The organism is Allobosea sp. AK1 (assembly GCF_006714945.1).
Lineage (GTDB): Bacteria > Pseudomonadota > Alphaproteobacteria > Rhizobiales > Beijerinckiaceae > Allobosea > Allobosea robiniae.
The window spans coordinates 3855556-3967248 of sequence record NZ_VFMG01000001.1 but is presented as its reverse complement, the minus strand read 5'-3'; the positions used below and the strand labels follow the sequence as shown (position 1 = coordinate 3967248).

Here is a 111693-nt window from a genome sequence, read left to right as displayed (position 1 = left end):
CCGGAGGACCAGATGGGTCGCTTCGTCTCGGCCGTTCTGGCGCAGAACGAGGACATCTGGTCGAAGCTTTTGCCGCAGCAGGCCAATACCCGCTACCAGCCGCCCCGGCTGGTCCTGTTCTCCGGCGTCGACCGCTCGGGCTGCGGCACCGCGCAATCGGCGATGGGGCCGTTCTATTGCCCGGTCGACAAGAAGGTCTATCTCGACACCTCCTTCTTCCAGGAAATGCAGCGCAAGCTCGGCGGCGGCGGCGATTTCGCCTACGCCTATGTGATCGGCCACGAGGTCGGCCATCACATCCAGAACCTGCTCGGCATCCTGCCCAAGGCCAACCAGATCCGCGAGCGCTCCTCCGAGCGCGACGCGAACGCGATCTCGGTGCGAATCGAATTGCAGGCGGACTGCTTCGCCGGCGTCTGGGCGCATAACGTCCAGGCGATGGGCCGTATCGACCAGGGCGATATCGACCAGGCGATGCGCACCGCCTCCGCCATCGGCGACGACAAGCTGCAGAAGGCGGCGCAAGGCACGGTCGTGCCCGATTCCTTCACGCACGGCTCCTCGGCGCAGCGCATGAAGTGGTTCACCACCGGCTTCCAGTCAGGCTCGATGCAGAGCTGCGACACGTTCCGGAATCAGGTGTAGCGCCTCTCAACGGCGCCGGAGGTGCCGGGGTCGCGGGCGGTCACCACCGCCTCGTCCCGCTGGCTGGTCGTTCCGACCGGGCGTCCAAAACAAATCGGGCCCGAACGGGCCCGCGACTTCCTGAGAATGCCGTGCGGAGGGCTGCATCCAGCCCTCCGCTTGGTTTTCGTGGAGAGGCTAGCTCCAGAATCCTTCCTGATGTTCGCGAGGCGAGAACGTATCTTCGTCCTCCCGTTGCTCCTCGCGCTTGTCCTCGTCGCGCTCCGCGTCGAGCGCAGAACAGGAATCGTGCCGTTCCAGCATGGATCTCTCCTTTCGATGTCTGAGGGAGGTGCTTCAGGCAACCGTCTACATATGAACTTATGCTGCAGCGCACAAGTTCCCGCACGAAATTCCTTCTGCCATGCGCTTCAGGCATATCGCCTTCGGCGGCGTAACATCCCTCCAGGCAGCTAGCTTGCGCGCTCCCGCAGGACCGGCAGCCGCACCGGCGCCCGGTCGAGACGACCGGTCAGCGCGACCGCCTTGGGCATAACAAGCCCCGCGGCGAGCCCGCGACCGGGCAGCGAGAACATGAGCCGTTCGCGCAAGGACGCAAACACCCCTTCCAGGGGAATCAGGGCCGGCTTTGCCGCCGCGACCAGCAGATGGCGCTCCACCGCCTGGACCCAATGAGCCTGCGGCACATCGCCGGATTCGAACAGGACGAGGCGGTCTCCCCGTGCATGGGCTGCGCCTTCCTGCCAGGCTTGCTCATGGCTCGCGCGGAGATAGCGGGCGCCGGTGGCGTCGGCAGCGCGCTCGGTCTCGGGCGCACCGACCGTGTCGACGAGCACCGCATGGCCGAGAAACCCCTCCGCGACCGCTGGAATCAGAACAGCCAGGGTCGCTGCAAGCGCCTGCTGGGAACCATCGCTGCGGATCACGGCCGTGAGCATAAGCGAAATCCTATGCCGCAACGCAGCATGCCACAATCCCGCCGCTTGCCTTTTGTTCTCTATATGTTCACTCTACATGAGACCAGAAGGCGCCGATTCCCGGCGCGCGACACGGTTCGACAGCCATGCCTCAGGCCAGACCCACCTCACGGCCCTTCCCGGCAGCCCAGCCCCTGCGGCGGCTCGACCGGGAGCCGAGCGTCTCGGCGCCGGTCGTCGCACCCGCCGATCCGATGGCCTATATCGGCCATCAGATCGATCCCGACAGGCGGCGCGGACGCGGTGCCACGATCAATCCCGGCGGCCGCTACGAGGCCGAGCAGCGCGTCGCCGAGGACGACGGCTGGGGGTCGCTGGAGGAACTCCCGCCGTTCTCGACCGAGATCGCCTATGAGAAGGCGCGCACCATCATCACGCGCAACGACTCGCCCGATATCTCCTTCGACCGTTCGATCAATCCCTATCGCGGCTGCGAGCATGGCTGCGTCTACTGCTTCGCCCGGCCGACCCATGCCTATCTCGGCCTGTCGCCGGGGCTCGATTTCGAAAGCAAGCTGACGGCGAAGCCCGATGCGGCGGCGCTGCTAGAAAAGGAGCTCTCCTCCCCCTCCTATCAGCCGCGGACGATCGCGATCGGCACCAATACCGACGCCTACCAGCCGATCGAAAGGAAGCTCCGGATCATGCGCCAGATCCTGGAGGTGCTGGCAAAGTTCAATCACCCCGTCGGCATCGTCACGAAATCGGCGCTGGTCCAGCGCGACATCGATATCCTCGCGCCGATGGCGGAGAAGGGACTGGTCAAGGTCGCGCTCTCGGTGACGACGCTCGATCCGAAGACCGCACGCGGCATGGAGCCGCGCGCCGCCTCGCCAGCCAAGCGGCTGGAGACGATCCGCAAGCTCTCCGAGGCCGGCATCCCGGTCACGGTGCTGGTCGCGCCGATCGTCCCGGCGATCAACGAGCACGAGATCGAGCGCATCCTCGACGCGGCGAAGGCAGCAGGCGCCGAGGCAGCCGGCTATGTCCTGCTCCGGCTGCCGCTCGAAGTGCGCGACATCGTGCAGGAATGGCTGCTGACGCATCATCCCGACAAGCTCCGGCATGTAATGTCGCTGATCCGCTCGACGCGCGGCGGCAAGGACTACGATTCGCAATGGGGCCAGCGCATGGTCGGCTCCGGCCCCTATGCCTGGATGATCGGGCGACGCTTCGAGATGGCGGCCGAACGCATTGGCTTCAACACGACGCGGCGCCGGCTGCGGACCGATCTCTTCGTGAAGCCGGAGAAGGAGAAGGCGCAGTTGAGTTTGTTCTGAGGCGTTGGGCGGCTGCTCTCGCCGTCATGCTCGCCCTTGTGGCGAGCATCCACGCCTTGGACACCGCATCGTAGGAAGGAAGACGTGGATGGTCGGGACAAGCCCGACCATGACGATCAAACGCGATTGCGTGGAGCGAGGAAAAGACGGCTCTGGCCCCGCGCTGTGCTCTGCTGCATAACCCCGCCATGCCCGCCGATTTCAACCGCGAGACATCCGCCATTGCCAACGGCCGCTGGCCGCTGGCCGGCATCGACGAGGTCGGACGTGGGCCGCTGGCCGGCCCGGTCGTGGCGGCCGCCGTGATCCTCGACCCCGAGCGCGTGCCTGATGGACTCGACGATTCGAAGAAGCTCTCGGCTGCGATCCGCGAAGAACTCTTCGGCGAAATCATGGAACGGGCGCTGGCCGTCTCCGTCGCCAGCGTGACGGCCGTCGAAATCGACGCCATCAACATCCGCCAGGCGACGCTGCTGGCGATGCGCCGGGCCGTCGCCGGCCTGCCGCTGGCACCGCTGCATATCCTGGTCGACGGCAACGACCCGCCGCAATTCGCCTGTTCCTGCGAGGCGATCATCCAGGGCGACGGGCAGATCGCCTCGATCGCGGCAGCGTCGATCATCGCCAAGGTGACGCGCGACCGGATGATGGCGCGGCTGTGCAAGCGCTATCCGGATTATGGCTTCTCCAGCCATGTCGGCTATGCGACGCCGCAGCATCGCAAGGCAATCACCGCGCACGGCCCCTGCCCGGAACACCGCTATTCCTTCGCGCCGGTGAAGGGCGTGTGGTTCCGGTAGGCCGCGGCCTCGCGCGTCGTTCCTCGGTGGGGAGGAAGCCTCTGTCCGACCTCCGTGAGCTCGGCCGTATTTCACTCCGTCATGCTCGCCCTTGTGGCGAGCATCCACGTCTTGAACACCGCCCTTGCTGAAGGAAGACGTGGATGGCCGGGACAAGCCCGACCATGACGGGAAACACGGCTCCCGGACCTCACCGAACACCCTCGAAAGCTGCCCTTACGGCAGCCTGAGACGTTAACCGCCGTTTACGAATTTCTCTTGATTGCCAATGGGCTAGGCAAAATCTGCAGCCCCAGAATGGGACGCATTTTTTTCAAAGCGGAAACCCGACCTTTACCCTGTCCGACCAAGATCGCCCTCGTTGAAGTTGCGTAACGGTCTTGGTGTCATGGGTGTTTTGCGTACCGGGACCGCCAGTGCTCCCGTCCGGATTCAGGTTTCGCGTACCGGACGGCCTGCACTGGGGGCTCGGATGAAGGCCAAAGGCCTTCCCGAACATATCGGCGCTCCGCGGGAGCTGCCGCTCGATCAGATTCTCGTAGGCGACTGCGTCGCGGCGATGAACGCACTGCCACCGGCAAGCGTCGATCTCATCTTTGCCGACCCCCCCTATAACCTCCAGCTCGGCGGCGATCTGCGCCGGCCCGACGACAGCCTCGTCGATGCCGTCGACGACGACTGGGACAAGTTCGCCTCCTTCTCCGATTACGACCGCTTCACCCGCGACTGGCTTGCGGCCGCGCGGCGCGTGCTGAAGCCGGACGGGGCGCTGTGGGTGATCGGCAGCTACCACAACATCTTCCGCGTCGGCGCGACGCTGCAGGATCTCGGCTTCTGGATGCTGAACGACATCGTCTGGCGCAAGGCCAATCCGATGCCGAATTTCCGCGGCCGGCGCTTCACCAACGCGCATGAGACGCTGATCTGGGCGGCGCGCGGCGAAGCCTCCAAATACACCTTCCATTACGAGGCGCTGAAGGGCGGCAATGACGACCTTCAGATGCGCTCGGACTGGTACCTGCCGCTCTGCACCGGCGACGAGCGCCTGAAGGACGACAGCGGCGCCAAGGTGCATCCGACACAGAAGCCGGAGGCGCTGCTGGCCCGCGTGCTGCTCTCGGCCTCCAATCCCGGCGACGTCATCCTCGATCCGTTCTTCGGCACGGGCACGACCGGCGCCGTCGCCAAGGCTCTGGGCCGCCATTTCATCGGCCTCGAGCGCGACCCGGTCTATGCCAAGGCAGCGCGCGAGCGCATCGCGGCGGTGACGCCGCTGGCGCCGGAAGCGTTCTCGACCGCGCCCTCCAAGCGCAGCGAGCCGCGCGTGCCCTTCCTCAGCCTGGTCGAGGCCGGGCTGGTGAAGGCCGGCGAGACCGTCCATGACGAGAAGCGCCGCCACAAGGCCGTGATCCGCGCCGACGGCACGCTGATCCTCGGCCCGGCCGTGGGCTCGATCCACAAGGTCGGTGCGCTGGCGCAAGGCCTGCCAGCCTGCAACGGCTGGACCTTCTGGCATGTCGAGCGCCAGGGCGGGCTGACCGTGCTCGACGCGCTGCGCGGCGAGATCAGGGCGCAGATGGCGGCGGCCTGAACCGCCGGCCTCGCGCCCCCTGCCCTATCGTCATATGTTCGAAGGATGCGCGTTCGCCACCGGCGCGCGCATCCTGAACATAGGACAGCGAGGGCGGCAGCATGGCGACGATCCTCAAGAACGGGTCCCGCGGACCCGAGGTCAAGACGCTTCAGGAAGCGCTGAACGCGAAACTGAAGCCGATCCCGAAGCTCGTGCCCGATGGCCAGTTCGGCACCATGACCCACAACGCGGTCCTTGCCTTCCAGCGCAAGAACTGGCTGGTCGAGGATGGTCAGGCCGGGCCGGCCACACAGGCCTGCCTCTACGATACCGAGGCCTTCGCGCCGATCCTGCACAATGTTCCCTTCATCGCGCAGCCGACCAACACGACCTGCTGGGCGACCTCGACGGCGATGATGAAGAAATCGACCGTGCCGATCATCATCGCCAGGACGCCGCCGGACATGATCGCCTCCGATGGCGGGCTGCTGAACTCCTCCGAAAGCGACCAGGCGATCGTGACCGGCCAGCGCTATGGCCGCATCCATGGGCTGCGCTGCAACGCGCCCCAGTCCTGGTCGGTCGAGCAGCTCAGGCAGGCGGTCGCCCGTGGGCCGCTGATGTTCGACATGCTCTGGCGTGTCGACGAGTACACGGCCGGTCGCGGCAGCCCCGGCCACATGATCGTCATCGTCGGCATGCGCGGTGACGGCAATCCTGACGGCACCGGCACGACGCTGCGCATCCACGATCCCTGGCCGCCGAACCGCGGCAAGATCTATTCGAAGGGCTATTTCAAATGGTCCGTCGAACTGCCGACGATGACCTATCGCGTCTTCGAGCTATAGAGCCCGGCGCGCTCGACGACCTTCAGCATGAGGCTCGGCAGCGGTTCACCGGCGAGGTTCGCCAACTTGGTGAAACGCATCCCGGCCGGGGCCTGCGTGCGCTCGGGAACGCTGCCTGTGAACACCGTCAGTTCCAGCGGGAAATGCGTGAAGACATGGCGGACCGGTTCCACGACCTGGGTCCAGCTCAGCGGCAATGGCGCGTCCTGCGCGGCGCCGTCGAGTTCGTAATCGGCCCGCCATTCGCTGGTCGGCACCTCGGCCATGCCGCCGAGTAGGCCCTTGGCCGGTCTGGTGCGCAGCAGGATCGCGCCATCCGCACGCGCCAGCACGAAGGCCGCGCCGTAGCGTGTCACTCCGGCCTTCTTCGGCGCCTTGCGCGGAAAACTCTCCTGCATGCCGGCAATCCTGGCTTGGCACGGCTCGCGCCAGGGGCAGAGGCCGCAGGCCGGACTGCGCGGCGTGCAGATCGTGGCGCCGAGATCCATGAGCGCCTGGGCGAAATCGCCCGGCCGATCGTGCGGCAGCAGCGCCAGAACCCTCTCGCGAATCAAGGACCGGGCGCCGGGCAATTCGTCCGCGATCGCGAAGAGACGGGTCATCACGCGCTCGACATTGCCGTCGACTGCCGCAGCCGGCCGGTCGAAGGCGATCGCCGCGACGGCGCCGGCCGTATAGGCGCCGATGCCCGGCAGGGCGCGCAAGCCCTCCTCCGTATCCGGGAAACGGCCGCGATGGTTCTCCATCACCGCCTGGGCGCAGGCATGGAGATTGCGGGCGCGCGAATAATAGCCGAGCCCGGCCCAGGCCTGCATGACCTCTTCCGAAGGCGCCTCGGCGAGAGCCTGCACTGTCGGAAAGCGGGCCATGAAGCGCTCGTAATAGGGCTTCACCGCCGTGACCGTGGTCTGCTGCAGCATGATCTCGGAGGCCCAGACGCGATAGGGATCGGGCCGTTCACCCGCAACCGCACGCCAGGGCAGCGCGCGGCGATGGCGGTCGTACCAGGTGAGAAGATCGGCGGCGCGGGCCTCGGAGGTCATGATCCGGATGTAGCGCAGCCATGGGTGACCGCAAGCGGCTTCATGCACCGCTTGCAGGCGACCGTGCCCGCGCCCACTATAAAGCCATGTCCGCCAAACCCCTCGCAGAGCTGATCGACGACTGCATCGCGCCCGCGCTCGCCGCGCAGGGTTTCGCGGGACGCGCCATCGTCTCGCTCTGGCCGGAGATCGCAGGCGAGCGGCTGGCGGCGCGCTCGCGCCCGCTCAAGATCGACTGGCCACGGCGCCGCCCGGCACCGGGCGAGGCTTCCGAGCCGGCGACCATGGTGGTGCGGGTCGAAAGCGCCTTCGCGCTGGAGATGCAGCAGCTCGGGCCATTGCTGGTCGAGCGCGTCAACACCCATCTCGGCTGGCGCGCCGTCGGCAAGCTCGTACTCAAGCAGGGGCCGGTCGCGGCGCCCGTCATGTCGAAGCCGGTGCCCAAGCTGGACGGAGCGACTGCTGCCCGCGTCGAGGCTCAGGTTGCCGGCGTCGCCGACGAGGGCCTGCGCGAGGCGCTGGCCCGGCTTGGCCGGGCGGTGGCGCTCAACGCGAAAACGCGAGGCGATGACACGGCTTCGTGAGCAGCGCGGTGCGCAGCAGGATGCGCTCTTGCCACAATCGCACTGACCACTATAGCTCCAAGCGACTTTGACCTTCCGAGGATCTTTCACGATGACGAACAGGCGACAGCTCCTGACCGGCGCAGCCGGCATCGCCGCTGCCGCGCTCGCCGGTGGTAACGCCGCGCGGGCCCAGACCAAGCTGCCCGATGCCGGCCCCCTCGGGGACGTCTGGCTCGGCCCGGCCGATGCCAAGGTCACCATCGTCGAATATGCCTCGATGACCTGCTCGCATTGCGCGCATTTCCACGAGACGACCTGGCCGGAGCTGAAGAAGAAATACATCGACACCGGCAAGGTGCGCTTCACGCTGCGCGAATTCCCGCTCGATCCGCTGGCGACGGCCGGTTTCATGCTCGCCCGCTGCAACGGCAACGACAAGTATGTCCCGATGACGGACCTGCTTTTCGCGCAGCAGCGCAACTGGGCCTTCACCGACAAGCCGGTCGACGCCCTCTCCGCGCTGGTGAAACAGGCCGGTTTCACACAGGAATCCTTTGAAGCCTGCTTGAAACGCCAGGACATCTATGACGCCGTCACGGTGGTGAAGGATGGTGGGGCCAAGGCTGGCGTGGATTCGACGCCGACCTTTTTCATCAATGGGCAGAAGCGATCCGGTGCGCTCACGATCGCCGAATTCGACAAGATCCTGGAGCCGCTCCTCGGCAATTGAGGCGGCGGTTTTCGCGCGCGATCCCTTCTCCCCTCGGGGGAGAAGGTGGCAGCGCGAAGCGCTGACGGATGAGGGAAGCACGGGCCGGGCAGCGCGAACCGCCCCTCACCCGTCTGCTACGCAGACACCTTCTCCCCCGAGGGGAGAAGGAAGAATAGCGGCGCGCCCATGCATCTGACGCGCCTCAAGCTCGCCGGCTTCAAGACCTTCGTCGAGCCGACCGAGTTCCTGATCGAGCCCGGGCTGACCGGCGTCGTCGGTCCGAACGGCTGCGGCAAGTCCAATCTCGTCGAAGCGCTGCGCTGGGTGATGGGCGAAAGCTCGTTCAAGAACATGCGCGGCTCGGGGATGGACGACGTCATCTTCGGCGGCTCGAACGAGCGCCCGGCCCGCAACATGGCCGAGGTCTCGCTGACCCTCGACAACAGCGACCGCAAGGCGCCGGCCGCCTTCAACGAGGCCGATGTGCTGGAGGTCACGCGCCGGATCGAGCGCGAGGAAGGCTCGACCTACCGCATCAACGGCAAGGAGGTGCGGGCCAAGGATGTGCAGCTCCTCTTCGCCGATGCCGCGACCGGCGCGCGCTCGCCGGCCCTCGTCCGGCAGGGACAGATCAGCGAGATCATCTCGGCCAAGCCGCAATCGCGCCGGCGCATCCTTGAGGACGCCGCCGGCATCGCCGGCCTGCACAGCCGTCGTCACGAGGCGGAGCTGCGCTTGCGCGGCGCGGAAGACAATCTGACCCGGCTGGAAGACGTGCTCGGCGAGATCGACGGGCAGATCGACGCCCTGCAGCGTCAGGCACGGCAGGCCGGGCGCTATCGCAGCCTCGCTTCCGATATCCGCCGGGCCGAGGCGACGCTCGCCGTCATCGCCCTGCACGACGCCCGCGCCCAGGAGGCGCAGGCCACGCATGTGCTGGAAGAAGCGGTGCGCGGCGTTGCCGACCAGACCGGGCTCCAGGCCGAGGCTGCCAAGCGACAGGCCATCGCCGCGCACGAATTGCCGGCCTTGCGCGAGGGCGAGGCGACGGCCGCCGCCGCTCTGGTCCGGTTGAAGCGCGGGCTGGACGAGCTCGAAGCCGAGAACAGGCGTGCCCGCCAGCGCACTGAGGAACTCGGCAAGCGCCTCGCCGAATTGCAGGCTGACCTGTCGCGGCAGGAGAGCATCGGCCGCGATGCTTCCGACAGTCTCGCCCGGCTGGCGGAAGAGGATGCCGCGCTTGCGGGCGAGAACGACGGCGCCGCAGGGGATGCCGAAGCAGCGGCAACGACGCAGCGGGAGGCGGAAGATGTGCTCGCCGCAGCCGAGGCAGAGCATGCTTCCGCCCAGGCGGGATTGTCCGAACTCACCGCGCGGCGCGATGCGCTGGAGCGCTCGGTTCGAGAGGCCGGCGAACGTCGCGACCGGGCGACGGCCGAACAGGACAAGCTGCGCCGCGAGCAAACTGCGCTCGATGCGTCCGACACCAAGATTGCGTTGGACAGGCTGCGCGAAGCGGTGGCTGCAGCGGAAAAGGCAGCACTGGCGGCCGAGGCCGGGACCGTTTCGGCTCGGAACGCCGTCGCGGCGGCGCGCGAGCGCGAGACGGAATTGCGCGCACCGCTTGCCGAGGCGGATCGGCGCGCGCAGCGGCTCGACACCGAGATCGGCACGCTGCGCAAGCTGCTCGCTCCGGCCGCCGGGGATCGCTGGCCGGCGGTCCTCGACGCGATCAGCGTCGCGAAGGGCTACGAGATCGCGCTCGGCGCGGCGCTGGGCGATGATCTCGACGCCTCCGCCGAGGCGAATGCGCCGGCGCATTGGGACGATACGGGCCCCGGCACCGGCGACCCGGCTTTACCTGACGGCATCGAATCCCTGCTCGGCCATGTCGAGGCTCCGGCCGCGCTGCAGCGGCGCCTCGCCCAGATCGGCGTGGTCGCGCGCGGGGCTGGCGAGGCCGCTCGCCTGCAATTGAAACAGGGGCAGGTCCTGGTTTCGCGCGAAGGCGATCTCTGGCGCTGGGACGGCTTTACCAGCGCCGCGGATGCCCCTTCCCCTGCGGCGCGGCGCTTGTCGGAGAAGAATCGCCTCGGCGATCTCGAAAAGGAGGCGAAGGCCGCGCGCTCAGCCGCCGAAACAACCCGCAAGGCCCTGGAAACCGCAGGGACTGCGGCACGCGCTGCCGCACAGGCCGAAACTGTCGCGATCGAAGCGACGCGGCAGGCCCGGCGGGTCGTCGATCAGGACCGTCAGCACCTGGCCAGCGCCGAACACAAGGCTGCCGAGACGCTGGTGAAGCGCTCGACGCTGGCCGAGGCGATCAAGCGGCTGGGCCAGGCGGTTTCCGAAGCGACAAGCCTGACCGCGACCCATGAAGCCGGGCTTGCCGCCCTGCCCGCTCCGGCGGAGCTTGAAAACACGCTGCTCAAGGCCCGCGTGCAGCTCGGCGAGCGCCGCTCGGCTGCCTCAGATGCCCGCGCACGCGTGCAGACGCTGGCGCGGGAGGTCGAATTGCGCAGCCGACGCCGCGCCGGGATCGCCGCCGATATCAAGGCTTGGACGGAACGTGCCGCTGCGAGCCGGCACAGCGCGGAAGAGACTGCGCGCCGGATCGAGGCCGCCCGCGCCGAGCAGAAGACACTTCTCGAAGCGCCCGACACCTTCCTGATCGAACGGCGGCGCCTCGTCGCCGAGATCGAGCAGGCCGAGGCAGCGCGCCGGGAGGCGGCCGACAGGCTCGCCGCCGGCGAGACGACCCTGGCAGAGGCTGATCGGCAGGCCCGCATCGCGCTCGAAGGCCTGTCCAGCGCCCGCGAGCGGCGCGCTTCGGCCGAAGCGCGGCTCGAGGCCGCCCGCCAGCGCGTCGCCGACATCATCAGGCAGATCGAGGATGGTCTCGATACCGGTCTCGACGGGTTGCAATCGATCGCCGGCATCAAGCCGGGCGATCCGCTGCCGGAGCCGGAAGCGGTCGAGCGGCGGCTCGCCAATCTCAAGGGCGAGCGCGAACGGCTCGGCGCGGTCAACCTGCGCGCCGAGGACGAACTGACCGAGGTGAAGGCCAAGCGCGAAGGGCTTGCCGGTGAGCGCGACGACCTGACCGAGGCGATCCGTCGCCTGCGGCAGGCGATCGGGGCGCTGAACCGCGAAGGCCGCGAGCGATTGATCGCTGCCTTCGATATCGTCAACGGCCATTTCCAGCGGCTGTTCGGCGTGCTGTTCGGTGGCGGCGAGGCCGAGCTCAGGCTGGTGGATTCGGAAGACCCCCTCGATGCCGGGCTGGAGATTTTCGCGCGGCCACCCGGCAAGAAGCCGCAGGTGATGACGCTGCTCTCCGGCGGCGAGCAGGCGCTGACCGCGACCGCGCTGATCTTCGCGGTGTTCCTGACCAATCCCTCGCCGATCTGCGTGCTCGACGAGGTCGACGCGCCGCTCGACGATGCCAATGTCGAGCGCTACTGCGACCTGCTCGTCGACATGGCCCGCAATACCGAAACCCGCTTCATCCTGATCACGCACAATCCGATCACCATGGCGCGGATGGAGCGCCTCTTCGGGGTGACCATGGCGGAACGCGGGGTGAGCCAGATGGTATCGGTCGACCTCGCGACGGCAGAGCGCATCCGCGAGGCCGGGTAAAAGCGAGATGCGCCGTCATGCTCGGGCCTGACCCGAGCATCTCAGGCCGAAGGAGGCTCCCAAGGTCTCTCGTCCCGAGATTCTCGGGGCTGCGCTCCGCTTCGCCCGAGAATGACGGCCTGGCTGTTGTGCTGCTTTGCTCACGAACGCCTTGGGAAAACCCGCCGACGCCGCTGAAAAAATGCCACATTCGCTCCCGCAATGCGGCGAGATTGTCGCACTTTGCCAGAATTTATATATATTCCAATGCGTTAGACATTATCCCCCTGTCTTGACAGCGCCGGGGGCTGCCAATAAAGGAGGCCGTGCTGACGACGGCTCGATGCGCGGGTTTGGTCGTGGTTATAGTGGTTTTTCGCGGGATCGCGACGTAAACGCGATCAAGACGGAGGCCAAGACCATGTCCGAACCCGACCCAAACGCCTCAGACTCGGAGTTGCGCGCAAGACTGGGTTCCCTGAAGACCGCGATCAAGCGGGCGGAAGAGAACGAAAAGCCGGGCGCGAGCCCGGTTGGAGAGGACAAGGCGCTTGCGGGCGCGATGTCCTCAGGCTTTCGCGCCGCGACGGATCTCGCAGGTGGCATCATCGCAGGCGCCCTGATCGGGTACCTCGGCGACCGGTGGCTGGGAACCTCTCCGTTCCTGCTGATCGCCTTCATGGTGATCGGAACCATCGCGGGCTTCAGATCCGTCTATCGGCTCGGTTCGCGTCCGACCTCCGGGTCGAAGGGCGGTCCGAAGGACAATTGATCGAAAGGCGGCCATCCAGGCCGCGCGACGAGGAACGAGACCATGGCGGCCGGCGGCGGAATCGATCCGATCCACCAATTCCACATCGCTCCGATCGTGGAGCTGAAGCCGTTCGGCATCGACCTCTCCTTCACCAACACCTCGCTGTGGATGGTGATCGTGCTCGCCGTCGTTTCCGCCATCATGATCTATGGCTCGAGCCAGCGTGCGGTCGTCCCCGGCCGCCTGCAGTCGCTCGCCGAGATGGCTTATGAGTTCGTCGCATCGACGATGACGGGCGTGATGGGCAAAGACGGCCTGAAATTCTTCCCGTTCGTGTTCTCGCTGTTCATGTTCGTGCTGGCGAGCAATCTGCTCGGCCTGCTGCCCGGCTCCTTCACCGTCACCAGCCAGATCATCGTCACCGCCGCCCTGGCGCTGCTCGTCATGACGATTGTGGTGGTCTACGGCGTCGTGAAGCATGGCAGCCATTTCTTCGGCCTGTTCGTGCCGTCGGGCGTGCCCGGCTGGCTCCTGCCCTTCATGGTGCTGATCGAGGCCGTCTCCTTCCTGTCGCGCCCGGTTTCGCTCTCGCTTCGTCTGTTCGGCAACATGCTCGCCGGCCATATCGCGCTCAAGGTCTTCGGCGGCTTCGTCGTCGTGCTGCTGGGCTCGGGTGCTGCGCTGAACTACGCCATCGCGCCGCTGCCGCTGCTGCTGGCGGTTGCGCTGACGGCGCTCGAGGTCATCGTCGGCATCCTGCAGGCCTATGTCTTCGCGATCCTGACCTGCGTCTATCTCAACGACGCGCTGCACCCCGGCCACTGAGGCCAGGGGCAGCGCTCGCGAGAGTTCATCCCACCCGTCAAAACCTTCCACACTGGAGAAACACCATGGATCCTGTTGCAGCCAAGTTCATCGGCGCCGGCCTCGCCTCGCTCGGCATGGGCCTCGCCGCCATCGGCGTCGGCACCATCTTCGGCAACTTCCTCTCGGGCGCTCTGCGCAACCCGTCGGCCGCCGACGGCCAGTTCCCGCGCGCGTTCATCGGCGCGGCGCTCGCCGAAGGTCTGGGCATCTTCGCGTTCGTCGTCGCGCTCGTGCTGCTCTTCGTGGTCTGACGCTTTCGTCGACCGCTTTCTCGTCGCGCGTTCGGGCCATTCCGGCCGACGCGCGACGGTTCCGTATCTTAAGCGCTGAAAGGCACGCTATGCCGGTTCGATCTTCAGGGTTCGCGCGACAAGGATGGCTTCTGGCTGTCGGCTCGTTCGCCACTCTGGCGGCGGGTGCGGCGCAGGCTGCCACTCCGGGCCTGAGCGGCGAGAAGGCTTCCTTCCCGCCCTTCGACCCCGCGCACTTCGCCAGCAACCTGTTCTGGCTCGCCGTCACCTTCGCCGCTCTCTACTGGCTGATGTCCAAGGTCGCGCTGCCGCGCCTCGGCTCCATCCTGGAAGAGCGCGCCGAGACGATCGGCCGGGATCTCGACCAGGCCACGCAGATGCAGGCCAAGGCCGAGGACATGGCGCAGGCCTATGAGAAGGCCCTCGCCGAAGCGCGCAAGAACGCCCAGGGCATCGCCCAGACGGCGCGCGAGGCCGGCGCCAAGGCGAGCGACGCCCAGCGTCACGCCACCGAGGCCGAGCTTGCCGCCAAGATGGCGCAGGCCGAGGCGACCATCGCCAAGACCAAGACCAAGGCGATGGGCAACGTGCGCGATCTCGGCAGCGACATCGCTGTCGCCATCGTCGCCAAGCTGACCGGTCAGGCTCCCAGCGCCAGCGAGGCGTCGGCGGCTGTCGACCAGGCCCTGACGCACGGCTGAGGAGAGTTCAAATGGATACTTTCTGGGTCGGCGTCGCGCTCGTCATCTTCCTTGCCATCCTGGTCAAGTTCGGCGTGCCGGGCGCGATCGTGAAGGCGCTCGACTCGCGTGGCGAGAAGGTCGCGCAGGAGCTGGCGGAAGCCCGCCGCCTGCGTCAGGAGGCCGAGAAGCTGCTCGCCGAATACGATGCCAAGCGCAAGGCTGCCGAGGCCGAAGCTGCCGAGATCGTCTCTTCCGCCAATAGCGAGGCCAAGCGTCTCGCGGCGGAAGCCGAAGCCAAGCTTGCCGACTTCGTCGCGCGCCGCACCAAGGCGGCCGAGGAGAAGATCGCCCAGGCTGAGAGCCAGGCCGAGGCCGAGGTTCGCGCCGCGGCTGCGGAGGCCGCCACCAAGGCCGCCGAGACCATCCTGCGCGGCCAGATGGCCGGCAAGGCTGGTGAAGCCGCCTTCGCGGCAGGGCTGACCGAGGTCAAGGCCAAGCTCAACTGAGCCTTGAGCCGATTGCTCAATCAATCGACGCCGCGCCCGCAAGGACGCGGCGTTTTTCTTTGCCCCTCTCCTGCCGGAATCCCGATGCGGGATGCGGGCCGTCACCGCCGTCTGCCGTGCATCAGCGCCCCCAGGAGTTTCGAGATGATCGGCCGCCTTGCCCGTGTGCTCATCGCGATCGTCTCCGTCGCTGCGGCAGCAGGCCCTGCGAACGCCTTCGAGAAAGTGGCGTTCCCTTCGCGCGATTCGGTTGGTCTCGTGGGCTGGCTGGCGCGGCCGGCTGGAGCAGGTCCCTTCCCGGTCGTCATCGGCCTGCATGGCTGCGCCGGGCTCTACAGGCGCTCGGGCGAGATCAATATCCGCGAGAGCGACTGGTCGAAGCGCCTCAACCGCTCCGGCTATGCCGTGCTTCTCGTCGACAGCTTCGGGCCGCGCGGCATCAAGGCTTTATGCAATGACCGCGAGCGCGCGCTGACGCCGGCAGGCCGTGCGCGCGATGCCTTCGCCGCCATCGACTGGCTGGAGAAACAGGATTTCGCCGCCAAGCAGCCCATCGCGCTGATCGGCTGGTCGAATGGCGGCTCGACGGCTTTGCGCATTGCGGGCGTGCCTGAGGCCAAGCGCCTGCGTCATGTCATCGCCTTCTATCCCGGCTGCCGCGTCATCCTGAAGCGCGGCTGGCAAGCGCAGACCGATACCGCGATCTTCCAGGGCCTTGCCGACGACTGGACGCCGGCCGCCCCGTGCGAGGAGCTCGCCCACGGCGGCGGGGCGCGCTTCGTCGGCTTTCCCGGCGCCTATCACGATTTCGACCATCCGAGCCTGAAACTGCGCGAGCGCAAGGCTGCCTATTCGCAACGGCCAGACGGCATGGTCACGATCGGCAGCGACCCGAAGGCGCGTGCGGCGGCGATCGACGCGGTGATGGCGATCCTGAAGCGCCCCTGAGCGGCGTCAGTTGCTGGCGGTCGCCGTCGCTGCCGGCGGATTGCCCGAGGCTGCTATCGGCGCCGCCACAGGCCTTGCCGGCGGGATCACCGCCGCCTTCGGCTTCGGCTTGCGGGCCTGGATCGTCGAGGTGACGATGCCTTGCGGCGTATCCAATCCATAGATGTCGTCGCGGAACTGGACCTGGCCGTCGGCGCCCTGCCAGCCGGTGAGATAGACCCATGCGACCGGGACCGACTTCTTCAGCGTAATGTTCTTGCGCTCGCCCTTGGCGATCTCGTCCTCGATCGACTGGCGGGTCCATTCCGAGCCTTCCAGCAGCCAGGCGGCGAGGTCGCGGACGCCCTCGATGCGGGCGCAGCCGGAGGAGTTGAAGCGAACGTCGTTGCGGAACAGCGTCTTCTTCGGCGTGTCGTGCATGTAGACAGCTTCGCTGTTGGGCATGTCGATCTTGAGCTGGCCGAGAGAGTTGGTCGGCCCCGGCTCCTGTCGGACGTAGAAATAGGGGCTCTTCAGCGTCGCCCAGTTGACGCTCGCCGGGTCGATTTCCTTGTTCTCGGCGCCGAGCAATTTCATGTTCGACTTGGCGATGAAGCCCGGATCCTTGCGCATATGCGGGATGATGTCGGCCTTCACGATCGACATCGGCGCCGTCCAGTAGGGATTGAGGTTCACCGAGGTGATATTGGCCTGGATCACCGGCGAGGGCCGGTCCGGGCGACCGACGATGGCGAGGTGGCGCTGGGCGACCGTGCCATTCTCGACCGCCTCGACGCTGGCGCCGGGGATGTTCACCACGACATAGCGGCTGGCGAAGTTGAAGCCGTTGCCCTTGAGCCGCTCCAGCGTCGCGGTGAGCTGGTTCAGACGCGATTCGACCGGCGTGTTCATCGCCTTCAGGGTCAGGCGTCCGACCGTTCCGAGATCCGACAGGCCGTGCCGACGCTGGAAGCGCTTCACCGCCTCGGTCACGTTGGCGTCATAGACGTCGCCGGCGATGGCCTCGGATGCGAGATCGCCGCTGGCGAGCAGACGCTGCTTCAGAACAGTGACATCCGGCCCTTGCGAATCCGGCTTCAGCGCGGTGACGCTCGCCGGCACCTTGGGCCAGCCGCCGCGATTGGCGACGTCCTCATGGGCGATCAGCGCCTCGAGCGTGCGGTCATAGGTGTTGGGGCCGTAGCTCGGCTCGTTGGCACGCACGAGCGCCGTCGAGGCCAGCAGAGCCGCAGCCGCAAGAGCGAGGATGGAGGGACGCGCAGACATGAAAACCCCCGGGCCGCAGAGAGCGGCACCGGGGGATCATTCCGCGACATGGTCAAGGAATGCTTAAGAAGCGATCAGCATCCTTCACCATGCTGACGAATGCCGTCAGCATGGCGGGAGGCGCCTTACTCCGCCGCCTGGGCCGGAGCCGGCTTTTCCCATTTCAGCACCGGCGAGCGGGCGGCGCGGGTCTCGTCGAGGCGGCGGATCGGGGCGTGATGCGGGGCGCTGGTGAAGCGCTCCTTGTCATTGCCCTTGGCCGCGATGGCGAGGTCGCGCAGCGTCGCGATGAAGAGGTCGAGCGCCGCTTTTGATTCCGACTCGGTCGGCTCGATCAGCATGGCGCCATGGACGACCAGCGGGAAATACACCGTCATCGGGTGGTAGCCCTCATCGATCATCGCCTTGGCGAAATCGAGCGTCGAGACGCCCGAGCCCTTCAGCCATTCGTCGTCGAACAGCACCTCGTGCATCGAGGGATGGTCCGGGAAGGGCAGCGACATCAGGTCGGCAAGGCCGGCGCGGATATAGTTCGCGTTCAGCACCGCATCCTCGGAGGCCTGGCGCATGCCGTCCGAGCCGTGGCTCAGCATGTAGGCGAGCGCGCGGACATACATGCCCATCTGGCCGTGGAAGGCGGTCATCCGGCCGAAGGGCTTGTTGCCCGCCGGCGCCTCACCGCGCGACTCGACCAGATGCGGCTTGTCGTTCTCGACATGGATGAAGGGCACCGGCGCGAAGGGCGCCAGACGCTCGGAGAGCACGACCGGGCCGGCACCGGGACCGCCGCCGCCATGGGGCGTCGAGAAGGTCTTGTGCAGGTTGATATGCATCGCGTCGACGCCGAGATCACCGGGCCGAGCCTTGCCGACGATGGCGTTGAAGTTGGCGCCGTCGCAGTAGAAATAGGCTCCGGCCTCATGCATCGCCGCGGCGATCTCGACGATCTGCGGCTCGAAGATGCCGCAGGTGTTCGGGTTGGTCAGCATGATCGCAGCGATGTCCGGCCCGAGCAGGGCCTTGACGTCCTCGACCGCGACGGTGCCATCCGGACGGGCCGGAACCGCCTTCACCGAGAAGCCGATCAGGGCCGCGGTGGCCGGATTGGTGCCGTGGGCCGATTCGGGGACGAGCACGACGTTGCGGGTCGCGCCCTCGCCCTTCGCCGCGATGGCAGCCTTGATCGCCATCATGCCGCAGGCCTCGCCATGGGCGCCGGCCTTCGGTGACAGCGCCACGGCCGGCATGCCGGTGAGCGTCATCAGGTAGCGGGCGAGCTCCAGCATCAGTTCGAGCGCGCCGGGCACGCTCGAGGTCGGCTGGAGCGGGTGCACGTCGGAGAAGCCCGGCAAGCGCGCCACCTTCTCGTTAAGGCGGGCATTGTGCTTCATCGTGCAGGAGCCCAGCGGGAAGAGCCCGGTATCGATGCCGTAGTTCTTCTGGCTGAGGCGCACATAGTGACGCATCGTCTCGGGCTCGGAGAGGCCGGGCAGGCCGATCTCGCCCTGGCGGGCATGCTTGCCGAGGCGCGACTTGAACGGCGCCGGCTTGTCGATGTCGACGCCGGTCGCCTCGTGATGGCCGATCTCGAAGATCAGCGGCTCGATCTGCTGCAGAGCCTTGTTGCCGGTGAAGGTGAGGTGCTCTTCATGCGAGGCCTCGCCGGCCTGGGTGGGACGTCCCTGACGGTTCAGCATCACAGCACCTCCACGAGCGCTGCCACGAGGGCCGCCCGGTCTTCATCGGTATTCACCTCGGTCGAGGCGATGATCAGCAGGTCATCGAGCCCGGCCTTGGGCAGGAGCCGCGAGACGGGAACGCCGGCCAGGATGCCCTTGGCGGCGAGAACCTCGACGACCTCGGCGGCCGGCTTCTTCAGCTTCACGGTGAATTCGTTGAAGAAGCTGTCGTTGAGCACGGTGACGCCTTCGACGCCCGCGAGCGCGTCAGCAAGCTTCACGGCATTGGCGTGGTTCACCTCGGCGAGACGGGCCAGGCCGGTCTGGCCGAGCAGCGTCATGTGGATGGTGAAGGCCAGCACGCAGAGGCCGGAATTGGTGCAGATGTTCGAGGTCGCCTTGTCGCGGCGGATATGCTGCTCGCGGGTCGAGAGCGTCAGCACGAAGCCGCGCTGGCCGGTCGAATCGACCGTCTCGCCGCAGAGCCGGCCCGGCATCTGGCGGATATATTTCGACTTGGCGGCGAAGAGGCCGACATAGGGGCCGCCGAAGTTCAGGGCGTTGCCGATCGACTGGCCCTCGCCGACGACGATATCGGCATCCTGCGCGCCCGGCGGCACGACGGCGCCGAGCGAGACGACTTCGGTGAAGACCGCGATCAGCAGGGCACCATGGGCATGGGCCTTCTCGGCGATCGGCTTGAGGTCGCGCAGGTTGCCGAAGACGTCCGGCGACTGGACGACGACGCAGGAGGTGCTGTCGTCGATCTGGGAAAGGATATCCTCTTGGGCCGAAACGTCGGGCTTCAGGACGACGACCTCGTCACTGGCCATCTCGGAGAGGGTCTCGACGACCGCGGTGTAATGCGGGTGCAGGCCGCCGGAGAGCACGGCCTTGCGGCGCTTGGTGACGCGATGCGCCATCAGCACGGCCTCGCCGGTGCCGGTCGAGCCGTCATACATCGAGGCGTTGGCGACCTCCATGCCGGTCAGCGCGGCGACCTGGGTCTGGAACTCGAAGAGATATTGCAGCGTGCCCTGCGCGATCTCGGGCTGATAGGGCGTGTAACTGGTCAGGAATTCCGAGCGCTGGATCAGGTGATCCACCGTCGCCGGGACATGGTGCTTGTAGGCGCCGGCGCCGACGAAGAAGGGCACGGCCGAGGCGGCAGTGTTCTTGCCGGCCATCCTGCCGAGGATGCGCTCGACCTCGAGCTCCCCCTTGGCGCGGGGCAGATCGACCGGAGCCTTCAGCAGCTTGCCGGCCGGCACGTCGCTGAACAGCGCGTCGACATCGGAGACGCCGATCCGCGCGAGCATGTCCTCGCGGTCGGTATCGGTGAGCGGGAGATAGCGCATGAGGTGTTTCCGTTTCGGGGTGTCATCCCGTGCGCGCCGCGGCATGAAATGCCGCTGCGCAGACACGGGACCGTGCGACGAGAAGGCGCCTTGTCCGGATGACGGTCCCGCATCTGTGCAGCGGCATTTCATGCCGCAGCGCGTGCGAGATGACGCATCGTCAGAGCGTCTTGACGTAGTTCTGGTACTCGGCCTCGTTCATCAGGGCGTCGAGCTCGCCGGCGTCCTTGATCCTGATCTTCAGGAACCAGCCCTTGCCGGCCGGATCCTCGTTGACGGTGCCGGGCGCGGCCTCGAGCTCGCCATTGACCTCGACGACCTCGCCCGAGACCGGGGCGTAGACCTCGGAAGCGGCCTTGACGCTCTCGACCACGGCGGCTTCGCCCCCCTTGGCCAGCGCCTTGCCGACGGTCGGGAGCTCGACGAAGACGACGTCGCCGAGCTGGCCTTGCGCGTAGTCGGAGATGCCGACGGTGCCGACGTCACCCTCGATGCGGATATATTCGTGGTCCTTGCTGTAACGGGTCTCGGCCATGGTTTCCTCCTGGCGTCAGTTGTCTGGAAAAGGGTTCAGCGCTTGTAGCCGTTGGGCACGAAGGGCATCGTCGCCACGACGGCCGGCAGCGGCTTACCGCGCACGATGAGATTAAGCTGCGTACCCGGCGCGGAATGGGCCTTGGCAACGTAGCCCATGGCGCAGGGACCGTTGAGCGTCGGGCCGAAGCCGCCCGAGGTCACGACGCCGATCACCTCGCCCTCGGGCGTCGCGATCTCGGTGCCCTCGCGAGCCGGCGCGCGGCCTTCCGGCTTCAGGCCGACGCGGATGCGCGAGACGCCTTCCGCCAGCTCGCGCTGGACGCGCGCCGCGCCGGGGAAACCGCCCTCCTCGCGGCGGCGCTTCTGGATTGACCAGTTGAGCGCGGCCTCGATCGGCGAGGTCGTGGTATCGATGTCATGGCCATAAAGGCACAGGCCCGCTTCGAGGCGAAGCGAATCGCGGGCGCCCAAGCCGATCGGCTTGACGTTGCCGTCGAGCAGCAGCGTGTCCCAGATCTCGCCGATCCTGTCGGCGGCGGCGGAAATCTCGTAGCCGTCCTCGCCGGTATAGCCGGAGCGGCTGACATTGGCCTTGATGCCGGCGACCTTCATGGTGCGCGAGGTCATGAAGCCCATCTCGGCGGCTTCAGGCGCGATCGCGGCAAGTGCGGCCGCCGCGCCCGGCCCCTGCAGGGCGATCAGGCCGCGATGCTCGGCACGGACCAGCTTCACATTGGACGGCAGGCGGGCCTCGATATGGGGATAGTCGGCATCCTTGCAGGCGGCGTTGACGACGACATAGAGCGCGCCGTCCTCGTCGGGATCGATCGAGCGCGTCACCATCAGGTCGTCGAGGATGCCGCCCTCCTCGTTGAGGAGCTGCGAATAGCGCTGCTTGCCAGGGGCGAGATTGACGATGTCGGCGGGAATCAGCGCTTCCAGCGCCTTCGCCGTCGTCTCGTGATCGGGGCCGATCAGGAAGCACTGGCCCATATGCGAGACGTCGAAGAGCCCGGCCTTCTCTCGCGTCCAGTTATGCTCGGTCAGGATGCCGCTCGGATACTGCACCGGCATGTCGTAACCGGCGAAAGGCACCATGCGGGCACCCAGTGCGACATGGCGCGAATGGAGCGGGGTCTTCAGCGGCGCAGCCGCGCCGGCGGTATCGGTGGTGACCTCGGCAGCCATGGCATGCCCCTTCCAGAATCGAGCGCAAGCCCCGGACGATAGTGTCCGGGACGCGCCCCCTCTGTCTTGGGACCTGAGAGATTTCCCCGCCGGCCGCGAAGCCGGGCGAGTTACACCCTTCGGTGGGCGGACATCGCTGTCCGCCGCTTTCCAGAGCGCCAAATCCCCAGCGGCCCTTTTGCCTGAGCGTTTCCGGGGCGGTTGCGCCTTCGGCGCCGGGCCCTGACGGGTCCGGTCTCTCCCGCGGGGATATGCGGCTTCGGCACAGATACAAGACGCGCCGTCTTAGTCAATCGGCGCGCCGTCGTCTTTCACGGCAAAACCGGCTTTACCGGCGGCGCTTGCGCGACGGCGCAGCAGGTCCGCCACCGCCAAGGCTGACGAAGATATCGACGTCGCCCTGGCCGGCCGGCACCATGATGCCTTCCTCGACATGGGTGAAATCGACGCCGCCCTGGCCGGACGGGACCGTGCCGCCGACACGCGCGCTGCGCTTGCCGAGGACGGTGGTCCCGCGCATCACGGTGGTGGTCAGCGTGGCGCCGTAGCTGCCCGGGCTGCCGGCCGGGCCGAGCAGCACGCGTCCCTCGACGCCGACCTTGAGCCGGAAGGTGCCGTTTCCGGTCGCATTGCATTCGCGCGCGACGTTGGTGATCGAGATCTGGTAGCGCAGGCCGCTCGAATCCTGTCCGGACTGGGCGCGGATCGCGGCCCCACCTTCGGAGACGATAACCTCCGGGCAGACCAGCTGCTGGTCCTGATTGTCGTCCGTCGGCAGCGGGTCCGGGGCCGGCCGCGTCGCGGACTGGAACATGACGATGTTGCCGAACGTCTGCATCGCGCCCGGCTGCCCCGACGACGACGACGAACCGCAGCCGGCCAGGCCGAGGCAGAGCAGCGGCAGGGCGAGCCAGCGGCCCTGGCGAAGAGTTTGATCGATCACGGCAGCGCCTCCACACCCGGGCCGAAGCCATTGAGGGAAATGGGCACGCCCACCCCCTCCTCCGGCGTCTGGAATACGATGAAAGTCGCGCTCTTGCCGCCCTTGAGCTGGCCGAGCAGGGTATCGTCCATGACGACCTCCGCCACGCAACCGGTGGTCAGGCAGCGCACGAAACCGGCGCGGCCGATATCCTTGTCGTCGATCTTGAGGCCGAGCCCCGAGGGCAGGAGCACGCCGAGCGGCGCGACGACGCGCAGGAGCCGGCTCTTCTGATCCGCCGTCTTCAGCACGATGACGAGGAGCGTGAGATTCGGCCGGTCCTCGGCCGCGACGTTCTGGACGAGGGCGCATTGCTCGGCCTTGGCGCCCGGCGGCACCTCGCAGCGCATCTGCCAGTCGCCATGTGTCGAACGCACTGCGCCCTGCGCGAAAGCGGAGCCGGCGGCGAGGCTCGTCCCCATGAGCGCCAGCGCCAGCGCGCCTGCCGCCCCGATGATCCTCATCATCCCTGCCATCCCTTCCAAACCGGACTCAGAAACCGCAGCTGAAGCGCAGAATTCAGGCAAAACGCCGACCGCGCCAAAGAATCCTGCCGTCTCTCACCATAAACCGCGTTGGGACCATGGAGGTCCGGTCCTGTCAAGGCGCGATGGCGGTTCGCAGCCAAGGTCAAGGCCTCGTGCGATTATGCCGCACGGCCGTTGGGGGCAGTCTTCATTGTCCCTCTGGCGCAAGCGTGATCTTTGATTTATCGCAATCTCGAAGAATGAGGCGACTTCGCGGTCGCCCCTTCATGCATGGAGCCGCAACAGGGACCGAAGCCGGTCGGCTCCCATGCAGGTCGATTGAGGAGCATGTGGGATCGATGCGTTTTCTGAGCAGGACCTTTGCAACAGCGGCCGTCACGGCCCTTGCCGCCGCCGCGCTGGCGAGCGTCCCGGCGCTTGCCGGCACCGGCATGCCCACCGACTGGCAGATGAACCTGCAGGGCGCGGTCACGCCCGTCGCCGAATTCATCCACTGGTTCCATGACTGGCTGAACATCATCATCACCATCGTCACGCTCTTCGTGCTGGCGCTGATGATCTATGTCGTTTTCCGGTTCAACGAGAAGGCGAACCCGGTCCCGTCCAAGACGACGCACAACGCCCTGCTCGAAGTCTGCTGGACCGTGATTCCGGTCCTCATCCTCGTCGTCATCGCGATTCCCTCCTTCCGCCTCCTCAAGCTCCAGCTCGAAATCCCGAAGGCCGACATGACCCTGAAGGTCACCGGCAAGCAGTGGTACTGGTCCTATGAATACGTGCAGGACGGCGGCAATTTCGGCTTCGATTCGCTGATGCTCGACGAGAAGGCCCGCGCCGAGGCGATCGCCAGCAACAAGATCGCCGCCGCCGAGGCCCCGCGCCTGCTCGCCGTCGACAACGAGGCGATCGTGCCGATCGGCAAGACCGTCCGCGTCCAGGTGACCGGCGCCGACGTCATCCACAAGTTCACGGTTCCGTCCTTCGGCATCAAGATCGACGCCATTCCCGGCCGCCTGAACGAAACCTGGTTCAAGGCCGAGCGCGAAGGCATCTATTACGGCCAGTGCTCGTTCATCTGCGGCCAGAACCACGCCTATATGCCGATCGCGTTCCGCGTCGTCAGCCAGGAGCGCTATGCCGCCTGGCTCGCGGAAGCGAAGCAGAAATTCGCAAATGCCGAAGACGCGGGCAGCAAGTTCGCTGCCGCGTCCAAGTAAGTCGCCGAGGAGAAGAACGATGGCAACAGCGGCTCACGCTCACGGCCATGACGAGGCCCATCACGACCATCCGACCGGATGGCGCCGGTGGCTCCTGTCGACCAACCACAAGGACATCGGCACGCTCTACCTGATCTTCTCGATCATGGCGGGGCTCGTTGGCGGCTTCCTCTCGATCATGATGCGCATCGAGCTGCAGCAGCCCGGCCTGCAGATCTTCGCCAACGGCCAGAGCTACAACGTCTTCGTCACCGGCCACGGCCTGATCATGATCTTCTTCATGGTCATGCCCGCCGTCATCGGCGGCTTCGGCAATTGGTTCGTGCCGCTGATGATCGGCGCACCGGACATGGCCTTCCCGCGGATGAACAACGTTTCGTTCTGGCTGCTGGTCGCCGCCTTCATCCTGATGATCATCTCGATGTTCATGGAGGGTGCGCCGGGCGCGCATGGCGTCGGCACGGGCTGGACGGTCTATCCGCCGTTCTCCACGACCGGCCACCCCGGCCCGTCGGTCGATTTCGGCATTCTCTCGCTCCACCTGGCCGGCGCCTCGTCGATCCTCGGTGCAATCAACTTCATCACCACGATCCTGAACATGCGCGCGCCCGGCATGACCATGCACCGCATGCCGCTGTTCGCCTGGGGCGTGCTGGTCACGGCCTTCCTGCTGCTGCTGTCGCTGCCGGTCCTGGCGGGCGCCATCACCATGCTGCTGACGGACCGCAATTTCGGCACGACCTTCTTCGACCCGGCCGGCGGCGGCGACCCGATCCTGTACCAGCATCTGTTCTGGTTCTTCGGTCACCCCGAAGTGTACATCATGATCCTGCCGGCCTTCGGCATCGTCAGCCACATCGTCTCGACCTTCTCGAAGAAGCCGATCTTCGGCTATCTCGGCATGGCCTACGCCATGGTCGCGATCGGCGTCGTCGGCTTCATCGTGTGGGCTCACCACATGTACACAGCCGGTCTGTCGCTCAACACGCAGCGCTATTTCGTGTTCGCGACGATGGTGATCGCGGTGCCGACAGGCATCAAGATCTTCTCCTGGATCGCGACGATGTGGGGCGGCTCGATCCGCTTCACCGCGCCGATGCTCTGGGCGATGGGCTTCATCTTCCTGTTCACCGTCGGTGGCGTCACCGGCGTCGTGCTGGCCAATGCCGGCGTCGACCGCTCGCTGCACGCGACCTACTACGTCGTCGCACATTTCCACTACGTGCTGTCGCTCGGCGCCGTGTTCGGCATCTTCGCGGGCTTCTACTACTGGTTCCCGAAGATGAGCGGCTATGTGATCCCCGACTGGATCGGCCGCCTGCACTTCTGGATCGCCTTCGTCGGCGCCAACGTGCTGTTCTTCCCGCAGCACTTCCTCGGGCTCGCCGGCATGCCGCGTCATTATGTGGACTATCCGGACGCCTTCGCGCACTGGCATTTTGTGTCGTCGATCGGCTCCTACATCTTCGCGTTCGGCCTGCTGGTGTTCTTCTACGGCATCATCGTCGCCTTCGCGAAGAAGCAGCTCGCCGGTGACAATCCCTGGGGCGAAGGCGCGACGACGCTGGAATGGACGCTGCCCTCGCCGCCGCCGTTCCACCAGTTCGAGACGCTGCCGCGTATCACCGGCTCGGACCACTGATATCCAAGGCGGCGGGCCTTTCCGGCCCGCCGCCGCCCTTCCCCCGAGCGCCCCGCGGCGTTCCGGAGACGGGCGGCAACCACCGCCGCGTAGACCCAGCGCCCACGGGCGCCGTTCACAAGAGTACGAAGACGATTCGACTGATGTCTGCTGCGTTCGAAACCCGCACCGAGAGCCTGACAGCCTCCACCGGCGAAGCGCGTGACTTTTTCGCGCTGCTGAAGCCGCGCGTGATGTCACTGGTCATCGTGACCGCGCTGACCGGCATGGCCACCGCGCCGGGCTCGGTGCATCCCGTGCTCGGCCTCGCCGCCTTGCTGGCGATCGCGGTCGGCGCCGGCGCGTCGGGCTGCCTCAACATGTGGTACGACGCCGATATCGACGCGCTGATGAGCCGCACCGCCAAGCGGCCGATCCCCTCGGGCCGCGTCCTGCCCTCCGAGGCGCTGGCCTTCGGGCTGACGCTGTCGGTCGGCTCGGTTCTGGTGCTCGGCCTCGTCACCAATGCGCTCGCCGCAGCGATGCTCGCCTTCACCATCTTCTTCTACGCCGTCGTCTACTCGATGTGGCTGAAGCGCTGGACGCCGCAGAACATCGTGATCGGCGGTGCTGCCGGCGCCTTCCCGCCGATGATCGGCGAGGCCGTCGTGACCGGCAATTTCGGCTGGCACTCGCTCGTCCTGTTCGCGATCATCTTCCTGTGGACGCCGCCACATTTCTGGGCGCTGGCGCTGGTGAAGTCCGCCGACTATGCGCGCGCCGGCATTCCGATGATGCCGAACGTCGCCGGCCCGGCCGCGACCCGCCGGCAGATCGTGCTCTATTCGCTGATCATGGCTCCCGTCGCCGTCCTGCCCGCGCTGATGGGCTTCGGGGGGCTGCTTTATCTCGCCGTCTCGGTTTCGACCGGACTCGTCATGATCGCATTGTCGATCCAGGTCTGGCTGCGGAGCGAAGGTCCGGCCGCGACCAAGGCCTGCTGGTCGCTGTTCGGCTTCTCGATCCTCTATCTGTTCCTGCTGTTCGCCGTGCTGATCGTCGAAAACGGCTTCGGCCTGATGTGGGCCCTGCCGAAGGTGCTGGGATGAGCGACCAGCGTCCTCAGCACTCCGCTCCTGCTGCGTTCTCGCCCGAGGACATGGCGCGCCGCCGCCGCCGCTCCATTGCGCTGGCGCTGGTGCTCGGCGGACTCGTGATCTTCTTCTTCGCGGTGACGCTGGTGAAAATCGGCCCCGCCGTCCTGAACCGGCCGCTGTGATGACCGATCCCGTTCTCCAGCCGCGCAAGGGCAATCCGGCGCGCACCGCACTGATCTGCACCGGCATCGCCTTCGGCATGCTCGGCGCGTCCTTCGCCGCGGTGCCGCTCTACGACCTGTTCTGCAAGGTCACCGGCTTCGGCGGCACGCCGATGACCGGAACGGCCGGCGTCGGCAGGATCCTCGACCGGACCATGTCGGTGCGCTTCGACGCCAATGTCGCGCCGGGGCTGGGCTGGAAATTCGAGGCCGAGAGCCCGGAGATCAAGGTCCAGGTCGGCGCGACCCAGACCGTGTTCTACAAGATGACGAATCGCTCGGACCGCACGGTCACCGGCATCGCGACCTACAATATCGCTCCCGAAAAGGGCGCGGCCTATTTCGTCAAGATCCAGTGCTTCTGCTTCACCGAGCATACGCTGAAGCCCGGCGAGAGCTTCGAGGCGCCGGTGGTGTTCTATATCGACCCCGAAATCGCTGATAATCGCGAGCTCGACGGGGTCCACGCCATCACGCTGTCCTATACCTATTTTGCCTCCAAGTCGGGCCAGCCCGTCGCGGAGGATAAGGCCGGCTCCGTCAAGGGTGACGCGGGCAATCCGAAACTGTAGAACGCGCTAGAGCAGAAGCGCGGACAAAAAGCCGTACGCGGAGACTGAATACGATGGCCGGGGCCCATACGAAGCACCACGACTACCACCTCGTCGATCCGAGCCCGTGGCCGCTCGTCGGCGCCGCCAGCGCGACGATCATGGCGATCGGCGCGGTGATGTGGATGAAGGCGCTGCCGGTCGGCGGCATGCATATCGGCCCGCTCGTCTTCGGCGCCGGTCTGCTCGGCGTGCTCTACACCATGCTCGCCTGGTGGATGGACGTGGTGCGCGAGGCCGAAAAGGAAGGCCACCACACCCGCGTCGTCCAGATCCATCACCGCTATGGCATGATCATGTTCATCGCCTCCGAGGTGATGTTCTTCGTCGCCTGGTTCTGGGCCTATTTCGACGCGAGCCTCTTCGTCGGCGAGGAGATCAACTATCTCCGCTACGACTTCACCGGCGGGCACTGGCCGCCCAAGGGCATCGAGACATTCGACCCCTGGCACCTGCCGCTGCTCAACACGCTGATCCTGCTGACCTCGGGCACGACGGTGACCTGGGCGCATTACGCGCTGATCAACAATGACCGCTCAGGCCTGAAGCAGGGACTGTGGCTCACCGTGATCCTGGGTATCCTGTTCACGATCTGCCAGCTCTACGAGTACTCGCACGCCACCTTCGCCTTCAGCGGCAATATCTACGGCGCCACCTTCTTCATGGCGACCGGCTTCCACGGCTTCCACGTCTTCATCGGCACGATCTTCCTGGCGATCTGCCTGTACCGGGCCTATCTCGGCCACTTCAAGCCGGAGCAGCATCTCGGCTTCGAGTTCGCCGCCTGGTACTGGCACTTCGTCGACGTGGTCTGGCTGTTCCTGTTCGCCGCGATCTACGTCTGGGGCGCCGGCGCGCACGCTGCCGCCGCGCACTGACCTTGCGCTCCACCGCGCTCTCGCGGTCAACGTCTGACGAGAGGCGGCCGCGAGGCCGCCTTTCCTGTTTCTGTCCTGTGATTGTGCATCGGCTTTCCCGAAAACCGCGTTCCACTTTTCGAGCCGATGCTCTGGGAGGCTGCGATGGCCAATTCTGAACCCACCCTCCCCTCTCCCTATGCGACGGGCCTGGCGGGGCGCTGCCCGCGCTGCGGCGAGGGCGCGCTGTTCGACGGCTTCCTCAAGCTCAAGCCAAGCTGCAATGCCTGTGGGCTCGACTACAAGTTCGCCGATTCGGCCGATGGCCCGGCCGTGTTCATCATGCTGATCGCCGGCTTCGTCGTGCTCGGCGCGGCGCTCTATGTCGAGATCGCCTATGAGCCGCCGATCTGGCTGCACCTGATGATGTGGCTGCCGCTGGCCGTCATCCTGTGCCTCGGCCTGCTCCGGCCCATGAAGGGGCTCGCCGTCGCCCTGCAATATGCCCACAAGGCCGAGGAAGGCAGGCGAGAGCCGTGACCGCCACGTCGACACCCGCTCCGCGCAAGCCCCGGCTGTTCCTGCTGACGCTGCTGACCATCGTCGGCACCGTCGTCCTGTGCGCGCTCGGCGCCTGGCAGCTCGAGCGGATGGATGAGAAGCACGCCTATATCGACCGCCTCCAGCAGCAGGCAGCCGGAGCCCCCGCCCCGATGCCTCCGAGCGCCGACTGGGCGAAACTCGATCCTGCTGCGCTCGACCTGACCCATGTCGTCGCCAGGGGCAGCTATATCGACGGGATCGCCGGCGTCCGCACCACCATCGCCGCCGGCCCGCCCGGCAGCCGACAGCTCTCCGGCTTCGGGCGCTGGATCTTCCAGGCGTTCAAGCTGGAGGATGGCGGCGTCATCCTGGTCAATCGCGGCTTCGTGCCGGAGGGCCGGCTCGGCCAGATCGGCCCGGCCAGCGGGCCCGATACGATCAATGGTTTCCTGCGGGCTCCGGAGGCGCGCAACAGCTTCACCCCGCAGGACCTGCCGGCGATCCGTGAATTCTACACGCGCGACCCCGCCGCGATCGCAGCCTCCCTCGGCCAGCCGCCGGCGCCATTCTACCTGGAAGCGGCGCGCGAGGGCGACGGCATGACGCCGCCGGCCGGCGTCGATGTAGGCGAGCTGATCGGCCGCATTCCGGACAACCACCTGCAATATGCGCTGACCTGGTTCGGGCTGGCGCTGACGCTGCTCGGGGTGTTCGCCGCCTTCGTCTGGCAGGCCCGCAAGGGCGCGGCGGCAAGCTGAGCGCGCAACCCTTTTGCCGAATGCGCCGGACCGGCCTATAGCATCAGGCTGAGATCATCGAGGCCAAGACCGTGCTGCATGTTTCCACCCGGGGCGAAGCCCCGGCGCTCAGCTTTTCCGACGCATTGCTGACCGGGCTCGCCCGTGACGGCGGGCTTTATCTGCCGCAGAGCTGGCCGACGCTCTCCACCGCGGAGATCGCCGGCTTCGCCGGCAAGCCTTATACGAGCGTCGCCGAGCGCGTGCTCGGCGCGCTGAGCGATGGCGACATCGAGAGCGGGGCGCTTTCGGGCATGATCCGCGAGGCCTATGCCGGCTTCCGCCATCCGGCCGTCTGCCCGCTGACCCAGATCGGCGACAATCTCTTCGTGCTGGAGCTGTTCCACGGCCCGACGCTCGCCTTCAAGGACGTGGCGATGCAGTTGCTCGGGCGCCTGATGGACCATGTGCTCGGCCAGCGCGGCCAGCGCGCCACCATCGTCGGCGCGACCTCGGGCGATACCGGCGGCGCGGCCATCGACGCCTTCAAGGGGCTGAAGAGCGTCGACGTCTTCATCCTCTATCCGGAAGGCCGCGTCTCGGACGTGCAGCGCCGGCAGATGACCACCGTCGATGCCCCGAACGTCCATGCCATCGCTGTCGAGGGCACCTTCGACGACTGCCAGAATCTCGTGAAGGCGATGTTCAACCATCACGCCTTCCGCGACGAGATCGGCCTGTCCGGTGTCAATTCGATCAACTGGGCGCGCATCGCAGCGCAGGTGGTCTATTACTTCACGGCGGCTGTCTCGCTCGGCGGGCCGGGCCGGAAGGTCTCCTTCACCGTCCCGACCGGCAATTTCGGCGATATCCTCGCCGGCTGGGTCGCCAAGCAGATGGGCCTGCCGATCGAGCGGCTGGGCATCGCGACCAACAGCAACGACATCCTGGTGCGCACGCTCGAAACCGGCGCCTACGAGATGCGCGGCGTCGCGGCGACCACCTCGCCCTCGATGGACATCCAGATCTCCTCGAATTTCGAGCGGCTGCTGTTCGAGGCGCATGGCCGCGACGGCGCTGCCGTGCGCCGGCTGATGCAATCGCTGCAGCAATCCGGCCGCTTCGAGATCGCGGGCGAGGCACTCCAGCGCATCCGCAGCGAGTTCGACGCGGCCTCGCAGAGCGAGGACGAGATCGCGGGCGAGATCAGGAAGAGCTGGAACGAGGCCGGTTACCTGCTCGATCCGCATACCGCGATCGGTGTCGCCGCCGCGCGGCAGGCGCTGAAGCGCGATTCGGCGACACCGATGATCGTGCTCGGCACCGCCCATCCCGCCAAGTTCCCAGCGGCGGTGAAGGCGGCAAGCGGCATCGAGCCGGCGCTTCCGGCCCATCTTGCCGACCTGATGGAGCGCAAGGAACGGATGACCCTGCTGCCCAACGATCTCGGCACGATCGAGGCCTTCGTGCGCGAGCATGCGCGGGCCGTGCGCGGGGCGGCAGCGTGAGCGCGGCTGTTCCTGACGAGACCACCGAGCTCGCCGCCCCCGCGCGACCGGAAGGGCCTCACGATCCCGATGTTGCGCTGACCGCCCTGCCCTCCGGCCTGCGCGTCGTCTCACAGCGCATGGACCATGCCGCGACCGTCTCGCTCGGCATCTGGATCGGGGCCGGCTCGCGCGACGAGCTGCCGAACGAGCATGGGCTTGCCCATCTGCTCGAGCATATGGCGTTCAAGGGCACGGCGCGTCGCAGCGCGCTCGCGATCGCCGAGGAGATCGAGAGCGTCGGCGGCGATCTCAATGCCGCGACCTCGGTTGAATATACCTGCTACACCGCTCGCGTGCTCGGCTCCGACCTGGGCCTGGCCGTCGACATTCTCGCCGACATCATCACCTCGCCATCGCTGACCGAGGAGGAACTGAAGCGCGAGAAGGGCGTGATCCTGCAGGAGATCTCGGCCGTCCAGGATACGCCCGACGATCTCGTCTACGATCGCTTCCTGCAGGCCGCCTTCCCGGATCAGCCGATCGGCAGGCCGATCCTCGGCACCGCCAAGACGGTCAAGGGCTTCACGCCCGGCGCGATCCGCGCCTATCTCGCCCGCAACTACCATGCCGGCAACATGGTGCTCGCCGCGTCGGGCGCCGTCGATCATGACGAGCTCGTCGCGCTCGCCAGCCAGCATCTGTCGAATCTTCCGGCACCGCCGGCCGCGCCTCTCGCGCGCGAAGCCGGCGAGTACCGCGGCGGCGAAGCGCGCATCGGCAGCGACGAGGAACAGGTCCATCTCGTGCTCGGCCTGCCCGGCCTGCCCTTCACCGGCGGCACGCATTACCCGCTCCAGATCTTCGCCTCGGTGCTCGGCGGCGGCTTGTCGTCGCGCCTGTTCCAGGAGGTGCGTGAGCAGCGCGGCCTCGCCTATGCGATCGATGCCTTCCACTGGCCCTTCTCCGATTGCGGCGTCTTCGGCATCGGCGCCGGGACCGCGCCGGAGGATGCGGGCGAATTGATCGAGGTCGCTCTCGGCTGCCTTCGTCAGGCTGCGGAAGACGTCAGCGAGGCCGAAGTCGCGCGTGCCCGCGCCCAGATGAAGGTCGGGCTGCTGGCTTCGCTGGAGAGCCCCGGCGGCAAGCTCGAGCAGATGGCGCGGCAGGTTCTGCTCTTCGGCCGGGCGATCCCGCGCGAGGAGCTCGCCGCCCGGCTCGATGCCGTGACGCTCGAGGATGTGCGCGCCGCCGGCCGCTCGCTGCTGGGCCACCAGCCGACGATCGCGGCGGTCGGCCCGACTCAGGGACTGCCGCCGGCCAAGCGCCTGCGCCACGCGGCCCGGGCTGCGGACTGAACCGCAATGGCGCTCTTCCGTTTCCCGAGCGAGCCGCCGAGCCGCCCGCTGATCCGGACGCCGAACCTCTATCTGCGCGCACCGCAAGCCGGCGACCATGCGGCCTGGAGCGCGCTGCGCATGGAAAGCCGGGAATTCCTGGCGCCGTGGGAACCGACCTGGAACGAAGACGACCTCACCCGCACCTCCTTCCGGCTACGCGCCAAGCGCGCGGCCCGCGAAATCTCGACCGACGAGGCCTATTCGCTCTTCATCTTCGAGACGCATACGGAGACCCTGCTCGGCGGGCTGACCCTCGGGTTGGTCCGCCGGGGCGTCGCGCAGGCCTGCACGCTCGGCTACTGGATGGGGCGGCGCCATGCCGGCAAGGGCCATATGACGGAGGCCGTGCGCGGCGCCGTGCGCTTCGCCTTCTCCGATCTCGCCCTGCACCGGGTCGAGGCGGCCTGCCAGCCGAACAACGAGCCGTCGCGGCGCCTGCTCGAACGGGTCGGTTTCCGGCATGAAGGGCTGGCGCGCGCCTATCTCAAGATCAACGGAAACTGGGCCGATCACCTGCTTTACGGCGTGCTGGCCAGCGACGTGCCGCCCGGAAGCAGACCGTGACCGCGACGGTTGACCACAGGCCAGCTCCGCCTTGCCCTTGCCATGAGCGGCCGATAGGGCTTTTCGTTAAATTTCGAATGATCGCTTCCCGCCTGAGAACCGAGCACAGCTTGTCCATTTCCGAGCGCGTCTTCCGGGCCGGCCTCATGCTGGCCGGCCTTGTCCTGTGGTTCTGCGCCGCTGCCCTGCCGGCCCAGGCCGTCGAGGCGGTCCGCGTTCCCGTCGATGCCCCCGTGATGGACCTCACCCATGTCGTCGAGCGCAACAAGTCCGACGGCGACGTCATCCAGATCTCCACCGCGCCGGGGCCGGACGGCATCGTCCGGCGCATCGCCGTCAAAGCCCGCGAGGCCGGCGCCCGCCCGGACTGGATCGTCTTCGCGCTGACGAATGATTCCGACGAGCAGATCGACCGCCTGCTGGTCGCGCCGTTCCATCGGCTGATCGGCTCCGGCGTGGTCTGGCCCGATCTCGGCGACAAGCGCATCGAGGCGGTGACCGCGAGCCAGGGCCTCTCACCCGACCGCGAGCCCAGCCCCGATGCCGATGTCTTCCTGATCACGCTCGACCCCGGCACGACCGTGACCTTCGTCGCCGAGCTGAAATCGCCGAACCTGCCGCAGCTCTATCTCTACGAGGCCGAGGCCTATCGGCAGAAGACCAACGGGCTGACGCTCTACAAGGGCATCATCATCGGCATCGCCGGCCTGCTCGCGCTGTTCCTCACCATCATCTTCGTGGTCAAGGGCGCGGTGATCTTTCCGGCCGCAGCAGCGCTGGCCTGGGCGGTCCTGGCCTATGCCGGCCTCGATTTCGGCTTCTTCCAGCGCCTGTTTCCGCTGACGCCGGCGATCGAACGAATCTACCGCGCCGGCGCGGAGGTGGTGCTGGCGGCGACGCTGCTCGTCTTCCTCTTCGCCTATCTCAACCTGTCCCGCTGGCATGTGCGCTACGGCCATGTCACGGCGATCTGGATTCTCGGCCTTGCCGGGCTGATCGGCCTGGCCGTCTTCGACGCGCCGATGGCGTCCGGCATCGCGCGCATCTCGATCGCGGCCGTGGCGGCGATCGGCTTCATCCTCGTCGTGCATCTGGCGACGCATGGCTACGAGCGGGCGGTGATGCTGATCCCGACCTGGTTCCTGCTCGCAGTCTGGGTCACCGCCGCGAGCTTCACGGTGACCGGGCAGTTTCAACGCGATCTCGTCGCGCCTGCCCTGCTCGGTGGCCTCGTCCTGATCGTGCTGCTGATCGGTTTCACCGTGATCCAGCATGCCTTTGCCGGCGGCGCGATCTCGCAGGGTCTGGTCTCGGATACGGAGCGCCGGGCGCTTGCCCTCTCCGGCTCGGGCGACCTCGTCTTCGACTGGGATGTCAGCTCCGACAAGGTCTTCGTCTCCCCGCAGATCGAGGCGTTGCTCGGCCTGCCCAAGGGCTCGCTCGAAGGCTCGGCCGCGCGCTGGCTGGAGCACATGCATGTCGCCGACCGCGACCGCTATCGCGTCACGCTCGATGCCGTGCTGGAGCAGCGCCGCGGCAAGCTCAATCTCGACCTGCGCCTGCGCGCCGCCAGCGGCGCCTATCACTGGGTCAACGTCAAGGCGCGCCCGGTGATCGGCTCTGACGGCGAGGTCATCCGCGTCATCGGGACGCTCACCGACGTCACCGAGCAGCGCACCGCGCAGGAGCGGCTGCTGCACGACGCGGTCCATGACAATCTGACCGGCCTGCCCAACCGCAAGCTGTTCCAGGACCGGCTGGGGGCGATCTTCGGCTTCACCCGTGCCGACGACAATATCCGCCCGACCGTGCTGGTCATCGATGTCGACCGCTTCAAGCAGGTGAACGAGTCGGTCGGCTTCTCGGCCGGCGATTCGATCCTGCTGACGCTGGCGCGCCGTCTCGGCCGCCTGCTCAGGGCGCAGGATACGCTCGCCCGCATCGGCGGCGACACCTTCGCGATGATCCTCGTCTCGGAGCGCGACCCCGAGCGCATCCTGGCCTTGGCCGAACTGGTGCGCCGCGCCGTCTCGACGCCGATCACCTATGCCGAGCGCGAGATCGTGCTGACGCCCTCGATCGGGCTCGCGCTGTTCGATCCGGCACCGGCCTCGCGCAAGGAAGACGCGCTGAAGAATGCCGAGCTCGCCATGGCCCATGCCAAGCGTCAGGGCGGCAACAAGATCGAGGTCTTCGTGCCGGCGATGCGGACCGACCGCAACGACCGGCTCGCGCTGGAAAGCGACCTGCGCCGGGCGATCGAGCGCGGCGAGATCCAGGTCGTGTACCAGCCGATCGTCCGGCTGGAGGACCGCACCATCGCCGGGTTCGAGGCACTGGTGCGCTGGGACCATCCGCGCGAAGGCCGATTGATGCCGCAGGACTTCCTCGCCATCGCCGAGGAAACCGGGCTGATCGTCGATCTCGGCGTCTATGTCATGGATAAGACCGCGCGCGAACTCGAAGCCTGGCAGGCGGCGCTGGAGGTCGATCCGCCGATCTTCGCCAGCGTCAACGTCTCCAGCCGGCAGTTGCTGCGCCACGACCTGCTGCATGACGTGAAGACCGTGCTCGGCCGGCGGCGCGTGCTGCCGGGCACGCTGAAGCTGGAGATCACCGAGAGCCTCGTCATGGAGAACCCGGAATATGCCGCGCAGATGCTGCAGCGCATCCGCGATCTCGGCGCCGGCCTCTCGCTCGACGATTTCGGCACGGGCTACTCCTCGCTGTCCTATCTGCAGCGCTTCCCGTTCGACACCATCAAGATCGACCAGAGCTTCGTGCGCCAGATGGGCAACGGCCGTCCGCCGGTGATCCTGCGCTCGATCGTGCAGCTCGCCGCCGATCTCCACATGGATGTCGTCGCCGAGGGTGCGGAGAGCGAGTCGGATGCGATCGAGCTCTACCAGCTCGGCTGCCAGTATGCGCAGGGCTACATCTTCGGCCAGCCGATGACGGCAGCGGAAGCGCGGCGCCTAATGGGTGCCGCGGCTGCGGCGGCGACCGAAGCGGCTTGATCAGGGCGTCATGCTCGGGCTTGCCCCGAGCATCTCGGGACGGAAAAGCGCCTACCCTGCCTGAGATTCTCGGGTCTTTGCTTCGCTCCGCCCGAGAATGACGGCCCGCCGGAACTCAGGCGTGCCCGGCCTCGCGCGACAGGAACGCCGGGTCGATGCCGATCTTGTTCAGCGCCCGGCTGTACTTGGTCTCGACGCCTTCGTCGAAGAGCAGTTCGGGATCGGCAGCGCAATGCAGCCAGCCATTGGACTGAATCTCGGCTTCGAGCTGGCCGGCGGCCCAGCCGGCATAGCCCAGCGCCAGCACCGCATTCTCCGGCCCGTCGCCATTGGCGATGGCGCGCAGGATGTCCAGCGTCGCCGTCAGGCAGATGCCTTCGTCGATCGGCAGGGTCGCCGATTCCAGAAAGAAATCGGCGCTGTGCAGGACGAAGCCGCGCTTGGTCTCGACCGGGCCGCCGCGCAGCACCTGCATCCGCTCGGCCCGACTCGGCAGCCGGATCAGCTCCTCGGAGGGAATCACGTCGAGCTGGACGAGCAGCTCGGTGAACTTCGTGTCGCCCGCCGGTTTGTTGACGATGATGCCCATCGCCCCGTCCTCGGAATGGGCGCAGACATAGACGACGCTGCGGCTGAAGCGCGTATCGGCCATGCCCGGCATCGCGATCAGGCATTGCCCGTCGAGATAGCTGCGGCCAGCGGTGCGCGATTGTGAGCCGATCTTCATGGGGAGCATGCTAGAGGCTGTCGGGGAGGGTCGGCAAGGCTTGGCTTGCAGCCGCGCCCTGTCGAAGGGCGCACAGGCCGTAGCGTTGCCGCCCGGATCACGTTCGCGTGCGCGTGGGCCGCCGCGACGGTCCGCGGTCGCACTATCGCGATTGTGCCCCAATCCTGCGCAAGGTTCGGGGCGTGTCACATGGGCACGGACCGGCGGAGGATGACAGGTTTTGTTCGCTTTTCAGGGTCGCAATCGGTAAAGGCTGGACCCGTGAACCGCATTCTTCCCCTGCTCGCCCTGCTGCCCCTGGCGCTCGGCTCCGCTGCTCGCGCCCAGGAGGCGATGACCGAGGCCGCCACCTCGCCCTGGTCGGCGAGCGAGCACGCGAAGCTGCGCCTGATCGCCGGCCCGACCACCGCGACCGGCAAGCAGCGTGTCGGCGTCGAGATCGCGATGTCGCCGGGCTACAAGACCTATTGGCGCAGCCCCGGGCAGTTCGGCGTGCCGCCGGCTTTCGACTGGTCGGGCTCGACCAATATCGGCGGGCTCGACGTGCGCTGGCCGGTACCGGAGCGTTTCCAGGATTCGGCCGGCTACTCCATCGGCTATGCCGGCGAGGTCGTGATCCCGATCTCGGTCCAGCCCGTCGATCCGACGCGGCCGGTGCTTGTCGTGCTCAAGCTCGACTATGCCGTCTGCGAGAAAATCTGCATTCCCGCCAAGGGCGAGGCGAGCCTGTGGCTCGAGCCCGGCGTGACGATGGTGACCTCGCCCCGCCTCGAAAGCTACGAGGCGCGCGTGCCGGTGCCGGCCAAGCCCGGAATCCACAAGGAGAAGATCGCGATCATCGAGGCCGGGCCCGATGACAGCGTGGTCGATCCGGGCCTGCGGCTCGTGCTGCAGCCGCCGCCGGAAGGCCGCATCGAGGACGTTTTCGTCGAAGGATCGGGCATGTGGTCCTTCGGCAAATCCCGCCTGACGGCGCAGGCGGACGGGACGGTCGTCGCCCAGATCCGGATCGACGAGCGGCCGAAGGGCGCGGCTGGTCCGACCCCGCTGATCTTCACCGTGCGCGGCACGCCGCGGCCGATCGAGACGCGGCTGGAACTCGACATCCCCGCCGGCAAGCCCTAATCCGTCAAGCCGGGCGGCCCGGTTGGCCGCAGGCTTCACGGAGAGACAGGCTCATGACCATCAAGGTGGGTGACAAGCTTCCACAGGCGACGTTCCGCGTCATGACCGCCGACGGCCCTGCCGCGCGCACGACCGACGACCTGTTCAGCGGCAAGAAGGTGGTGCTCTTCGCCGTGCCCGGCGCCTTCACCCCGACCTGCCACCGCAACCATCTGCCGGGCTATCTGGAGAAGGCGGCCGAGATCAAGGCGAAGGGCGTCGATGCCATCATGGTGACCAGCACCAACGACGTCTTCGTCATGGACGCCTGGTCGAAGGCGACCGGCGGTACCGGCGTGATCGAGTTCCTCTCGGACGGCAATGCCGATTTCGCCAAGGAGATCGGCCTCTCGATGGACGGCTCGGGCTTCGGTCTCGGCACCCGCTCGCAGCGCTATTCGATGCTGGTCGAGGACGGCGTGGTGAAGGAACTCAGCGTCGAGGAAGCCGCCGGCAAGGCGGAAGCCTCCGGCGCCGCGGCGATGCTCGAGAAGCTCTGAGCGCGGCAACGCACTGAGACAGATTGGAGCCCGCGCAGCCGCTGCGCGGGCTTTTTTGTGGGCTGGCCGGATAGGGAAAATGTCTGCAAGGGGTCGGAAGCGGTCACGCTGCGCTAGGCGCTTTCGCATCCAAACGGGCAACAATCTCCGCGATCATCGGTGCCGTTTTCGTCTTAACCGGATTCTCGTCAGATACCGAGAACTCGCCTGCGTCGAATGCGAGGAAAACATCCCAGAGTAGCGGATGCACGGGCGTGCTTTCATTTGCACGGTCCACCATCGGCCAATGGAGACCGTTGGCGATGAAGTCGCCCAATTCGAACTCGATCTCACCACGATGGAAGCCGCGAGCAAGAGCCTCAGCGATGCCTTGGAAGAGCTCATTCACGTCGCCGCCAGCGAACGTATCGCTCCAACGCTGGATATCGGTCTCGGAAACCGCTGCTGCGGACCGATTGATTTCGCCTTGTTCCAGCTTGCTCAGACGAAGTCGCATCTCGTCGATCAGAAGCTGCATCGCTCTCACCTAGCGGGATTACTCAATGCCCAGAGGCTAGCCATCCCCATGGCATCGATCAATGTCTGCTATGGGCCAGAAGCGGACCTAGCTTTTGACATTGCGAGGCGCGCGCTGCCTCTTAAATTGCTCCATTTCTCTGACGCATGGGGGAGCACATGCCGTTTCGAGGCTTCGTTGTCGAACCTGCGGAGTTGGCAAAATTGGCTGGCGCTTTCGATGCGGCCTGGATGGCGGTGAACAGCGTCAACACCGTCGGCGGCCAGCAGCAGAGGCGGGCGAGAGCCCGCCTGGCGACCATCATTCTCGATCTTTGGAGGGAAGATCCCGCTCAGGCTTTGAGCGCCAGCGCTGTCGAGCGTTTCCTCGCATCAGACCAGCCCAACTGATCGATCCGATCTGCGCTTGTCATGAGACAAGCCGCGAAGCCCCGGCTAGCTTCCGGATCGGAGGAGAACACCGATGGCCGAGATCACCATTCGCCCGCTTGCCGCGACCGACCGAGAGGCCTGGACGCTGCTCTGGCATGGCTACCTGACCTTCTACAAGGCGACGCTGCCGCCGGAGATCGACGCGATCACCTTCGGGCGCCTGACCGGCGGCCAGGAGCCGATGGGCGGCTTCCTCGCCTTCGAGGGCGACAAGGCGCTCGGAATGGTCAATTGGGTCATCCACCGCACGACCTGGAGCGAGAAGCCGATCTGCTATCTGCAGGACCTGTTCACCGTGCCGGAATCGCGCGGCGCCGGCGTCGGCCGCAAGCTGATCGAGGCCGTCAACCAGATGGCGCGGGCGAAGAACTGCTACCGCGTCTACTGGCAGACGCATGAATCCAACCTGCAGGGCCAGGCGCTCTACGACAAGGTCGCCGACAAATCGGGCTTCATCGTCTACCGCCAGCCGCTGGGCTGAGCCTCAGCGACCGCCGCTCTTGAACGGCGCCATGCCGGCTCGCGCCAGCGCGTCGGCCCGCTCGTTCATCGCGTCGCCGGCATGGCCCTTGACCCATTTCCACTCGATCTTGTGGCGGCCGAGCGCCGCCTCGAGGCGCTGCCAGAGCTCGGCGTTCTTGACCGGCTTGCGGTCGGCCGTCTTCCAGCCGTTCTTCTTCCAGCCATGAATCCAGCCGGTGATGCCCTGCCGCAGATACTGGCTGTCGGTGTGCAGCGCGACCGTGACTGGCCGCTTCAATGCCTCCAGCGCCGCGATCGCCGCCATCAGCTCCATCCGGTTATTGGTGGTCTGCGCCTCGCCGCCCGAAAGCTCCTTCTCGACGCCGTTGAAGGTCAGGATCGCGCCCCAGCCGCCGGGACCCGGATTGCCCGAGCAGGCGCCATCCGTCCAGACTTCGACCGTATCAGCACTCACCGCTTCAGCCCGTATTCGCGGGCATCGGCGACGCGCTGGTGGAAGGCGAGCTTGCGGTCGTATTCGAGCGGATCGTGCGGCTTCACCAGCGCGCCGGCCGGCACGTTCAGCCAATCGACCAATCGCGTCAGCAGGAAGCGTAAGGCGCTGCCCCGGCAGAGCTGCGGCAGCGCCTCGACCTCCGCCTCGTTCAGCACCCGCACGCTCTCGTAGCCGGCCAGCATGGCCTGGCCCTTGGTCAGGTTGAACGAGCCATCGGCCTCGAAGCACCAGGAATTCAGGCAGATCGCGAGGTCATAGGCATAGGCGTCGGTGCAGGCGAAATAGAAGTCGATCAGGCCTGAGAGCCTGTCGCCGAGGAAGAAGACGTTGTTGGGGAAGAGATCGGCATGGATCACGCCACGCGGCAGGTCTTGCGGCCAGCCCGCCTCATGCACGGCGATCTCGGCCGCGACGCGGCGCGCGAGACCGGGCGAGACCTTGTCGGCGTCAGTGCCGGCCTGCTCGGCCAGCGGGCGCCAGCCGGGAACGGAGAGCGCATTCACCCGCTCCATCGGGAAATCGGCCCCGGCCTGATGCAGCAGCGCGAGGCCGCGGCCGAGCTCCTGGCAATGCGCGGCGGTCGGCCGGCGCACCGAAAGACCGTCGAGGAAGGTGACGATCGCGGCCGGACGGCCGGCGAGACGGCCGAGCATCTCGCCGCGGCTGTCGCTGACCGGCTGCGGGCAGATCACGCCGCGCGAGGCGAGATGCTGGATCAGGCCGAGGAAGAACGGCAGGTCGTCCGGGTTCACCCGCTTCTCGTAGAGGGTGAGGATGAAGGACCCTTGCGTGGTGCGGATGAGGTAGTTCGAGTTCTCGACGCCCTCGGCGATGCCCTTGGCGGAGAGGAGCTCGCCGATGCCGTAGCGCGCCACGAAGGCGGCCATCTCGTCATCGGGCACTTCGGTATAGACGGCCACGATCGTACTCTTTTTGCTGGAATTACTCGGCCGCGTCCGGCGTCGCCTCGCCGCGCAATTCGCGCGGCAGCGGGAAGAAGACATTCTCGTCGGCGGTCGAGACGGTCTCGACACGAACCTCGTAGCGCGCGGCGAAGGCGTCGATGATCTCCTCGACCAGCACCTCGGGCGCGCTCGCGCCGGCGGTGATGCCGAGGCTGCGGATTTGGCCGAAGACCGACCAGTCGATCTCGTCGGTGCGCAGCACCAGCCGCGCGACCGGGCAGCCGGCGCGCTCGGCGACCTCGCGCAGACGCTGCGAATTCGAGGAATTGGGCGAACCGACGACGATCAGCCCGTCGACCTGCGGCGCGACGCGCTTCACCGCCTCCTGGCGGTTGGTCGTGGCGTAGCAGATGTCTTCCTTGTGCGGGGCGATCAGCTCCGGAAAGCGGGCCTGCAAGGCCTCGACGATGCCGCGGGTGTCGTCGACCGAAAGCGTGGTCTGGGTGACATAGGCAAGCGGCTGGCCTTCCGGCGCCTGAAGCGTCGCGACGTCCTCCAGCGTTTCGATCAGGGTGATCGCGCCCTCGGGGAGCTGGCCCATCGTGCCGATCACTTCCGGGTGGCCGGCATGGCCGACGAGCAGGATATGGCGCCCGCGCTTGTGATGGACCTCGGCCTCGCGATGGACCTTGGTGACGAGCGGACAGGTCGCGTCGATGGCGAAGAGATTGCGCGCCTTCGCCGCCGCCGGCACCGCCTTGGCGACGCCATGGGCCGAGAAGATCACCGGGCGCGTCTCGTCGGGCACTTCGTCGAGCTCCGCGACGAAGACGGCGCCTTTCCGCTTCAGGGATTCGACGACGTATTTGTTATGGACGATCTCGTGGCGGACATAGACCGGCGCGCCATGCAGCGCGAGCGCCTTCTCGACGGCGTCGATGGCGCGCACGACCCCGGCGCAGAAGCCGCGCGGGGCGCAGAGCAGGATGTCGAGCGGTGGCTTGGTCACGCGCAGAGGAAACTCCGATCAGTCCGCGTCTTCTTTCGGCGCGATCGGCGCGATGTCAAGGAAGCGAAGCGGCGCAGGTCGGGCGGCGATGTGCCGATTGCCTCTCGCAGGATCGCCCGCAAACCCCTAGATACGGTGGCGGCCCGCCACGCCGAGCGCCGCGCCGGACCGCCAAGCCCGTTCCCAAAGCCCCGAGTTCCGCATGGCCGACGCCGCCTCGCATGTCAGCTTTCTGCCGCCGATCCTGACCTTCTGCGCCGCGGCGGTGATCGCCGTGCCGCTGTTCCGCAAGCTCGGCCAGTCGGCGGTGCTCGGCTATCTCGCGGCCGGCATCGTCATCGGCCCCTCGCTCCTGGGCGTGATCAAGGATCCCGATGCCATCCGCGGCACGGCTGAGATCGGCGTCGTGCTGCTGCTCTTCCTCGTCGGCCTCGAATTGCAGCCCTCGCGGCTCTATTCGATGCGCAAGGACATTCTCGGCTCCGGCCTCGCGCAGATGGCGCTCAGCGCCGGCGGCATCGGCCTGTTCGGCTGGTATTTCGGCCTGTCAGCGGCGGGGGCTGTCGCTGTCGGCGTGGCGCTTGCCCTCTCGGCGACCTCGATCGCGCTGCAATTGCTGGAGGAACGCGGCGACGGCAACGAAACCTATGGCCGGCGCACCTTCTCGATCCTGCTGTTCCAGGACATGGCGATCGCGCCGGTGCTGGCGCTGCTGCCGCTGCTCGCCACCACGAGCGGTCACGAGACCGGCAGCCCGATGATGGCGCTGGCGAGCCTCGGCATCGCGCTCGTCGCCCTCGTCCTGATCGTGCTGGCCGGGCGCTACGTGATGAACCCGTTCTTCCGCATCCTCGCCCATACCGGCGCGAAGGATGTGATGACGGCTGCCGCGCTGCTGATCGTCCTCGGATCGGCGCTGCTAATGGAGCATGTCGGGCTCTCGATGGCGATGGGCGCCTTCCTTGCGGGCGTGATGCTGGCCGACTCGCATTTCCGGCATGAGCTGGAAGCCGATATCGAGCCCTTCCGCGGTGTCCTGCTCGGCCTGTTCTTCATGGCGGTCGGCATGTCGCTCGACCTCAAGCTCGTCGCCGACAACTGGATGCTGCTAGCGCTCGCGGCGCCGCTGCTGGTGCTGTTCAAGATCGCGGTCGTGACCTCGATCCTGCGGCTGTCCTGCTCGTCCTGGCTCGAGGCGATCCGGGCCGGCGCCCTGCTCTCGCCAGCCGGTGAATTCGCCTTCGTGCTCCTGCCGCTCGGCCTGGCGAACGGGCTGCTTACGCCTCAGCAATCGGCGATGATCACGGCGCTTGCCGCGATCAGCATGCTGCTCGGCCCCGTCGTCGCCAAGCTGATCGATGCTGTGCTGCTGGCACGCATCGCGCCCGCGACGATGGACGAAGACTATGACGGCGTCGGCGACAGCCCGGTGATGGTGATCGGCTTCGGCCGCTTCGGCCAGATCGTGACGCAGGCGCTACTGCTGCAGCATATCGACGTAACCGTGATCGATTCCGACGTGGAGCGCATCCGCTCGGCGGCGCAGTTCGGTTTCAAGATCTACTACGGCGACGGCACCCGCCTCGACGTGCTGCGCGCGGCGGGCGCCGGCAAGGCTCGCGTCATCTGCATCTGCGTCGACGACAAGCAGGCGGCACTGCGGATCGTCGAGATGGTCAAGGCCGAGTTCCCGAGCGTGCGCCTGCATGTGAGAGCCTATGACCGCATCCACGCGATCGAGCTGATGAAGGCGAATGTCGATTTCCAGATGCGCGAGACCTTCGAATCGGCGCTCGGCTTCGGCCGCGTCACGCTGGAAACCATGGGCCTGACCCGCGACGAGGCCGATCTGGTGATCGACCATGTCCGCGACCGCGACGCGCAGCGCATGGAGATCCAGTTCCACGAGGGGCTCGCCGCCGCGATCAACCGCGTGCCGCGCGTCTCGCCCGAGCCGCTCGTCCCGCCCAAGGCCAAGTCGAAGCCGCTTACGCCTGAAACGCGGCAGGTCATCGAGGATGGCGGTGCCGAGGTCGCCGTCGGCGGCGTCGGGGAACCCGAACGATGAGCCAGGCTTCGGCCCGGCCACAGGCCGTCTTCCTCGAAGGTCCGTTGATGCGCCATGTCGCGGTGATGACCGCGACGAGTTCGGTCGGCCTGATGGCGGTCTTCGTCGTCGACCTGCTCTCGCTGCTCTACGTCTCCTGGCTTGGACGGCCGGAAGCGACGGCGGGCGTCGGCTTCGCCACCATCGTGCTCTATCTGATGGTTTCGGTGAATGTCGGCCTGATGATCGCCGTCACGGCACTGACCTCGCGCAGCATCGGCGCGGGCGATCGACCGGCTGCACGGCGCATCGCGGGCTCGACCATGGCCCTCTCGGCGCTGGTGGCGCTCGTCATCTCGCTTGCGGCGCTGCCGCTGCTGCCCTGGCTGCTCAGCTTGCTGGGCGCGCGCGACCAGTCGCATGCGGTCGCCCTCTCCTTCCTCCATATCGTGCTGCCATCGAACGTCCTGATGGCGATCGGCATGGGCCTTTCCGGCATCCTGCGGGCGATCGGCGACGCCAGGCGGGCGATGTTCGTGACGCTCGGCGGCGGCATCGTCACGGCGGGGCTCGACCCGCTATTGATCTTCGGCTTCGGGCTCGGGCCGGACGGCGCCGCGATCGCGATCGTGCTGGCGCGGATCATCATCTGCGCCATCGGCTTCCACGGCTGCGTTGTCGTGCACGGCATGATCGAGCGGCCGCGCCTCTCGTTCATCCGGCAGGACAGCGCCCGGACCTTCGCCATCGCTGGGCCGGCGATCCTGACCAATCTCTCGAACCCGATCGCCAACGCGGTCTTCGCCAGCGTCGTCGCCCCATTCGGCGATGCGGCTGTCGCAGCGCTCGCGATCATGGACCGGCTCGTCCCGGTCGCCTTCGGCGTGCTGTTCGCGCTGTCGGGCGCCGTCGGGCCGATCCTCGGCCAGAACTGGGGCGCCGGGCGCTTCGACCGAATGCGCCGGGGCCTGAGCGATGCGGCGATCTTCGCTGGCGCCTCCGTGCTCGTCTCCTGGGCGCTGCTCTTCGCCTTCCGCGGCGCGATCGTCTCCGCCTTCCACGCGACGGGGCTGACGGCAGAGCTCGTGCTGTTCTTCTGCCTGATCGCCGGGCCGATGTGGATTTTCGTCGGCATGCTCTTCGTCGCCAACGCCGCCTTCAACAATCTCGGCATGCCGTTCCTGTCGACGCTGTTCAGCTGGGGCCGTGCCACCCTGGGCACGATGCCGCTCGCGTTCCTCGGCGCGCATCTCGCCGGGCCGAAGGGCGCGCTCGCGGGCTCCGCACTGGGGGCCGTGGCCTTCGGCGTCCTGGCGCTGGTCTTCGCCTTTCGCGGGATCACAAGGCTGGAGCGCAAGGCCGCGGAGCGCCGTGCCGCAATCGATTTGCCAGGCAAGGACACCCTGCTATCGTCGCCCTAGGCTGGAGATCAAAAGGCCGGCCGGGGAGAAGCGTCGATGATGAACCTGTTCGATATCATGCAATCGGCCCAGAGCGGGCAGGCGCTGCCGAACCTCGCCCAGCAATATGGCTTGAGCCTGCAGCAGACGCAGGCCGCGCTCGACGCCCTGCTGCCAGCCTTCTCGATGGGGCTGCAGCGGCAGACGCGAGATCCTTATGCCTTCGGCTCGCTCGCCCAGATGATGACGGCCTCGCCCTATGCCCGCTTCTTCGAGGCCGGCGGCTACGGCATCCCGGCCGGCGCCCAGAATGCCGGCAACGACGTGCTGAGCCAGCTCTTCGGCTCGCGCGAGGTCAGCCAGGCCATCGCGGCGCAGGCGGCCGCGACCAGCGGTGTCTCGCAGGCGATCCTCAAGCAGATGCTGCCGGTCATCGCCGCGATGCTGATGGGCGGCCTGTCCAAGACGTCGAGCAACGAGGGCCTGGGCGGCATTCTCGGCCAGTTCGCCGAGATGATGCGCGGCCAGATGCCGGGCATGCAGCCGGCGCCGCAGCAGCCGCAGATGCCCGGAAATCCGTTCGAGGCGATCCTCAAGGGCATGTTCGGCCAGGCCGGCGGCCAGCAGCCGCAGCCCAGTCCGCAAGCCGCCCCATCCGACCCGTTCGGCGGCGCGCTCGGCCAGATCCTTGGCGGCATGTTCGGCGGCGTGGCACCGCAGCCCGATTCCGAACCGGCGCCCGCTCCGCGCAGCGCGCCACGACGTGCGCCCGCGCCGGAACCCGAGCCCGAGGATGCCCCGCCTTCGTCCTCAGCCTCCGGCCCCGGCTCGATCGGTCTCGATGCGCTCAACCAGATGTTCGAGCATGGCCGCCAGATCCAGGACGACCATCAGAACGCGCTGAAATCGATCCTCGACGCCATGCTCGGCGGCGGACAGGGCCGTCGCTGAGGCGGCTTCAGCTCTTCATCTGCTGAAGACATAAAAAAGGGCGGAAGCACGAAGCTCCCGCCCGCAGGAACGCTGACGCCAAGGGGTCAGGCGCAGCGTGCAACCGCAATATCGGCCTTCTTCGCCAGCATCGGCGTCGAGCCGGCATGGCGCAGGGCATGCTCGCGCCGTGCGGCAGCGAGATCCGACGACGTGCGCGAGCGCTCCGCCAGCACGGCGGACGGATCGTCCAGCCAAGATGCCGCCAGCGCGCCATCGATATCCGAGCGGACGAGGCCGATATCCTTGAGTCCACGCTCGTCGAGCTCAGCGGAAAGACGCATCACCTCACGGCGATGGGCGAGCGCACGCACGAGTTGAACAGCCCCGGCAAACCCGATGGTGGCAACACGCGTGACGCCGGCCGAAACGGTCGAGAGCGACTTCGCGGTGATGGTCATGAGCAGCATGACAGCCTCCTTGGCGGTGCGGAACGTTGATCTGAGTTTCTCCCCCTGCCCGGACGCGCCATTGACAGGGAACTTCGGAGAGCACCCAGACCCTAGCGAAGCTCTGGTCATCAGCCAAACGAATGGTTATGATGTCTCGCAACACTGATATTGATGGACAGTGGACGGGGATCGCCAATGGCCCATGTGCTCGACGCCGATCAGCTCAAGACCTTCGTCGCCATCGCCGATACCGGCTCCTTCACCCGCGCCGCCGAGATCGTCTTCAAGACGCAATCGGCCGTTTCCATGCAGATGAAGCGGCTGGAGGAGCGGGTCGGGCGTCCCCTGTTCGGGCGCGACGGCCGCCATGCCAAGCTGACCGAGGATGGCGAGCGACTGCTCGACTATGCCCGCCGGATCGTGCGCCTCAATCTCGAATGCGTCGCCTCCTTCGCCGATGCCGACCTGAAGGGCCGCATCCGCCTCGGGGTGCCCGACGACTATGCCGACCGTTATCTGCCGGAAATCCTGGCGCGCTTCGCCCATTCCAATCCGCGGGCCGAGGTCACGGTGGTCTGCGAGCCGACGCCGATGCTGGCGGAGCGGATCGCGACCGGCGATATCGACCTCGCGATCATCACCCATGTCGAAAGTCGCAGCCAGGGCGAGATCATCCGCATCGAGCCGCTGCTCTGGGTCACCTCGGCACGTCACAGCGTGCATGAGGAGGATCCGCTGCCGCTGGCGCTGGGGCGGCCGACCTGCAACTGGCGGCAGGCCGCGGTCGATGCGCTGGAATCGAAGGGGCGCCGCTTCCGCGTGCTCTATGCGAGCTGGAATTCCACCGCAGTCGGCGCCGCCGTCCTGGCCGGACTGGCGATCTCGGTCCTGCCGGAGAGCGCGGTGAGGCCGGGCATGCGCATCCTCGGACCATCAGAAGGTTTCGCGACCTTGCCCTCATGCAAGATCGGCCTGCTGCGGACCCGCTTCGATCCGTCGGTGCTGTCGAACGCGCTGGCCGAGCACATCATCCAGAGCCTCGACAACCTGGCGAGCTTCAAGACGGCGGCCGAGTAGAGTCTCAGGGCACCTTGATCGCGTCGGCCGCTGCCAGCAGGAACGAACTGATCTGGTTCCCGTAGAAGGTGGCCGACGTGATGATCGTGATCGAGACGAGGCCCGCGATAAGGCCATACTCGATCACGGTCGCGCCGCGCGCGTCGCGAGCAAACTCGAGAAAGCTGGCCTTGATCCGCCCCATGCCGCTAGGTTAGTGGCGACCTTCATCCAACTCGTTAATTTCCGAGGCAAAATCCGCTCGAAACGGCAGTTTTCGAGCGGAAAATCTGGTCAGGCGTCAGAGGGCCATCTCGGTCAGCACGGGCTCGACCTTGCCGTGCCAGGCATTGCGGTAACGCTCTTCCAGAGCCTGCGCCAGGTTTCGGCGGCGCTCCAGAATCCCGTGCAGCGGCGCAAGGAAGCGCGTCTCGTCCTGACCGGCTGCATTCTTAAGCGCCCGGCGGGCCAGGCCTGCGCGCGACAGCTCCACGACCTCGGCAGCGATCTCGATGAGCTTGCGCCCGCCGATGCTCGCAGCCAGCCCTTCGCGCGGGACTGCATCGCGCAAAGCCTGCCGTTCCTCCGCCCTCCACCCCTTGACGAGGTCCCAGGCCGCATCGAGCGAGGTCGCATCATAGAGCAGACCGACCCAGAAGGCCGGCATCGCGGTCAACATGTCTGCCGGGCCGGCATCGGCGCCGCGCATCTCCAGAAAGCGCTTCAGCCGGACCTCGGGAAACAGCGTCGAGAGGTGATTGGCCCAGTCGGACATGGTCGCCTTCTCGCCCGGCAGCTGCGGCAGCCGGCCGGCCAGCAGATCACGGAAGGAGGCGCCGGCGACGTCATGATAGGTATCGTCGCGCTTGACGAAATACAGGGGCACGTCGAGCGCCCAATCGACATAGCCCTCATAGGACATGCCCTCGTCGAAGGCGAAGGCGAGCATGCCCGACCGGGCATTGTCGGTATCGCGCCAGATCTCGGAACGCATCGACTGGAAGCCGTTGAGCTTGCCGTCGAGGAAGGGCGACGATGCGAAGAGGGCGGTGGAAAGCGGCTGGAGGGCCAGCGAGACCCGGAGCTTGCGGACCATGTCCGCCTCGCTGCCGAAGTCGAGATTGACCTGCACCGTGCAGGTCCTGAACATCATGTCGAGACCCATCGTGCCGACCTTCGGCATGTAGTTCGCCATGATCTTGTAGCGCCCCTTCGGCATCACCGGCGTCTGCGCACGGGTCCAGAGCGGGGACGCGCCAAGGGCGGCGAATCCGATATCATGCGGAGCGGCCACGGCCTTGACGTCGGCGAGATGGGCCTGAAGCTCGGCCTCCGTCTCATGCAGGCTCGCCAGCGGCGCACCCGACAATTCGAACTGCCCGCCCGGCTCCAGCGAGATCGCCCCGCCGCCATCCGGCCCGGCCAGCCCGATGATATGGCCGGCATCGACGATCGGCTCCCAGCCGAGCCGCTGCTGCATGCCTTCCAGAAGAGCCCGGATGCCGCCGGCGCCGGCGCGCCCTTCATAGGGGACGGGCGCGAGATCGCTCCGGTAGAACGGGAATTTCTCGTGCTCGGTGCCGATCCGGAAGGAGGAGGCCGGTTTCTCGCCGGCGGCGATCCAAGCAATCAGTTCGGCCTTGGAACCGATCGGGGTCGAATCGGACACGTCGCGAGCCATGGGCGCTCCGGCAGATGGGCAAACAACCAGCCCCGCGCCGAAGGCGCGGTCAAAGCCGGCAGAGGATGGACAGACATAGGCGAGCGCCGGGCGCTCGACAACGACCGGAACCGTGCATTCGCGCAAAGGCGCCCGGCGCTGGCGGCAGGTCTTGGCACCCTCCCGATCAGGCTCTCGGCCAATCGCCGAGCACCGCCTGCACCAGCGCAAGCGCAGCCACCGCGGCCGTGTCCGCCCTCAGGATGCGCGGGCCGAGCGAGATCGGCAGCGTGTTGGGCCGCGCCTGGATCAATTGCCGCTCGGCTTCGTCGAAGCCGCCTTCGGGGCCGATCAGGACGGCGAGCGGCGCGGGTCCATGCGCCGCCAGCGCCGCAACCGGGCTCGCCTGAGCCATGCCCTCGTCGCAGAAGACCAGCAATCGCTCCGGCGCCAGGCTTGAGAGCGCCGCTTCGAGCGGACGCTCCGGCTCGATCCCGGGCAGGCTCAGTATACCGCATTGCTCGGCCGCCTCGACGGCGTTGGCGCGCAGCCGATCGAGGTTGAGCCGCGAAACCTGGGTGCGGCGGGTCAGGACGGGCTGGAGCAGGCCCGCCCCCATCTCGACCGCCTTCTGCGCCATGTAGTCGAGCCGCGCATGCTTCAGCGGCGCGAACAGGTAATGCAGGTCGGCGGCGGGCGGCTGCGGCCTCGTCTGTCTGACCAGTTCGAGGCTCGCCTGCTTGCGCCCTTCCGGCACGAGGCGCGCCAGCCATTCGCCGTCGCGCCCGTTGAAGACGAGCACCGTGCCATCGACCCGCAATCGCAGGACATTGAGGAGATAATTCGCCTGCTCGCGATCGAGCGGCAGAATCGCCGCCGGTGCGAAGGAGTTGTCGATGAAAAGCCGGTGCCGGGCGAAATCGGGAACGGGCATGGGCGCGAGCGGCTCCGGGAATCGGTGGTAATGTCGAGAGCGACGTGAAAAACGCCACAATCACCTTGTAACAGGCAGCGCTTCCCACAAGGCCACCATAGACTCGCAAGAGTCGTTGGCGTTAACAGCGCCTGCTGTTAAGGACGTATTTAACGATCGGCCGGGCGGGCCGGCAATCCGGAGTAAGGACACCATGCGGCGTTGGATGGCTTCAGGCGTTATCGCGGTGCTCGGCTTTGCCGTGGCTCCGCTCCTGTCGGCTGCACCCGCAAGCGCGCAGGTCTCCGGCTGCGAGCAGATCCAGAAGTTGCTCGGCGAGCGCCAGTCGATCGTCGCCAAGCTCACGGCTTCCCAGAAGGCCAAGAAGAAGATGACGCCGCAGGAAGCCTGCAGCGCCTTCGGCCGCCTCGCCAATAATGGCGACGCCGCGATCAAGTTCGCCACGGCCAACCAGGACTGGTGCCAGATTCCGGCATCCTTCATCGAAGGCATGCAGACCGACAACAAGAAGGTTTCCGGCTTCCGCGCTCAGGCCTGCAACGCCGTGAAGCAGCAGGCCGCCATGCAGCGCCGCGCCCGGCAGCAGGCGCAGAGCGCCAGCCCCTTCGGCGGCGCCGATTCCATCACCAGCGGCGCTGGCGGCGGGATGCGCGTCCCGCAGGGCGCGCTCTGACCGGCGCCCACCGGCGCCATGCCCGATCCGGCTCCCCTCGGAACCATGCCTGGGCGTGACTCGCCCCTGCCCGACGCGCTGACCGGGCATTGGGTCGACACGCGGGCGCCCCTTGCCATCAGGCCGTTCCTCAAGCTCGCCCGCATCGAGCGGCCGATCGGATGGTGGCTGCTGCTCATGCCCTGCTGGTGGGCGGCCGGGCTTGCCGCCATCGCCGCCGGCCAGCCCTATCCCAATCCCTGGCACTGCCTGCTCTTCTTCGTCGGCGCGGTCCTGATGCGCGGCGCGGGCTGCACCTTCAACGACATCATCGACCGCAAGCTCGACGCCGAGGTGGCGCGCACCCGCGGGCGGCCGCTTCCGTCCGGGCAGGTCACGGCGAAGGCCGCCGCGCTGTTCATGATCGCGCAGGCGCTCGCGGGCCTCGTCGTGCTCATGCAGTTCAACCGCTTCACGATCATCCTCGGCATCGCCTCGCTGGCGATCGTCGCGATCTATCCGTTCATGAAGCGGATCACGAACATGCCGCAGTTCGTGCTCGGCCTCGCCTTCTCATGGGGCGGGCTGATGGGCTGGAGCGCGGTCTTCGGCCGGCTCGATCCGCCGGCCTACCTGATCTATGCGGCCGCGATCGCCTGGACCGTCGGCTACGACACGATCTACGCCATGCAGGATCTCGAGGATGACGTCATCGCCGGCATCCGGTCGAGCGCCCGCTATTTCGGCGATCACACGCGCGAGGCGGTGGCGCTGTGCTTCGCGCTGGCGGTGCTGCTGACGGGCACCGCGATCTGGCTGGTTGGCGGCGGCCCCGCCGCCTGGCTCGGCTTCGCCGCCTTCGCCCTTCATCTCGGCCGGCAGGTGACGCGCATCAGCGGTGCGAGCGCGCCCGAAGCCCTCAGGATATTCCGGTCGAACCGGGATGCCGGCCTGCTTCTGGCGGCCGGGCTCGCTCTCGATGCCGCGAGCCGCGGCTGGTTCTGACGGTCAGTCGGTCATCCGGTCGCCATTGACGATCACCGGCAGTTCGGCGAGGCGGCCCGTCTTGCGACGCGTGAGGAAACGCGGACGGCGACCATTGAGCAGGCCGTGGCGGCGGCGGATACGAATCGCGCCCAGCGCAAGCCGGCCAAGCTGCGGATAAGGCTCGGTCACCGTGCCATCGGCGGCTTCGAGCAGCAGCGGCAAGCCGCTGGTCCGGCCGAAATCACGCCAGAGCGCGACCGCATCCTCCTGGTCAGCGCAGGCGACCACGATGGAGCGGCCGTCGCCGGCGGTCAGGGCCAGTTCGAAGCGTTCGTCGTCACCGGCCGGATTGGCCAGACGCAACGCGACGCCGCGCCAGTTGGCGCCGCCGCGCAGGATCCGCACCGGGCCGACGCGCTCGATCGCCGGGGCGACCGGACGATCCGGCATCGGGTTGCGGGAAACGATCGCTGTGGTGGTCGGACCGCCGGAGAGAGCAGGCACAAAACCGCTCTCTCCGGCGGCCGGCGTGACGCTGGCCATCGGTTATAACGCCTCTCTCTAATCCCTGCTGCAACGGAGCCCTCTGTCGATGCCGGGGCTCTCGTGCTTGCCCTGTGAGGATGGCCGCCAGCCGTGTCCGAGCGCTTAAGGGGTTGGGTTAAAGGAAGGTGTTTTCGCCCTGATCCGGCCCTAAACCGGGGGTTTCCTGCCGGATGCTTGACGGAATCTTTCGATCCGTGGCCGCATTTTCGGCTTGAAACAGCGACTATCGCGGCCGATAGGAAAGCCATGAACGCCACCACGCTCCCGATCGCGGCCGAACTGCTGAAAGCCGTCGGCGAAAGCTGCCTGGAAGCCGGCACGATCGCCCTCGATCTGTTCCGGCCCGGCGCGGCGACCGCGGCGCGGACCTGGGCGAAAAGCGGCGGCTCGCCCGTCACCGAAGCCGATATCGGCGTCGACACCTTCCTGCGCATCCGGCTTTCGGAATTGCTGCCGGAAGCGGCATGGCTGTCCGAGGAGACGGTCGACGACGCCCAACGGCTCTCTCATCGCTATGTCTGGGTCGTGGATCCGATCGACGGCACGCGCGCCTTCATGCAGGGCTCGCCGGACTGGGCTGTCTGCGTCGCGCTGCTCGACCAGGGCGCGCCGATCCTCGGCATCGTCCATGCGCCGGCCTGCCAGGCGACCTATCGTGCGCTCGCCGGTGGCGGCGCGACGCTCAACGGCGAAACCATCCACGCCTCATCCACACAAAGCCTGACCGGCGCACGCATCGCCGGCCCCAAGCCGATGCTCGATGCGCTTGCCCAGTTCGAAAGCTTCCAGGCCGTTGCCCGGATTCCATCGCTGGCGCTGCGCCTGACGCGCATTGCCGATGGCACGATCGATGCCGGGCTGATCTCGCCCGATGCCCGCGATTGGGATCTGGCGGCGGCCGATCTCGTGCTGAGCGAGGCCGGCGGCCGGCTGAGCGACGGCGAGGCCGGGCCCGTCATCTACAATCGCGAAGTCCCTGTCCATGGCATGCTCGTTGCGAGCAACGGCAAGCTCGCCTCGCCCCTGCAGACCGCGATCGAGCGCCTGCGCGACGGACGGACGCAGCCGGCCTGACGATTTTTTTCAACGCTTCCGGCGCGGTCCGCTCGCTTGGACGACCGGGATGGCTTATGGGGGCGCCACGGCCCTTGCAGGAGAGTTCGATGAGCGCGGAACCGGAACAGAAGCAACTCCTTCACCTCGTCCTCGGCGGCGAGCTCGCCTCGCTCGAAGGCATCACCTTCAAGGACCTGGCCAAGCTCGACATCGTCGGCGTCTTCCCGAATTATGCCAGCGCCCACACGGCCTGGAAGGCCAAGGCGCAACAGACCGTCGACCAGGCGCAGACGCGCTATTTCATCGTCCATCTCCACCGGCTGCTCGACCCCGAGACCGCCAAGAGCTGAGCCGGGACGGGCTCTGAGCGACAGGACCTGACGACAGAATCTATGGGTTTTTCGATCCTCAAGACGCGCGTGGCGCAGGAAACGCTCGGCCGGCTGCTGGCCGGCTACCTGCGCCTCGTCCAGCGCACGAACCGGATCGTCTTCGAACCCGCCGACATCTACGACCATGTCCGGCCGGATTTGCCACTCATCTTTGCAATGTGGCACGGCCAGCACCTCATGATCCCCTTCGCCCGGCCGGACTGGATGCCGGCCTGCTCGCTGGTCTCGCGCCATGGCGACGGCGGCTTCAATGCGGTGGCGCTGCGCGAGCTCGGCATCGGCGCGATCCGCGGTTCCGGCGCACTCGGCAAGAAGATCCGCGAGAAGGGCGGCGCCGCCGCCTTCCTCGCCATGGTCAGGCGCCTCGCAGCGGGCGACACCATGGTGCTGACGGCCGATGTGCCCAAGCGCGCCCGCATCGTCGGCCCCGGCATCATCGCATTGGCACGCGCCTCCGGCCGACCGATCCGGGCCGTCGCCGTGGTGACCAGCCGGCGCATCGACTTCAACAGCTGGGACCGCGCCTCGATCGGCCTGCCCTTCGGGCGCTGCGCCATCGTCGTCGGCGAGCCGATCCTGGTCGCGCGCGATGCCGACGAGGCCACGCAGGAAGCCGCACGCCTCGCCGTCCAGGCGAGCCTCGACGATGTCCATGCCCGCGGCTACGCGATCGTCGGCAGCCGTGATCCGGGCGCCGGCCTGCGCGAGAAGCAGCTTGCTGCCGGGGCAGCGGCATGAGCGGCAAGGGCGCGATCCTCAGGACCTATCGCTACGCGACGGCGCTGCTGGAGCCGGCGGCGGCGGGGCTCCTGCTCTGGCGCCGGCGCCGCGGCAAGGAAGACCTTGCACGGCACGCGGAACGGCGCGGCCACGCGAGCGTCAAGCGGCCGAACAAGCCCTTGGTCTGGCTGCATGGCGCCAGCGTCGGCGAGACCGTGACCCTGCTGCCCTTGATCGCCAAATTGCAGAAGCGCGGCTTCGCCGTGCTGGTGACCTCGGGCACCGTGACCTCCGCCAGGTTGATGGCGGCGCGGCTGCCGGGCGGCGTGATCCATCAATACATTCCGCTCGACGTGCCCCGCTACATGCGCCGCTTCATGGATCATTGGCGCCCGGATCTCTGCCTGATCTGCGAATCCGAGATCTGGCCGAACCTGCTGATCGAGGCGCAGCGCCGCGCCATCCCGGTGGTGATGGTCAACGGCCGGATGTCGGAGCGCTCCTTCGCCCGCTGGTACAAGATGCCGAAGACCTCGCGCTTCCTGCTCTCCTGCTTCGAGGCCTGCCTGGCGCAGTCGCAGGGCGATGCCGAGCGGCTGGCCCAGCTCGGCGCACCGCGCGTCAGCGTCGCCGGCAACCTGAAATTCGACGTGCCCGCCCCGCCCGCCGATTCCGATACGCTCGCCATTCTCGACGGCCAGACGACAGGCCGCCCGGTCTGGATCGCCGCGAGCACGCATCCCGGCGAGGACGAACTGGTGCTGGCCGCCCATCTCGCGATCAAGCCTTACCTGCCGAAGCTGCTCACCATCATCGCGCCGCGCCACCCCCAGCGCGGCCCGGAGATCGAGGCGCTGGCAGAGGCGAACGAAGTCGCCGTCTCGCGCCGGGCGACCGGGGGAAGCCCGGAACGGACCATCGATCTCTATGTCGCCGACACCGTCAACGAGCTCGGGCTGTTCTACCGGCTCTCGCAGGTCGCCTTCCTCGGTGGCTCGCTGGTCGAGGGGATCGGCGGGCATAACCCGATCGAGCCGGCCAAGCTCGGCTGCGCGCTCCTGCACGGGCCCTATGTCCACAACAATGCCGAGATCTTCGCGGCCTTCGACCGCGACGGCGGCTCGCGCGAGGCCGCCGATGCACAGGCGCTGGCAGGCGCAGTGCATCGCTGGCTGAACAACCCGGCCGAGGCCCGGCAGGCGGCGCGTGCCGCCGCGCAGACCGCGACCGAACTCGGCGGCGCGCTGAACCGCACGCTGCACGCGATCGAGCCCTTGCTGATGCGGGTCGCGCTCGGCCAGCGCGAGAGCGCGCCCTGATGCTGCGGCGCGCCCCGCGCTTCTGGTGGCGGGAGAAACCCACGCTACTCGCCCGGCTGCTCCAGCCGCTCGGCTTCCTGTACGGCCGGATCACCTTGCGACGGATGCAGCAGCCCGGAGCCGAAGTCGGCCTACCCATCATCTGCGTCGGCAATTTTATCGCCGGCGGCGCCGGTAAGACGCCGACCGCGATCGCCCTCGTCCGCCCGCTCGAAGAACGGGGCGAAAAGCCCTTCGTGCTGATGCGCGGCTATGGCGGCCGGCTTGCCGGCCCGGTCGAGGTCGATGCGGACCGGCATCGCGCGGCCGATGTCGGCGACGAGCCGTTGCTGATGGCGCGCCATGCCCGCACCGTCATCGCGCGCGACCGGGTGGCCGGCGCGAGGCTCGCACGCGGGCTCGGCGCCAGCATCGTCGTGATGGATGACGGCCTGCAGAATCCGTCGCTGGTCAAGCATCTCAAGCTTGCGGTGGTCGATGGATCGAGCGGCATGGGCAACGGGCTTTGCCTCCCGGCCGGGCCTCTGCGCGCACCGCTTGCCGAGCAGTTGAGCGAGACGGACGCCGTCATCATGATCGGTTCGGGCGATCCAGGCGACCGCATCACCGCTGCCGCGCGAGCACAGCAGAAGCCGGTTCTGCACGCCGCGCTCAAGCCAGCGGGCGCCGCCGTCGAGCAGTTGCGCGGACAGAAGATCATCGCCCTGTCAGGGATCGGCCGGCCGGAGAAATTCGCGGCGACGCTGCGAGAAGCGGGAGCAACCATCGTTGCCGAGCAGGCCCACGGCGACCACCACGCCTATGGGCAGGCCGATGTTGCGGCCGCGATCGCAGTCGCGCAGGAGCACTCAGCCCTGATCGCGACGACGGAGAAGGACTGGACCAAGCTCGCATCGCTCTGGCCTGCGGATGCGCGCGGGGCGCTGATCGTGGTACCGGTCTCGCTGGTCTTTGCGGAGCCGGCGGAGATCGAAGGATTGCTGGAGCAGGCCGGGCTCTAACGGAGCCTCGGCGTCATTCCGGGGCTTCGCGTCCCCGCCGTCATGCTCAGGCTTGACCCGAGCATCTCCTGCTAAGCGGGGCTCCTGAGCTCTTCCTTCAAGAGATTCTCGGGTCAAGCCCGAGAATGACGCTCTGCCGTGATCGTGGTTTCCGGGCTCAGGCGCGGCCGGCGCGACGCAGCCTCAGCAGCGCGGCTTCCGATGAGGCATAGGCTTCCTGCCATTCGATCGACCAGTAGCGGAGATCGTCGAGGCGGATCGGCGCGCCCGTCACGGCGCAGCGCACGAAGGCGCCGGGCTTGACGACGCGGAACTCGCCCGGACCGTAGTCGACCACGGCTTCGGGGCCATGAGGCGGAAGACGCTCGCTGATATTCATCAAAATTGCATCAAATCATTGATCGGGAAGCGGAAAGCCGGGATACTCTGGGGCTTGTGATAACCTTCTGGTCGGCGATGTCCAGTCTCCAGCGCCTCGCGGCGTGCCTGATGACCCTTGTGCTGCTCGCAGCTCCGGCCGCCCGTGCCAGTGGCTATGAGCGCGTTGCGATTCCGGCCGACCAGGGAACACTGACGGGCATCCTCTATCTGCCGGCCGGCCAGGGGCCTTTCCCGGCAGTGATCGCCCTGCATGGTTGCGGCGGCTTGTGGCGCGCGCAAGGTCAGCTCTCGATGCGACATGCCGATTGGGGCGAGCGGCTGGCCGGCATCGGCTTCGCCGTGCTGATGCCGGACAGCTTCGGCTCGCGCGGGCTCGGCTCGCAATGCGGGGTGAAGGACCTGACGGTCAGGGCCGGGCGCGAGCGCGTCGCCGATGCGATGGCCGCCCGGATCTGGCTGCAGCAGCGCGACAACATCAAACCCGACGCGATTGCCCTGCTCGGCTGGTCGAGTGGCGGCCTGACCGTGCTGACGGCGATCCGCAAGGAGCGGGCTCCCACCGACGGCAAGCCGGATTTCAAGCGCGCCGCCGCCTTCTACCCTGCCTGCCGGAGCCAGTCGGAATCGCCGAGCTTCTCCGCCCGCATCCCGCTGCTGATCCTGATGGGCGATGCCGACGACTGGACGCCGGCCGCACCCTGCGGACATCTGGCCAAGGCCGCACAAGCGCGCGGCGAGCAGGTCGGCCTCGTGCTTTATCCCGGCGCCCTGCATGATTTCGACCATCCGCGCCTCGAGGTGAAGGAGCGCGAGAACATCGCCTATTCCGCCAGCAGCACCGGCAAGGTCACGGTCGGCACCAATATGGCGGCGCGCGAGGATGCGCTGAAACGGGTCAAGGCCTTCCTGAGCGCGCCTTGAAGTAGAACGGGCGCTCTTCACGAAAACGCGTGTCATCCCGGACGCAGCGAAGCGGAGATCCGGGATCCATGCCTGAACCTCGATCGGAAGCGCTCCGGAATGGATCCCGGGTCAAGCCCGGGATGACGGCGTGTTTCCGCGGACAATCAACAGGTTCTAGAATAGGTCGCCCTGGGTTCCCGATGCCGGTCCCTTGCGAACCGGGCGCGGCGCCGGCGGTTTCGCTCCTCCGGCCTCGCCGCCCGCAACGGTGACGCCGAAGCTGCCATCGGCCAGTTGGACCGAAAGCGCCCTGCCCGGCTGGGCTGCCTCGACGCTGCGGACCAGCGCCCCGGCCTCGTCGCGGATCAGGGCATAGCCGCGGGACAGCACCGCTTCCGGCCCGAGCGAGCGGATCAGCGTCCAGAGCGAGGCCAGGCGGTCGGCACGCCGGTGCAGCGCCTGGCCGAAAGCGCGCTCAGCACGCTCAGCCACAGCGGTTCCGCGTTCGCGGCGCTGGCTCAGGCTCTGGCCGAAAGCGTTGCGGGCCCGCGTTTCCAGCGTGGTGAGGCGATCGCGGGCATTGGCGATCCGGGTGCGCTCGCCGGCGATGGCGTTGCCGCGTGCCGTAGCGAGAACGCGGCCAAAACCGTCAAGGTCAGCCCGCAACTTGGCGAGCCGCACCCGCGGCGAATTATCTGCCAATCGGCGCGAGGCGTTCTGAAGCCGCAATTCATGCGCACGAGCATTGCGGGCCAGCGCAGGCGCCAGCCGCGTCGCGGCGAGATCGAGCCGCTGGCGCGGGCCCGACAGGACCGCTTCCGGCCCCGGCAGGGCGCGGGCGAGCGCCCGCAAATCGCTGCGGCGGCGGTCCGACAGGCGGAGCATCGCGCCGGAATGGCGGCGCGCGAGATCGGCGACGAAGCCCATCAACTCCGCCCTCACCGGCACGACCTTCTCGGCCGCGCCGGTGGGGGTCGGCGCGCGCAGGTCCGCAGCGTGGTCGATCAGCGTCCAGTCAGTCTCGTGGCCGACGGCGGAGACCAGCGGAATCCCGGAGGAAGCGGCGGCACGGACCACCACCTCCTCGTTGAAGCTCATCAGGTCTTCGAGCGAGCCGCCACCGCGCGCGACGATGATGACGTCCGGCCGGGGGATGCGCCCGCCTGCCGGCAAAGCGTTGAAGCCGGCGATGGCATTGGCGACTTCGGCGGCGCTGGTCTCGCCCTGCACGCGCACGGGCCAGACCAGAACATGGCGCGGGAAACGGTCCTCAAGGCGGTGCAGGATGTCGCGGATGACCGCGCCGGTCGGCGAGGTCACGACGCCGATGACGGAGGGCAGATAAGGGATGAGCTGCTTGCGCTCCTCGGCGAAGAGCCCCTCGGCGGCGAGCCGCTTGCGACGCTCCTCCAGCAGCGCCATCAGCGCACCGGCGCCGGCCAGCTCCAGCGAATCGACGACGATCTGGTAGCTCGACTTGCCGGCGAAGGTGGTGATCTTGCCGGTGGCGATAACCTCCAGTCCCTCCTGCGGGCGCGTCTTCAGGCGGCCGAAGACGCCCTTCCAGATCACCGCGTCGATCTTGGCATTGGTGTCCTTCAGCGAGAAATAGACATGGCCGGAAGCGACGGGGCCGCGATAGCCGGAAATCTCGCCGCGCACGCGCACGAAGCCGAAATTGTCCTCGATGGTGCGCTTCAGCGCTCCCGAGAGGTCCGAGACGCTCCATTCCGGCGCATTGCCGGTCGTCTGCTGCGATTCGCTGGTCATGGCCGGACCATAGCGGGATGAAAGAGACAGCAGAAGCGTTGCCCATGGCGCTAGGTGCCGCTATTGCGCCGGTGACGGAGCGGAGAGCGCGATGAAAATTCTTCTGATCGGTTCGGGCGGCCGCGAGCACGCGCTCGCCTGGGCGATTTCGGCCTCGCCGCTCTGCGACACGCTGTTCATCGCGCCGGGCAATCCCGGCACGGCCCATTGCGGCGAGAATGTCGTGATCGATATCGCCGACCACGCCGCCGTCGTCGCTTTCTGCCGGCTGCAGGGCATCGGCCTCGTCGTCGTCGGCCCCGAAGGCCCTCTGGTCGCCGGCATCGCCGACGATCTCAGGGCGGCCGGCATCAAGGTCTTCGGACCGTCCAAGGCCGCGGCCCAGCTCGAAGGCTCGAAGGGCTTCACCAAGGAACTCTGCGCCGAATTCGACATTCCGACCGCCGGCTTCGGCCGCTTCGGCGATGCCGCTTCCGCCAAGGCCTATGTCGCGGCCCAGGGCGCACCAATCGTGATCAAAGCCGACGGGCTCGCCGCCGGCAAGGGCGTGATCATGGCTGAGACCCTGGACGAGGCGAACGAGGCCATCGACATGATGTTCTCCGGCAGCTTCGGCGCGGCCGGGGCCGAGGTCGTGGTCGAGGAATGGATGATCGGCGAGGAAGCGAGCTTCTTCGCGCTCTGCGATGGCAAGCATGCGCTGGCGCTCGCCTCGGCGCAGGACCACAAGCGCGTCGGCGACGGCGATACCGGCCCGAATACCGGCGGCATGGGCGCCTATTCGCCCGCCCCGGTGATGACGCCCGCGCTGACCGAGCGTGTCATGGCCGAGATCATCCGGCCGACGCTCGCCGGCATGGCCAAGCGCGGCATGCCGTTCCAGGGCGTGCTCTTCGCCGGACTGATGATCACGGCGCAGGGGCCGAAGCTGATCGAATACAACACCCGCTTCGGCGACCCCGAATGCGAGGTGCTGATGCCGCGCCTCAAGAGCGACATCGTGCCGGCGCTGCTCGCCGCCTGCGACGGCATGCTCGACCAGGTCGACCTGCGCTGGCGCGACGAGGCGGCGCTGACCGTCGTGCTCGCGGCCAAGGGCTATCCGGCAAAGCCCGAGACGGGCAGCGTCATCCGCGACATCGAGAAGGCCGAGGAGCTGGACGATGTCCTCGTCTTCCATGCCGGCACCAAGCTCTCCAACGGCGATCTCGTCGCCAATGGCGGGCGCGTGCTCAATGTCGTCGCGCTCGGCAAGAGCGTCGGCGAAGCGCAGGACCGCGCCTATGAGGCGGTCGACAAGATCGACTGGCCCGGCGGCTTCTGCCGTCGCGATATCGGCTGGCAGGCGGTGAAGCGCGAGCAAGGCTGACAGCTCGCCATCGCCGGGGCTATGCTCCGGCCATGGCGAACATCGACAGTCTCTTCCCCGGCTTCAAGGCGCACTGGATCGACGGGCCGGTCGGCAAGATCTTCGCGCGCGTCGGCGGCGAGGGCCCGCCGCTGGTGCTGATCCACGGCTTTCCGCAGACCCATGCCGAATGGCATCGATTGGCGCCGGAACTGGCAAAGACCCACACCGTGATCTGCCCCGACCTGCGCGGCTATGGCTGGTCGGCCGCGCCGCATGGTGACGGCGGCCGGGAGACCTATACCAAGCGTGGCATGGGCGAGGATATCGTCACGGTGATGCAGGCGCTCGGCCATATCCGCTTCGGCGTGATCGGCCATGACCGCGGGGCGCGCGTTGCCTATCGTCTCGCCCTTGACCATCCCGGGCGCGTCGAGCGGCTCGTTCTGCTCGACATCCTGCCGACCGTCTCGATGTGGGAAGGCATGAACGCGGCGCGCGCCATGCAGGTCTATCACTGGACCTTCCTGGCCCAGCCCGAGCCGATCCCGGAAAACCTGCTCAAGGCCGACCCGGTCGGCTGGCTCGACCGCACCATCGCGAGCTGGAGCCGGGCGAAGAATCTCGACCTGTTCGACCCGCTGGCGATGCAGTCCTATGCGGAATCCTTCAGCGATCCCTCGCGGACCCACGCGGCCTGCGAGGATTATCGCGCCGGGGCCACCACCGATATCGAGCACGACAAGGCCGATCTCGCGGTGGGCAAGCGCATCCTCTGTCCGACACTCGTGCTCTGGGGCGAGGCCGGTATCCCGGCCAAGGGCGCAAGCCCGCTGGACGTCTGGCGCCAGACTTTCGCGCCACAGGCCGAAGGGCAGGCGATCGACAGCGGCCATTTCCTGCCGGAGGAGAACCCGCAGGCGACGCTCGCGGCGCTGAAGCCGTTCCTGGCGCAGGCTTCAGCCTGAGCCGATCCACGGGAACAATCGGCATGCCACGTTCCCGCCCCTCCGAAGCGCCGCCAAGCGGAAGCGCGCCCGAGATCGCGCTCGTGCTCGGGGCCGGTGGAGCGCGGGGCCTGAGCCATATCGCCGTGCTCGAAGCCTTCGACGAACTCGGCCTCAGGCCCGCGCGAATATCCGGCTGCTCGATCGGCGCCATCATCGGCGCGGCCTATACCGCCGGGCTTTCCGGCCGGGAGTTGCGGGAGCATGTGCTGTCGACCTTCCGCGACCGGGCGCGGGTGATCGCGCGCCTGCTCGATTGCCGCGTCGGCAAGCTCGCCGATCTCGTGCGCGGGCTCGGTAATCCCGTATTGATCGATGGCGAAAGGCTGCTCGACCTGTTCTGGCCAGAGGCGGTGCCGGATCGGTTCGAGGAATTGTCGATCCCATTCACGGCAATCGCGGCGGACTATCACCGCCACACCGTGGTCGCGCTGCATGATGGACCGTTGACGCCGGCCGTCGCGGCCTCGCTCGCCATCCCCGGGCTGGTACGGCCGGTCGCACTCGGCGGGCGCGTGCTGATCGACGGCGGCGCCATCGATCCCCTGCCCTATCGGGAGTTGCTGGCGCCCGGCCGCATCGTGGTCGCGGTCGATGTCAGCGCTCCCATGGCCGAGCCCGGCGAAGCCCGCATTCCCGGCGCCATGGAGGCGCTCGTCGGCGCATCGCAGATCCTGACCCGCACGCTGGTCCAGCGCCAGATCGAGCAGGAGCCGCCGGACATCCTGATCCGTGCGGGAGCCGACCGCATCAGCGGACTCGATTTCTTCAAGGCGAAGGCGATCCTTGCGGCGGCAGAGCCGATCAAGGACGAGGTCAAGCGAGCGCTGGCTCGCGCTCTCGAAGCGCAGGGCTGATCGGCTCCGGCGCATCGCAACGGAAGCCCGGCAGCGCGGCCTCCAACACCCCTCGCCCCTCATCCGTCAGGATGACGGCGCGGCTGTCCTTGCGGCGGCGGACCCAATCCATCTCGAAGCAGCGGCAGGCCAGAGCGGCGGCGAGATGGCCGGCCAAGTGCGGCCGGCGCTCGCTCCAGTCGAGGCAGGGGCGCAAGGCGGCGCGGCGGCTCCTGGCGGTGGCGTCAGGATCAAGACCTAGTGCCCTGAAGATCGCCTTGCCTGAGGCGGTCAGCGCGTAGCCACCCTCGCTGGCGGCGAGATGGCCGCCAGCCATCAGCGCATCGTGGATGCCGATACCGAGCCGGCCGGCGAAATGGTCGTAGCAGGTGCGGGCCTGGCTCAGTTCGGCGCCGACACGGGACAGCAGGCGCCGGCTGGTGCCGTCAAGATTGGCCAGCACCATCAGCCCTTCGAGCGCCGTCGCCACTTCAGGCCCGGCGAGCCGGAAATAGCGATGGCGCCCCTGCGCTGCGACATCGATCAAGCCGCCTTGCATCAGCTTGGCGAGGTGGCCGCTCGCGGTCTGCGGCGCGATACCGGCGATCCAGGCGAGCTCCTTGGCCGTCAGCGCGCGCCCATCCATCAGCGCGTGCAGCATGTTGGCGCGGGCCGGATCGCCCATCAGATGGGCGATCTCTGCGAGATAGGGACCTTGGGTGCTCATGGTTACATGATGCGCCATCCCGCCATCGCCGCAAGCGGGAACGCTACGGCGCCGGCCGTAGCATCGGGCCGCGACAGCCGCCTGCGGCAATGCCACAAGCAGGGCATGGACAACACAGCTCTCCTCATCTTCGTCACCGCGACCTTCGTGTTCGCCGGCTTCGTCAAGGGCGTGATCGGGCTGGGATTGCCGACCATCGCGGTCGGCATTCTCGGCGTGGTGATGGCGCCGGCGCAGGCCGCGGCGCTGCTGGTCGTACCCAATCTGGTCACCAATGGCTGGCAGATCGCGACCGGACCCAAGCTGCTTTCGACCTTGCGCCGGCTCTGGCCGATGCTCGCGACCATCTGCCTGGGCACCTGGGCCGGCGCCGGGCTTCTGCAACAGCAGAAGGACGGCTCGGCCACGCTCTGGCTGGGCGCGGCACTCATCCTCTACGCGCTGGTCGGCCTGAAGGCGGCGAAGCTGCGCGTGCCGCCTCACTGGGAGGGCTGGCTCGGCCCGGTCATCGGTTTCACCACCGGCGTCGTCACGGCCGCGACCGGCGTCTTCGTGCTGCCGGCCGTGCCCTATCTGCAGGCGCTCGGCTTCGACAAGGACGAGCTGGTGCAGGCGCTCGGCATCTCCTTCATCGTCTCGACGCTGGCGCTGTCCTTCGGGCTGATCGGGGCGGGCGCGCTCAACGGCACCGTTGCCTGGCAGTCGCTGCTGGCGCTCGTCCCGGCCCTGATCGGCATGGGCGGAGGGCAGTTCATCCGCAGCCGCATCTCGCCTGCGACCTTCAAGATCTGCTTCTTCGCCGGCCTCCTGGCGCTCGGAACCTATCTCTGCTGGCGCAGCCTCGGCTGACGGCCTTAACCGGGCGCTAACCATACGGGCGCAGCCTCGACCGCCAGCAACGGGAGCGCCTCACATGGATGCCTTCACCATGGTCATCATGGCCTGCGTCGCCGGCGAGGCGCATTGCGCCACCAGCCGCGTCAGCGAAATGGGCTTCACCACGGCGCAGGCCTGCGAGGCGCGGATCGACGACATCGCTCGCACGATGACCAAGGAATTCGGCAAACGCCCGGAATTCAAGGGGCGACAGGTGACCTATGACGTCTCCTGCATGGACCGCGCGCAGCTCTCGGCGAAATTCGGCATCGCCTCGTCGGATACGTGAGCGTCAGCGCCGCTCGCGGAAGAAATCCCGGAGCAGCGCCGCGGCTTCCGTCTCGCGCAGGCCGCCATAGACCTCCGGCACATGGTGGCAGGTCGGGCTCTCGTAGAGCCTGACGCCGTTCTCGACCGCACCGCCCTTCGGATCGCCCGCGCCGAAATAGAGCCGCCTGATCCGGGAAAACGAGATCGCCGCCGCGCACATCGGGCAGGGCTCGAGCGTGACGTACAGATCGCAGCCGATCAGGCGCTCGCTGCCGATCGCTTCGCAAGCCAGCCTGAGCGCCAGCATCTCGGCATGCGCCGTCGGGTCCTTCAGCTCCAGCGTGCGGTTGCCGGCCTGGCCGAGCACCACACCGTCGCGCAGCACCACCGCGCCGACCGGCACCTCGCCGCGCGAAGCGGCAGCCTTCGCCTCGTCGAAGGCGAGTGCCATCGCGTCGATCGTGGATGAGTGTTGCGGCAGCGACATCGAAAACCCCAGCTTTGGCGCTCGCAGCAAGGGAAAGCCTCTGCTACAAGCGCCGGTTATAGCGAATAAGCGAGCCAGGCCTTTCCCGCAAAGCGGTTGTGCTCGGCCGGCTCAGGAGCAGCCATGAAAGACGACGACAACAACAGAGGCCGCGGCCCGCGCAAGGGTGGCGGCGCCGGCGGCCGTGGACCCGGCTCCGGTGGCAAAAGCTTCGGCGGCAAGCCCTTCGGCACCCGTGCAGGCGGGGAAGGTCGCGGACCCGCGCGCGACGGCGAGCGCAAGCCCTTCCGCAGCCGCCCGGCCGGCGATGATCGCCCCGCCCGTGACGGTGAGCGCAAGCCCTTCCGCGGCCATTCAGCCGGCGACGAGCGCCCGGCCCGCCGCTTCGAGCGCCCTGCCGGCAGCGAGGGCGAAGCCGCCCGTCCGCGCCGTTTCGATGGCGACAGGCCGACCCGCTCCAGGACCGAAGGCGAAGGCCGTGGCTTCCGCGAGCGGACCAGTGATGAACGCCCGCAGCGTCCGGCACGATCCGGTGAGCGCCCCTTCGCCGGCCGTGACCGGCCGCAGGGCGACCGGCCGCCACGTGGCGAGGGCCGCGATGGCGAGAAGCGCTTTTCGCGCCCGCGCGCGCCGCGCTTCGAGGGGCAGGATGATCGTCCGCGCCGTCCGCGCGAGGACGCGCCCGAGCGCAAGCTGATCACGGCGGAGGAGCCGGAGCGGATCGCCAAGGTGATGGCGCGGGCCGGCGTCGCCTCGCGTCGCGACAGCGAGGCGATGATCGCGGAAGGCCGCGTCAGCGTGAACGGCACGGTGCTGGACAGCCCGGCCCTCGACGTCAAGCCGACCGATATCGTGCTGATCGACGGCGAGCCCTTGCCGGCCCGTGAGCGCACGCGGCTGTGGCTCTATCACAAGCCCCGCGGCGTCGTGACGACCAATTTCGACCCGGAAGGCCGCCCGACCGTCTTCGACGTGCTGCCGGAAGACCTGCCGCGCGTATTGACCATCGGCCGGCTCGACATCAACACCGAAGGCCTGCTGCTGCTGACCAATGATGGCGGGCTGGCGCGGGTTCTGGAGCTGCCGGAGACCGGCTGGCTCCGGCGCTACCGCGTGCGCGCCTTCGGGGAGGTGACGCAGGATGTGCTCGACACGGTCAAGGACGGTGTCACCATCGACGGCATCCAGTACGGACCGGTGATCGCCCGCTTCGAACGCCAGCAGGGCTTCAACACCTGGCTGACGGTCGACCTGCGCGAGGGCAAGAACCGCGAGGTCAAGACCGTTCTCGAGCATCTCGGGCTGACGGTGAACCGGCTGATCCGCATCTCCTTCGGGCCGTTCCAGCTCGGCGAGCTCGAAGAGGGCGAGGCCGACGAAATCCGCTCGCGCGTGCTGCAGGACCAGCTCGGCAGCGAGCTTACGGCCAAGGCCGGCGCCGATTTCGAATCGCCGCGCCGCGATGCCCTGCCCACCGCACCGCGCCCGGCTCCGGCCGGCGACGATCGCCCGCGACGCCGCCGCGACGAAGCCGGCCGGGACGACGAGCCCGCCCGCGCGCCGCTGCGCGGCGACAAGCCCTGGACCCGCACCGTCTGGCGCGATGCCGAAACCGAGCCGCAGCGCGAGCGCAAGGCTCCGCCGCGCCGCGGTGCCGATCCGAAGCTGGAGCGGCAGGAGCGCGAGGCCACCGGCGACGTCAAACGCCGCCGCGACACGCCGATCGCCGACCCGAAGGGCCGGCGCGTGCTGGTCGAGCGCGTCCGCGCGCCCGTTTCGGAAGAGCGCGCCGCTCCGGAACGCGAGAGCAAGCGCCGCCCCGACCGCAAGCCGCGCCAGGAACGCGGTGCCCAGGAGCGCGGTGGCGACGAGGCGCGCGCACCGCGTTCCTTCGAGCGCTCTGGTGGCGACGACAGGCCGGCACGGCGCCCGCGCCGCGAGGACGACGGTCGCGACCGCGGCGGCGATCGCCCTTGGGAGGATCGCGCTCCGCGTAGCGAACGTCCCGAGCGTGCTCCACGCGACGGCACTGAGCGCCCTGCCCGTGCCTTCCGCGAGCGTTCGGCCGAAGATCGGCCGCGTGGCCGCAGCTTCGGTGACAAACCGGGTGGCAAGAGCTTCGGGGGCCGTTCCTCGGAGCGGCCGGCAGGCGGTGGACGCCCGTTCGGCGGCAAGCCGGGCGGCGGTCGGCCGGGTGGTGGCAAAGGCCCACGCCCCGGCGGCGGCGGCAGAGGCCCCCGTCCCGGTGGCGGCAACCGCAGCTAAGCGATGCGGATCGTCGGAGGACGCCTGCGCGGCCGGCCATTGGCCGGCCCGAAACCGGGGATCGGCAGCATCCGGCCGACCTCGGACCGTCTGCGCGAATCCCTGTTCAACGTGCTCGCCCATGCCTATGGCGAGACGGTCGACGGCGCGCGCGTGCTCGATCTCTTCGCCGGAACGGGCGCGCTCGGCTTCGAGGCCTTGTCGCGCGGCGCGGGTTTCGCGCTGCTCGTGGATGACGGCACCGAGGCACGCGGCATTATCCGCGAGAACCAGATGGCTTTGGGGCTTGCCGGCTTCAGCCGCATCTTCCGCCGCGACGCGACCAAGCTCGGCACGATCACCGGCATGGCCCCCTTCGGCCTCGTCTTCTGCGATCCGCCCTATCGCAAGGGGCTGGGCGAGAAGGCGCTGATCTCGGCCCGCGAGGGCGGCTGGCTGGCGCCGGATGCATTGATCGTTCTGGAAGAGGCCGCAGATGCCGAGATCAGCCTGCCCGAAGGCTTCGAGGAGCTGGAACGGCGAGGTTATGGCGAGACGCAGGTCGTGATGCTGCAGGTCAAGGAATAGGCCTCCATACGGCGCCGCAGGCCGGCAGAGAGTTCTGCGTCTGACCGCAGGCAGAGCTTCCGAAGCTCGCCACGCTTCAAGCGGCGCGGCAAGCTTGTTTTCGGAAAGCGCCACCGTAGGGGCTGGCCGGAAGTGCGCTTCGCGCCCGGACGCCAAGGGCGTATTCTAGCTTCAATTGCGGCACTGCCGGATCTGCGAGCCCATGTCGGGCGTTGTGGCGATACGGAGCCTCGCAGCTGGAGCCAGGGCCAGCTCTCAGGAGCGAAAACGATGTCCGGACATGCTCTTCTGAACGCGCAGACCGTCGAGGACTGCATCATCGACCAGGACTGGGAGCGCTACACCGCCGAGGACCACGCCATCTGGCGTGTATTGTTCGAGCGCCAGCAGCGGACCCTGAAGGGCCATGTCTGCCAGGAATATCTCGACGGCCTTGCAGCGCTCGGCATCGGCCCCGAAGGCGTGCCGGATTTCGCGCGCATGAACGAGCGGCTGCGGCGGCTCACCGGCTGGGAGGTCGTGGCGGTTCCGGGGCTGATCCCGTCGCGCCCCTTCTTCCAGATGCTGGCCAACCGCCAGTTTCCGGCCGGCACCTTCATCCGCAGCCGCGAGCAACTCGACTATCTGGAGGAGCCCGACGTCTTCCATGATGTCTTCGGCCACGTGCCGCTGCTGACCAACCCCGCCTATGCCGACTACATGAACGAGTACGGCCGCATCGGGCTTGTCGCGGTCGAGACCAAGGGGGTGAAGTTCCTCGCCCGCCTCAACTGGTACACCATCGAATTCGGGTTGATCCGCAAGCCCGAGGGCATCCGCATCTATGGCGCGGGCATCGTCTCGTCCTTCGGCGAGGCGAAATATGTGGTGGACGATCCTTCCGCCCACCACCTTGCCTTCAATCTCGAGCGCGTGCTGCGCACCGGCTATTACATCGACGATTTCCAGGCGAGCTATTTCGTCATCGACCGCTTCGAGCAGCTGTTCGACCTGCTCAGGCGCAGCGATTTCGCCACCCGCTTCGACGAACTGCGTACCCAGCCGACCCACACGCCCTTCGAGATCCTGCCGCAGGACGTGGTCGTCCGGAAAGGCAGCGGCCATTTCTGGCGCGATTTCCCGACAACGAAGACGAAGCTGAAGTGAGGTTGAAGCCGAGCCGTAGCTTGGGTCGGCAACAGACGCCGACGCCTCACCGCCGCCCGAACAGCCGCTCGATATCCGACAGCTTCAGTTCGACATAGGTCGGCCTGCCGTGGTTGCACTGGCCGGAATTGGGCGTGACCTCCATTTCGCGCAGCAACGCGTCCATCTCCTCGGGGCGCATGCGGCGGCCGGCACGGACCGAGTTGTGGCAAGCCATCGTCGCCAGGACATGGTCGAGCCGGCGCTCCAGAGAGCCCGCGCCTGAAGAAACTTGGCCGTGCTCGGCGAGCGCATCGGCGACGTCGCGGACAAGACGCTGGAGATTGCCGCCGGCGAGCTGGCTCGGTGCCTCGCGCACCAGCACCGCGCCGGGGCCGAAGGATTCCAGCACGAGGCCGAGGCTTTCGAGCTCGCCGCCCGCCGCGATCAACCTGTCGGCATCGACGGGGTCGAGCTCGACCACTTCCGGCAGCAGCAGAGGTTGGCGGGCGATGCCGTTGCGGGCGCGCTCGGCCTTGAGGCGCTCATAGACGAGGCGCTCATGGGCGGCGTGCTGGTCGACGATGACGACACCCTCGCGGGTCTGGGCGACGATATAGGTCTCATGGACCTGGGCGCGAGCGGCGCCGAGCGGCCGGTCGAGCGCATCGGCCGAAGGCTCGGCGAGATGGGCGCGGGCGTCGGCGGAGGACGCGGCGAAATCGGCGAAGCCGGATTGCGGCGCGCTCGCCGGGGTTGAGGCCGCGGCGTTCCAGCCCGGCGCCTGCGGAAAGTTCGGGCGCGGGATCGCGTTGCCGCCGCCGCCCATCGAGAGCACGGCGCGGAAGGCATCGAGCGTGCGGGCGCCGCCCGTCGTGGTGGCGCGGTGGCCGGCGGCGGCGAGCGCCGCCTTCAGGCCGGAAACGACGAGGCCGCGCACCAGAGCGGGGTCGCGGAAGCGCACCTCGCTCTTGGCCGGGTGGACGTTGACGTCGACCGAGCGCGGATCGCAGCCGACATCGAGAAAGAGCACCGGGTGCCGGTCCGAGGGCACGACATCGGCATAGGCGCCGCGTACCGCCGAGAGCAGCAGCTTGTCGCGCACCGGGCGGCCGTTGACGGCCAGATGCACGCCGGCAGAGGTGCCGCGATGGAAGGTCGGCAGACCGGCAAAGCCGGAGATGCGGAAGCCCTCGCGCTCGGCCTCGATCTTCAGCGCATTGTCGGGGAAATCGCGTCCAAGCGCGCGGCCGAGACGGCGCAGCAACCCCTCCTCGCCGATCGGCTCGGCCGGCCAGTCGAAGGCGCTGACATGCTCGCCCTCCAGCGAGAAACGCACCTCGGGATGGGCGATGGCGAGGCGGCGCAGCATCTCGGAGACGGCCTGCGCCTCGGCGCGGTCGCTCTTCAGGAATTTGAGGCGGGCCGGAGTGAAGATGAAGAGGTCCGAGACCTCGATACGGGTGCCCGGCGCGGCGGCAACGGGGCGGACGACGCCTTTCTCGCCGGCCTCGACGACGAGGCGGGAGCCCTGCGCGGCATCGCGCCGGCGCGTCGCGATCGACAGCCGGGCGACCGAGCCGATCGAGGGGAGCGCCTCGCCGCGGAAGCCGAGCGTGTCGATGGCGAAGAGATCGCCGTCGGGGAGTTTCGAAGTGGCATGGCGGTCGACGGCGAGTTCGAGGTCTTCCGGCGTCATGCCGGCACCATCGTCGACGACGCGGATCAACTCGCGGCCGCCCCCCTGGATGGTGACTGCGATGGCGCGCGCGCCAGCGTCGATCGCGTTCTCGACGAGTTCCTTCACGGCGGCGGCCGGTCGCTCGATCACCTCGCCGGCGGCGATGCGGTCGACCAGGACGGGATCGAGGCGGCGAACGGTCATGGTGCTCTGGCGGTCATCGGAAAACAGGGCTCGTCATTCTCGGGCGGAGCGCAGCGCAGACCCGAGAATCTCTCTCCGAAAGAGGCTCCAGAGCCTTCATGTCATGAGATGCTCGGGTCAAGCCCGAGCATGACGCGCCTCTATCGAAAAGCGCTTTCAGGCCCGCCCTTCGGCAAGATAGCGCTTGGCGAGGAGCTTCGCCTCCTCCACCGCCGGCTGGTCGAACGGGTCCACACCCATGGCGTAGCCGGTCAGGATCGTCTCCAGCATGAAATGCATCAGCATCTCGCCATGGCTGGTCTCGTCGATACGCTCGACATGGAAGCGACGCACTGCGCAACCGTTCCTGGCGAAGGTGTCGATCATCGCGATGCCCTGCGCCGCGACGAGGTCGCCGATGGTCTTGCCGGCGAAATCGGCCTGCCCGATCTTTTCCGCCAGGGCGGCGTCGATCTGCGGGCCCTTGCCCTTCACGCTCGTGGTGATGACGGTGAAGAACTTGTCCTTCGGGCCGGCGAGATAAAGCTGCTGCTGCGAATGCTGGTCGACCGGGCCGAGCGCGCCGACGGGCTGGGTACCCTGCCCGTCCTTGCCGAGGCTTTCGGCCCAGAGCTGCATCCACCAGCGCGTGAGCAAAGCCAGCTTGTCGGCATAGGGCATCAGCACGGCGATGTTCTTGCCCGAACGCATCGCAGCGAGATGCAGCGCGGCGCCGAGCGCCGCAGGCGTCTCGCGGACATCCTTGCCGGCGAAGAGCGGCGCGACCGCGCGGCTGGCGCCGAGCCGGAGCGCCTCGATATCGAGGCCGAGCACGGCGGCCGGCAGCAGGCCGCAATTGGTCAGCACGGAATAGCGCCCGCCGACATCGGTGTGATGTTCGAGGAAGGGCGTGCCGAAGGGTTCAAGCAAGGCGCGCAGGGGATGCAGCTTGCCGGGCTTGGCCGGCTCGGAAAGCCCTTCGAAATGCGTGCCGATCTGCTGATCGGTCAGATGCGCGCCGCGCAAAGCCTCGATCGCCGCGATCGACTGCAGCAAAGTCTCGCCGGTGCCGCCCGATTTCGAGATGGCGACGAATTTGGTGGTCTTGAGCGGCAGCTTGGCCAGCAGGGCCGCATAGGTCGCCGGGTCGAGATTGTCGATGAAATGCACATGCGGACCGGGCGTGAACTGCGACAGGCCGACGATGCCATAGCCGGTGAGCTGCGCCAGCGTCTGGCCGCCCAAGCTGGAGCCGCCGGTGCCGAGCACCAGCACATCGGTGGTGCCGCCGGATTTCAATCGCTCGGCGGCTGCCTTCACCGGGCCGAGATCGGCGGTGTCACTTGGCAGCTTGAGGAGCGGCAGGGAACCGTCCTTCGCCTGCGCCTGCAGCTTCGCCAGCGCCGGTTTGAGATCGGCCAGAGCCTTCTCGAAGGCGCCATCGGGGATGCCGCCCTTGCCGACCTTGGATTCGAGCGCGAGATCGAAGCTTTGCTGAGGCATGAACCCTATCCGTAACAACAGAAGAAGGAGGCTATTTCAGACCAGTGCGACGGGCTTGCCAACCGCCTGGACGAGCAGTTCGGGCTTGCCGAACAGGCGCTGCGCGACGCGCTTGACATCGGCCAGCGTCACGGCCGCGAAGAGGCCGTTGCGGCGAGCGAGGAAATCCGGCGTATCGCCACGCAGCGCCAGCGCCAGCAATTCCCCGGCAATCTTCGGCGAGGTGTCGAAGCGCAGCGGGTAGGAGCCGATGATGTAGCGCTTGGCCTCCTCGACCTCGTGCTCGGTCGGGCCGTCCTCGGCGAGCTTCAGCATTTCCTCGCGGATGACCTTCATCGATTCCGCCGCGCGGTCGTTTCGCGTGGCGGTGCCGCCGACCAGCATGGCGCTCTCGCGCATCGGCATCAGGCTGGAGGAGACGCCATAGGCAAGCCCGCGCTTCTCGCGCACCTCCATGAAGAGGCGCGAGGTGAAGGCCGAGCCGCCGAGGATGTGATTCAGCACGCTCGCGGTCATGAAATCCGGATCGTCCCACATCAGCCCCGGCGCGACGAAGCGCAGCACCGTCTGCGGCACGTCGAGATCGATGACATGGGTCTGGCCGAGGCCCTGGATCGGCAGGGGTTGCGCCGGGCGAGTCCGTGCCTCGCCCTTGGGCAGATCCCCGAACAGCGCATCGAGCCGCCCGGCGAGTTCGGCCGCGCTGATATCCCCGACGACGACGACCTTAAGCCCGGCGCGATCGAGCAGCGTCGGCCTCAACGCCTTCAGCGCGGGAGCTTCCAGCTTGGAGACGCTGTCGATATCGCCCTTCTCGGGCCGGCTGTATGGGTGCCCCGGGAAGGCCGCGGCATAGAGCGCGTTGCGGCACATCACCTCGGGGTTCCTCGCCTGACGCTGCAACCCGGCGATGACCTGGGCGCGGACGCGGCCGACGGCGTCGGCATCGAAGCGCGGCTTGTTGAGTGCCAGGCCGAGCAGATCGAAGGCCGTGTCGCGATGCGTGGAGAGGGTCTGCAGATAACCGTGGAAATCGTCGCGGCGCGCTTCGAAGCCGAGGCTGATGGCATGGTCGGCCATGCGGCCCTGGAACGCCTCGGCATCGAGATCGCCGGCGCCCTCGTCGAGCAGACCGGAGATCAGATAGGCGCTGCCGGCGGCGTTCTCGGGATCGCGGCTGGCCCCGCCATCGAAGGCGAAATCGACCGCGATCAGCGGCAGGCTGTGCTCCTCGACCAGCCAGGCCTCGATGCCGCCGGGCGAGCGGACCGTCTGGACGGCGATGGCGGGGCCGGCCGTGTTGAGCTTGGGCGTCGGAATCGGGGCGTTCATGTCGCTTCCTGTCGGCGGAACCTGATCTCCGCCCGTTCGATAAGACGGCGGCGTCAGGCCGGCAGCAGCAGGCCGGTGACGCTGCGATCAGGTTTGAGGTAGCGGCGCACCGCCTCGACGATCGCCTCGCGGCCGACGGCCTCGATACGCTGAGGCCAGGCGAGCACATCCTCGACGGTCTCGCCCACCGCCAGCGCCGAGCCGAAGATGCGGGCAAGCGAGGACTGGTTGTCGCGCGCGAAGACCGTTTCCGCCACCAGCCGCGTGCGGGCCCGCGCCAGTTCCAGCTCGGTCGGTCCGTCAGTCAGGAAGGCGGCGAGTGCCGCATCGAGCCCGGCCTCCATCGCCGCCATCTCGACGCCGGGGCGCGGGCTGGCAGAGATCTGGAACGCCGCACGGTCGACCATCGAGGCCATGAAATAGGCGTTGGCGCCGGCAGCCAATTCGTCTTCGACGCAGAGCTTGCGGTAGAGCCGGGAGGTCGTGCCGCCGCCGAGGATCTCGGCTGCGAGTTCGAGCGCCAGAACCTCGTCGCGCTCACCGGCCGTATAGGTCGGGGTCAGCCAGCCGCGACGCAGCGAGGGCTGCTGCACGCGCGGATCATTGAGCTGGACGCGGCGCGAGGCGCGCGGTTCCGGCTCGATCGGGCGCGAGCGGACGGGCGCCGCGCCACGCGCGGCGATCCTGCCATAGGTTTCCTCCGCGAGGCGACGAACCTCGGCGGCATCGGTATCGCCGGCGACGACCAGGATCGCGTTCTCCGGCGTGTAGAAGCGCTGGTAATAGGCGAAGGCGTCATCCCGGCTCAGGCGCTCGATCTCGTGCTCCCAGCCGATGATCGGCGTGCCGTAAGGGTGGTGGAAGAACAAAGTCGCGGAGAATTCCTCGCCGAGTTGGGCGGCAGGATCGGAATCGACGCGCATGCGCCGCTCCTCCAGCACCACGTCGCGCTCGGGCGCGACCACGCCCTCGTCGAAGGAGAGGCCGGTCATCCGGTCGGCTTCGTAATCCATCATCGCGCGCAGGTGTTCCTTCGGCACGCGCTGGAAATAGGCAGTGTAATCGAAGGAGGTGAAGGCGTTCTCCTGGCCGCCGAAGCCGGCGACGATCTTGGAGAACTCGCCGGCCGGCCAGCGCTCCGTGCCCTTGAACATCAGGTGCTCGAGGAAATGCGCGATGCCCGACTTTCCGGCCGGATCGTCGGCCGAGCCGTTGCGATACCAGACCATGTGGGTGACGACCGGCGCGCGCCGGTCCTTCACCACCACGATATCGAGGCCGTTGGCCAGCCGGAACGATTCGACCGGCTGCGCCAGGTCGGTCCCTTGCGCATGGATGTTCACCTGGTGCCGTCTCCTCGATCGAAAAAAGGGCGGGCGCGACGCGCCCGCCCTTCTGAACAACTTGGTCAGGCGTCCCTGCTTCGGCAAGGGGCAATCGGGTGCGGCGACCTGGCCGCAGCCATGGCGCCTTTCGTCGATGCCGTACCGCCTACTGCATCACCGGGCCGCGCCCGGTCGAGAATTCACGCGCACCGACAGCCTGCTTGTCTTCCACCGGGCCGCGCTGGCCCGGGCCGATCGCGGCCGTCGAAGCCGGACGGCGATAGCCAACCGGCGGTTCGGTCAGGGTGCGGCGCGGCGGCTCGGAGCCATAGGCGAGCGTATCCTGATCGACCTGGTTCTGGCGCGCGGCCATCTCGCGGCCGATGCGGATCGGCTTGATCTGGTTGTTGTACATATTCTGCTCTTCCGAGACCATCGGCCCCGTCGGCTGGCGCGCCGCAGTCCGGCCGCGGCGGATCTCCTGCGGCGACATGATCGGATTGTTCTGCAGGCCAAGCGCCGACACGTAGGGCAGTGCGTTGGCCTCGTCCTTGCGGCGCTGGACATCCGGATCGTTCGGCCAGGCGGCGTTGCGCTCGCTGGCCGCCTCCTGCGGACGCGGCAGCGTCGAATTCGGCGGAACGACCAGCGGCGCGCGGGCGCGATAGTCGATATCGCCGCCGTCGCCCTTGCCCATGATGCCTTCCATCAGGTTCTTGAACAGCATGCCGTCCTGCGCGAAGGCCGGCGAAGCGGCAAGCACAAGCCCGCCGGCGATCAGCAGATGAGCCACGCGAATGCGTCCGGCCATGTCAAATCTCCCTTCGGACAATCCCGCCATGTCTGAAACCCAGACGAACGGCAAAACAATGGCGAAACCGTCGTTAAGCTGTTTTTTCTGTGCTCGGGCGGAAGGACTCATACAGCAGACCGAGCACCCCGACAACGATCGCGACATCGGCGATGTTGAAGATATACCAGCTGAAACTGCCCCAATGGAAATGCACGAAGTCGACGACCGCGCCATAGACCGCGCGATCGACCCCGTTTCCAAGCGCTCCGCCGATGATCAGCGCCAGGCTGAACACGGAAAAGCGCCGCGGCTCGCGCCACATCCAGCGCCAGAGCCAGACGGCCGCGACGAAGGAGATGACGACGAGGAACCAGCGGCCGAGATCGGTGCCCTGCTGGAACAGCCCATAAGAGATGCCGCGATTCCAGGCCAGCACGATCGTCAGGAAGGAGGCGAGATCGTACGGCCCGTTCTCGGCCAGCCCGACGCCATAGAGCAGCCAGCATTTCAGGAGCTGATCGGCGATGAAGACGATCAGCACCGTCAGTAGGCCAAGACGGCGGGCGGAGGTCATCAGGCGCGCACTCCCAGCTCCTTGAGCGCCTTGGCATCGCGCGGCGTTACCTGGGGATAAGCCTTGTCGGCCTTCGCCGGATCGAAATACTTCCAGGAGCGGGCGCATTTGATGCCGGCCGCGCGATGCGGCACGACCGCGACGCCCGGCACATCGGCGAGGCGGAAGGCCTCGGCCGGCCCCTCCCCGCTCTCGACGCGGATGCCGGAGGTGATGCTGATCTCGGCGAGATCGGCGCCCGACAGGGCCGCGTAAAGATCGCTGTCGGAGACGAAGACCTGCGGCGCTGCTTCCAGCGAGGAGCCGAGGCGCTTGGCCGCGCGCTCAAGCTCGAGCGCGCCGGTGACGACGCGACGCACGCGCCGGATCTTCGACCACCGTTCGGCCAATTCGGGATCGAGCCAGCCGGCCTGTGCCGCGACGAAGCGCTCGAGATGGACCGAACCCTCGCCCGCCTTCTGGTCGGGATAGCGGTCGAGCCAGGCTTCCTCGGCGGTGAAGACCAGAATCGGCGCGAGCCAGGTTGTGAGACACCGGAAGAGATGGTCGACAACGGTCAGCGCGCTCTTGCGGACATGGCTCGACAGCGGATCGCAATAGAGTGCGTCCTTGCGCACGTCGAAATAGAAGGCTGAGAGCTCGGTGTTCATGAACTGCGAGAGCAGGAACACGACCTTCTTGTAGTCGTAGGTGCGATAGGCTTCCTCCACCTGCGGGCCGAGTTCGGCCAGCCGGTGCAGCATCAGCCGCTCGAGCTCCGGCATGGTCTGCGGCTCGGAGACGCGGACATCCTCGCTGAAATGCGCGAGCGTGCCGAGCATCCAGCGCATGGTGTTGCGCAGCTTGCGATAGGTCTCGACGAAGGTCTTGAGGATCTCCTTGCCGATGCGCAGGTCGTCGGAATAGTCGGCCGCCGCGACCCAGAGGCGCAGGATGTCGGCGCCCGAGTCCTTGATGATGTCCTGCGGGGCGGTGACGTTGCCCTTCGACTTCGACATCTTCTCGCCCTTCTCGTCCAGGCAGAAGCCATGGGTCAGGACGATGTCGTAGGGCGCCCGGCCGCGGGTGCCGCAGCTCTCGAGCAGGCTCGAATGGAACCAGCCGCGATGCTGGTCCGAGCCTTCGAGATACATCACGCGATCCTTGCCACCATCGCCGCGGCGACGGGCGCGCAGATCGGCGCGCTTCTCCAGGGTGAAGGCATGGGTCGAGCCGGAATCGAACCAGACGTCGAGCACGTCGGTGACGCGCTCGTACTGCGCCGGATCGTAGCCGAAGGGCTTGAGGAAGCGGGCGCCGTCCAGATCGGTGAACCAGGCGTCGGCTCCTTCCGCCTCGAAGGCCTCGGCGATCGCCGCGTTGACCTTGGCATCGACAAGGATCGCCTTGGTTTCCTTCTCGACGAAGACGGTGATCGGCACGCCCCAGGCACGCTGGCGCGAGACGACCCAGTCCGGCCGGTTGGCGATCATGCCGGTGATGCGGTTCTCGCCGGCGGCGGGAACCCATTCGGTCTCCTTGATCGCCTTGAGCGCGCGGTTGCGCAGCGTGTCGGTGTTGCCGCCCGCGACCGGCTGCGGATCGGCGGCATCCGGCGCGCCGGCCTCGCCGATCGGCTTGTCCATGGCGATGAACCATTGCGGCGTGTTGCGGAAGATCACCGGCTTCTTCGAGCGCCAGCTATGCGGGTACTGATGCTTCAGGCGGCCGCGCGCGATGATGTTGCCGGCCTCGACCAGCGCCTTGATGACGACGTCGTTGGCGTTGCCCTTGTCGCCCTTGTCGGTGATGACCTGCGCGCCCTCGAAGCCCGGCGCTTCCTTGGTGAAACGGCCATCGGCATCGACGGTGTAGGGGATGCGGGTCTCGATGCCGCGCTCGGTGAGCTGACGGCCATTGGCCATCCAGACGTCGAAGTCCTCGCGACCGTGGCTGGGCGCGGTGTGGACGAAGCCGGTACCGGCATCATCGGTGACATGGTCGCCGTCGAGCAGCGGAACGACGAAGTCGTAGCCGCGGCCGCGCAGCGGATGGGCGGTGGTCAGCGTGGCCAGATCATCGGCCGTGACATCCGCGACGAGCTCGAAGGCTTCGACCTTGGCCGCCTTGAAGACGCTCTCGGCGAGATTCTTGGCGAGAATATAGGTCGCGCCGGTCTTCGCCCAGTTGTTCTCGGGCGCAGCCGTGACCTTGTAGAGGCCATAGGCGACCTTGTTATGGAACGAGATCGCGCGGTTGCCCGGGATCGTCCAGGGCGTGGTCGTCCAGATCACGACACCAGCACCCGCGAGCGCGGCCGGGCCGTTCAACACCGGGAACGGCACATAGATCGTGTCGCTGACATGCTCCTCGTACTCGACCTCGGCCTCGGCCAGCGCGGTCTTCTCGACCACCGACCACATCACCGGCTTGGAGCCGCGATAGAGCTGGCCGGTCTCGGCGAATTTCATGATCTCGCGGGCAATCTGCGCCTCGGCCGGATAAGCCATGGTCAGATAGGGGTTGGCCCAGTCGCCCTCGACGCCGAGGCGCTTGAATTCCTCGCGCTGGACATCGACCCAGTGCTCGGCGAAGGACCGGCATTCCTTGCGGAACTCGACGACCGGGACGTCGTCCTTGTTCAGGCCCTTGGCGCGATACTGCTCCTCGATCTTCCACTCGATCGGCAGGCCGTGGCAGTCCCAGCCCGGCACGTAGTTGGAATCGTAGCCGAGCATCTGCTGCGAGCGCGTGACGAGGTCCTTCAGCACCTTGTTCAGCGCGTGGCCGATATGGATGTTGCCGTTGGCATAGGGAGGGCCGTCATGCAGGACGAAACGGTCCCGCCCCTGCCCGGCTTCGCGCAGCTTGCGGTAGAGATCCATCTTCGCCCAGCGGGCGAGCAGCTCCGGCTCGCGCTGCGGCAGGCCGGCGCGCATCGGGAACTCGGTCTGCGGCAGGAACAGCGTCTGGGAATAATCGACGCCGTCGGCAGCGATCTCGGCGGCTTTGGCAGTATTGGTCTTGTCGGTCATCATCCGGCTCGGGCAGTCGGGACGTCAGGCCGGTCGATGGGCCTCGGGCGTCCACTCTTGAAACGGGAAAAGCGGTCTTCAACCCGGACTGCGCAAGCGCCCGCGCCTAATCTAGCGCGAGGCGGCAGCCGGGCCCGTAATTCGCCGGGAAAGATCGATCGACAAGGCGCGATTGGCGAGCATGGAGGGCTTCTAGCAGGCAGCGCTCAAGGAAGGAAGGGCGGCGTATTCGCCAGAATGTCGCGCGCACGGGCGCTGTCGGCGTCCATTTGCACGATCAGGGCTTCCAGCGTGTCGAACTTCTCCTCGCCGCGCAGCCAGTCGACGAAGGCGACATCGACGCGCTCGCCATAGAGATCGCCGGAGAAATCGAAGACGAAGGTTTCCAGCCGCGGCGCGCCGTCGTCGAAGGTCGGGCGGCGGCCGAAGCTCGCGACGCCGTCATGCCAGACGCCGTCGATCTTCATCCGGACCGCATAGATGCCGTGGCGCAGCCGGCAATCGCGGGCGAGCTGCATGTTGGCGGTGGGATAGCCGAGCTCGCGCCCGCGCTTGTCGCCATGGGCAATGAGCCCACGCACCAGCCAGGGCCGGCCGAGGAATTCCGCGGCGCGCGCGACGTCGCCGGCTTCCAGCGCCGTGCGGATCAGCGTCGAGGAAACCGGCTCGCCCTGCCAGGAATAGGGTGGCACGACCGCAACCGGAATGCCGGCGGCGAGGCCATGGGCCTGCAACATCTCGGGCGATCCGGTGCGGCCTTTGCCGAAATGGAAATCGTAGCCGCAGACGAGGCCGGCGGCGCCGAGCCGACCGACAAGCAGGTCGTCGATGAAGCTTTCGGCAGGAATCGCCGCGATGTCGCGGTCGAAGGGCAGGACGAAGACCTGGGCAAAGCCCGCCTGCGTCAGCCCTTCGAGCTTGAGCTGCGGCGAGGTCAACCGGAAGACCGGCTCTTCCGGGCGAAAGACGCTGCGCGGATGCGGCTCGAAGGTGAAGGCGGCCGGCTTCGTGCCGAGATCCTGCGCCATGGCGCCGGCGACACGGGAAAGCTCGGCATGGCCGCGATGGACGCCGTCGAAATTGCCCAGAGCCAGGACGGCACCGCGGAAGGCTTCGGGAGTGGGCTTGTCGAGGTCAAGGACCACGGCCGTCGGCTCGGGGCGGTCAGGCGCATCGGCTTGGAATGGCATCAATCGGGAACGTCCACGTCCACCTGCCCTGAAACGCGGGCGATGACCGTCTTTGCGGCGAAGGCCGGCGGGGCGTCAAGACCGCGCGCGGACGGAAGATCTCAGGCTCGCGGCTTCGGCGGCATCGCGACCCAGGCCTCGCCTTCCATCACGGCCTTGCCGTCGACGAGGCATTCGCAGAAGAAGCGTGCCCGGCGGCGCTCTGCCACGAGTTCGACGACCTCGACGCGGGCCGTGACCACGTCGCCGATCTTGACCGGCGCCAGGAAGGTCAGCGTCTGCGAGAGATAGACCGCACCCGGCCCCGGCAAACGCGTGCCGAGCAAGGCGGAGATCAGGCTCGCGGTCAGCATGCCATGGGCGATGCGCTGGCCGAACTTGGTGTTGGCGGCGAAATGGTCGCAGAGATGGATCGGATTGGCATCGCCGGACAATTCGGCGAAGAGCGCGACGTCCCGCTCCATCACGGTCCGCATCAGGCTTTCGCTCTGGCCGATGGCCAGATCCTCGAAGGCGTGGACGGTGTAGAGCCCGCCGGGCATCGGCTGAACGGTCATGGATCACGCGCGGCCCGCGGACCTGCGCCCTCCTGTCTGCGATCCGGCCAAGCATCTCGCAACTGCAGCATCAACGCAATTAAACTTTGGTGCGGCGCACGCTTCTGCCCTTGCGTCACTTCGGCATCGAATTAACCGGTTCGCAAGGCGCTGCGGCTATCAACTCGGACGAGCGGCACGGCGCTGGTATGTCCCGGCACCGCGACCGTCATGCCTGGAGCATCGCAATGGCTCTCGACCCGTCCATGCCGATCCTCGTCGTCGACGATTACCAGACGATGGTCCGCATCATCCGCAACCTGCTGAAGCAGCTCGGCTTCGAAAATGTCGACGATGCCTCGGACGGCTCGGCCGCGATCTCGAAGATGCGCGACAAGAAATACGGCCTTGTGATCTCCGACTGGAACATGGAGCCGATGAGCGGCTTCGAGCTGCTCCAGAAAGTCCGCGAGGAGACCGCGCTGTCGGAAACGCCGTTCATCATCGTCACCGCCGAATCGAAGACCGAGAACGTCGTCGCGGCGAAGAAGGCCGGCGTCAGCAACTACATCGTCAAGCCGTTCAACGCGCAGACGCTGAAGACCAAGATCGAATCGGTCTGCGTCGCCGCCTGACGCGCGCCCGTCATTGCGAGCACAGCGAAGCAATCCAGGGGGACAGGGTTAAGACGCCCAGCCCAGCCCTCCTGGATTGCTTCGTCGCTTCGCTCCTCGCAATGACGGAGGAGCGGCCTCAATCTCACCAGACCAGATGCGGCATCGCATAGGCCGGACGATGCGTCTGCCGGCCGAACCAGCCGTGACGCTCATCCCATGACGCTTCCATCAGATCCTGGGCGTGGATGCCGGCCAGCACCATGATGCCGGCTGCGCCGAAGGCGTCGGCGCCGGCGATGTCGGTGCGGATCGCATCGCCCACGGCGCAGATCCTGTCGCGGGCGATCGCGCTTCCCCGCGCCTTTTCGGCGGCAGCCACCGCCGCCTCGTAGATCGGCCGATGCGGCTTGCCGGCATAGACCACCCGTCCACCGATCTCCTCATAGGCCAGCGCGACCGAGCCGGCGCAGGGAATGATGCGCCCGCCGCGCTCGACCACGAGATCGGGATTGGCGCAGATCAGCGGCAGGCCGCGCGCGGCGAAACCGGCAAGCAGGTCGGCATAGGTTGCCGCCGTGTCGTTCTCGTCGTCGAACAGGCCGGTGCAGAGCACATAGGCCGCCTCATTCGGCCCGGTCTCGCGCACGTCGAGCCCGGCGACCAGCGGCAGATCCCGATCGGGGCCGAGGCGGAACATCGGCTCGCCCGCCCGCTCGCGGATCAGCGAGCGGCAGACATCGCCGGAGGTAACGATGGCATCCCAGGCCTCGCGCGGCACGGCGAAATTGTCGAGCTGACCGACGATGACCTCGGCCGGCCGCGGCGCATTGGTGACGAGGACGACGCTGATACCGCGCTCGCGCATCCGCATCAACGCCGCGACCGCATCCCGATAGGCGGCGACGCCGTTATGGACCACGCCCCAGACGTCGCACAGGCAGAGATCGAAACGATCCGCGACCTCGGAAAAGCCCGAAAGCGGAAGGGTGGAAGCGATCCCCGATGGCGACACTGTCTCGATCTCCGGCGGCTGCATCAATGAAAGGCGAGCTTCGCCCCTCGACAAGGCCTGATCTAGACGGGATTCGCCGGAAGCGGAACCGGAGACCGCGGCGGGCGGCCGCGCGTCAGGCGCTGGCGCGGCGCAGCACGGCCCGGAAGGGCAGCCGCTCCGGCGGCGCTTCCTGTGCAGCGGCGCCAGGGAAAGGCAGCGGTGCCGGCGAACCCTTGTCCTGGCCCAACAGGCGCTCGGCAATGCTCTGCGGCGGGGGGCGCTCGGCCTCGGCAGGCGCGGGAGCAGGCGGCGCCACAGGCCTGGGCTCCGGCTCGGCGAAAACCTCGGGCTTGACCGGACGCGGCGGCGAAAAGGCCAGACCCTGCCCCATCGTGGCGCCAAGCTCGATCATGCCGGCGGCGGCGGGATTGTCCTCGACCTGGTCTGCGACGAGGGTGATCGCGACGCGGGCCAGCAAGGCGGCGAGGTCGCCGGCCGCGATGTCGCTCTGGATCCGGCCTTCGACATGCGCCAGGAGCAGCGCAGCCGGCGCCTTCACATAGCGGATGCCCCGATCGAACAGGGCGCGCGGGTCGAGGCGCAGGTCCGCGAGTTGATCGAGCGCGAAACGAACCCCGTTCGCCGACATCGCGCCGAGCAGGCCGAGGCTGGTCGGGTCGAGCTCGCGGAAGACCGCCTGCGGCATCTCGATGACGAGATGGCCTGTATGCTCGCGGTATTTGTCGAGGATGCGGGTCAGGGTGGCCAGTGCCCGCGACGACGTCCAGGTCGCGTTGCTGAAATTGCAGGAGACAAAGATGCTCCCGTCCTTCGAGCCGAGATGGCGAGCGATCGCCAGCGCCCGCGTCAGGACAAGCGCGTCCAGCGTCGGCCCGAAGCCGCGCGCTTCGACGGTCTCGATGAACTCATGGGGCAGCAGCAGCGTGTTCTCGTCGAGCCGCAGGCGCGCCAGCGCCTCGTAGCCGCAGGTCCGGCGCTGCGGCAGGGAGACGATCGGCTGCAGATGGATCTCGAGCCGGCCCTCTCCCAGAGCCTTGCCGATCAGGGCGGCCCGTTCGGCCTCGGCCTCCTCGCGCGCCGCAGCAGCGGCGGCGGTCCGTCCGGCAGCAAGCTTCTCGGCTCGTTCCCGGCGCATTGCTTCCGGGTCGAGCACCACCTCGGGCACTGGCGCGGCAGCCGCAGCGGCGACAGGGTCCGGCAGGCGCGCCAAGACGTTCTCGTGATCGGCGAGCGTCGTCGCCACCTGATGGATCAAGTCGCCGAGCAGCCCGACCTCGGCGGTCAATTCATGGATCGCGGCCCGTGCCGGTGCGGCATCGGCATCGCGCATCGGCATCTGCTCGACGCGTTGCGACAGGGCATCGAGGCGGATGGCGTTGGTGGCGAGACGGACCTTGACCTCGCCAAGCCCCGCCATGGCCTGTTCGTGCCGGGCAAGGCCGCGCCGCTCGAAGGCTCGCATCGCCAGCATGAAGCCGGCTCCGGAAGCCAGAAGGCCCAGCGCCGCACCGAGCCCGCCCGGCAGCAGGATCGCGACGGCAGCGCCGGCCGACAGGCCGGTCACGGCGCCAGCAAGAGGGTGCAGGGCTTTCAGGCGGGCAAGTGCCACGGCAGCGTTCGCGCCACGTCGAGGAATCGGATTGGGGACCGAATCACGGCCTCAGAGCGCAGATTAACCTTCTCGGCGAGGTTAAGCGAGCGATCCGCCTCATTTCCGCCACAGCCGGGCTTGCCGCTCCTGACTTATGGTTTGTTCAGCCCGAGCGCGGTCAGAATCCTGTCGATCACCGACCGGGAAAATGCCCGCCTTTCGAGAAAAGCGCGGGGGCTCTGCGCGAAAAGCGGGGATTTCTCGGCCAACTGGGCGAGCGCCTTCGCCTGTTTCTCCGGGTCGTTGTCGGCAGCGGCCTTGAGCGCCTGGCCGAGCAGGCTGAGCTGGCTCGTGTCCGCGACCAGCATCCCGGCATGGCTCTCCGACGCTTTCCCGGCGCCGATCAGGTAAGCGCCCAGGAATGCATAGAAATCATATCGCGGCGGACGGGCGACGCTGAGCGCGGTCGCGCGTTCCAGCAGCGGCAACCCTTCGGGCGAGCGATCGAGCCGCACGTAGAGCGCCCCCATGTCAGCCAGGATCTCCGGATCATAGGGGTTGCGGGTCTGTGCCTCGCGACCCATCTGGATCGCCTCTTCGGTGGCGCCGCGCAGCAGCAGCACCTTCATCATCGCCTGATAGGCCCGCGCTCCGGACGGGGCGAGGCGGATCGCCGTCAGCGCCGCCGCGAGAGAGCGGTCGAGCGGAGATCGCGCATCGCCTGTGTCATCCTGCGGGTCCGTGCCCGGCGAGGCCGGAGCCAGGCCGCGTTCGCCGAGCGTCATGATCGCGAGATGGGCCCAGGCCGGATAGAAACCCGGGTCCTGCTCGACCAGCTGGGCCAGGCAGAGCCTGGCAGCCTGGTGCATCTCGGGCAGCATGGCGCGGCGCGCGTCGAAGGCCTTCAGGATGCAGCGGATGGCGGGAGACGGCGAGAACTGGCGCGCATCGGCCAGAATGATGCCGAAGGGCTCTGTCAGCCGCGTCGCCAGCCGCCGCGCCATCTCGGCCAGATCGCTTTCCTGCAGCGCCGCGAGCGAGAGGCGGTTCGACGAGGTCGTCCAGACGATGCGCCCGTCCCGGACGAAGCGCAGGCGGCCAAGTCCCTCGGCCCCGCCATTGACGCCCTGCGCGTCCATCTCGAACACATAGTCGATCTCATCCGAAAGGGCGGAGCCAGGCGACGGCGTCTTGATCGTCACGAGATCGTCGAAGCGCGCCATCGCATCGACGAGCAGCGCCGAGAAGCGGCGCAGGATATCGGCGAGCCGGGGATCGGAAGGCGGATTGGGAATCGTGATCGCGACACGCACGAGGCGAGGCGCCGCTGCCGCCTCGGGCAGCGCGTCGACGGCCTGCCCGACCGCAGCCGATTTCGAGGCTTCGGATACGACCGATCCGCGCGGCGGCGCCAGATACCACCAGCCGAGCGCGAGCAGGCCGAGCGCAAGCGCGGCGAGGGTCAGGCCGGCCCAGCGGCGGGCCGTGCGGCGATCCGGCTCGGGCGCATCTTCGAATCCGTCGGCTGCAACCCGGCTCCCCTCGCCGCCGAACCAGGTGAAGACCGGGACATAGCCGCCCACCGGCATCGAAATCTGCACGGGGTCATCGCGGCCGTCCCCGGCATAATATTGCGCCAGCGACCGCCTCAGCCGCCCGGCCTCGACGCGGACGATCGGATCGATCTGCGGATTGAAGTCCGCTGGCCGGCCAAGGCCCTCGACCGCGATCGTGTAGCCTTTCAGCTCGGCTGCGCGCCCTTCGACCGTACGCTCGACGATGAAGCTCAGAAACGCCGAAAGCTGGGGAGCGGCGCGGAAGGTGTCGGAGACGAGGACGCGGTCGAGACCCGCGCGAATGATCGCCGCGGCTCGGACATCCAGCCGTCCAGGATCATCTGCGCCTTCCGTCATCGGGGTCCGTTCAGTTTGTCGCCCCCACCAGGGGAGCTTACGCCATTGGCGACCTAACGTCACCCGCAGCCGGCTTCGAGCCGTCATCCGCCGGACGCAGCCTTGGGGCGCCATGATGGCGATTTACAGGCCGCTGGCTCCTGCTAGCTTTAACCAAGGTTAATCCACAGGGGTCCTCGAATGACGTCAGCATCCTCCGCCATCGCCGCACCGAACGACCTCGAAGCCTACTGGATGCCGTTCACGGCCAACCGGTCGTTCAAGAAGAACCCGCGCATGGTCGCGCGGGCCGAGGGCATGTTCTACTACACGCCCGACAACAAGCCGGTCATGGACGGCACCGCCGGCCTGTGGTGCTGCAATGCCGGCCATGCCCGCGAGCCGATCATCCAGGCGATCCAGGCCCAGGCGCGCGACCTCGACTACGCCCCCTCCTTCCAGTACGGCCACCCGAAGGTCTTCGCCGCCGCCGCCCGCATCGCGGCACTGGCGCCGGGCGATCTCGACCATGTCTTCTTCGCCGGCTCCGGCTCTGAAGCAGGCGATTCGGCGCTCAAGATCGCGCTCGCCTACTGGAACATCTCCGGCAAAGCCGCCAAGACCCGCCTGATCGGCCGCGAGCGCGGCTATCACGGCGTCGGCTTCGGCGGCATCTCGGTCGGCGGCATGTCGAACAACCGCAAGTTCTTCGGCTCGCTGCTCACCGGCGTCGACCATCTCGCCCATACCTATGACCGCGAGAAGCAGGCCTTCAGCAAGGGCGAGCCGGAATACGGCGCGCATTTCGCCGATGATCTGGAACGCATCGTCGCGCTGCACGACGCCTCGACCATCGCCGCCGTGATCGTCGAGCCGATGGCCGGCTCGACCGGCGCCCTGCCGCCGCCGAAGGGCTATCTCAAGCGCCTGCGCGAGATCTGCGACAAGCACAACATTCTCTTGATCTTCGACGAGGTCATCACCGGCTTCGGGCGACTGGGCTTCGCCTTCGCCGCCGAGCGCTACGGCGTGATCCCCGACATGATCACCTTCGCCAAGGGCGTGACCTCCGGCACCGTGCCGATGGGCGGCGTGATCGTGCGCAAGCATATCTACGACGCCTTCATGGGCGGCCCGGACAACGTCATCGAGCTGTTCCACGGCTACACCTATTCGGGCCATCCGCTGGCGGCGGCCGCCTGCCTGGCGTCGCTCGACATCTACCGCGACGAAGGCCTGTTCGAACGGGCGCGCGCGATGGAAGGCGCCTGGGCCGATGCGGTGATGAGCCTGAAGGGCGAACCGAACGTCGTCGACATCCGCACGCTCGGCATCGTCGGCGCCGTCGACCTTGCGCCCCGCGCCGACGGCGTCGGCAAGCGGGCCTTCGAAGCGATGGACCGTCTCTTCCGCGAGGAAGGGCTGATGGTGCGGACGGCCGCCGATACGATCGCCTTCTCGCCGCCGCTGATCATCACGGAGAGCCAGGTTGACGAGCTGATCGGGAAGCTGCGCCGGGTGATCCGGGCGGTTGCGAACTGAAGCAGCGTTCGACAGGGAGCTGATTGAGATGGATCGGCGCACTTTTCTCACCGCGGCGAGCGCAGCCCTTGTGGCGCGCCCGGCCGCGGCGCAAGCGCCGGCTCGCCAATGGCAATCCCAGTCTCTCACCGAGGCGGGTTTCAAACCCGATGCGAGCGAACGCCTTGAGAAGGCCTTCGCAGACGGCGAACTGAAAGGGCTCCATGGCCTTGTCGTGCTCCGGCACGGCAAGATCGCGATGGAGCACTATTTCAGCGGCGCGGACGAAATCTGGGGCGACAGCCGCGGTACCGTCGCCTTCAATGCCGACGAGCTCCACGACCTCCGTTCCGTGTCGAAGAGCATCGTCGGCCTGATCTACGGCATCGCGCTCGGCGAAGGCCTGGTCCCGAAACCGGACGCTCCGGTGCTGGCGAGCTTCCCGGATTATCGCGATCTTGCTGCCGATGCGGACCGGCAGCGCATCAAGATCGAGCATGTCCTGACCATGAGCATGGGCCTCGCCTGGGACGAGAGCCTGCCCTATACCGACCCGCGCAACAGCGAGATCGCGATGGAGCGGGCAGCCGATCGCTATCGCTTCATCCTGGAGCAGCCGATCACCCGCCCGCCCGGCGAGGCCTGGACCTATAGCGGCGGTGCTACGGCCCTGCTGGGCCATCTCGTCGCCAGGGGTTCCGGCCAGCGCCTCGGCACGTATGCTTCGAGCCGCCTGTTCGGGCCGCTGGGGATCGGGCATTTCGCCTGGACGAACGGCATGAACGGCGAGGAAGCCGCGGCATCGGGCCTGCGCCTGCGTCCACGCGATCTTGCCGCGATCGGGCAACTCCTGCTGGACAAGGGCAATTATGGCGGGCGGCAGATCATACCGGCCGATTGGGTGGAACAGGCGCTCACCCAGCGCATGCAGCGGCAGGACGGGCTCGGCTACGGCTATCAGTGGTATCTCGGCCGCGACCGCGCCGGCGATCCCTGGTACGGCGCCGAAGGCAATGGCGGGCAGCGCCTCATCGTCGCGCCCAAACAGCAGATCGTCATTGCCGTCACGGCCGGGAACTACAACCTCCCCGGCAATTCGCGGCTGCCGCTTCGCGTGGCGAGCGAATTCGTCTTCGGCAGCCTCGCTCAATAGGCGGCGCGCCGTTCAGACGCGCCGCAACTTGTTGTAGCGCGCGATCAGCCTGTCGCGCTTGAGTCGCGACAGGCGGTCGATCCAGAAGATGCCGTCGAGCTGGTCGATCTCGTGCTGATGGCAGACGGCCAGCAGGCCGTCCGCGTCCTCGCTCTGCTCCACCCCGTCGAGATCGTGATAGCGCACCCGGACATGGGCATGGCGTTCGAGTTCGTCGGTCACGCCGGGCATCGAGACGCTGCCCTCGACATGGCGGATGGTCTCGCGTGAGACCCCGTCCAGCACCGGATTGGCATAGGTCCGGACGTCGCCGGGCGTCAGCTCCAGCACCACCAATCGCTGGGACACGCCGACATGCGGCGCGGTGATGCCGATGCCGGGCGCCGCGCGCATCGTATCGAGCAGATCGGCCGCCAGTTCACGTAGATCGGCATCGAAGCGCGTGACGGGTGCCGCCGCCACGCGCAGGCGCGGATCGGGGAAACTCAGGATCGGGCGTGGAGGCATGCGTAGGCTCGGTCTTCGCTATCCCGGTTCAGGCCCCGCTTCCCTAGCGGATCGCGGGTCCTGACCCCAGCAGGGACATCTTCACTTCGTCGTGTAGCCACCATTCACGAGAATGGTTTGCCCCGTCATCCACCAGCCGTCCGAGACCAGGAAGCGGATCCAGGGGACGATATCCTGGATGTCGGTCAGGCCCGTCTTTGAAAAGGGTGAGAGCGCGGCGGCCGTCTTGTGGTAGGCGACCGCATCGGCGCCTTCCGCCGGATAGAAGAACGGCGTGTCCATCGGCCCCGGCCCGATCGCGGTGACCGAGATGCCGCGGGCACCGAATTCCTTCGAGGCTGCGCGGGTGTAGTGCTCGACCGGCGCCTTGGTGCCGGCATAGCTCGCATAGAACGGCGTGAAGGCGCCGAGCAGCGAGGTCACCAGCGTGCAGACCTTGCCGTTGTCGCCGACCTGCTTGCCGGCCTCCTTGAGGAAGAAGAACGCCGTCTTGGAGTTGACCGCGCTCATCTCGTCGAACTCGGCCTCGCTGATTTCGACCATCGGCTTCTTCAGGACCTTGCCGACCGTGTTCACGGCGATGTCGATCGAACCCATCGCCGCCTTGGCGTCAGTGAAGAGCTTCTCCATCGCAGCCGCCGAGGTCAGGTCGGCCTGAAACGCATAGGCTTCCGCACCGGCTGCCTTGATCGCCGCGAGGGTCTTCTCGGCCTCGGCCTTGGCCGACGTGCTGTTGTAGTGGATGGCGACGGCTTTCGCGCCCTGCGCGGCGAGGTCCTTCGCCAGCAGACCGCCGAGATTCTTGGCGCCGCCGGCGATCAGAACCGTCTTACCCTTGATGCCGTGATCGGCCATCCCATGCTCCTGTTCACTCGCAATCGATGGCCACAAGATACCGTCCCAAAATCGGCTATAAAGATTTTGATCAGGACATCACTGGTCAGGAATTGCGAACAATACGGAGCGCCGATTTGGACCGCATCGACCTCTTCCGCATCTATGCCCGCGTCGTCGAATGCGAGAGCTTCACCCAGGCCGCCAAGGCGCTCGGGCTGCCGCGGTCCTCGGTCTCGGCGGCGGTCGCAGCACTGGAGCAGCGGATCGGCACAAGACTGCTGCATCGCACGACGCGGAGAGTCTCGGCGACGCCGGACGGCGCGGCCTTCTATGAGCATTGCGCGCGGCTCGTCGCCGATGTCGAGGAAACCGAGGCACTGTTCCGCCATAGCACCGCGAGCCCCGCCGGGCGGCTCAGGATCGACGTGCCAGGCCGGATCGGGCGCCTGATCATCGCGCCGGCCCTGCCCGACTTCCTCGCCCGCTATCCCGAGATCGATATCGATCTCAGTGTCACCGACCGGGCAGCGAACCTGATCGAGGACGGCATCGACTGCGTGCTGCGTGTCGGCCCCCTGAACGATTCAGGATTGATCGCCCGTTCGGTCGGGGAATTGCCGCTGATCAATGTCGCCAGCCCCGGCTATCTCGCAGCGCATGGCGTGCCGACGCATCCCGGCGAGCTCGACGGGCACAGGGCGGTCAACTACGCTTCGCCGACGACGGGGCGGATCGAGCCCTGGGAATGGCTGGAGGACGGAACGCTTCACGGCCGCGCCCTGCCCGGTCGCGTCACCGTCAACAGCGCGGAGGCCTATATCGCCTGCTGCCTTGCCGGGCTCGGCCTGATCCAGATCCCGGCCTATGACGTGGCCGAGCATCTCGCGGCGGGCGAGCTCGTCGAGGTCATGCCACGGCACCACGCAGCGGCGATGCCGATGACATTGCTCTATCCCCACCGCCGGCACCTGTCGCGCCGGCTGCAGGTCTTCGCGGACTGGCTCGTGGCGCTGCTGCGCACGCGGCTGGCTGCTTGAACCGGGAGGCTCAGGCCACTTTCTTCTCGGCCGCGCCGTAGAAGCTCTCGCCGGTCTTGGCCATGCGCTTCAGGAGACGGTTCGGCTTGAAGCGCTCGCCATGGTTCTTGGCCAGCTTCTCGCAGAGCTTCACGAAGGCGGCCGCGCCCATATTGTCGATATAGGACAGCGTGCCGCCCGAGTAAGGCGCGAAGCCGAAGCCGATGATCGAGCCGACATCTGCCTCGCGCGGATCGGTGACGACACCCTCCTCATAGGTCTTGGCGGCTTCCAGCGCCTGCGTCACCAGGAGGCGGTGCTTCAGCTCTTCCATGTCGACGCTCTCGGGATCGAGACGTTTGCCGACGAGATCGGCCAGCCCCGGCCAGAGCCGCTTCGGGCCGCCTTCCGGGTAGTCGTAGAAGCCCTTCTTGTTCTTGCGGCCGAGACGGCCATGCTTCTCGACCATGTCGGCGAGCAGCTTCTCCTGCGCCGGATCGACCGCGCCTTCGCCGAGCTGGGCTTTGGTCGCCTTCAGCACCTTGTAGGCGAGATCGACCGCGACCTCGTCATTGAGCGAGAGCGGCCCGACCGGCATGCCGGCCTGCTTGCCGGCTGCCTCGATCATCGCCGGTGGCACGCCTTCCATCAGCATCAGATGGCCTTCGCGGATATAGTTGCCGACGCAGCGATTGGCGTAGAAGCCGCGGGTGTCGTTGACGACAATCGGCGTCTTCTTGATGGCGCGGACATAGTCCAGGGCCATGGCAAGCGCCTTCTTGCCGGTCTTCTTGGCCATGATGACCTCGACCAGCAGCATCTTCTCGACCGGCGAGAAGAAATGGATGCCGATGAAGTTCTTCGGGCGCTGGCTGGTCTGGGCGAGGCCCGTGATCGGCAGCGTCGAGGTGTTGGAGCCAAAGATCGTGCGCGGGCCGACCACGGCCTCGACCCTGGCGATGACCTCGGCCTTGACCTTCGGGTCCTCGAACACAGCCTCGACGATCAGGTCGCAGCCCTTGAGATCGGCATAATCGGCCGAGGCCTTGATGCGGCCGAGCAGCGCGTCGCGATCGGCGGTCTTGGCACGGCCCTTCATGATCTGGTCGGAGACCAGCTTGTGCGAATAGGTCTTGCCCTTCTCGGCCGCCTCGATGTCGCGATCGACCAGCACGACCTCAAGGCCCGCCTGCGCGGTGACATAGGCGATGCCGGCGCCCATGAAGCCCGCACCGATGACGCCGACCTTCTTGAGCTTGGACGGCGGCACATCGGCCGGGCGCCGCGCGCCCTTGTTCAGCTCCTGCATCGAGACGAAGAGCGAGCGGATCATCGAGGCCGCCTCCTTCGTCCGCAGGATCTTGGCGAAGTAGCGGCTCTCGACCTTGAGGCCGAGATCGATCGGGAGCTGCAGCCCCTCGTAGACCGCCGAGAGGATGGCGCGAGCGGCCGGATAGTTGTCGTTGGTCTCGCGGCGATAGATCGCGTTGGCCGGTGGCCAGATCTGCATGCCGGCCGGCGAATGCACCTTGTTGGAAGGCAGCTTGAAACCCTTCTGGTCCCAAGGTGCGGTCGCCTGCGGATTGGCCTTGAGCCAGTCCTTGGCGTTCTGGACGATGTCGGCGCGCGGCACGACAGCATGGACGAGGCCGGAGTTGCGTGCCGGCAACGCCTTCACCTGCTCGCCCTTGAACATCATCTGGAGCGCGTCGCCGGTCTGCATCAGGCGTGCCACGCGCTGCGTGCCGCCGGCGCCGGGGAAAAGACCGACCTTGATCTCGGGCAGGCCGACGCGGGTCGAGGCATCGTCCGAGACGACGCGGTACTGACAGGAGAGCGAGAGCTCGAAGGCACCGCCAAGGCAGACGCCATGGATCGCGGCGGCGAAGGGCTTCCCGCAGGTCTCGAGCTTGCGGTAGAGCAGCGAGAGCTTGCGGCTCTCGTCGAAGAAGCTCTGCATCGCGACCGCCTCGCCCTTCTCCTTGGCGAGCTTCACATAGAGATCGCGCAGGCCCTGGAGCATGGTGAGGTCGGCGCCACCGGAGAAGCTCTCCTTGCCGGAGGTGATGACGCAGCCCTTGATGGCTTCGTCGCCCGCGACCTTGTCGACGATCTGGTTCAGCTCTTCCATCACCTCGGGAGTGATGACGTTCATCGAGCGACCCGGCATGTCCCAGGTTGCCACAGTGATGCCGTCGGCATCGGTCTCGAAGCGGAAATTGGTGAGGTTCATGATCTCTCTCCCTGCCCTTCCGCTCAGACGCGCTCGATGATGGTGGCGACGCCCATGCCGACGGCGACGCAGAGCGTCACCAGCGCGGTCTGCTTGTCCTGCCGCTCCAGCTCGTCGAGCACGGTGCCGAGCACCATCGCCCCGGTTGCGCCGAGCGGATGGCCCATGGCGATGGCGCCGCCATTGACGTTCAGGACCTCGTCATCGATGTCGAGCGCCTGCTGGTAGCGCAGCACGACGGAGGAAAAGGCCTCGTTCAGCTCGAAGAGGTCGATGTCCTTCTTGGACATGCCGGCCTTTTTCAGCACGAGCTCGGTAACGTCGACCGGGCCGGTCAGCATCAGCGCCAGATCGGAACCGACCGTGGCGAAAGCCTTGATGCGGGCGCGGGGCTTCAAACCCGCGGCCTTGCCGGCCTTCTTCGAACCGACGAGCACGGCAGCCGCGCCATCGACGATGCCGGAAGAATTGCCGGCATGATGGACGTGGTTGATGAACTCGACATCCGGATGCGCGGCGGTGGCGACCGCATCGAAGCCACCCATCTCGCCCATCTGGACGAAAGAGGCCTTGAGCGCTGCGAGCGTCTGCATGTCGGTGCCCGGCCGGATCGTCTCGTCGCGATCGAGGATGACGAGGCCGTTGACGTCGGTGACGGGGATCACCGAGTTTTTGAAGCGGCCTTCACTCCAGGCCTTTGCGGCGCGCTGGTGCGAGCGCACGGCGAAGGCGTCGACGTCGTCGCGCGAGAAGCCGTATTTGGTCGCGATCAGGTCGGCGGAGACGCCCTGCGGCATGAAATAAGTGTCGATGGCGACTGATGGATCGACCGCGATGCCGAAGCCGGAAGCGCCCATGCCGATGCGCGACATCGATTCGACGCCGCCGCCGATCGCCATCTCCTTCTGGCCGGACATGACCTGCGCTGCGGCGAGGTTCACCGCATCGAGGCCCGAGGCGCAGAAGCGGTTGATCTGCACGCCCGGCACTTCCTTGCCGTAGCCGGCCTTGAGTGCGACCGTGCGGGCGATATCGGCGCCGGCCTCGCCGACCGGATCGACGCAGCCCATCACCACGTCCTCGACGAGAAGCGGATCGAGATTGTTGCGGTCCTTGATGGCCCGCAGCGCCTGGGTGCCGAGCTCGATCGCCGTGACTTCATGAAGCGAGCCGTCGGCCTTGCCCTTGCCGCGCGGGGTGCGGACGTGGTCGTAGATGAATGCGTCTGCCATCGAGGGAGCTCCCTGGCCTGCCGCGACCCGGCGGCTTGTTTTCCTGCTGAACGCCATGGTCGGGCTTGACCCGACCATCTTCTCATCCAGCGAACTCATCAAGAGATGCCCGGGTCCAGCCCGGGCATGACGTTAAGTGCTCTGCGCGTCAGAACTGCTCGGCGCTCAGCGCCATCGTCGTGTCGGCGCCGGAGGTGATACGCGCCAGATGGGCGCCGGTTTCCGGCAAGGTGCGCTCCATGAAGAAGCGGGCCGTGACGAGCTTGGCGCTCATCCGTTCGTCGGCACCGGCCTTGAGCTTCTCCTGCGCGGCCTTGGCCATCTTCACCCACATGTAGCCGAGCGAGACCAGACCCAGCAGATGCATGAAGTCGTTTGCGCCGGCGCCGGCATTGTCGGGCTTGGCGAGCGCGTTGTTCATGAACCACATCGCCGCCTGCTGGAGGTGGCCGAGCGAAACCTGGAGCGGCCCCAGCAAGGGCTTCAGCGCCTCGTCCTCGGCATTCTCCTTGAGGAAGGCGCCGACTTCGTTGAAGAAGGCCATGATGCCGCGGCCACCGTCGCGGCCGAGCTTGCGGCCGACGAGATCCATCGCCTGCACGCCGTTGGCGCCCTCGTAGATCATGGCGATGCGGGCATCCCGGACGAACTGCTCGACGCCGGTCTCGGCGATGTAGCCGTGGCCGCCGAACATCTGCTGCGCCTTCACCGCATTGTCGAAGCCGATATCGGTGAGCACGCCCTTGAGCACCGGAGTCATCAAGCCGAGCTGGTCATCGGCCGCCTGGCGCTCGGCCGCGTCGCCGGAACGATGGGCGATGTCGGATTTCAGCGCGTTCCAGAGCACGAAGGCGCGCGCCGCCTCATTGAAGGCCTTGATCGACATCAGCGTGCGGCGCACGTCGGGATGGACGATGATCGGGTCCGCCGGCTTGGCGGGCTCCTTGGCGCCGGTGAGCGCACGGCCCTGCAGGCGCTCCTTCGCATAGGCGACGGCGTTCTGGTAGGCGACCTCGGACTGGGCGAGCCCCTGGATCGCGACGCCGAGGCGGGCCTCGTTCATCATCACGAACATGGCATTGAGGCCCTTGTTCTCGGTCCCGACCAGCCAGCCCTGCGCGCCGTCATAGTTCATGACGCAGGTCGCGTTGCCGTGAATGCCCATCTTGTGCTCGATCGAGCCGCAGGACACGCCGTTATTGGCGCCGACCGAGCCGTCTTCGCCCAACTTGTTGCGCGGCACGACGAAGAGCGAAATGCCCTTCACGCCGGCCGGCGCGCCCTCGATGCGGGCCAGCACAAGATGGATGATGTTCCCGGTGATGTCCTGCTCGCCGGCCGAGATGAAGATCTTGGTGCCGGTGATGGCGTAGGAGCCGTCGCCGTTCGGCACGGCCTTGGTCTTGAGCAGGCCGAGGTCGGTGCCGCAATGCGGCTCGGTCAGGTTCATGGTGCCCGACCAGGTGCCGTCGATCATCTTCGGCAGATAGGTGCGCTTGATCTCGTCGGAGCCATGGACATAGAGCGCGGCGATCGCGCCCATGGTCAGGCCCGGATACATGGCGAAGGCCATGTTCGCGGCCGAGGCGTATTCGTTCATCACCGCGCCGAGCGTATAGGGCAGGCCCTGGCCGCCATATTCCGGGTCCATGGCCAAGCCGATCCAGCCGCCGCCGGCATAGGCCTCATAGGCCGCCTTGAAACCCTTCGGCGTGGTGACGCGGCCGTCAGGATGGCGGGTGCAGCCCTCCTGGTCGCCGGAATGGTTGATCGGCTGGAGGACTTCCTCGCAGAGCTTCGCGCCCTCGCCGAGCACGGCTTCGATCACGTCGGAGGACGCGTCGGCGAAGCCCGGCAGGTTGTTGTAGCGCTCGATGGCGAAGACGTCGTTGAGCAGGAAAAGCGTGTCGTCGACGGGTGCCTTGTAGACCGGCATCGGATCCTCCCTCTCGTCGCAAGGCGGCGCCTGGTTCCTGTCGCCGCAGCAAGATAGTTCATATATAAACAATCTAGCCGAAGTTGCAACTGCAGCGTCGCGATTTGTCGCTCGCGGGATGGCGGGAACGTGACGCGGCCATAAAAAAAAGCCCCGGCGAAGCCGGGGCTTTGACTGTCGACCCGAGAGCCTCAGGCTTTCGGCATACGGACAAGCGACGCTTCAAGCTCGGTGATCGCGCTTTCGATCTCGGTGCGCTGGCTGCGCAGCAGTTCGAGCTGCTCCACGATCTGCTCCCGGCTGAGCTGAAGGCCCCCGACGGAAGCGGCCATATCGCCAGCCCCGCCCTTCTTGTCCTCATTGGCCAGCATGGCGCGGATCTCGACGAGCGTGAAACCGAGCTGCTTGCCCTTGAGGATCAGGGCGAGACGCGCCCGGTCGCGCGCCGAATAGATGCGGGTCATGCCGGAACGGCTCGGGGCGATCAGGCCCCGCGATTCGTAGAAGCGGAGCGTGCGCAGCGTGACGCCGAAATCACGGGCAAGATCGCTGATGGTGAAATCGCCGGTCTGATCGGCATCGGCAGGGGCGGTAGCGGAGCGGGTTTCATGAATCGAGGAACCCGCCATAGCTAAGCTTTGGCGTGACATGAAAGCTGCAATCCTTGCAAGTGTGTCGAATCGCCGGCCATGGCGGCGTCGAGTGGTACCGCAGTGATAGGGTGGGCGCTCTCGCTGCGTCAGGTAATACGCGCCCTCCGCAGGGTAAGTTACCGTTACATGGCTCGCAAAGGAGCCATTTCACGCGGCATTCGGAAAAAATTAACGATCGGCACGGCGGTTATTAACCCGTTGTTTACCATGCCCGCCAAATGTCGGGAATGCGCATCGGCGTCGTGGTTTCGTCAACGATATCTTCACGACCTGCCAAGGTTCGCGCGGGAGGCGACGGCACCAGGGGGCCTCGCCTGTCGCAGACAAGGTCCCCTTAGGCGAGCGAGATCATGGCCAACAGCTTGCCCTGGAGCGTGAAGGGCGTCGATCCCCGGACGCGCGATGCGGCAAAGGCGGCGGCCCGCCGTCTGGGAATGACGCTGGGCGAATGGCTCGACCACAAGATCCGCGACGAGAGCGACGAGGGCACGGCCCCAGCCGCTCCGGAGCAGCTCGATATCGCCGCCCTGTCCGAGCGTCTGGCCCGCTTGTCGCAGGGCAAGACGGACACCGCGCCGCGCCAGATGGCCCCGAACCCGTCGCGCGAGGCGATCAACAGCCTCGTCGGCCAGGCCGCCGCCCTCGAAAGCATGACCCGCGAAGCCAATGCCCGGACCGCCGGCGCGCTGGATTCGATCACCCGCTGGATCGAGAAGACCGAGGATCGCCTGTCGTCGAGCGAGCGCGGCTCGGCCGAACGCCAGGAACGCGCCACCAACGTCATCGCCGATGCGATCAAGACGATGGGCGAGCGTATCGCCGAAATCGAGCGCCGCAGCGTCGAGACCCAGCAGAGCCGCGCCGAGCAGGCGCCCCGCCTCGCCTTCAGCCGCGAAGGCCTTGCCGCCGCCGTCACCGACATCCGCACCCGCCAGCGCGTCCTCGATACCGACGAGGCGGCGCGACCGGCCGCGGTCGCGCCCGAGCGCATTTCGGCCCTGCGCGAGGACCTGCGCGAGCTCGGCTCGCGGCTCTCCTACGAGGGCCGCCGCCCGGCCCAGGCGCAACGCCCGGCCGCTCCGGTCCGCGTCGACACCGGCGCCATCGAAGCCAAGATCGGCCTGCTGGCCGAGCGCCTCGACCGGTTCGACCGGCGCGACCAGTTCGAGCCCCTGCTCAAGCCGCTGACCCGGATCGAGGCGGAGGTATCGCGACTGTCGCAGGACCGGGCCGGCGAGAGCTACCAGCGCTTCCAGCTCGAAATCGCGCATCTGGCCGCCAAGGTCGATGCGCTCGCCGCCCGCGGCGGCCAGGTCGCCAATCTCGATCCCGTCAGGCGCGACATCGCGGAGCTCAGGGACCTCCTCGGCGCCGGCGGGCAGGACCACAAGCTGGACGACCTCTCCCAGCAGGTCGCGACGCTCGGCTTCGAGATCGGCCGGTTGCGCGATGTCCGCCCCGACATGGGCGAGCTGCGCAGCCTGGCGAGCGCGATCGACGACGTGCGCAGCGCAGTGCTGTCCCAGCGCGGCGAGTTTCCCGGCGCAGGCCTGCTGACCTCGCTTGCGAGCCAGGTCGACGCCCTGTCGCGCAAGTTCGACGCGGTCGCCACCCAGAAGCTGGACGAAAACAGCGCTTCGCGGCAGAGCGATTACCTCGCCAGCCGCATCGACTCGCTGCAACAGCGGATCGACGTCCTGGTCGAGCAGGGACCGTCCAACGTCACGCGCGAGATCGAGGCCCTCTCGAGCCGGATCGAAAGCCTTGCGGCCTCGAACCAGTTGACGCGGATGGTCGGAGAGGGTGCGGCTGCGGTCGATCTCAACCCGATCGAGCAGATGCTGCGCCATCTCGCCGAGAAGATCGACGAAGCCGGAGCGCCCGGCGCGAACGCCGAATCCTTCGATGCCCTCGAACGGCAGATTTCCGGCATCGCCAGCCGCCTCGACGAGGCGTCCGCAACCCGCTCGGCCGAAAACGGCATGGAACGCACGCTGCAGGACCTCGTCGTGCACCTGCGTTCGATGCGCGAGGAAACGGCGGCCGAACGCGCCGCCCTCGTCCAGGCCGCCAGCACGGCCGCCTCCGGCAAGGGCATCGCCGAACTGTCGAGCCTGGTGACGGGCCTGCGCGACAACCACGTCTCGTCCGACAGCCAGACGCGCGACGCAATCGGCGCCGTTCATGGCTCGCTCGAGTTGATCATGTCGCGGCTCGCGAGCCTCGAAGCCGAGCTGCAAGGCGAGCGGCATCCGCCGGCGAACGGACTGGCCGCAGCGATGCGCGCCGGGGATGGCGTCATCCGGACCAACTCCGTGCCGGCCCGTGACAGCACGAACCTCTCGGTCGGCGCCGCAGCGCAGGACCGCTTTGCCATGCCGGCCGGCGAACCCGGCCGCAGCGAGCCGACCCTGCCGGCGAGCACCGCTTTCGACATTCCGCTGGAACCCGGCTCCGGGCGACCGCGCCCCGAGACCGCGATCGGCGCAGGCCTGGACCCGCAATCGGTCCGCCAGAGCCTGATCGCCGCCGCGCGGCGCTCCGCCAAGGCCGCCAGCGAGGCGGCAGCATCCCCGCCCTCGCCCGCAGCGGAGCCGACGGCGAAGAGCCCGGGCCGCCTCAAGGACATCCTGGAGAAGCGCAAGCGCCCGCTGCTGCTCGGCCTCGCCGCGCTGATCCTCGCCATGGGCACCGCCCATCTCGTCACGAATTCCCTGCGTGGCGACAGCGCCAAGACCGCCAACAGCGGAGCGCGCAGCCTGATCGCGCCGCCCGCCGCCCAGCCGGAAGCGCCGGCCGCGCCGGCGCAGGCTCCCGCCAAGGACCAGTCTTCGGCGCTGCCCGCCACCCCGCAGGACACTCCTGCCCAACCGGCCGCGAACCAGGCCGCGCCCGAGCAGTCCGCCACCGCGGCGGCCGCGCCCGCAACCCCGGTCGCCGCGGAAGCCGCGCCCGCAGCCACGGCCGCTCCGGTCGAACAGGTTCAGGCCGTGACTGGCATCGGCGACCTGCCGGCCGGGTTCGGCAGCGCAGGCTTGCGCAAGGCTGCCCAGGACGGCGATGCGCGCGCGGTCTACGAGCTCGCGAGTAAGGCCGCCGACGGCCCGGCCAACCAGCGCGACCCGAAGCTGGCGCTGCGCCTGTTCGAGCGCGCCGCTGTCGCCGGCCTCGCCCCGGCCCAGTTCCGCGTCGGCAACATGTTCGAGAAGGGCATCGGCACACAGCGCGACCTGTCGCTTGCCCGGATCTGGTACCAGCGCGCCGCCGAACGCGGCAACGCCAAGGCGATGCACAACCTCGCCGTGCTCCATGCCGAAGGCGCCGCCGGCAAGCCGGATTACGCCATGGCGACGGAGTGGTTCCGCCGCGCCGCCGAACTCGGCGTCCGCGACAGCCAGTACAATCTCGCCGTGCTGCTCGGGCGCGGCCTCGGCGCGCCGACCGATCTCGCCCAGTCCTTCGTCTGGTTCTCGGTCGCTGCCGGCCAGGGTGACGAGGATGCCGGCCGCAAGCGCGACGAGGTGGCCCAGCGCCTGAAGGCGGAAGACCTCACCTCGGCAAAGGCGGTCGCCGCGAGCTGGAAGCCGAAGACGCTCGACGCCGCCGCCAACGAGGTCGCCGCCCCCGCAAAGGGCTGGGACCCCCAGCCGACCGCGGCGGCGCCGAAGCCCGGCAAGCCGTCCCGGACCTGAGCCGCCTTGCGCGACGTCATGCTTTCGACGTGTTGACGCGGCACGAAGAACAATCGTTTCCTAGGGCGGGCCGGAAGCGGCCCGCCTTTTCCTTTCAGGAACTTGTCTTAACCCGGGCGCTCTAGTCTGGGGCCCATCAGGCGCATGCAAACGTCCATGCGCCAGCCTTGCGAGGGGTAAGCGTGCAGATCTACCTGCCGATCGCCGAGCTGCCGATCAGCGTGCTGATGGTTCTCGGCCTGAGTGGCGCGGTGGGCTTCATCTCCGGCCTGTTCGGCGTCGGCGGCGGCTTCCTGCTGACTCCCCTGCTGATCTTCCTCGACATCCCGCCGGCGGTTGCCGTCGCCACAGTCGCGGCACAGGTCGCGGGATCCTCGATGACCGGCGTGCTGACCTATCTCCGGCGCAAGGCGCTCGACCTCAAGCTCGGCGGCGTGCTGGTCAGCGGCGGCATCCTCGGCACGGTGCTCGGCGTGCTGTTCTTCAACACGATGAAACGGCTGGGCCAGCTCGAGCTCGTGATCACGCTGTCCTATGTCACGCTGTTCTCGATCATCGGCGGGCTGATGCTCTACGACGCGCTGCGGGCGATGCTGCGCGTCCGGGCCGGCAAGCCGGCGCGCCTGAAGCGGCGCGGCGGCATGCATCCGTGGTGGATGGGCCTGCCCTTCCGCCAGCGCTTCTACCGGTCCGGCCTTTATTGCAGCGTCATTCCCATCGCGCTGCTCGCGGTCATCATCGGCTTCATCGGCGCCGTGCTCGGCGTCGGCGGTGGCTTCATCCTCGTTCCCGGCCTGATCTATTTCTTCCGCATTCCGCCAGCGGTGGTGGTCGGCACCTCGCTGTTCCAGATCCTGGTTACGATGACCGGCGCCACCGTGCTGCACGCCGTCACCAACCAGTCGGTCGACATCGTGCTGGCCGTGCTGCTGCTGCTCGGCGGGGTGATCGGCGCGCAGTTCGGTGGCCGTGCGGCGCGCAGCCTCAATGTCGAATCCTTCCGCCTGCTGCTGGCGCTGCTGATCCTCTCCGTCGGCCTGCGCTTCGCCATCGAGCTGTTCATCCCGCCGAGCGAGCCCTTCTCGGTCGTCGTGCCGGAGAGCGGACGATGAGGTGGCTCGCCGCAATCCTCGCCGCTCTCCCGATCGGTCTCTCAACCGGCACAGCCCGCGCCGAGACGCTGATCGCGGCGATGTCGAGCCACCAGATCCAGATCACATCGAACTATACCGGCAGCCAGCTCACGGTGTTCGGGCTGGTCGAGCGCGACGGCCGCACGGTCGCGCGCGGCGATCCCTACGACATCATCGTCACGGTACGCGGGCCGAAACGCATGCTGCTGGTACGCGAGAAGGAGCGGCTCGGCCCGATCTGGATCAACCGGACGCAGCGGCGCTTTCCCGACAACCCGGTCTTCCTGCATGTCGCCAGCAACCGCCCGATCGCGGAGATGATGTCGAACGAGACGGCGCAGCGCGACCGCATCGGCCTCGTCAATGCCGAGCGGCCATCCGGCAGCTGGGTCGATCTCGACCCCGGCGCGCGGCGCTTCCGCGAAAGCCTCGTCCGGATCATGCAGGGCAAGGACCTCTACGGCTACGAGGAGCGCGGCGTCACCTTCCTGTCGAACGCGCTGTTCAGCGCCCCGGTCGACATCCCCGCGACGGCGCCGACCGGCTCCTACACCGTGGACATCGTGCTCTATTCGGGCGGTGTACCGCTGGCGCGGCAGCAGACCAATTTCGAGGTGATCAAGACCGGCATCGAGCAGCGCCTGGCGCTGGGAGCCTATGACTGGGCCCTGCTCTACGGCCTCGTCACCGTGCTTCTGGCACTGTTCCTCGGCTGGGGCGCGAGCGTGATCTTCCGGCGCGACTAGAAGAGATCGGCATAGGGCAGGAAGGGTACGGCCCCCCCCGCCTCGACCCGCGCGATCTCCTCGGCGAGCACGACGAGCCCGTCCGACTGCGCGAGCGAGGCGAGCGAGCCCGCCCCCTCGCCTGAATGCCTGCGCGCGATGGTCACACCTTCGCCATCCTGCTCCAGAGACACCCGCAGGAATTCACGCCGACCCGGCTTCTTGGCATGCGAGAAGCCCAACCTGACCAGCTGGGCTGACGGCGGAGCATAGGTTTCGCCCGCCAATCGCGCGAGGAGCGGACGGGCGACGAAGGCGAACCCGACGAAGACCGCGACCGGATTGCCGGGCAATCCGACAAAAGGAGTACCGGCAACGCTGCCGATCGCGATCGGCTTGCCCGGCTTGATCGCCACGCGCCAGAGATCGAGCGTGCCGCAGGCGATGACCGCATCCCTGACATGATCGGCCTCGCCGACCGAAACGCCGCCGGAGGTGAGCACGAGATCGCACTCGGCCGCCGCCTCGCGCAGCCGTTGCTCCAGCCCCCCGGCTTCGTCGCGCAGGATGCCGAGATCGACGGTTTCGGCACCGGCCCGCGCCAACAGGGCGCGCAGCATCGCCCGGTTGGCGTCGTAGATCGCGGCCGGAGCGAGCGCCTGGCCCGGCTCGGTCAGCTCGTCACCGGTCGAGAACAGGGCGACGCGCGGGCGCCGGCGCACGGTGACATCGGCCAGCCCCAACGCTGCGAGCAGGCCCAGATCCTGCGGGCGCAGGCGCCGCCCCGCCGGCAGAATCGCCTGCCCGCGCGCGACATCCTCGCCCGCCGATCGCAGATTGGCGCCGCGCCGAATGCCGGCCGGCAGCACGACCGCGCCGTCGCTCGCGACAGCGTCCTCCTGCATCACGATGGTATCGGCACCCTCGGGAACCGGCGCGCCGGTGAAGATGCGCCAGGCGCCATGCTCCAGCGCCGCAGGAGCTTCGCCTGCCATCGTCCGGCCGAGGATCGGCAGACTGGTCGCCGCGCTGGTCGTGAGATCGGCGAAGCGAACGGCATAGCCATCGACTGCGGAATTCGCGAAGGGGGGCAAGTCGCGCGGCGCGACCAGCGCTTGCGCCAACACATGGCCATCGGATTCGGCGAGAGGCAGTACCAGCGCGCCGGCAACCGGATGGACGCGCGACACGGCGTCGGCCGCGGCTTCGTCCAGCGTGAGGAGCCCGGAATCGGATCTGCCGCCGCCCAGTCGCACCATCACGGTCCCCGCCTGCTTCGGCCGCCTGGACACATCGCCGCCCGCTTCCTCCCGATCGCTCGCCTCTTCATCGTCGGCGTGGCGGAAGGGGTCAAGTGACCTGCGTCAAGGCGGCGGTTGCCGCGCCCCGAACAGCCGTCCTATGAAGCAGCATGACGACGATGGCCCCGGCGGGCGCGACCCTCGATATCATTCCGCTCGACCTGCGCGGCCTGAAATGTCCGCTCCCGGTACTGCGCGTCCGCAAGGCGCTGATAGCGGCGCGGACCGGCAGCCTGCTCGTCGTGGAATGCACCGACCCGATGGCGGCGATCGATCTGCCTAATCTCGTCCGCGAGACCGGCGACACCATCGAGCGACTGGGGGATGCGGATGGCGCCCTCGTCTTCCATATCCGCAAGGCGGCGTGAGGCCGCGAGCGAACGGAGTTCAACCACGTGAGCCTTTCCCAAGCCGATGTCCTGCGGGCGCTCGAACTGGTGAAGCTGCCGGCGAGCGGGCAATCGCTCGCCGCCTCCGGCCGGATCGGCGATATCCTCGTCGATGGCGGCAAGGTGATCTTCGCGATCGGCATCGACGCGACCGAAGCGGCGGCGATGGAGCCGGTGCGCAAGGCGGCCGAGAGCGCGGTCGGCGGCCTGCCAGGCGTGACGCAGGTGCTGGTCGGGCTGACCGCCGACAAGGCCGGCCCCTCGGCCGGCATGCAGGCCCGCCAGCAGGCGCAGCGCCCCGGGCCGGGCGGACCGCCGAAGCCCGCCGGCGTGCCGGGCGTGAAGCAGATCATCGCGGTGGCCAGCGGCAAGGGCGGCGTCGGCAAATCGACGACCGCGGCCAATCTCGCCGTGGCGCTTTCGACGCTGGGCCTCAAGGTCGGCGTGCTCGATTCCGACATCTACGGACCGTCCATGCCGAAGATCTTCGGCATCAAGGGCAAGCCGCAGATCGTCTCGGGCCGGACGCTGGCGCCGATGGAGGCCTATGGCCTCAAGGTGATGTCGATCGGCTTCCTCGTCGATGAGGAGACGCCGATGATCTGGCGCGGGCCGATGGTGATCTCGGCGATCACCCAGATGCTGCGCGAGGTCGCCTGGGGCGATCTCGACGTGCTCGTCGTCGACATGCCGCCCGGCACCGGCGACGCCCAGCTCACCATGGCCCAGCAGGTGCCGCTTGCCGGCGCCGTCATCGTCTCGACGCCGCAGGACCTCGCCTTGCTCGATGCCCGCCGCGGCGTGGCGATGTTCAGGAAGGTCGCGGTGCCGATTCTCGGCCTGGTCGAGAACATGAGCTATTTCACCTGCCCGGCCTGCGGGCATCGCTCCGACATCTTCGCCCATGGCGGCGCCCGGCACGAAGCCGAGCGGCTTTCCATCCCCTTCCTCGGCGAAATCCCGCTAGCCATGCCGATCCGCGAGACATCGGATGGCGGCCGACCGATCGTCGCGAGCGATCCGTCGAGCGCCCATGCCAAGGCCTATGTCGCGCTGGCGCGACAGGTGCAGGCCAGCCTGGGCGGCGCGGTGCGGGCGGCGCCGCGGATCGTCATCGAATAAGGTCGAGCACGCGATGCCGGCAGCTTGACAAACCTGGAAATATGTTCTTCTTTTGTTCTGTATTCAGAAGGACGAAACCCATGGCCGTCCATCGCGCCCGCCATATCGGAATCGGCATCGACCGACCGGTGGAGGAGGTCTATGCCTTCCTCGCCGACCCCGTGAATTTCCCGCGCTGGGCCGAAGGGCTCGGCCACAGCTTCGTGCAAGTCGAAGGCATGACCTGGCGCGGCGAGACGCCGATGGGGCCAATGCGCATCCTGTTCAGCGAGCCGAACAATCACGGCGTGCTCGACCACGCCGTCATTCCCGAGCACGGCCCGGCCATGCACAATCCGATGCGCGTCGTCGCCAATGGTGACGGGGCGGAAGTGGTCTTCACGCTGTTCCAGCGCGACGGCATGTCCGACGACGAGATGGCACGGGATGCGGCCATGGTCAGCCGTGATCTCGCGGCCCTGAAAGCGCTGCTGGAACGATAAGACGCGCTTAGATGGTGGCCGCCAGACGCTCGGCTTCGGCAAGGTCCTCGAGCGTGTTGACGTTGAAGAAGGGATCGAACGCCGCAGCCGGCCACTCCGCAACGGCGACGCCATGGGTCTGCGTCCAACGGCCGAGCCTGCGTTCCCCCGCGGCCAATGCCTGGCGCAGGTTCTCCCGCAACGCGACAGGCCAGAGGCCGATGGCGTGATGCTGCTGGCCACCCGAGGCGGCGCAGGCAAGCGGCGTGCCGGCAGTGGCGCGCGCGCGATGCAATCGCGCGGCGAGATCCTCCGGAATGAAGGGCGTATCGGCTGCCACGCTGAGCAGCCACTCGGTTTGCGGCCGATGCTCGGCGACCCAATCGAGGCCGGCCAGAACGCCGGCGAGGGGACCGGCGAAATCCGGCACGGTATCGGCGACGATCGGCAGGCCGAATTCGGCCAGGCGTGCGGGATCGCCATTGGCGTTGAGCAGGAGGTCGTCGCATTGGCCGCGCAGGCGCTCGATGACATGGGCGAGGATCGGCCGGCCGGCAAGCGGCTTCAGGGCCTTGTCGCCGCCGCCCATCCGCCGGGCGAGGCCGCCCGCGAGGATCAGGCCGATCGTAGGCGTCTCCGCCATGCCGCTCGATCAGGCCGCGACGGCCGTGGCGGCCTGCACCCAGCGCTCCACGACCTCTTCGTCAACGGGCAATTCCTGCCAGTCGTCGCCGGCGAAGTCGCGCCAGGCCGGCAGGAAATCGCGGCGCACGGCGATCAGCAACGGCAGGCCCGCAAGCAGCGCGCCGGCGATCTCCTGGCGCAGCCCTTCGCCCAGGGCCTCCTGCTTGCCGAAGCGGTTGACGATCACGAGATCGGCGCGCCCGGCCAGCGCATCGGAAAAGGCTGCGGCTGCGGCCGCAAGCCCGGCCGCGTCGAGATGGCAGCCCGAAGCGCCGGCGCCGAGATCCTGGCTGATCGGAAAGCGCCGGCCGCTCGCAACGTCCTCCAGCGACATCGCCATGCAGCGATCGTCACAGGTCGCGTCGTTGTGCTGGACCACGCCGCCGAGGCGCAGCCCCTGCCGTTTCAGCCTGTCGACGAGGCCGTGCATGAAGGCATCGATCGCGAAGCCGCTCGCAAAGGGGATGGCTGCCAGCATGGTCATGCCGGTTTCTCTCATGAACGCTACCGCTCCGCCAGTGGCGGCAGCGCCGCGCCCCTGCAATCCCGTCGGAGAGATGCCGCGACAGTGTTGCGCCGCACCTACAGTCGGGCGCACCTGCGCCCGCTAGGGTGGCAGGCTGAGGCCCCGTGACGACCGCCGGAACGCATGATCCGAAAGAACGCTCAAGCCCCGCTCGACCCGGCTACCGACGCCGCGCTGCTGCTGCGGCGCATCGGCTTCGGCACGCTGGCCCTCGTCCTGCCGCTGGCCGCGCTGGTGTCGCGCCGGGCCGCCGTCGTGCTGGTGCCGATCGGTGTCGCGCTGCTGATCATCGCGAGCCTGATCGAGGATCCCCGCAAATTCGTGGCGACCCTTCGGGCCTTGCTGCTGAGCCGCCCCGGCGTAATCCTGATCGGACTGATCGCCTGGGCCTTCCTGTCGCTGGTCTGGAGTCCGTTCCCGGGCGCGGCCGCCGAGAAGGCCGGCAATCTCATGCTCGCGGCCATTCTCGGCTTCGTCGGCCTCTCCGCCCTGCCTGAGCGGATGCGCTCGTCGAACCTCAATCTCGTCGCACTCGGCACCGGCAGCGCCGGCATCTTCGCGCTCGGGCTGATCGCGGTCGCGGCTCTGCGCCATGCCGAGACGCCGCCGGGCGCCGTCGAGCGTGGCGTCTCGATCATCCTGATCATGGCCTGGCCGGCGCTGGCCTGGCTGCTCTCGCGCGAGCGTGGCTTGAGCGCGCTCGGGCTCGCGCTCGTCGTGGCGCTGCTGGCGCTGACGCGGTTCGAGGACGGCGAGACGCTGGCGATGATCTTCGGTGCGGTCGCCTTCGGCGCGGTCACCGCCAGCCGCGAGCGCGCGACGCAGATCATCGCCACGATCGTCGCCGGCTTGATGCTGCTCGCGCCGATCCTGCCCTTCCTGCTGGCGCCGCTCGTCTCGATCCTGCCGGACAGCGCCGACGACTTCGCACAGATGCTGTCGATCTGGGCCGATGTGATCCGGCAATCGCCGATCGAAGTGATCACCGGGCACGGCCTCGACACCGTCCTGCGCGGCCAGATGAGCGGTACCCTGCCCCAACCCGCTCCGGCGACGCTGCTGTTCGAGACCTGGTATGAGCTCGGCCTGGTCGGTGCTGCTGCGGCGGCGGCCTGCCTCTATTTCGCGATCCGTGCCGCCGGGCGCATGACCGGAGCGCTCGCAGCGGGCGGCGTCGCCGCTTTCACCACCGCCTTCGCACTCAGCGTTTTCGGCTTCGCGCCGCTGCTGCCCTGGTGGCTGATGACCCTGACAGCCGTCATGCTCCTGTTCGGCGCCATCGCGCGGGGGCAGTACCGGACCGACCGCCCCGCCGTGCCGCTGCCGACACGCGCCCCCAACCATACGCGACCCAAAGCCTCCCAGCCGCCGCGCCCATAGCGGCCCGGACGACCGGCGCTTGACGGGCCGGCATCTGCCGCGCTCTCGTGCCGCCTGATCGGAATCGCTGCGGCAGAGGACAAGAGCGCCATGACCTTCGACGTCACCCCGTTCGACGTCACCCTCGCCGACGTCCAGGCCGCGGCCGCCCGCATCGCCGGCAAGGTCCGGCGCACGCCGACCTATCACAGCGTCGGATTGTCGGAGCGCCTGGGAGTCGAGACCTGGATCAAGCTGGAAAGCCTGCAGCTCGGCGGCTCCTTCAAAGTGCGGGGCTGCTTCAACAAGCTGTCAGGCCTGAGCGAGGCGGAGCTCCGGCGCGGCGTCGTCACCGTGTCCGGCGGCAATCATGCGATCGCCGTCTCCCTCGTCGCGCGCGCGGTCGGCACGCGGGCGCTGGTGCTGATGCCGAAAGCGACGCCGGCGCTCAACATCCGCCTGACGGAGGAAGCCGGCGGGCAGGTCGAGCTCTGCGAGGATTCCATCGCCGCCTTCGCCAAGGCCGAGACTTACGCCGCGCAGGGCATGACCCATGTCCACTCCTATGACGATCCGGCGATCATCGCCGGCCATGGCACGCTCGGCCTCGAACTGGCTGCCGATGCCGGCGGGCGGCTCGACCATGTCTTCGTCTCGGTCGGCGGCGGGGGTTTTTCGGCCGGCGTCGGCGCTGCCCTGAAAGGCCTCGATCCGGCCGTACGCCTGCACGGCGTCGAGACCGAAGGCGCCACGACGATGACGCAGGCGCTCGCAGCCGGCGAGCCGGTCTCGATCCGCCCGACCTCGATCGCCCGCACGCTCGGCGCGCCCTTCGCGACCAGGCGCACGATGGCGGCCGCCCGGCAATTGCTGGAGGACATCATCGTTGTGCCGGATGCCGCCGCAGTCCGCGAGCTGGTCTGGGCCCTGGAGAACGAGCGCGTCCTGCTGGAGCCGGCGGCCGCCTGCGTGATCGCCGCGGCGCTGGAGCGGAAGGACAGCTTCCGGCCGGGCGAGCGCATCTGTCTCGTGCTCTGCGGCTCGAACGTCGCCCTCGCGGATATCGAGAGCTGGCGC

General features: G+C 67.6%; 107 protein-coding genes and 1 riboswitch (2 of these 108 cut by a window edge). Of the genes, 62 read left to right on the top strand and 45 right to left on the bottom strand.

The features are described 5' to 3' along the window. On the top strand, window positions 1-645 hold the 3' portion of the coding sequence (gene ypfJ / locus FHT98_RS19125; RefSeq protein ID WP_113585551.1) for a KPN_02809 family neutral zinc metallopeptidase. 243 nt of this gene lie to the left of the window's left edge; 645 of the gene's 888 nt are visible here — the last part of the coding sequence; the start codon falls outside the window, past its left edge; the stop codon is at window positions 643-645. Between the two features lie 177 nt (window positions 646-822). Here ypfJ and FHT98_RS26665 read toward each other — a convergent pair whose 3' ends face one another. After that, complete coding sequence (locus FHT98_RS26665; protein WP_282568654.1) at window positions 823-948, bottom strand: hypothetical protein; 126 nt, start codon at window positions 946-948, stop codon at window positions 823-825. A gap of 149 nt (window positions 949-1097) precedes the next feature. Further along, window positions 1098-1583 (bottom strand): hypothetical protein, encoded by a 486-nt coding sequence (locus tag FHT98_RS19120; RefSeq protein ID WP_142114946.1) that lies wholly within the window; start codon window positions 1581-1583, stop codon window positions 1098-1100. A 233-nt stretch (window positions 1584-1816) separates the two neighbouring features. On the opposite strand from FHT98_RS19120, the gene FHT98_RS19115 reads away from it, so the two are divergent. The 4 genes from FHT98_RS19115 (at window position 1817) to FHT98_RS19100 (ending at window position 6123) form a co-directional block, all read left to right on the top strand. Then, window positions 1817-2902: a PA0069 family radical SAM protein gene (locus tag FHT98_RS19115; protein WP_082617202.1), complete on the top strand. Its 1086-nt coding sequence runs from the start codon at window positions 1817-1819 to the stop codon at window positions 2900-2902. 188 nt (window positions 2903-3090) lie between these two features. Then, a complete protein-coding gene (rnhB, locus tag FHT98_RS19110) occupies window positions 3091-3702 on the top strand; it encodes a ribonuclease HII (protein ID WP_142114945.1) in 612 nt (203 codons plus the stop codon). Between the two features lie 388 nt (window positions 3703-4090). Next, window positions 4091-5293 (top strand): site-specific DNA-methyltransferase, encoded by a 1203-nt coding sequence (locus FHT98_RS19105; protein ID WP_142114944.1) that lies wholly within the window; start codon window positions 4091-4093, stop codon window positions 5291-5293. A gap of 101 nt (window positions 5294-5394) precedes the next feature. Continuing rightward, the gene (locus FHT98_RS19100) at window positions 5395-6123 is read left to right on the top strand and encodes a peptidoglycan-binding protein (RefSeq protein ID WP_061964835.1); all 729 of its coding nucleotides are present in this window, start codon (window positions 5395-5397) and stop codon (window positions 6121-6123) included. On the opposite strand, the gene mutY is transcribed toward FHT98_RS19100, so the two are convergent. Beyond that, entirely contained in the window at window positions 6102-7166 is a 1065-nt protein-coding gene (gene mutY / locus FHT98_RS19095; protein WP_142114943.1) for an A/G-specific adenine glycosylase, read from the bottom strand. The genes FHT98_RS19100 and mutY overlap by 22 nt on opposite strands. 86 nt (window positions 7167-7252) lie before the next feature. On the opposite strand from mutY, the gene FHT98_RS19090 reads away from it, so the two are divergent. From FHT98_RS19090 to FHT98_RS19050, 9 genes are all read left to right on the top strand, one after another. Further along, window positions 7253-7750, top strand: a complete 498-nt coding sequence (locus FHT98_RS19090; RefSeq protein ID WP_142114942.1) for a DUF721 domain-containing protein — start codon at window positions 7253-7255, stop codon at window positions 7748-7750. 91 nt (window positions 7751-7841) lie between these two features. Beyond that, on the top strand, window positions 7842-8462 hold the full coding sequence (locus FHT98_RS19085) for a DsbA family protein (RefSeq protein ID WP_142114941.1): 621 nt from the start codon (window positions 7842-7844) through the stop codon (window positions 8460-8462). 168 nt (window positions 8463-8630) lie between these two features. Then, window positions 8631-12086, top strand: a complete 3456-nt coding sequence (locus FHT98_RS19080; RefSeq protein WP_142114940.1) for a chromosome segregation SMC family protein — start codon at window positions 8631-8633, stop codon at window positions 12084-12086. A 136-nt stretch (window positions 12087-12222) separates the two neighbouring features. Further along, window positions 12223-12837, top strand: coding sequence for an AtpZ/AtpI family protein (locus FHT98_RS19075; protein ID WP_142114939.1), 615 nt, complete (start codon window positions 12223-12225; stop codon window positions 12835-12837). Between the two features lie 42 nt (window positions 12838-12879). After that, window positions 12880-13644 carry a F0F1 ATP synthase subunit A gene (locus FHT98_RS19070; protein WP_061964843.1) on the top strand — a complete coding sequence of 255 codons (765 nt, stop codon included), beginning with the start codon at window positions 12880-12882 and terminating at the stop codon, window positions 13642-13644. Window positions 13645-13709: 65 nt separating this feature from the next. Further along, entirely contained in the window at window positions 13710-13937 is a 228-nt protein-coding gene (locus FHT98_RS19065; RefSeq protein WP_038360954.1) for a F0F1 ATP synthase subunit C, read from the top strand. A gap of 89 nt (window positions 13938-14026) precedes the next feature. Continuing rightward, complete coding sequence (locus tag FHT98_RS19060) at window positions 14027-14638, top strand: F0F1 ATP synthase subunit B family protein (protein WP_082617070.1); 612 nt, start codon at window positions 14027-14029, stop codon at window positions 14636-14638. Window positions 14639-14649: 11 nt separating this feature from the next. Next, window positions 14650-15126: a F0F1 ATP synthase subunit B family protein gene (locus FHT98_RS19055; protein WP_142114938.1), complete on the top strand. Its 477-nt coding sequence runs from the start codon at window positions 14650-14652 to the stop codon at window positions 15124-15126. Window positions 15127-15270: 144 nt separating this feature from the next. Continuing rightward, window positions 15271-16074 carry a dienelactone hydrolase family protein gene (locus FHT98_RS19050; RefSeq protein WP_185745218.1) on the top strand — a complete coding sequence of 268 codons (804 nt, stop codon included), beginning with the start codon at window positions 15271-15273 and terminating at the stop codon, window positions 16072-16074. A 6-nt stretch (window positions 16075-16080) separates the two neighbouring features. Here FHT98_RS19050 and FHT98_RS19045 read toward each other — a convergent pair whose 3' ends face one another. The 7 genes from FHT98_RS19045 to FHT98_RS19015 form a co-directional block, all read right to left on the bottom strand. After that, on the bottom strand, window positions 16081-17340 hold the full coding sequence (locus FHT98_RS19045; protein WP_142114936.1) for a L,D-transpeptidase family protein: 1260 nt from the start codon (window positions 17338-17340) through the stop codon (window positions 16081-16083). A 125-nt stretch (window positions 17341-17465) separates the two neighbouring features. Beyond that, window positions 17466-19037, bottom strand: coding sequence for an aminomethyl-transferring glycine dehydrogenase subunit GcvPB (gene gcvPB / locus FHT98_RS19040; RefSeq protein ID WP_142114935.1), 1572 nt, complete (start codon window positions 19035-19037; stop codon window positions 17466-17468). Beyond that, complete coding sequence (gcvPA, locus tag FHT98_RS19035; protein WP_091855889.1) at window positions 19037-20377, bottom strand: aminomethyl-transferring glycine dehydrogenase subunit GcvPA; 1341 nt, start codon at window positions 20375-20377, stop codon at window positions 19037-19039. The genes gcvPB and gcvPA overlap by 1 nt, the downstream gene beginning before the upstream one ends. 160 nt (window positions 20378-20537) lie before the next feature. Next, on the bottom strand, window positions 20538-20912 hold the full coding sequence (gene gcvH / locus FHT98_RS19030; protein ID WP_061964856.1) for a glycine cleavage system protein GcvH: 375 nt from the start codon (window positions 20910-20912) through the stop codon (window positions 20538-20540). Between the two features lie 35 nt (window positions 20913-20947). Continuing rightward, entirely contained in the window at window positions 20948-22102 is a 1155-nt protein-coding gene (gcvT, locus tag FHT98_RS19025) for a glycine cleavage system aminomethyltransferase GcvT (protein WP_113585650.1), read from the bottom strand. 160 nt (window positions 22103-22262) lie between these two features. Then, window positions 22263-22356, bottom strand: a riboswitch (glycine riboswitch). Between the two features lie 74 nt (window positions 22357-22430). After that, complete coding sequence (locus tag FHT98_RS19020; protein WP_061964861.1) at window positions 22431-23045, bottom strand: hypothetical protein; 615 nt, start codon at window positions 23043-23045, stop codon at window positions 22431-22433. After that, window positions 23042-23551, bottom strand: coding sequence for an invasion associated locus B family protein (locus FHT98_RS19015; protein ID WP_082617072.1), 510 nt, complete (start codon window positions 23549-23551; stop codon window positions 23042-23044). The genes FHT98_RS19020 and FHT98_RS19015 overlap by 4 nt, the downstream gene beginning before the upstream one ends. A gap of 359 nt (window positions 23552-23910) precedes the next feature. Between FHT98_RS19015 and coxB the strand changes: the two genes are divergently transcribed. The 12 genes from coxB (at window position 23911) to FHT98_RS18960 (ending at window position 36944) form a co-directional block, all read left to right on the top strand. Beyond that, window positions 23911-24789, top strand: a complete 879-nt coding sequence (coxB, locus tag FHT98_RS19010; RefSeq protein ID WP_091855892.1) for a cytochrome c oxidase subunit II — start codon at window positions 23911-23913, stop codon at window positions 24787-24789. Window positions 24790-24808: 19 nt separating this feature from the next. Then, entirely contained in the window at window positions 24809-26431 is a 1623-nt protein-coding gene (gene ctaD, locus FHT98_RS19005) for a cytochrome c oxidase subunit I (protein WP_091855893.1), read from the top strand. Between the two features lie 143 nt (window positions 26432-26574). After that, a complete protein-coding gene (locus FHT98_RS19000) occupies window positions 26575-27519 on the top strand; it encodes a heme o synthase (RefSeq protein ID WP_142114934.1) in 945 nt (314 codons plus the stop codon). Beyond that, complete coding sequence (locus FHT98_RS26265; protein WP_170843302.1) at window positions 27516-27689, top strand: hypothetical protein; 174 nt, start codon at window positions 27516-27518, stop codon at window positions 27687-27689. The genes FHT98_RS19000 and FHT98_RS26265 overlap by 4 nt, the downstream gene beginning before the upstream one ends. Next, the gene (locus tag FHT98_RS18995) at window positions 27689-28300 is read left to right on the top strand and encodes a cytochrome c oxidase assembly protein (protein WP_142114933.1); all 612 of its coding nucleotides are present in this window, start codon (window positions 27689-27691) and stop codon (window positions 28298-28300) included. Before FHT98_RS26265 ends, FHT98_RS18995 begins: the two co-directional genes overlap by 1 nt. Before the next feature lie 53 nt (window positions 28301-28353). Next, entirely contained in the window at window positions 28354-29217 is an 864-nt protein-coding gene (locus tag FHT98_RS18990; protein ID WP_061964870.1) for a cytochrome c oxidase subunit 3, read from the top strand. A 144-nt stretch (window positions 29218-29361) separates the two neighbouring features. Further along, window positions 29362-29736 carry a DUF983 domain-containing protein gene (locus FHT98_RS18985; protein ID WP_142114932.1) on the top strand — a complete coding sequence of 125 codons (375 nt, stop codon included), beginning with the start codon at window positions 29362-29364 and terminating at the stop codon, window positions 29734-29736. Continuing rightward, entirely contained in the window at window positions 29733-30497 is a 765-nt protein-coding gene (locus FHT98_RS18980) for an SURF1 family protein (RefSeq protein ID WP_061964872.1), read from the top strand. Before FHT98_RS18985 ends, FHT98_RS18980 begins: the two co-directional genes overlap by 4 nt. Before the next feature lie 71 nt (window positions 30498-30568). Beyond that, window positions 30569-31984, top strand: coding sequence for a threonine synthase (gene thrC, locus FHT98_RS18975; protein ID WP_142114931.1), 1416 nt, complete (start codon window positions 30569-30571; stop codon window positions 31982-31984). Window positions 31985-32061: 77 nt separating this feature from the next. Continuing rightward, entirely contained in the window at window positions 32062-33321 is a 1260-nt protein-coding gene (locus FHT98_RS18970; protein ID WP_248309339.1) for a M16 family metallopeptidase, read from the top strand. A gap of 6 nt (window positions 33322-33327) precedes the next feature. Further along, a complete protein-coding gene (locus tag FHT98_RS18965; protein ID WP_142114930.1) occupies window positions 33328-33927 on the top strand; it encodes a GNAT family N-acetyltransferase in 600 nt (199 codons plus the stop codon). Window positions 33928-34073: 146 nt separating this feature from the next. Then, the gene (locus tag FHT98_RS18960) at window positions 34074-36944 is read left to right on the top strand and encodes an EAL domain-containing protein (RefSeq protein ID WP_142115819.1); all 2871 of its coding nucleotides are present in this window, start codon (window positions 34074-34076) and stop codon (window positions 36942-36944) included. 115 nt (window positions 36945-37059) lie between these two features. Here FHT98_RS18960 and FHT98_RS18955 read toward each other — a convergent pair whose 3' ends face one another. Beyond that, window positions 37060-37680, bottom strand: a complete 621-nt coding sequence (locus FHT98_RS18955; protein WP_061964880.1) for a YqgE/AlgH family protein — start codon at window positions 37678-37680, stop codon at window positions 37060-37062. A 252-nt stretch (window positions 37681-37932) separates the two neighbouring features. On the opposite strand from FHT98_RS18955, the gene FHT98_RS18950 reads away from it, so the two are divergent. Together FHT98_RS18950 and FHT98_RS18945 are read left to right on the top strand one after the other, a co-directional pair. Beyond that, window positions 37933-38796 (top strand): protein-disulfide reductase DsbD domain-containing protein, encoded by an 864-nt coding sequence (locus tag FHT98_RS18950; protein WP_185745217.1) that lies wholly within the window; start codon window positions 37933-37935, stop codon window positions 38794-38796. Between the two features lie 53 nt (window positions 38797-38849). Continuing rightward, the gene (locus FHT98_RS18945) at window positions 38850-39335 is read left to right on the top strand and encodes a peroxiredoxin (RefSeq protein WP_142114928.1); all 486 of its coding nucleotides are present in this window, start codon (window positions 38850-38852) and stop codon (window positions 39333-39335) included. 103 nt (window positions 39336-39438) lie between these two features. Here the strand turns inward: FHT98_RS18945 and FHT98_RS18940 are convergent, their stop codons facing one another. Then, window positions 39439-39852, bottom strand: coding sequence for a hypothetical protein (locus FHT98_RS18940; RefSeq protein WP_142114927.1), 414 nt, complete (start codon window positions 39850-39852; stop codon window positions 39439-39441). Between the two features lie 158 nt (window positions 39853-40010). On the opposite strand from FHT98_RS18940, the gene FHT98_RS18935 reads away from it, so the two are divergent. Beyond that, entirely contained in the window at window positions 40011-40241 is a 231-nt protein-coding gene (locus FHT98_RS18935; protein ID WP_142114926.1) for a hypothetical protein, read from the top strand. 73 nt (window positions 40242-40314) lie between these two features. Further along, window positions 40315-40764: a GNAT family N-acetyltransferase gene (locus tag FHT98_RS18930; protein WP_142114925.1), complete on the top strand. Its 450-nt coding sequence runs from the start codon at window positions 40315-40317 to the stop codon at window positions 40762-40764. A gap of 3 nt (window positions 40765-40767) precedes the next feature. Here FHT98_RS18930 and rnhA read toward each other — a convergent pair whose 3' ends face one another. From rnhA to ispH, 3 genes are read right to left on the bottom strand one after another with little or no spacing between them, the layout of a single operon-like run. Next, on the bottom strand, window positions 40768-41220 hold the full coding sequence (gene rnhA, locus FHT98_RS18925; protein WP_142114924.1) for a ribonuclease HI: 453 nt from the start codon (window positions 41218-41220) through the stop codon (window positions 40768-40770). Further along, window positions 41217-42182, bottom strand: coding sequence for a homoserine kinase (locus FHT98_RS18920; protein ID WP_091855904.1), 966 nt, complete (start codon window positions 42180-42182; stop codon window positions 41217-41219). Before FHT98_RS18920 ends, rnhA begins: the two co-directional genes overlap by 4 nt. A gap of 22 nt (window positions 42183-42204) precedes the next feature. Further along, on the bottom strand, window positions 42205-43176 hold the full coding sequence (gene ispH, locus FHT98_RS18915; RefSeq protein WP_142114923.1) for a 4-hydroxy-3-methylbut-2-enyl diphosphate reductase: 972 nt from the start codon (window positions 43174-43176) through the stop codon (window positions 42205-42207). A gap of 202 nt (window positions 43177-43378) precedes the next feature. Here ispH and FHT98_RS18910 point away from each other — a divergent pair, with 202 nt between their 5' ends. Genes FHT98_RS18910 through FHT98_RS18900 form a run of 3 tightly spaced genes read left to right on the top strand, consistent with a single transcriptional unit; the run spans window position 43379 to window position 47574 of the window. After that, complete coding sequence (locus FHT98_RS18910; RefSeq protein ID WP_142114922.1) at window positions 43379-45244, top strand: monovalent cation:proton antiporter-2 (CPA2) family protein; 1866 nt, start codon at window positions 43379-43381, stop codon at window positions 45242-45244. Beyond that, entirely contained in the window at window positions 45241-46644 is a 1404-nt protein-coding gene (locus FHT98_RS18905; RefSeq protein WP_142114921.1) for an MATE family efflux transporter, read from the top strand. The genes FHT98_RS18910 and FHT98_RS18905 overlap by 4 nt, the downstream gene beginning before the upstream one ends. 36 nt (window positions 46645-46680) lie before the next feature. After that, the gene (locus tag FHT98_RS18900) at window positions 46681-47574 is read left to right on the top strand and encodes a DUF937 domain-containing protein (protein ID WP_142114920.1); all 894 of its coding nucleotides are present in this window, start codon (window positions 46681-46683) and stop codon (window positions 47572-47574) included. 86 nt (window positions 47575-47660) lie between these two features. On the opposite strand, the gene FHT98_RS18895 is transcribed toward FHT98_RS18900, so the two are convergent. Further along, window positions 47661-48023 (bottom strand): DUF1127 domain-containing protein, encoded by a 363-nt coding sequence (locus FHT98_RS18895; protein ID WP_061964908.1) that lies wholly within the window; start codon window positions 48021-48023, stop codon window positions 47661-47663. 177 nt (window positions 48024-48200) lie between these two features. On the opposite strand from FHT98_RS18895, the gene FHT98_RS18890 reads away from it, so the two are divergent. Next, the gene (locus tag FHT98_RS18890; RefSeq protein ID WP_061964910.1) at window positions 48201-49082 is read left to right on the top strand and encodes a LysR substrate-binding domain-containing protein; all 882 of its coding nucleotides are present in this window, start codon (window positions 48201-48203) and stop codon (window positions 49080-49082) included. A 4-nt stretch (window positions 49083-49086) separates the two neighbouring features. On the opposite strand, the gene FHT98_RS18885 is transcribed toward FHT98_RS18890, so the two are convergent. The 3 genes from FHT98_RS18885 to FHT98_RS18875 all read right to left on the bottom strand — a co-directional run bounded on the left by FHT98_RS18885 (window position 49087) and on the right by FHT98_RS18875 (window position 51655). After that, a complete protein-coding gene (locus FHT98_RS18885) occupies window positions 49087-49266 on the bottom strand; it encodes a Flp family type IVb pilin (protein ID WP_061964912.1) in 180 nt (59 codons plus the stop codon). A gap of 96 nt (window positions 49267-49362) precedes the next feature. Next, complete coding sequence (locus tag FHT98_RS18880) at window positions 49363-50742, bottom strand: glutamate--cysteine ligase (RefSeq protein ID WP_142114919.1); 1380 nt, start codon at window positions 50740-50742, stop codon at window positions 49363-49365. A gap of 166 nt (window positions 50743-50908) precedes the next feature. After that, window positions 50909-51655 (bottom strand): 16S rRNA (uracil(1498)-N(3))-methyltransferase, encoded by a 747-nt coding sequence (locus FHT98_RS18875; protein WP_142114918.1) that lies wholly within the window; start codon window positions 51653-51655, stop codon window positions 50909-50911. A 205-nt stretch (window positions 51656-51860) separates the two neighbouring features. Between FHT98_RS18875 and FHT98_RS18870 the strand changes: the two genes are divergently transcribed. Both FHT98_RS18870 and ubiA read left to right on the top strand, forming a co-directional pair. Beyond that, window positions 51861-52328: a hypothetical protein gene (locus tag FHT98_RS18870; protein WP_142114917.1), complete on the top strand. Its 468-nt coding sequence runs from the start codon at window positions 51861-51863 to the stop codon at window positions 52326-52328. An 18-nt stretch (window positions 52329-52346) separates the two neighbouring features. Then, complete coding sequence (ubiA, locus tag FHT98_RS18865; RefSeq protein WP_142114916.1) at window positions 52347-53312, top strand: 4-hydroxybenzoate octaprenyltransferase; 966 nt, start codon at window positions 52347-52349, stop codon at window positions 53310-53312. 3 nt (window positions 53313-53315) lie between these two features. Here ubiA and FHT98_RS18860 read toward each other — a convergent pair whose 3' ends face one another. Beyond that, entirely contained in the window at window positions 53316-53837 is a 522-nt protein-coding gene (locus FHT98_RS18860) for a DUF6101 family protein (RefSeq protein WP_142114915.1), read from the bottom strand. Window positions 53838-54086: 249 nt separating this feature from the next. Here FHT98_RS18860 and FHT98_RS18855 point away from each other — a divergent pair, with 249 nt between their 5' ends. The 5 genes from FHT98_RS18855 (at window position 54087) to lpxK (ending at window position 58328) form a co-directional block, all read left to right on the top strand. Beyond that, a complete protein-coding gene (locus FHT98_RS18855; RefSeq protein WP_142114914.1) occupies window positions 54087-54914 on the top strand; it encodes a 3'(2'),5'-bisphosphate nucleotidase CysQ in 828 nt (275 codons plus the stop codon). A gap of 89 nt (window positions 54915-55003) precedes the next feature. After that, window positions 55004-55246 carry a DUF4170 domain-containing protein gene (locus FHT98_RS18850; RefSeq protein ID WP_082617077.1) on the top strand — a complete coding sequence of 81 codons (243 nt, stop codon included), beginning with the start codon at window positions 55004-55006 and terminating at the stop codon, window positions 55244-55246. A gap of 42 nt (window positions 55247-55288) precedes the next feature. Then, window positions 55289-56026, top strand: coding sequence for a lysophospholipid acyltransferase family protein (locus tag FHT98_RS18845; protein ID WP_142114913.1), 738 nt, complete (start codon window positions 55289-55291; stop codon window positions 56024-56026). After that, entirely contained in the window at window positions 56023-57327 is a 1305-nt protein-coding gene (locus FHT98_RS18840; RefSeq protein WP_142114912.1) for a 3-deoxy-D-manno-octulosonic acid transferase, read from the top strand. The genes FHT98_RS18845 and FHT98_RS18840 overlap by 4 nt, the downstream gene beginning before the upstream one ends. Then, entirely contained in the window at window positions 57327-58328 is a 1002-nt protein-coding gene (gene lpxK, locus FHT98_RS18835) for a tetraacyldisaccharide 4'-kinase (protein WP_142114911.1), read from the top strand. The genes FHT98_RS18840 and lpxK overlap by 1 nt, the downstream gene beginning before the upstream one ends. Window positions 58329-58485: 157 nt before the next feature. Here the strand turns inward: lpxK and FHT98_RS18830 are convergent, their stop codons facing one another. Continuing rightward, a complete protein-coding gene (locus tag FHT98_RS18830) occupies window positions 58486-58707 on the bottom strand; it encodes a DUF2093 domain-containing protein (protein ID WP_061964934.1) in 222 nt (73 codons plus the stop codon). A 110-nt stretch (window positions 58708-58817) separates the two neighbouring features. Between FHT98_RS18830 and FHT98_RS18825 the strand changes: the two genes are divergently transcribed. After that, window positions 58818-59630, top strand: coding sequence for a dienelactone hydrolase family protein (locus FHT98_RS18825; protein ID WP_248309255.1), 813 nt, complete (start codon window positions 58818-58820; stop codon window positions 59628-59630). Between the two features lie 156 nt (window positions 59631-59786). Here FHT98_RS18825 and xseA read toward each other — a convergent pair whose 3' ends face one another. Next, the gene (gene xseA, locus FHT98_RS18820; RefSeq protein ID WP_142114909.1) at window positions 59787-61382 is read right to left on the bottom strand and encodes an exodeoxyribonuclease VII large subunit; all 1596 of its coding nucleotides are present in this window, start codon (window positions 61380-61382) and stop codon (window positions 59787-59789) included. 91 nt (window positions 61383-61473) lie between these two features. Between xseA and purD the strand changes: the two genes are divergently transcribed. From purD to FHT98_RS18805, 3 genes are read left to right on the top strand one after another with little or no spacing between them, the layout of a single operon-like run. Further along, a complete protein-coding gene (gene purD, locus FHT98_RS18815) occupies window positions 61474-62751 on the top strand; it encodes a phosphoribosylamine--glycine ligase (protein WP_142114908.1) in 1278 nt (425 codons plus the stop codon). A 32-nt stretch (window positions 62752-62783) separates the two neighbouring features. After that, window positions 62784-63698, top strand: coding sequence for an alpha/beta fold hydrolase (locus tag FHT98_RS18810; protein WP_142114907.1), 915 nt, complete (start codon window positions 62784-62786; stop codon window positions 63696-63698). A gap of 23 nt (window positions 63699-63721) precedes the next feature. Beyond that, a complete protein-coding gene (locus tag FHT98_RS18805) occupies window positions 63722-64594 on the top strand; it encodes a patatin-like phospholipase family protein (RefSeq protein WP_142114906.1) in 873 nt (290 codons plus the stop codon). Here FHT98_RS18805 and FHT98_RS18800 read toward each other — a convergent pair. Beyond that, entirely contained in the window at window positions 64554-65300 is a 747-nt protein-coding gene (locus FHT98_RS18800; protein ID WP_142114905.1) for an ArsR/SmtB family transcription factor, read from the bottom strand. The two genes, FHT98_RS18805 and FHT98_RS18800, sit on opposite strands and share 41 nt — an antisense overlap. 105 nt (window positions 65301-65405) lie before the next feature. On the opposite strand from FHT98_RS18800, the gene FHT98_RS18795 reads away from it, so the two are divergent. Both FHT98_RS18795 and FHT98_RS18790 read left to right on the top strand, forming a co-directional pair. Continuing rightward, a complete protein-coding gene (locus tag FHT98_RS18795; RefSeq protein ID WP_142115818.1) occupies window positions 65406-66149 on the top strand; it encodes a sulfite exporter TauE/SafE family protein in 744 nt (247 codons plus the stop codon). Between the two features lie 64 nt (window positions 66150-66213). After that, window positions 66214-66465, top strand: a complete 252-nt coding sequence (locus tag FHT98_RS18790; protein WP_061964945.1) for a hypothetical protein — start codon at window positions 66214-66216, stop codon at window positions 66463-66465. Window positions 66466-66468: 3 nt separating this feature from the next. Here FHT98_RS18790 and FHT98_RS18785 read toward each other — a convergent pair whose 3' ends face one another. After that, window positions 66469-66933: a nucleoside deaminase gene (locus FHT98_RS18785; protein ID WP_248309254.1), complete on the bottom strand. Its 465-nt coding sequence runs from the start codon at window positions 66931-66933 to the stop codon at window positions 66469-66471. Window positions 66934-67056: 123 nt separating this feature from the next. On the opposite strand from FHT98_RS18785, the gene FHT98_RS18780 reads away from it, so the two are divergent. From FHT98_RS18780 to phhA, 3 genes are all read left to right on the top strand, one after another. Continuing rightward, a complete protein-coding gene (locus FHT98_RS18780; protein ID WP_142114904.1) occupies window positions 67057-69198 on the top strand; it encodes a pseudouridine synthase in 2142 nt (713 codons plus the stop codon). A gap of 3 nt (window positions 69199-69201) precedes the next feature. After that, window positions 69202-69765 carry a 16S rRNA (guanine(966)-N(2))-methyltransferase RsmD gene (gene rsmD / locus FHT98_RS18775; RefSeq protein ID WP_061964949.1) on the top strand — a complete coding sequence of 188 codons (564 nt, stop codon included), beginning with the start codon at window positions 69202-69204 and terminating at the stop codon, window positions 69763-69765. Between the two features lie 270 nt (window positions 69766-70035). Next, entirely contained in the window at window positions 70036-70911 is an 876-nt protein-coding gene (gene phhA / locus FHT98_RS18770; protein ID WP_142114903.1) for a phenylalanine 4-monooxygenase, read from the top strand. Between the two features lie 46 nt (window positions 70912-70957). Here the strand turns inward: phhA and mutL are convergent, their stop codons facing one another. The 9 genes from mutL to FHT98_RS18725 all read right to left on the bottom strand — a co-directional run bounded on the left by mutL (window position 70958) and on the right by FHT98_RS18725 (window position 83042). Further along, complete coding sequence (gene mutL, locus FHT98_RS18765) at window positions 70958-72775, bottom strand: DNA mismatch repair endonuclease MutL (RefSeq protein ID WP_142114902.1); 1818 nt, start codon at window positions 72773-72775, stop codon at window positions 70958-70960. A 156-nt stretch (window positions 72776-72931) separates the two neighbouring features. Then, entirely contained in the window at window positions 72932-74257 is a 1326-nt protein-coding gene (locus FHT98_RS18760; protein WP_142114901.1) for a glucose-6-phosphate isomerase, read from the bottom strand. Between the two features lie 36 nt (window positions 74258-74293). Continuing rightward, window positions 74294-75589 (bottom strand): M16 family metallopeptidase, encoded by a 1296-nt coding sequence (locus FHT98_RS18755; protein WP_142114900.1) that lies wholly within the window; start codon window positions 75587-75589, stop codon window positions 74294-74296. 53 nt (window positions 75590-75642) lie between these two features. Further along, the gene (locus FHT98_RS18750) at window positions 75643-76932 is read right to left on the bottom strand and encodes a M16 family metallopeptidase (protein WP_248309253.1); all 1290 of its coding nucleotides are present in this window, start codon (window positions 76930-76932) and stop codon (window positions 75643-75645) included. Window positions 76933-77080: 148 nt separating this feature from the next. Continuing rightward, window positions 77081-77725, bottom strand: a complete 645-nt coding sequence (locus FHT98_RS18745) for a hypothetical protein (protein WP_061964961.1) — start codon at window positions 77723-77725, stop codon at window positions 77081-77083. Window positions 77726-77798: 73 nt separating this feature from the next. Continuing rightward, complete coding sequence (gene lspA / locus FHT98_RS18740; protein ID WP_142114899.1) at window positions 77799-78281, bottom strand: signal peptidase II; 483 nt, start codon at window positions 78279-78281, stop codon at window positions 77799-77801. Then, window positions 78281-81295, bottom strand: a complete 3015-nt coding sequence (ileS, locus tag FHT98_RS18735) for an isoleucine--tRNA ligase (RefSeq protein ID WP_142114898.1) — start codon at window positions 81293-81295, stop codon at window positions 78281-78283. The genes lspA and ileS overlap by 1 nt, the downstream gene beginning before the upstream one ends. Before the next feature lie 206 nt (window positions 81296-81501). Beyond that, window positions 81502-82485: a bifunctional riboflavin kinase/FAD synthetase gene (locus tag FHT98_RS18730; protein ID WP_142114897.1), complete on the bottom strand. Its 984-nt coding sequence runs from the start codon at window positions 82483-82485 to the stop codon at window positions 81502-81504. 101 nt (window positions 82486-82586) lie between these two features. After that, window positions 82587-83042 carry a MaoC family dehydratase gene (locus FHT98_RS18725; RefSeq protein ID WP_244511894.1) on the bottom strand — a complete coding sequence of 152 codons (456 nt, stop codon included), beginning with the start codon at window positions 83040-83042 and terminating at the stop codon, window positions 82587-82589. Window positions 83043-83269: 227 nt separating this feature from the next. Between FHT98_RS18725 and FHT98_RS18720 the strand changes: the two genes are divergently transcribed. Continuing rightward, window positions 83270-83656: a response regulator gene (locus tag FHT98_RS18720; protein WP_061964967.1), complete on the top strand. Its 387-nt coding sequence runs from the start codon at window positions 83270-83272 to the stop codon at window positions 83654-83656. Window positions 83657-83780: 124 nt separating this feature from the next. Here FHT98_RS18720 and FHT98_RS18715 read toward each other — a convergent pair whose 3' ends face one another. The 3 genes from FHT98_RS18715 to FHT98_RS18705 form a co-directional block, all read right to left on the bottom strand. Next, window positions 83781-84650 carry a TIGR01459 family HAD-type hydrolase gene (locus tag FHT98_RS18715; protein WP_248309252.1) on the bottom strand — a complete coding sequence of 290 codons (870 nt, stop codon included), beginning with the start codon at window positions 84648-84650 and terminating at the stop codon, window positions 83781-83783. A gap of 115 nt (window positions 84651-84765) precedes the next feature. Next, window positions 84766-86262 carry an EAL domain-containing protein gene (locus FHT98_RS18710; protein WP_142114896.1) on the bottom strand — a complete coding sequence of 499 codons (1497 nt, stop codon included), beginning with the start codon at window positions 86260-86262 and terminating at the stop codon, window positions 84766-84768. Window positions 86263-86396: 134 nt separating this feature from the next. Continuing rightward, a complete protein-coding gene (locus FHT98_RS18705; RefSeq protein ID WP_142114895.1) occupies window positions 86397-88157 on the bottom strand; it encodes a tetratricopeptide repeat protein in 1761 nt (586 codons plus the stop codon). Between the two features lie 180 nt (window positions 88158-88337). On the opposite strand from FHT98_RS18705, the gene aptA reads away from it, so the two are divergent. Both aptA and FHT98_RS18695 read left to right on the top strand, forming a co-directional pair. Further along, on the top strand, window positions 88338-89678 hold the full coding sequence (aptA, locus tag FHT98_RS18700; protein WP_061964973.1) for an omega-aminotransferase AptA: 1341 nt from the start codon (window positions 88338-88340) through the stop codon (window positions 89676-89678). Window positions 89679-89706: 28 nt separating this feature from the next. After that, entirely contained in the window at window positions 89707-90810 is a 1104-nt protein-coding gene (locus FHT98_RS18695; protein ID WP_142114894.1) for a serine hydrolase domain-containing protein, read from the top strand. 12 nt (window positions 90811-90822) lie between these two features. On the opposite strand, the gene FHT98_RS18690 is transcribed toward FHT98_RS18695, so the two are convergent. Next, complete coding sequence (locus FHT98_RS18690; protein ID WP_142114893.1) at window positions 90823-91317, bottom strand: peptide deformylase; 495 nt, start codon at window positions 91315-91317, stop codon at window positions 90823-90825. An 81-nt stretch (window positions 91318-91398) separates the two neighbouring features. Then, window positions 91399-92172, bottom strand: coding sequence for an SDR family oxidoreductase (locus FHT98_RS18685; protein ID WP_142114892.1), 774 nt, complete (start codon window positions 92170-92172; stop codon window positions 91399-91401). A gap of 116 nt (window positions 92173-92288) precedes the next feature. On the opposite strand from FHT98_RS18685, the gene FHT98_RS18680 reads away from it, so the two are divergent. After that, a complete protein-coding gene (locus tag FHT98_RS18680; RefSeq protein ID WP_061964979.1) occupies window positions 92289-93191 on the top strand; it encodes a LysR family transcriptional regulator in 903 nt (300 codons plus the stop codon). A gap of 10 nt (window positions 93192-93201) precedes the next feature. Here the strand turns inward: FHT98_RS18680 and FHT98_RS18675 are convergent, their stop codons facing one another. From FHT98_RS18675 to FHT98_RS18660, 4 genes are all read right to left on the bottom strand, one after another. Beyond that, window positions 93202-95403 carry a 3-hydroxyacyl-CoA dehydrogenase NAD-binding domain-containing protein gene (locus tag FHT98_RS18675; protein ID WP_142114891.1) on the bottom strand — a complete coding sequence of 734 codons (2202 nt, stop codon included), beginning with the start codon at window positions 95401-95403 and terminating at the stop codon, window positions 93202-93204. 23 nt (window positions 95404-95426) lie between these two features. Further along, window positions 95427-96635, bottom strand: a complete 1209-nt coding sequence (locus tag FHT98_RS18670; protein WP_091855940.1) for an acetyl-CoA C-acetyltransferase — start codon at window positions 96633-96635, stop codon at window positions 95427-95429. 148 nt (window positions 96636-96783) lie between these two features. Continuing rightward, entirely contained in the window at window positions 96784-98571 is a 1788-nt protein-coding gene (locus tag FHT98_RS18665; RefSeq protein WP_091855941.1) for an acyl-CoA dehydrogenase C-terminal domain-containing protein, read from the bottom strand. Window positions 98572-98762: 191 nt separating this feature from the next. After that, window positions 98763-99221, bottom strand: a complete 459-nt coding sequence (locus FHT98_RS18660; protein WP_244511896.1) for a MerR family transcriptional regulator — start codon at window positions 99219-99221, stop codon at window positions 98763-98765. A 353-nt stretch (window positions 99222-99574) separates the two neighbouring features. Between FHT98_RS18660 and FHT98_RS18655 the strand changes: the two genes are divergently transcribed. The 3 genes from FHT98_RS18655 (at window position 99575) to FHT98_RS18645 (ending at window position 104795) form a co-directional block, all read left to right on the top strand. Further along, window positions 99575-102916, top strand: a complete 3342-nt coding sequence (locus FHT98_RS18655; RefSeq protein ID WP_142114890.1) for an SEL1-like repeat protein — start codon at window positions 99575-99577, stop codon at window positions 102914-102916. A 182-nt stretch (window positions 102917-103098) separates the two neighbouring features. Beyond that, the gene (locus tag FHT98_RS18650) at window positions 103099-104028 is read left to right on the top strand and encodes a sulfite exporter TauE/SafE family protein (RefSeq protein WP_061964991.1); all 930 of its coding nucleotides are present in this window, start codon (window positions 103099-103101) and stop codon (window positions 104026-104028) included. Beyond that, on the top strand, window positions 104025-104795 hold the full coding sequence (locus FHT98_RS18645; protein WP_142114889.1) for a TIGR02186 family protein: 771 nt from the start codon (window positions 104025-104027) through the stop codon (window positions 104793-104795). The genes FHT98_RS18650 and FHT98_RS18645 overlap by 4 nt, the downstream gene beginning before the upstream one ends. On the opposite strand, the gene FHT98_RS18640 is transcribed toward FHT98_RS18645, so the two are convergent. Next, window positions 104792-106033, bottom strand: a complete 1242-nt coding sequence (locus tag FHT98_RS18640; RefSeq protein WP_142115814.1) for a molybdopterin molybdotransferase MoeA — start codon at window positions 106031-106033, stop codon at window positions 104792-104794. The genes FHT98_RS18645 and FHT98_RS18640 overlap by 4 nt on opposite strands. 152 nt (window positions 106034-106185) lie before the next feature. On the opposite strand from FHT98_RS18640, the gene FHT98_RS18635 reads away from it, so the two are divergent. The 3 genes from FHT98_RS18635 (at window position 106186) to FHT98_RS18625 (ending at window position 108068) form a co-directional block, all read left to right on the top strand. Then, entirely contained in the window at window positions 106186-106443 is a 258-nt protein-coding gene (locus FHT98_RS18635) for a sulfurtransferase TusA family protein (protein WP_349236273.1), read from the top strand. A 27-nt stretch (window positions 106444-106470) separates the two neighbouring features. Beyond that, window positions 106471-107586: an Mrp/NBP35 family ATP-binding protein gene (locus FHT98_RS18630; protein WP_142114888.1), complete on the top strand. Its 1116-nt coding sequence runs from the start codon at window positions 106471-106473 to the stop codon at window positions 107584-107586. Between the two features lie 80 nt (window positions 107587-107666). Further along, complete coding sequence (locus tag FHT98_RS18625) at window positions 107667-108068, top strand: SRPBCC family protein (RefSeq protein ID WP_142114887.1); 402 nt, start codon at window positions 107667-107669, stop codon at window positions 108066-108068. A gap of 7 nt (window positions 108069-108075) precedes the next feature. On the opposite strand, the gene mobA is transcribed toward FHT98_RS18625, so the two are convergent. Together mobA and FHT98_RS18615 are read right to left on the bottom strand one after the other, a co-directional pair. Next, window positions 108076-108690, bottom strand: coding sequence for a molybdenum cofactor guanylyltransferase MobA (mobA, locus tag FHT98_RS18620; RefSeq protein ID WP_142114886.1), 615 nt, complete (start codon window positions 108688-108690; stop codon window positions 108076-108078). Window positions 108691-108699: 9 nt separating this feature from the next. After that, complete coding sequence (locus FHT98_RS18615; protein WP_185745216.1) at window positions 108700-109215, bottom strand: DUF2478 domain-containing protein; 516 nt, start codon at window positions 109213-109215, stop codon at window positions 108700-108702. A gap of 165 nt (window positions 109216-109380) precedes the next feature. On the opposite strand from FHT98_RS18615, the gene FHT98_RS18610 reads away from it, so the two are divergent. Next, window positions 109381-110637: a peptide ABC transporter permease gene (locus tag FHT98_RS18610; protein ID WP_142114884.1), complete on the top strand. Its 1257-nt coding sequence runs from the start codon at window positions 109381-109383 to the stop codon at window positions 110635-110637. A gap of 90 nt (window positions 110638-110727) precedes the next feature. Next, on the top strand, window positions 110728-111693 hold the 5' portion of the coding sequence (locus FHT98_RS18605; RefSeq protein WP_142114883.1) for a threonine ammonia-lyase. Its footprint extends 18 nt past the window's final position; the window shows 966 of its 984 coding nt (coding positions 1-966); the start codon lies at window positions 110728-110730; its stop codon lies beyond the right edge, outside the window.

What these genes read in the sequence shown, in the direction of transcription:
- rnhB (WP_142114945.1), top strand. Translation starts at nt 3,091, where the DNA reads ATGCCCGCCGATTTCAACCGCGAGACATCCGCCATTGCCAACGGCCGC.
- gcvPA (WP_091855889.1), bottom strand. Translation starts at nt 20,377, where the DNA reads ATGCGCTATCTCCCGCTCACCGATACCGACCGCGAGGACATGCTCGCG.
- FHT98_RS18800 (WP_142114905.1), bottom strand. Translation starts at nt 65,300, where the DNA reads ATGAGCACCCAAGGTCCCTATCTCGCAGAGATCGCCCATCTGATGGGC.
- rsmD (WP_061964949.1), top strand. Translation starts at nt 69,202, where the DNA reads ATGCGGATCGTCGGAGGACGCCTGCGCGGCCGGCCATTGGCCGGCCCG.
- FHT98_RS18645 (WP_142114889.1), top strand. Translation starts at nt 104,025, where the DNA reads ATGAGGTGGCTCGCCGCAATCCTCGCCGCTCTCCCGATCGGTCTCTCA.
- FHT98_RS18790 (WP_061964945.1), top strand. Translation starts at nt 66,214, where the DNA reads ATGGATGCCTTCACCATGGTCATCATGGCCTGCGTCGCCGGCGAGGCG.
- FHT98_RS19085 (WP_142114941.1), top strand. Translation starts at nt 7,842, where the DNA reads ATGACGAACAGGCGACAGCTCCTGACCGGCGCAGCCGGCATCGCCGCT.
- FHT98_RS18665 (WP_091855941.1), bottom strand. Translation starts at nt 98,571, where the DNA reads ATGCCGGTCTACAAGGCACCCGTCGACGACACGCTTTTCCTGCTCAAC.
- FHT98_RS18695 (WP_142114894.1), top strand. Translation starts at nt 89,707, where the DNA reads ATGGATCGGCGCACTTTTCTCACCGCGGCGAGCGCAGCCCTTGTGGCG.
- FHT98_RS18995 (WP_142114933.1), top strand. Translation starts at nt 27,689, where the DNA reads ATGACCGATCCCGTTCTCCAGCCGCGCAAGGGCAATCCGGCGCGCACC.
- coxB (WP_091855892.1), top strand. Translation starts at nt 23,911, where the DNA reads ATGCGTTTTCTGAGCAGGACCTTTGCAACAGCGGCCGTCACGGCCCTT.
- FHT98_RS18855 (WP_142114914.1), top strand. Translation starts at nt 54,087, where the DNA reads ATGAACGCCACCACGCTCCCGATCGCGGCCGAACTGCTGAAAGCCGTC.
- FHT98_RS18840 (WP_142114912.1), top strand. Translation starts at nt 56,023, where the DNA reads ATGAGCGGCAAGGGCGCGATCCTCAGGACCTATCGCTACGCGACGGCG.
- FHT98_RS19115 (WP_082617202.1), top strand. Translation starts at nt 1,817, where the DNA reads ATGGCCTATATCGGCCATCAGATCGATCCCGACAGGCGGCGCGGACGC.
- FHT98_RS18795 (WP_142115818.1), top strand. Translation starts at nt 65,406, where the DNA reads ATGGACAACACAGCTCTCCTCATCTTCGTCACCGCGACCTTCGTGTTC.
- FHT98_RS18900 (WP_142114920.1), top strand. Translation starts at nt 46,681, where the DNA reads ATGATGAACCTGTTCGATATCATGCAATCGGCCCAGAGCGGGCAGGCG.
- FHT98_RS18890 (WP_061964910.1), top strand. Translation starts at nt 48,201, where the DNA reads ATGGCCCATGTGCTCGACGCCGATCAGCTCAAGACCTTCGTCGCCATC.
- FHT98_RS26265 (WP_170843302.1), top strand. Translation starts at nt 27,516, where the DNA reads ATGAGCGACCAGCGTCCTCAGCACTCCGCTCCTGCTGCGTTCTCGCCC.
- FHT98_RS18675 (WP_142114891.1), bottom strand. Translation starts at nt 95,403, where the DNA reads ATGAACCTCACCAATTTCCGCTTCGAGACCGATGCCGACGGCATCACT.
- FHT98_RS18880 (WP_142114919.1), bottom strand. Translation starts at nt 50,742, where the DNA reads ATGGCTCGCGACGTGTCCGATTCGACCCCGATCGGTTCCAAGGCCGAA.
- FHT98_RS19015 (WP_082617072.1), bottom strand. Translation starts at nt 23,551, where the DNA reads ATGATGAGGATCATCGGGGCGGCAGGCGCGCTGGCGCTGGCGCTCATG.
- FHT98_RS18610 (WP_142114884.1), top strand. Translation starts at nt 109,381, where the DNA reads ATGATCCGAAAGAACGCTCAAGCCCCGCTCGACCCGGCTACCGACGCC.
- FHT98_RS19060 (WP_082617070.1), top strand. Translation starts at nt 14,027, where the DNA reads ATGCCGGTTCGATCTTCAGGGTTCGCGCGACAAGGATGGCTTCTGGCT.
- FHT98_RS18910 (WP_142114922.1), top strand. Translation starts at nt 43,379, where the DNA reads ATGGCCGACGCCGCCTCGCATGTCAGCTTTCTGCCGCCGATCCTGACC.
- FHT98_RS18625 (WP_142114887.1), top strand. Translation starts at nt 107,667, where the DNA reads ATGGCCGTCCATCGCGCCCGCCATATCGGAATCGGCATCGACCGACCG.
- mobA (WP_142114886.1), bottom strand. Translation starts at nt 108,690, where the DNA reads ATGGCGGAGACGCCTACGATCGGCCTGATCCTCGCGGGCGGCCTCGCC.
- FHT98_RS18860 (WP_142114915.1), bottom strand. Translation starts at nt 53,837, where the DNA reads ATGGCCAGCGTCACGCCGGCCGCCGGAGAGAGCGGTTTTGTGCCTGCT.
- FHT98_RS18930 (WP_142114925.1), top strand. Translation starts at nt 40,315, where the DNA reads ATGGCCGAGATCACCATTCGCCCGCTTGCCGCGACCGACCGAGAGGCC.
- FHT98_RS18720 (WP_061964967.1), top strand. Translation starts at nt 83,270, where the DNA reads ATGGCTCTCGACCCGTCCATGCCGATCCTCGTCGTCGACGATTACCAG.
- FHT98_RS18745 (WP_061964961.1), bottom strand. Translation starts at nt 77,725, where the DNA reads ATGGCCGGACGCATTCGCGTGGCTCATCTGCTGATCGCCGGCGGGCTT.
- FHT98_RS19000 (WP_142114934.1), top strand. Translation starts at nt 26,575, where the DNA reads ATGTCTGCTGCGTTCGAAACCCGCACCGAGAGCCTGACAGCCTCCACC.
- phhA (WP_142114903.1), top strand. Translation starts at nt 70,036, where the DNA reads ATGTCCGGACATGCTCTTCTGAACGCGCAGACCGTCGAGGACTGCATC.
- FHT98_RS18635 (WP_349236273.1), top strand. Translation starts at nt 106,186, where the DNA reads ATGACGACGATGGCCCCGGCGGGCGCGACCCTCGATATCATTCCGCTC.
- FHT98_RS18810 (WP_142114907.1), top strand. Translation starts at nt 62,784, where the DNA reads ATGGCGAACATCGACAGTCTCTTCCCCGGCTTCAAGGCGCACTGGATC.
- FHT98_RS18730 (WP_142114897.1), bottom strand. Translation starts at nt 82,485, where the DNA reads ATGCCATTCCAAGCCGATGCGCCTGACCGCCCCGAGCCGACGGCCGTG.
- FHT98_RS18725 (WP_244511894.1), bottom strand. Translation starts at nt 83,042, where the DNA reads ATGACCGTTCAGCCGATGCCCGGCGGGCTCTACACCGTCCACGCCTTC.
- gcvT (WP_113585650.1), bottom strand. Translation starts at nt 22,102, where the DNA reads ATGGCTGCCGAGGTCACCACCGATACCGCCGGCGCGGCTGCGCCGCTG.
- FHT98_RS18990 (WP_061964870.1), top strand. Translation starts at nt 28,354, where the DNA reads ATGGCCGGGGCCCATACGAAGCACCACGACTACCACCTCGTCGATCCG.
- FHT98_RS18940 (WP_142114927.1), bottom strand. Translation starts at nt 39,852, where the DNA reads ATGCAGCTTCTGATCGACGAGATGCGACTTCGTCTGAGCAAGCTGGAA.
- FHT98_RS19070 (WP_061964843.1), top strand. Translation starts at nt 12,880, where the DNA reads ATGGCGGCCGGCGGCGGAATCGATCCGATCCACCAATTCCACATCGCT.
- FHT98_RS18935 (WP_142114926.1), top strand. Translation starts at nt 40,011, where the DNA reads ATGCCGTTTCGAGGCTTCGTTGTCGAACCTGCGGAGTTGGCAAAATTG.
- FHT98_RS19065 (WP_038360954.1), top strand. Translation starts at nt 13,710, where the DNA reads ATGGATCCTGTTGCAGCCAAGTTCATCGGCGCCGGCCTCGCCTCGCTC.
- FHT98_RS18885 (WP_061964912.1), bottom strand. Translation starts at nt 49,266, where the DNA reads ATGGGGCGGATCAAGGCCAGCTTTCTCGAGTTTGCTCGCGACGCGCGC.
- FHT98_RS18655 (WP_142114890.1), top strand. Translation starts at nt 99,575, where the DNA reads ATGGCCAACAGCTTGCCCTGGAGCGTGAAGGGCGTCGATCCCCGGACG.
- FHT98_RS18755 (WP_142114900.1), bottom strand. Translation starts at nt 75,589, where the DNA reads ATGAACGCCCCGATTCCGACGCCCAAGCTCAACACGGCCGGCCCCGCC.
- FHT98_RS18960 (WP_142115819.1), top strand. Translation starts at nt 34,074, where the DNA reads ATGCTGGCCGGCCTTGTCCTGTGGTTCTGCGCCGCTGCCCTGCCGGCC.
- FHT98_RS18705 (WP_142114895.1), bottom strand. Translation starts at nt 88,157, where the DNA reads ATGACGGAAGGCGCAGATGATCCTGGACGGCTGGATGTCCGAGCCGCG.
- ubiA (WP_142114916.1), top strand. Translation starts at nt 52,347, where the DNA reads ATGCCCGATCCGGCTCCCCTCGGAACCATGCCTGGGCGTGACTCGCCC.
- FHT98_RS18615 (WP_185745216.1), bottom strand. Translation starts at nt 109,215, where the DNA reads ATGACCATGCTGGCAGCCATCCCCTTTGCGAGCGGCTTCGCGATCGAT.
- FHT98_RS26665 (WP_282568654.1), bottom strand. Translation starts at nt 948, where the DNA reads ATGCTGGAACGGCACGATTCCTGTTCTGCGCTCGACGCGGAGCGCGAC.
- FHT98_RS18660 (WP_244511896.1), bottom strand. Translation starts at nt 99,221, where the DNA reads ATGTCACGCCAAAGCTTAGCTATGGCGGGTTCCTCGATTCATGAAACC.
- FHT98_RS18945 (WP_142114928.1), top strand. Translation starts at nt 38,850, where the DNA reads ATGACCATCAAGGTGGGTGACAAGCTTCCACAGGCGACGTTCCGCGTC.
- FHT98_RS18830 (WP_061964934.1), bottom strand. Translation starts at nt 58,707, where the DNA reads ATGAATATCAGCGAGCGTCTTCCGCCTCATGGCCCCGAAGCCGTGGTC.
- gcvH (WP_061964856.1), bottom strand. Translation starts at nt 20,912, where the DNA reads ATGGCCGAGACCCGTTACAGCAAGGACCACGAATATATCCGCATCGAG.
- ileS (WP_142114898.1), bottom strand. Translation starts at nt 81,295, where the DNA reads ATGACCGACAAGACCAATACTGCCAAAGCCGCCGAGATCGCTGCCGAC.
- FHT98_RS18805 (WP_142114906.1), top strand. Translation starts at nt 63,722, where the DNA reads ATGCCACGTTCCCGCCCCTCCGAAGCGCCGCCAAGCGGAAGCGCGCCC.
- FHT98_RS18845 (WP_142114913.1), top strand. Translation starts at nt 55,289, where the DNA reads ATGGGTTTTTCGATCCTCAAGACGCGCGTGGCGCAGGAAACGCTCGGC.
- FHT98_RS18895 (WP_061964908.1), bottom strand. Translation starts at nt 48,023, where the DNA reads ATGCTGCTCATGACCATCACCGCGAAGTCGCTCTCGACCGTTTCGGCC.
- FHT98_RS19055 (WP_142114938.1), top strand. Translation starts at nt 14,650, where the DNA reads ATGGATACTTTCTGGGTCGGCGTCGCGCTCGTCATCTTCCTTGCCATC.
- FHT98_RS18780 (WP_142114904.1), top strand. Translation starts at nt 67,057, where the DNA reads ATGAAAGACGACGACAACAACAGAGGCCGCGGCCCGCGCAAGGGTGGC.
- FHT98_RS18875 (WP_142114918.1), bottom strand. Translation starts at nt 51,655, where the DNA reads ATGCCCGTTCCCGATTTCGCCCGGCACCGGCTTTTCATCGACAACTCC.
- mutL (WP_142114902.1), bottom strand. Translation starts at nt 72,775, where the DNA reads ATGACCGTTCGCCGCCTCGATCCCGTCCTGGTCGACCGCATCGCCGCC.
- FHT98_RS18690 (WP_142114893.1), bottom strand. Translation starts at nt 91,317, where the DNA reads ATGCCTCCACGCCCGATCCTGAGTTTCCCCGATCCGCGCCTGCGCGTG.
- FHT98_RS19045 (WP_142114936.1), bottom strand. Translation starts at nt 17,340, where the DNA reads ATGTCTGCGCGTCCCTCCATCCTCGCTCTTGCGGCTGCGGCTCTGCTG.
- gcvPB (WP_142114935.1), bottom strand. Translation starts at nt 19,037, where the DNA reads ATGCTGAACCGTCAGGGACGTCCCACCCAGGCCGGCGAGGCCTCGCAT.
- FHT98_RS18760 (WP_142114901.1), bottom strand. Translation starts at nt 74,257, where the DNA reads ATGCCTCAGCAAAGCTTCGATCTCGCGCTCGAATCCAAGGTCGGCAAG.
- FHT98_RS18870 (WP_142114917.1), top strand. Translation starts at nt 51,861, where the DNA reads ATGGCTTCAGGCGTTATCGCGGTGCTCGGCTTTGCCGTGGCTCCGCTC.
- FHT98_RS18985 (WP_142114932.1), top strand. Translation starts at nt 29,362, where the DNA reads ATGGCCAATTCTGAACCCACCCTCCCCTCTCCCTATGCGACGGGCCTG.
- FHT98_RS18850 (WP_082617077.1), top strand. Translation starts at nt 55,004, where the DNA reads ATGAGCGCGGAACCGGAACAGAAGCAACTCCTTCACCTCGTCCTCGGC.
- FHT98_RS18955 (WP_061964880.1), bottom strand. Translation starts at nt 37,680, where the DNA reads ATGCTCCCCATGAAGATCGGCTCACAATCGCGCACCGCTGGCCGCAGC.
- FHT98_RS18785 (WP_248309254.1), bottom strand. Translation starts at nt 66,933, where the DNA reads ATGTCGCTGCCGCAACACTCATCCACGATCGACGCGATGGCACTCGCC.
- FHT98_RS18825 (WP_248309255.1), top strand. Translation starts at nt 58,818, where the DNA reads ATGACCCTTGTGCTGCTCGCAGCTCCGGCCGCCCGTGCCAGTGGCTAT.
- purD (WP_142114908.1), top strand. Translation starts at nt 61,474, where the DNA reads ATGAAAATTCTTCTGATCGGTTCGGGCGGCCGCGAGCACGCGCTCGCC.
- FHT98_RS19100 (WP_061964835.1), top strand. Translation starts at nt 5,395, where the DNA reads ATGGCGACGATCCTCAAGAACGGGTCCCGCGGACCCGAGGTCAAGACG.
- FHT98_RS18685 (WP_142114892.1), bottom strand. Translation starts at nt 92,172, where the DNA reads ATGGCCGATCACGGCATCAAGGGTAAGACGGTTCTGATCGCCGGCGGC.
- aptA (WP_061964973.1), top strand. Translation starts at nt 88,338, where the DNA reads ATGACGTCAGCATCCTCCGCCATCGCCGCACCGAACGACCTCGAAGCC.
- ctaD (WP_091855893.1), top strand. Translation starts at nt 24,809, where the DNA reads ATGGCAACAGCGGCTCACGCTCACGGCCATGACGAGGCCCATCACGAC.
- FHT98_RS19050 (WP_185745218.1), top strand. Translation starts at nt 15,271, where the DNA reads ATGATCGGCCGCCTTGCCCGTGTGCTCATCGCGATCGTCTCCGTCGCT.
- xseA (WP_142114909.1), bottom strand. Translation starts at nt 61,382, where the DNA reads ATGACCAGCGAATCGCAGCAGACGACCGGCAATGCGCCGGAATGGAGC.
- FHT98_RS19105 (WP_142114944.1), top strand. Translation starts at nt 4,091, where the DNA reads ATGGGTGTTTTGCGTACCGGGACCGCCAGTGCTCCCGTCCGGATTCAG.
- mutY (WP_142114943.1), bottom strand. Translation starts at nt 7,166, where the DNA reads ATGACCTCCGAGGCCCGCGCCGCCGATCTTCTCACCTGGTACGACCGC.
- FHT98_RS19080 (WP_142114940.1), top strand. Translation starts at nt 8,631, where the DNA reads ATGCATCTGACGCGCCTCAAGCTCGCCGGCTTCAAGACCTTCGTCGAG.
- lspA (WP_142114899.1), bottom strand. Translation starts at nt 78,281, where the DNA reads ATGACCTCCGCCCGCCGTCTTGGCCTACTGACGGTGCTGATCGTCTTC.
- FHT98_RS19090 (WP_142114942.1), top strand. Translation starts at nt 7,253, where the DNA reads ATGTCCGCCAAACCCCTCGCAGAGCTGATCGACGACTGCATCGCGCCC.
- FHT98_RS18965 (WP_142114930.1), top strand. Translation starts at nt 33,328, where the DNA reads ATGGCGCTCTTCCGTTTCCCGAGCGAGCCGCCGAGCCGCCCGCTGATC.
- FHT98_RS19120 (WP_142114946.1), bottom strand. Translation starts at nt 1,583, where the DNA reads ATGCTCACGGCCGTGATCCGCAGCGATGGTTCCCAGCAGGCGCTTGCA.
- FHT98_RS18640 (WP_142115814.1), bottom strand. Translation starts at nt 106,033, where the DNA reads ATGGTGCGACTGGGCGGCGGCAGATCCGATTCCGGGCTCCTCACGCTG.
- FHT98_RS18905 (WP_142114921.1), top strand. Translation starts at nt 45,241, where the DNA reads ATGAGCCAGGCTTCGGCCCGGCCACAGGCCGTCTTCCTCGAAGGTCCG.
- lpxK (WP_142114911.1), top strand. Translation starts at nt 57,327, where the DNA reads ATGCTGCGGCGCGCCCCGCGCTTCTGGTGGCGGGAGAAACCCACGCTA.
- FHT98_RS18670 (WP_091855940.1), bottom strand. Translation starts at nt 96,635, where the DNA reads ATGGCAGACGCATTCATCTACGACCACGTCCGCACCCCGCGCGGCAAG.